Below are 112,658 nucleotides of genomic sequence, written 5' to 3'. Positions count from 1 at the left end.
TCGAGCTCGAAGATCCCTTCGAGAACCTCGGCGCACAGCTCGTCAAGAGCGTCGCCACCAAGACCAACGATGTTGCCGGCGACGGCACCACCACCGCGACCGTCCTGGCCCAGGCCATCGTCCGCGGCGGACTCAAGAACATCGCAGCGGGCGCGAACCCGATGGCGCTCGGCGTCGGCATCAACGCCGCAGCCGACAAGGTCGTCGAGGAACTGCTCGCCGCAGCCACCCCCGTCGAGGGCGAGAAGTCGATCGCTCAGGTCGCCACCGTCTCCTCGCGTGACGAAGAGATCGGCAAGCTCGTCGGCGAGGCACTCACCCGTGTCGGAACCGACGGCGTCGTGACGGTCGAGGAATCCTCCACCGTTGCAACCGAACTCGTTGTCACCGAAGGTGTTCAGTTCGACAAGGGCTACCTCTCGCCCTACTTCGTCACCGACATCGATGCGCAGAAGGCCATCTACGAAGACGCGCTGATCCTGCTCTTCCGCGAGAAGATCAGCTCACTTCCCGATTTCCTGCCGCTGCTCGAGAAGGTTGCCGAATCCGGCAAGCCGCTCTTGATCATCGCCGAGGACATCGAGGGTGAAGTTCTCTCCACCCTGGTGGTCAACTCCATCCGCAAGACCATCAAGGCCGTCGCCGTCAAGGCGCCGTTCTTCGGTGATCGTCGCAAGGCATTCCTCGACGACCTCGCAGTCGTCACGGCAGGCACCGTCATCAACACCGACGTCGGTCTCTCCCTCAAGGAAGCCGGCCTCGAATTGCTCGGTAGCGCTCGCCGCGTTGTCGTTACCAAGGACGAGACGGTCATCGTCGACGGTGCAGGTACCGCTGACGACATCGCGACCCGCGTTGCGCAGCTGCGTCGCGAGATCGAGAACACCGATTCGGATTGGGACCGCGAGAAGCTCGAAGAGCGTCTGGCGAAGCTGTCCGGCGGCGTGGCGGTCATCAAGGTCGGCGCAGCCACCGAAACCGATCTGAAGGAACGCAAGTTCCGCGTCGAGGATGCGGTCAACGCAGCGAAGGCAGCAGTTGCCGAGGGCATCGTCCCCGGTGGCGGATCGGCTCTCGTTCAGGCCGGTACGGCTCTGATCGGGAACCTCGGACTGTCGGGTGACGAGGCCACCGGCGTTGCCGTGGTCCGTGAGGCCCTCAACGCTCCGTTGTTCTGGATCTCCAGCAACGCAGGCATCGACGGTTCCGTCGTTGTCAGCAAGGTCGCCGAGATGACCAAGGGCGAAGGCTTCAATGCTGCCACCCTCACCTACGGCAACCTGCTTGCCGACGGCGTCGTCGACCCGGTCAAGGTCACTCGCTCGGCAGTGGTCAACGCCGCTTCCGTCGCGCGGATGATCCTCACGACCGAGAGCGCCGTCGTCGAGAAGCCGACCGAGGAAGTTGCCGACACCGGACACGGTCACAGCCACTAACTCGCTGCTCGTAGTTTCGACAAAGAAAAGATCCCCCACCGGAATCCGGTGGGGGATCTTTTTCGTCTGGCGATCAGATGAGCGGGATCGTTGCGAACGGCTCGCTGGTCGGCTGCTGCGATCCGCCGGGCGGTTCGACAGTGAACGCCAACTTCGTGTTCGGGCCGATGCCGTCGAGCACCACCTGGGTGGTGGGTTTGACGTCGCCCGGAGCCATCGTCCCCATCGGGATCATCGTGGTGCTGTCGGCATCGCCCGGCACCAGCCACATCTGGTACACGGTATCCGGACTCGGGGGAGTCACATCGTTCATCACGAGAACTGCCGCGTCTTCGGATGGGGAGAACAGCGTCGTGGCACTACCGCCGCCTGGGATCTCACGCGTGGTGGCATGAACGTCGGGTGCTGCCATGATCTCGGATGCGGCGTTCTGCGGCGGTGTGTTGTCGGACAGCGTGCGTCCGATTCCGATGCCGCCGACCAGGATTGCGACTGCGGCGGCCGCGGCAAGCGCCATGGTCCACGGGCGTCGACGGTTACGACGCTCGGCCAGCGAGATCGGGGCGTCGGCAGCAGCGGTCTGTTCCGAGATGGAGGCGAGGACGCTGCTGCGCAGTGACGGAGGGGGCTCGACGGCATCGACAACGGTCATCGCAGCCATGGTTTCGGCGGTGAGTCGGACCTGGGCGTCGAATTCGGCTCGGGTCGCGGAGTCCGAAGTGGCAAGTCGTCTGTCGACCTCACGGCGCTCGTCGAGGTCCAACGCATCGATCGCGTAGGCGTACGCGTAGTCGATCAGCTCTTCGTCCATCTCACATCACCCCCAAACATCCACGTAGGCGCAGTAGTCCGTCGCGAATTCGCGACTTGATCGTGGGAATCGCCACGCCGAGATCTTCGGCCACCTCGCGGTACGTTCGGCCGCCGTAGTAGGCGAGAGTCACCGATTGGCGCTGAGTGTCCGTCAGCGTTTCGAGACAGTCGGTGACAGCACGATGCTCGTCTCTTCGTGTCACTTCGTCGCTGACGACGTCGAACTCGGGAGTCGCATTCGTGGTGTCGTAGAGAGCCTGTCGATCCGAACTCGACTGTTCGGAGCGGACGCGGTCCACCGCGCGGCGGTGAGCGAGCGTCAGGAGCCAGGAGAGTGCGGACCCCTTGGCCGGATCGAAGCTGCCGGCCGATTTCCAGGCTTGGAGATAGACCTCTTGGACAGCTTCCTCGGAGAAGCCTGGATCACGGAGTACACGCAGAACCATGCCGTAGACGCGGGAGCTGGTTCGGTCGTAGAACTCGGCAAAGGCGCTCTGGTCGCCGCCGGCAACGTTCGCGAGGATCACTGCCAGCTCGCGTGATTCCGCGATTCGCGCGGTGCGGGCCGCAGAATTGTCCGTCGGGCATGCGTCGGCCGCCTCCGACGCATGGTCTGGCTCGCTCACGAAGAGTTGTCTCGCTTCATCGCGTACAACCGTAGCGTGCATGTCCGGTTCTTTTCTCTCGGCCCGCCGTTGGCCGCTGTGCGCCTTTATTAACCGCGGGGGGTTAACAAAGGCGCACAGCAGGTGGGGACTACTGCGGCATCAGCACCGAATCGATGAGGTAGACGGTGGCGTTTGCGGTCTTGACTCCACCGCAGACGACAGTTGCGTCGTTGACCTTGATGTTGTCACCGGATCCGGTGACGGTAACCGTTCCGCCCTCGGCGGTGGGGTGCGTTCCGTCGATCGCGTCAGGGGCGATCTGGCCGGGAACCACGTGGTAGGTGAGGATCTTGGTCAGCGTGGCGCTGTCCGTCTTGAGGCTGTCGATCGTGGCGGGGTCGATCTTGGCGAATGCCGAGTCGATCGGTGCGAAGACGGTGAACTCGCCACCGTTGAGAGTGTCGACCAGGTTGACGTCCGGGTTGAGCTGGCCGGAGACTGCCGCGGTCAAGGTGGTGAGCAACGGATTGTTGGATGCCGCTGTGGCAACCGGATCCTGGGCCATTCCGCTGACCGATCCGGCGCCGCTCGGCACTGCTGCTGCATAGTCGGCACAACCGGCACCGACCAGATCGGAAGCAGGCTCCGCCATCGCGCTGCTGGGAGACATGCTCGATCCCATGGCAGAAGACGTCATGGCGGCGCTGGACGTGTCGGTCGACGAATCGTTGTCGTCGGAGGAGCAACCGACGACGCCGAAGACGGCGAAAGAAGCTGCTGCGGTGACTGCCAGAACTCGAGTAGAGGTGTTCATGGGTCTGCCTTCCTGAAGGGATGTGCTGAGGTGCACTGTCAGAAGGCATTCGGAGTCGGTTGTCGACAGGATGGGTCGGTGTCGGAAATTCTTTTCACGAACTGGTGTGGGCATGCAAAAGCCCCCGAATACTCTCGGGGGCCTTGTGCTCTCGACCTGCGCGTATTAGGACGCTATGCGAGTGGTGCGACGGTGGCGCGCGTGTAGTTCACGTTCGGTTTCCGACATTCCTCCCCAGATGCCGTACGGCTCGGCGACGGTCAGCGCGTGGCTGCGGCACTGCATCAGTACCGGGCACTGACGGCACATTTCTTTCGCGCGGGTTTCGCGCTGGGCACGTGCTCTACCGCGTTCGCCATCGGGATGGAAGAACATCGAGGAGTCGACTCCGCGGCACAGACCGTGCATCTGCCAGTCCCAGATGTCTGCGTTGGGGCCTGGAAGGTGATTCGGTGCAGGCATGTTGACTCCTTACTGCAAGCTCGCGTTGATCAACGAGCGGACCAAGTTGCCCGGAGGTTATCCGGGCCTTCTGAATCGTTCACGCTTGCTAACCGTAAGGGTGCTGAGTAAATCGCGTCAATAGGCTCGTTCAGTGGCGATCGGCATATATCGAAATGCGAGAGTTAACGAAGTATATATTTACATTTCGGGTCCTCCGTGCGTTGTGCTGCGCCGATGTCGGAATCGGGTTGATCGAGGTGCCGAGCGAGAAACTTGGCTGCTCGAGATGCGAAACCCACAGATCAGGGATATGTTTGCTGCTGATCGCCTGGCGAAATCACTCCGTCGTTCAGCTCGGTTTGCGTCATTTGTCCGATATTGAGCGAACGAGGTTTCACTCCATTTCGGGACTTAGTGCCCCAGTTTCAACTAGGACATCTGTCCAATAAGTAATGCGCAGTTAACGTCACGGATATATGCCCGTTAAATATCATTACGAGTACATTTGGCAAATCTCAGTTGAATATCTGATTAACTCCGACAAACTTGCCTTTTCGCGTCTTGTGCGAATCACGGCATTGGTCGGGCGCTTGTCTGCAAGGGCTGCTGCAATGATCTACCTGTGTCGACACCTGCGCGCCCTGAAGCATCTGTACGATCCAGGACCCTCGAGTCCGCCGCATTCGGCGCGGATCCGGACCTCGACCGGCTCCCGGAGCCCGGCTCCACCCGGGATTGGTGGACAACGGCAGTGGTTCTCGGTGGTCAGGGGCACTACGCCAGAGCGCGGGCGGCCTTGGATGTCCTGGACCGGCGCACGTCGGGGTTCTCGACGCATTCGGATCGAGTCCTTTCCTCTCTGTCTGCCAGCACTAGAGCGTCGTTTCTTCGTCAAAGCGGACGCCATGCGCTCGCGGCCACGTGGGACGGGCGTGCATTGGCGATAGTCGACGGCCTGCCCGTCAACCCGAAGGCTGCCTGTGATGCGCTGACCGGTCTGGCCGCAGACGCCCTCGGCTGTGGCAGGCTCCCGCTCGGCTGGCGCCTGCTGGCGGAATGTCGGGCGCGTCTGGGTAACGAGGGCTGGCTGTGGCGGCAGGAAATTCGGATTGAATGGGTCTCGGCGGAACTGGCGCTGGCGGGAGGTGACTTCACGCGCGCCGGCAGACACGCAGAACGCGCCGTCGAATTGTCAGGGGAATCGGAGTCCGTCCGGCACCGCGTGAAGTCGGGTCTCTTGCGTAGCGCCGCCCTGACCGGAACAGACCCGAGCGCTGCCGTGGAGTCGGCAGTGGATGTGCTCGCACGGTGTCAGCAGTACGGCCTGCTGCCCCTGGCCTGGGCGTCGTCGATGTTGATCGAGGGTGTGAGCGGTGGGAGGACCTCACCGAGTGCCCGTGAGATCGGCGATCTGATCGCGATGCGAGGTGGATCACTCCTCCCTTTGTCGTAGCCGCTTCGCCGAAAGAGTCCGGAGAACATTCCAGACAGGGCTGATTCGATATCGCGACTGCTGGGCGGGCATGCGGAGACCAGCCGGTCCGGATGGTTACTCTTAGAGGGTTCCGCTGAGAGCGGGAGCACACCCGCTCGGGAGGTGCCACTGTAACGCCAGGATTTTCGCTGACGATGACAAATACGAGCGATGAGTTGGACACCGCGGTCGCCGCTGCTGCGCAGGGCGACCGTACAGCTCTAGCTTTGGTTCTGGAGAACATCCGACCGATGGTGGTGCGCTACTGCCGCGGTCGAGTGGGTGCGGCCGAGCGAGGACACCTGTCCGCTGACGACGTCGCACAGGAAGTGTGTCTGGCCGTGATGACCGCGCTGCCGCGTTATCAAGACCAGGGACGCCCGTTCATGGCCTTTGTGTACGGAATTGCGGCACACAAGGTTGCGGACGCACATCGAAGCTCCGCCCGTAACAAGTCGGAGCCCGTTTCCGAAGTACCGGATGTAATAGCACTGGATGATGGTCCCGAACAGCGAGCTCTCGATTCGGAATCCAGCAGACAGATGCACGAACTGCTCGGCACACTTCCGGAGAAGCATCGAGAAATCTTGATACTTCGCCTGGTGGTCGGGATGTCGGCCGAAGAAACGGCCGTCGCCGTCGGTAGTACCGCCGGAGCTGTACGAGTCGCTCAGCACAGGGCGATCGCGAAACTGAAAAAAGAAGTAACGAAAGCAGGTGAGAGCTTTGGCTAGAGACGAGGAGCGTGACGCTTCGAATCTCGGTGATCTCGCCGACGACGGTACGCCAGTGGATTTGGCTGCGGTTCGGCGTGACGATGCGCTGATCGAATCCATTTCGAGTGGTGGGCCGGTAGCAACCGATAGCACCGAACAGTACGAACTTGCGTTGATTCTCTCGCAATGGCGTGACGATGTCGTTGCGACTCCGATGCCCGAGGGTCCGTTGTTGGACGACGTCATCGCTGCGATCACAGCGACGCCGTCCGGCTTCTCCGATCGTCAGCGTTCACGTTCACGTTCCCGTTCCCGATTGCGAGTGGTCCGCCCGATCGCCGCCGCCGCAGCTGTGGCAGCAGTGGTCTTCGGTGGCGCCACGGCGATGGCGTACGACGCCCAGCCCGGCGATGCTCTTTGGGGCGTCAAGCAGGTCGTCTTCGCCGACGAGGCAAACTCGACGGTGGCGAAAATCGACACGACCTCCGAGCTGGAGAAGGCCGAGCGTCTGTTGGCTGCTGGGGACATTCCCGCGGCAAAGATGGTGTTGGACAACGCAGCTCACCGTGCCGATGCGGTCAAGGACTCGCAGGACAAGACGGATCTCGTCGAGCGCTGGGGCAAGTTGATGACGCAGGTCCAGGAGACCACGTCACCCGCCGTACCGCCGTTGACGACCGACCAGCAGTCCTCGATTGCCACCTCTCCCACGGCGATTCCGGGGATCTCAGTCAATCCGGCCAACCCTCAGCTGCCTGGCGGCGTGACCACGACGACAACGCCCAACCCTGGAATCATGCAGGCGCCTGGTCCAAGCGCGGCGTCGTCGACACCGTCATCGTCGCCCACGGCAACGACCACGACGACGACGACAACAACTACGACAACGACGTCACTGGCTCCGGCCTCGTCGCCGTCGGGTGATTCTTCTTCACCCCCGCCCTGATCGCATCGCTGCGATCCGAGTCATACGAAAGTGGCCGACAAGCAATTGCTTGTCGGCCACTTTCGTATGAACTTGGTGGGGTTTCGCTCAGCTGTCGAAACCGTCGCCGTGCATCGCCTCGTTCATCGACGCGTCGGCGTATCCGCGGCAGTAGTCCCACGTGACATATGCCTCAGGCATCGGGTCGTAGGCAGGCTCGTGGGGGCGGACGGTTCCGTCCACGAGGAGCTGCAGCAGGTTTGCACGCAGCATGTCCCAGTCGTGGTAGTGATCTTGTTGGCAGTCCTCGCAGCACACTACGAGACCGCGGATGCCGCGGTGAGCGAGGAGTGCCTCGTAAACGGCGAGGTCAGCGAGATCCTCCTCGACCGCTTGGCGTTCGTGGGGGTCGAGTGGTTGGCCCGGCTCGATGGCATCGAGAGCCGCGGAGGGGTCAGCTGGGTCGCCGGCGAAGGGATCTGGCGGCAGACCGGGGGGCAGTTGATCACGCACAGCACCACGGTACGCAGGTCAGGGGGGTCAGCGCCACTTGTTACGCGTACCCGCAGCGTGGGTGGGATGGTTCGGACCTTTGAGTGAGCCGATACCATGGTGTGCAACGCCGGGAAAAGGTGCCAGGAATATCTTTCTGTGCAGGTGCCTTCTATCCGATATCCAGCTTTCGTAATCCGTTTCGAGGCGGCTGCTACAGCGGTCGCCCTGGGCGAATCTAGGTCCATGGAGGGTCCTGACCGCATGAGTAGTTCTGCAGGACATGTACACACCGGAGGAGACGACCCCAACAAGGTCGCGATGCTGGGACTGACATACGACGACGTGCTGCTGTTGCCTGCCGCGTCGGACGTCATCCCGAGCCAGGTCGACACGTCCAGTCAACTGACTCGCGACATCCGTCTGCGGATCCCGTTGGTCAGTTCTGCGATGGACACAGTCACCGAGTCGCGCATGGCAATTGCGATGGCCCGCGCCGGCGGCATGGGTGTACTGCACCGCAACTCGTCGGTCGACGTCCAGGCAGGGCAGGTCGAGACCGTAAAGCGTTCCGAGGCCGGCATGGTGACCGATCCCGTCACGTGTAAGCCGACCGACACGATGGGTGAGGTCGACGCGAAGTGCGCTCGCTTCCGCATCTCGGGTCTGCCGGTCACCGACGACGCCGGCCAGTTGGTCGGCATCGTCACGAACCGTGACATGCGTTTCGAGGTCGACCAGAACCGCCCGGTCGTCGAGATCATGACGAAGATGCCGCTGATCACCGCTCAGGAAGGCGTCACCGCAGACGTAGCACTGGGCCTCCTCCGTCGGCACAAGATCGAGAAGCTGCCTATCGTCGACGGCAACGGCAAGCTCACCGGTCTGATCACGGTCAAGGACTTCGTCAAGACCGAACAGCATCCCGACGCCACCAAGGACCGCGACGGTCGGCTGCTCGTCGGCGCTGCAGTGGGTGCAGGCGACGACGCTTTCCAGCGTGCGATGGCGCTCACCGATGCCGGTGTGGACGTACTGGTGGTGGACAGTGCACACGGGCATTCGTCCAACGTTCTCGACATGATCGCCAAGCTGAAGCGTGAACTGGGCGAGCGGGTTCAGATCATCGGTGGCAACGTCGCCACGCGCGCGGGTGCCTTGGCTCTCGTCGAAGCCGGCGTCGACGCCGTCAAGGTCGGAGTCGGCCCTGGTTCCATCTGCACCACCCGCGTCATCGCCGGTGTCGGTGCCCCTCAGGTCACGGCCATCCTGGAAGCTGTTGCCGCGTGCAAGCCTCTCGGTGTGCCCGTCATCGCTGACGGTGGACTCCAGTTCTCCGGTGACATCGCGAAGGCTCTCGCCGCGGGTGCGTCGACGGCCATGCTGGGCTCGCTCCTGGCCGGTACCGCTGAATCGCCCGGAGAACTGATCCTGGTCGGCGGCAAGCAGTTCAAGAGCTACCGCGGCATGGGTTCGCTCGGCGCGATGCAGTCGCGTGGTGAGGCCAAGTCGTACTCCAAGGACCGGTACTTCCAGGACGACGTACTTTCCGAGGACAAGTTGGTTCCGGAAGGCATCGAAGGACGTGTTCCGTTCCGTGGCCCGCTCTCCCAGGTGACGCATCAGCTTACCGGTGGTCTGCGCGCTGCCATGGGTTACACGGGGTCGGCGACGATCGAGCACCTGCAGAACGCTCAGTTCGTCCAGATCACGGCGGCCGGTTTGAAGGAAAGCCATCCGCACGACATCACGATGACTGTCGAAGCACCCAACTACACCGCTCGTTAGCAACCAGTACACGAGAAAGGGGCGCGCGTGCGCGACCTCGTTGAGATCGGCATGGGTCGAACGGCCCGACGTACCTACGAGTTGGACGATGTGAACATCGTTCCCTCCCGGCGAACTCGTTCGTCGAAGGAGGTGTCGACTGCTTGGCAGCTCGACGCTTACAGGTTCGACATTCCAGTCCTCGCACATCCCACCGACGCGTTGGTCTCACCGACCTTCGCGATCGAGCTGGGAAAGCGCGGCGGCCTCGGTGTCATCAACGGTGAAGGCCTGTGGGGCCGTCACCCCGATGTCGAGGAGAAGCTCCGGCGTCTCGTCGAGATCGCCGAGAAGGACGGTGGGGTCGACGCGGCCATCCGTTATCTGCAGGAGTTGCACGCGGCACCGCTGCAGGCCGGTCTTCTGGCCGCCGCGGTCGCGCAGGTCCGTGATTCGGGGGTCACCACTGCCGTTCGCGTCAGCCCGCAGAATGCGCGCGCACTGACGCCTGAGCTGATCAAGGCCGGAATCGACCTGTTGGTCGTCCACGGCACGATCATCTCGGCCGAGCACGTCGTGCACACCGAGCAGGAACCGCTCAACCTCAAGACGTTCATCTCGGAACTCGACGTTCCGGTTGTCGCGGGTGGGGTCAGTGACCACCGCACCGCCCTGCACCTGATGCGTACCGGCGCTGCCGGCGTCATCGTCGGGTACGGCTCCACCGAGGGCGCAACCACCACCGGTGAGGTCTTGGGTATCGGTGTTCCGATGGCCACGGCAATTGCCGACGCCGCAGCAGCCAGGCGCGACTACCTCGACGAGACGGGTGGACGCTACGTCCACGTCATCGCCGACGGTGACATAGCAACCTCGGGCGATCTGGCGAAGGCCATCGCCTGCGGTGCGGACGCTGCAGTCCTGGGAACGCCGCTGGCCGTGTCGGCCGAGGCGCCCGGTGGCGGCTGGTACTGGCCGTCCGCTGCGGCTCATCCTTCGGTTCCTCGAGGAGCGCTTCTCCCGGTTTCCTACGGTGAGCGTCCGAGTCTCGACCAGGTTCTGAGCGGTCCGTCGGATGACCCGTACGGTTCGCTGAACTTCGTCGGCGGTCTTCGTCGGTCGATGGCCAAGGCCGGGTACTCCGACCTCAAGGAGTTCCAGAAGGTCGGGCTGACGGTCCGCGCGTAATTTGTACCTTTCTGTGGCCCTGGTTCCTCGTGAACCGGGGCCACAGTTCGTTGTGCAGGACTTTCGTCCGTTCCTGATACTTGCGGTTACGCTTATGAGACCCCTTGTGGTGGTAGTCACAAGGAATAGGTGCATACTGGCGGGTAACTACGGTTCACGGTGGAGGTGTCCTGATGGGCAAGCAACGGGCAACGGACTACGACGTACTGATCGTCGGATCCGGGTTCGGCGGAAGCGTGAGCGCGCTTCGTCTCGTGGAGAAGGGCTACAAGGTCGGCGTCATCGAAGCCGGCCGACGGTATGCCGACGAAGATTTCGCGAAGACCAGTTGGGATCTCAAGAAGTTCCTCTGGGCTCCGAAGCTGGGGTGCTTCGGCATTCAGCGCGTGCACCTGTTGCGCGACTGCCTCATTCTCGCGGGCGCAGGCGTCGGCGGCGGGTCGTTGAACTACGCCAACACGCTGTACCAGCCGCCGGAGCCGTTCTTCCAGGACAAGCAGTGGGCGCACATCACCGACTGGCGCAGCGAGCTCACGCCGTACTACGAGCAGGCTCAGAAGATGCTCGGCGTCGTCCAGAATCCGCACATGACGCCCGCCGACGAGATCATGAAGTCGGTCGCCGACGACATGGGCGTCGGAGACACGTTCATCCAGACGCCCGTCGGCGTCTACTTCGGTGAGCCGGGCAAGAAGGCGAAGGACCCGTACTTCGGCGGCGTCGGACCCGAGCGCACCGGTTGCATCGAGTGTGGCGAGTGCATGACGGGCTGCCGTCACGGAGCGAAGAACACTCTCCTCAAGAACTACCTCGGCCTTGCCGAGACCGCTGGGGCCGAGATCATTCCGATGACCACCGTGTCCGGACTTCGTGAGGCTCGCGACGGTTCGTGGGACGTGTTCACCGAGCGAACCGGTGCATTCGGACGCAAGAACCGCCGCACGTACACGGCTGCGAACGTCATTCTCGCGGCCGGAACGTGGGGCACTCAGCATCTGCTCTTCGACATGAAGGACACCGGAGCGCTGCCCAAGCTTTCCGACAAGCTCGGCGAGCTGACTCGAACGAACTCCGAATCCATTGTCGGCGCAGGCAAGTACAAGGTCGATCCCGCACTCGACCTGACCCGCGGAGTGGCGATCACGTCGTCGTTCCACCCGAGTAGTGACACCCACATCGAGCCGGTCCGCTACGGCAAGGGTTCCAACGCGATGGGACTCCTTCAGACCTTGATGACGGACGGCGGCGGCACGACACCGCGGTGGATCAAGTTCCTCGGTGTGGTCGCGAAGAACCCGTACCAGATGCTGCGCATGCTGACGGTCAAGGACTGGAGCGAGCGCACGATCATTGCCCTGGTCATGCAGAACCTCGACAACTCGATCACCACTTACACGAAGAAGGGCCTGTTCGGTCGACGCAAGGTCACCAGCAAGCAGGGCCACGGTCAGCCGAACCCGACGTGGATTCCGGAAGGCAACGAGGCGACGCGTCGAGTTGCCGCGAAGATCGACGGCGTCGCAGGCGGTACGTGGGGCGAGATCTTCAACGTTCCGCTGACGGCGCACTTCCTCGGCGGTTGCGCTATCGCGTCGGATTCCGAACACGGGGTCATCGATCCCTACCACCGCGTCTACGGTTACCCGACGCTCAGCGTCGTCGACGGCGCAGCGGTCTCGGCCAATCTCGGTGTGAATCCCTCGCTGACCATTGCCGCTCAGGCCGAGCGCTCGGCCTCGCTGTGGCCGAACAAGGGGGAGACGGACCTGCGTCCCGCCCAGGGCAGCGGTTACGAGCGTTTGGCTCCGATCGCACCCAAGTCGCCCGTGGTGCCGGCGTCGGCTCCGGCCGCGCTGGTTCTGCCGATCGTGAAGATCACCGGCGGCAAGACTGCTGCCGCTGTTCCGGCGGAGCCTGCAGCCGGATAAGATCGCCGCAAACGAAGACGGGGCGTGTCGTCGAAGATTCGACGACACGCCCCGTCTCTGTTTCAACGGTGTCAGCCTCCTAGTGACCCGAACAGGGTGCCGAGGTCGAGGCTGCCGGTCCCGCCTCCGGGTCCACCGTCCGTATCACCGGGGACGGTCAGGGTCTGCGGCGCAGAGGCGGAGGACGTGTAGCCCGAAGCGCCCACGAATTCGGCAGTGACACTGTAGGTCCCGGAGTTGTAGAACGTCGCCGGTACCGTCGCGACACCGTTGACCACGTCGACCGGTCCGCCGATGAGGGTGTCACCGACCTTGAACTGGACCTTGCCCGTGGCGCCGGCCGGATCGATCGTTGCCTTGAGCGTCACCGGGGTGTTCTTCTGGACGGTTCCGACGGCGTCGAGAACCGTAGTCGTCTCGACGTCAGCCGGAGCCGGTGTCGTGACGCTGACCGGGAATGCCGGGGCAGCAGACGGCGCGAATCCTGGTGAGCCGGTGAACTTCGCGACAACCTTGTGCGTTCCGGTCGAGGCGAAGGTGTACGGAGCGATAGCAACTCCGTCGGTTCCGACTGTGGCACTGACCGTTTCGGTGCCGTCGACGATGAAGTCGACGGTGCCGCCGGTACCCTGCGGATCGACCTTGGCGGTGAGGTTCACGTCCTGACCGACCTTCGCGGTCGATGGCGAAACCGTGGCAGTCGTGGTCACGGCGTCAGGCGGCGCGTCCGTCGTGACGGTCACGATCTTGGCCGACGCCGACGTCGACGCCAGGAATCCGGGTGCGCCGCTGTAGCTCGCGGTGATGGAGTGCGGCCCGTCCTCGGTGAAGGTCGGGGAGATACTGGCCGATCCGGCTGCTACCGACGCCGCGTCGCCGAGTGGGTTGTCGCCGTCGAAGAACTGGACGGTTCCGCCGGTTGCGCCGCCACTGATGTTGGCTGATAGCGTGACGGGCGTTCCGTTCTTGGCGTTGGCCGGTCCGACGACCGTGGTGGTGGTTGCCTTGTCCGCCTCGATGATTCGCGTGGTGGCGAGGGGTCCGGCGCCGCTGTTGAGGGGGCCGTTCTCGGCGTCACGCGGGGTGCACCGCGTGGGCGCCCAGGCGGTGATGACCAGGGTGGCCTTGGGGAGGAACGTGAGGAAGTTGCGATCGTTGTTCCAGGCTCCTGCGCTACCGCCGGTGCGTACCTTCATGGCTACCTCGCCCGAGTCGCCGGCCTTGAGAACTGCCTTGACCTGGGGGAGTTGGAACTGGGTGTAGCCGTCGGCATTGTTGGAGCCGTCGACGTTCTTGCCGGTCGCCTTGACGACGATTCCGCCCTCGGAGCTGGTGCTCGAACTCGGGCTGTTTCCGATGACCTGGTTGTTTCCGGAAAGGCGCAGAATCGTTCCGTTGGGATCGACGTTGCCGTTCTCGTTGACGCGCAGGATGTTCGGCGCGACACCGCTGAGCCCTGCCGAAGTTCCGGGAACGATGGTGGCTTCCACCAAGGTGGCATTCGCGGGAACGTCGACGTCGACCTTGATACGGGAGACGTTCTGGACGGTCGCCCCCGAAGCGGAGCCGGGGAAGGCGATGGGGCCCGGTTGGATGGTGACCTCGAAGGTTTCACCGGCACCGATGGATTCCGGTGCGTCGACGATGACCGAGCCGGACTGGGATTGCGTGGTCGGACCGGCGACTGCGGACGGGGTTGCCAGGCAACTCGTGCCGAAGGTTGTTGTCACGGGGGCCGCTGATGCGGGGATTCCCGCGAGGATGACGCCACTGGCGAGTGCCGTGGCGGCGATCGGCGCCGCGATGCGACGTCTGGAGTACACGAACATGGATTCTCCTGAGCTGGGTACGGGAGTGGTGTCCAAAGCTGATGTGGGGGATTAGCTTCCGAAGAGCGGGATGAGGCCGCTGAGCGAACCGGTGTCCACGCTTCCGGTGCCGCCGCCGTCGGTCGGTGCGGTGCCGACCTGCACGACCGTCGGGCCGGAGACGGAGTTCTTCCAACCGGCGCCGCCGACGAAGTTGGCAGTGAGGCCGAAGGTTCCCTCGTCGTCGAAGGTGTGCGTGAGCGTCGCGACGCCGTTGACCACGGCAACGGGTGCGCCGATGGGCGTCGTGCCGGACTTGAACTGGATCATTCCGTTTGCTGTTCCGGGTGCGACGGTGGCCTTGAGCTGCAATGCCTTTCCGACCTGAGCCGATCCGCTGACGGTCAGAGACGTCGTGGTGTCGGCGCGAGCGGGTTCGGGATCGGTCACGTTCACCGTGAACGACGTGGACGTGGAGCCGATGAATCCGGTTCCGCCGGAGAACTCTGCCGTCACGGCTGCAGCGCCCGCTGATGCGAAGGTGTGCGGGAGGATCGCGACGCCGTCGCCCGTGCCGACCGGTGCGGTACCGACCTCGGCGCCGTCGACCGTGAACGTCACGGTTCCGCTGCTCGGGATGGGGGAGACGGTGGCCGAGAGGTTGGTCGGTTCACCGACAACAGCGGTGAGTGGTTCGACAACTGTGGTCGTGGTTCCCCAGTCGGGATCGCTGACGTCGAGTTGGGTTGCGGCGGAGACGGAATCGCCGTAGCCGGCGTCGCCGGTGAACACTGCGGTGAAGCTGTGGGTGCCGGAAGCGTCGTAGCTGCGGGTCAGGGAAGCCGTTCCGTTGACCACAGCCACCGGTGCGCCGAGGTTGGTGTCGCCGTCCTTGAACTGCACTGTGCCCACGGCGTTTGCCGGTGTGACGACGGCGCTCACGGTGATGCTGTCGCCGACCAACGCGGCGTTCGGGGCCGAAATCGTAGTGGTGGTGTCCGCGGAGACGTCGACGGTCTGGACTCCGGAGGTCGAGCTGTGGAATCCCGAACCGGCGTTGTACGCGGCGGTGATGTCGTGGGCGCCGACGCTGTCGAAGGTGTGGGAGAGGGTGGCACTACCGCCCGAAACCGGGACCGGTGAGCCGATGTCGTTTCCGCCGTCCTTGAACTGGACGGTTCCGGTCGCGTTGGACGGCGCAACCGTTGCGGTCAGGTCGACCGGTGTGCCGACCTTCGCCGTTGCCGGTGCAACCAGTGTGGTTCCGGTGGCGACCGACGGGTCGACTACCTGGACGTTGACGTTGATCGGGTTGAGGCCCTGCTGTGTGCTGAAGGCGTTGACGTCGAAGAGCATGCCGCTGTCGTACGTCCCGAAGGCTGTTCCGACGGGGACCGTGTAGGTCGCCTCGAGCGTGACGGGTTGGTTCTTCTTGACGACGAATCCACCGACCAGGAAGGTGCAGCCGCTCGAGCACTTCGCGGAGACTCCGCCATCTGATTCGTTGCTGATCGTGGCCCGGTTGGTCACACCCAGGTAGGTGGCCTTGGCGCTGCCTGGAACGAGGACGAATCCTGCGGGCGGGATGTCACGGATTTTTGCGATCGACCGTTCGATGCCGCTTTCGTTGTGCTTGATCTCGGTCTTGTACGTGACGGTGTCGCCTGGGTGAACTGACGCGTTCCCGATGACACTCTTCGTGAAGATCAGGTTGTCGGTCGTGCCGGTGAAGCTGGTCGGTGGGGCTTCGTCAGCAGTGGCCGGCGTGCCGAGGACTAGAAGTCCGGCGGCAGCCGTCACAGCCGCGACAGGTATGGCGAGTCGTCGTATGAATCGACGCACAGGTCCTCCTCGAGGTGAGCGCCGTTCGGCGGCGCCGGCCGTTTGCGATCGTGATCCTGATCACTTGACGGGCGAGATTACCTTTACTGGACGTTTGGTTCAGGCGAATCGGTCAAACGTCCAGAAAATTCACCCTTCGTCCATTTCGGGCCCTGGCCTGCGATGATGCCGCTAATTTGATTGCCGAAGCTAAGGTGCGGGTGATTGGGGCGTCGTTGACCTGGACGGTGGTCTAGATCAGTGCGAGGTCGCTGCGCAGTTCTGAGGGTCGGCCTTTGTAGTGACGTACCTCGCGCTCGTTCGGCCGGGGAGCGGGCTGAGTCCATGCATGCGCAGAAGCGCTGGCTGCGGCGATTAGACTGCACCTGTGGCAGATATCGAGCAGCAGAGACCAGTTCTTGTCGTCGACTTCGGGGCGCAGTACGCGCAGTTGATCGCACGGCGAGTTCGCGAAGCCAAGGTCTACTCGGAGGTGATTCCGCACACCACGACCGTCGAGGAGATCGTGGCCAAGAACCCCTTGGCTGTTGTGCTCTCGGGTGGGCCCTCGAGTGTCTACGCAGACGGTGCTCCCAAGCTCGATCCCGCACTGTTCGATCACGACATTCCGGTTTTCGGAATCTGCTACGGATTCCAGGCAATGGCAGGTGCCCTTGGCGGCACCGTAGCCGAGACCGGTACCCGCGAATACGGCCGTACCGACATCGCGGTATCCGGCGGATTGCTCCACGACGGTCTTCCCGCGACGCAGCCGGTATGGATGAGCCACGGCGACGCCGTCACCGAAGCGCCTTCCGGCTTCGAGGTGACCGCGACCAGCGATGGCGCTCCCGTCGCAGCGTTCGAGGACCGCGCCCGCAAGCTCGCAGGCGTGCAGTACCACCCCGAGGTTCTGCATTCACCGCACGGTCAGCAGGTCCTGAGCCGCTTCCTGCACGAGATTGCCGGTATTCCGGCAGCGTGGACCGCGTCCAACATCGCCGATGCGCTGATCGAGCAGGTTCGCGAGCAGGTCGGAGACGGACACGCCATCTGCGGTCTGTCCGGTGGCGTCGACTCCGCCGTCGCTGCGGCTTTGGTCCAGCGCGCAATCGGCGACCGGTTGACATGCGTCTTCGTCGATCACGGTTTGATGCGAGCCGGTGAGCGCACGCAGGTCGAGCAGGACTTCGTCGCGGCAACCGGCGCTCGTCTGATCACCGTGGATGCTGCCGACACCTTCATCGGTGAGTTGGCCGGCGTCACCGATCCCGAGACCAAGCGCAAGATCATCGGCCGCGAGTTCATCCGCAGCTTCGAAGGCGCAGTAAGTGATGTTCTGGGCGAGAACGCATCTCACGGTGCGACCGTGGACTTCCTCGTCCAGGGCACTCTCTACCCGGACGTCGTGGAGTCCGGCGGCGGCACCGGAACCGCAAACATCAAGAGCCATCACAACGTCGGCGGACTTCCGGAAGACCTGCAGTTCAAGTTGGTCGAACCGCTGCGTCTGCTGTTCAAGGACGAGGTCCGTGCCGTCGGACGCGAACTCGGACTGCCGGAAGAGATCGTCGGACGCCAGCCGTTCCCCGGTCCCGGACTGGGTATCCGGATCATCGGTGAAGTCACCCGCGATCGCCTCGAGATCCTGCGTCAGGCAGATTCCATTGCGCGCGAAGAGCTTACGTCTGCAGGCTTGGACGGAACGATCTGGCAGTGCCCGGTGGTTCTTCTCGCCGACGTCCGAAGCGTAGGCGTGCAGGGAGACGGCCGTACGTACGGTCATCCGATCGTGCTGCGTCCGGTCTCCAGTGAAGACGCGATGACCGCGGACTGGACGCGTCTGCCGTACGAGACCCTCGAGCGCATCTCGACTCGAATCACCAACGAGGTTGCGGACGTGAACCGCGTAGTCCTCGACGTGACGAGCAAGCCGCCGGGAACTATCGAGTGGGAGTAAAAACAACTGTGCGCCTTTATTAACCCCCCGCGGTTAATAAAGGCGCACAGCAGTTTTACTTGCGGCTTCGTCGATTCGGCAGGATCACCAGCAGTAGTCCCGCCACGACGGCGGCACCGACGAACAGCCAACGGAATTGAATGTTCGCTGCCGGCGCCAGGGAGAACGGCCCGACCAGTGCCCACACACTGACCAACAGTGCGGCCAGTCCTGCGATCAGCAGAAGTGCCGAGGGGCGCTTGGATTCTCGGGTCTCGTCCTGGTCTGTCGTCTCGTCGTACTCGCTCATGATTGCGTCACCTTCAGACTGCCGAACGTGGCTTTGGCGTTGATGGTCAGTGTGGGCGAATCCGGTGTCGCCGCACGGCCCGGGTGTATTCCGCCGTCGAGGCAACCTGATCCGTCACCCATGACGACGGTGCAGCTGTTCTTGACGTTGACGGTTGGTGGCACGATGACGGTGAACTCACCGAACGACGCCGCGACGTCGATGGTCTTGTCCTCGGTGAACTTGACCCCGTTGAGGTCGAGAGTGAAGCTTCCGAAGGCTCCCGAGTACGACGGATCCAGCTCGGATGCTGTTACCGGAGTCCACCTTTGCTCGCCCGAGGCGTCGAACTCGATCGGGTAGACCAACGAGGCCAGCAGTACGAAACCTACGAGTGGTCCGGTGACGACCAACAGGCCGTATCCCTTTCGGAAGAAAGCCCCGAGAATCAGGCCCAGTGCGATGACAGCCAGTCCGACCGCACCGACTCGGCCGGGAGTGAACCAGTCGTTGCCGGTTGCCGCGCCCGCCGCCCCGGTGACGGCAGCGACGATGATCGCGAGTCCGAGCACTGTCAGCGTCCAACGCGAGCGACGCTTACGTGGTGGCAAAGGCAGCAGCGGCGTGGCCTTGACTGCCGGATCCGGAAGATCCCAGGCGAACGGTGCAACGCCGAGTGGATCCCAGGAGGGCGGTGTGATGGCGGCTTCGCCGATCACCTCGGTCGGATTGGTCGTGACCGAAGATCCCGGGTCCTTGGAGAGACTGATCGTCGGATGATCGGCTTGGAATTGCGGTGACTGCTGTGACTGCTCGGCCGGCCGTTCCTCGGGCACGTAGCTGTCGGGAAGTTTGGTGTACGGCGTGTACATGGGCGGCTGATTGGGTGCGAAGTATCCGGGAGTGAACGGCCCGGGCGTGAAACCCGTGCCTGGATACGCGGTACCCGCACCGACGTACGGTGACGTGCTCTGTGGCAGCGCAGGCGGGACCGGCGCTCGTTGGTAAAGCAGCCACAGGCCTCCGACCATCAGAATCAGCCCGATCAGACCGGAACCACCCAGGCCGACGCCGACGGGGCCGACAGTCGTAGCCGCGATGGCGAGAGCCACCAACAAGACGATGGTCTTGGTGCTGGAATCGGAGCTGTGTCCGCGGCCCATCAACGACTGCGCTGGGGACGATCCGTCACCGGCGCGGGCGAGCACCAACCAGCCGGCGAGGTAGAGAAGGATGCCTGAGCCGCCGAAAATGGTGGAGGCCACGAACGCCACGCGAACCAGAATGGGGTCGACGCCGTACCGGTATCCGATTCCGGCGCATACCCCGGCCACGTGACCTTGTGCCGGCAGACGCACGGGGCGGGTCCGCCACAGATCCTGGATCTGTTCTTGGAAAGTCGGATTGTTCATGAATCAATCCTGGCTTCCGAGGCGGCCTCCGCGCATCAGGGCCAACCCTGATCTTTCTGGTGATCGTGACCAGGGGCAGCGCCCTGATTCAGGGTTGGACCCTGATGTGTGTCTGCGTGGTTCGTGCCAGTATCGACTATGTGCAATATGTGTCAGATCCGCCGTTCGTGAGCGGACCCGCTCCCGGGTTTCCAGGAGGCCCGCCTGTCAACGGGGTACCGGCGCCCGCCGTACCCATGAAGAAGGGTGTGCCCATCCCGGGCGGCGTTCCGCTGCGAAAGTTGGAGCGGCGCTCCGGCGGCCGCATCGTCGCCGGTGTCGCTGGCGGTATCGCCGATCATCTCGGGATCGACGTCCTGAAAGTTCGAGTCGCCTTCGCGATTCTCGCGGCGATGGCCGGGTCCGGCATCGTGATTTACGGCGCCCTCTGGATCTTCACCTCAGCCGGCACGGACACCCAGAAGCCGTCCGCCGCCGAGCGGCAGCGGGCGTACGGATTGATCGCACTCGGTTTGGGCGGCGCTGCGGCGTTGTCGTGGTTGTTCAGTGGCACGGCGGGTTCGGTGCTCGCGCCGTTCTTCGTCGTAGCGATCGGTGCTGCCTTGGTGTGGCGCGAATTCGACTCCGACGGTCCGCGTACCGTCATCGGCTTGCCGCAGCGGCCAACCGTTCTCACGTGGGCGCGCGTGGTCGGGGGCGCCACGCTGATCGTCCTGGGTCTCGGCGTCGTCGTCCTGGCGCAGGTCGACCTCGAAGCATTGCGATCGTCCCTCTTGGCTGTGGTGGTCACGCTCATCGGTGTCGGATTGTTGACAGTGCCGTTGTGGCTGCGGATGTGGCGTGCTCTCGGCGCCGAGCGTGCGGCCCGAATTCGCAACGACGAGCGTGAAGAGATTGCGTCGCATCTGCACGACTCCGTGCTTCAGACTTTGGCGTTGATTCAGAAGCAGTCCGACAATCCGCAAGAAGTTGCGCGACTGGCCCGTGGTCAGGAACGCGAACTGCGCAAGTGGTTGTTCAGTGGCGGGGACATCGACCACACGAGTTTGACGGAAGGCCTGAAGATCATCGCCGGCGAAGTGGAAGACCAACACGGTGTCACGGTCCGCCCCGTCACGGTCGGCGACGTGCAACTCGAAGGCGAGGGCGTCGAGAACGGTCTGCCCAAGGAGGCGTTCACCGCGCTCCTCGGTGCGACGCGCGAAGCTCTCGTCAACTCCGCAAAGCACTCGGGGGAGAAGGAAATCAATCTGTTCGCCGAGGTCGAGGGCGACCAAGTCAGTGTGTTCGTGCGGGATCGCGGCGTCGGATTCGACGTCAATGCTGTGCCGGAGGATCGTCAGGGGTTGGCCAAGTCGATTCGTGGTCGCATCGAACGTCGAGGTGGCCGGGTGGTGGTTCGGTCCGACATCGGAAAGGGCACCGAGATCCGCGTGCACATGCCGCTCGGTGACTCTGCTCTAAAGTGGGACGAGACTGCTGACCGTGTCGACAACCCCGAGGAACAGCCCCAGTGACTTCGCTTGCGCCGCCCCCGTACCGCGTATTTCTTGTCGACGATCATGCAGTGTTCCGCTCCGGGGTGAGGGCGGAACTCTCGCGCGAAGCAGACATGGACGTCGTCGGTGAGGCCGGTGGCGTCGCGGAGGCAATCGCGGGTATCAACTCGACGAAGCCGCACGTCGTTCTACTCGATGTCCACATGCCCGACGGTGGTGGAGTGGCAGTTCTGCGGGGAATCGATTCCGGTCCGGTGTGCTTGGCGCTCAGCGTTTCCGACGCGGCCGAAGACGTGATCGCGGTGATCCGCGGTGGTGCGCGCGGGTACGTGACCAAGACGATCTCGGGATCCGAACTTGCCGAGGGCGTGCGACGCGTTGCCGGTGGTGACGCAGTGTTCGGGCCGCGCCTGGCAGGCTTCGTACTGGACTCCTTCACCGGGCGTTCCAATGCACCGGAGCCGCAACTCGATCCGGAACTCGACTCGCTGACTCCGCGAGAACTCGAGGTATTGCGCTTGCTGGCACGTGGGTACACCTACCGTGAAATCGCCGAGGACCTGGTGATTTCCGTGAAGACCGTCGAGACTCACGCGTCGAATGTCCTGCGAAAAACTCAGCAGTCCAATCGCAATGCGCTGACGCGTTGGGCACATCGCCGCCAGATCGACTGAATTTCCGCGCGCTCTTTCGCGATTGCGTGTGAAGGCGCACCATGGACCGATGACGGAACCACTGGCGCTCGCGTCGAGACGTGGGCGTTGGGTTGTCGCCGCTACCGTTCTCGGCTCGAGCATGGCTCTCCTCGACGGCACCGTCGTCAACATTGCTCTTCCGCATATCGGTGAAGAATTGGGTTCCGGTGTCGCGGGGCTGCAGTGGACTCTCAGCGGTTACACCTTGGCGTTGGCGTCACTGATCCTGCTCGGGGGAGCCCTCGGAGATCGTTGGGGTCGGCGACGGGTATTCGTGTGGGGGACGGTCTGGTTCGCGGTCGCGTCGTTGCTCTGCGGAATTGCACCTGACATCACGTTTCTGGTCATTGCACGGATCCTGCAGGGCGTGGGGGCGGCGCTGTTGACGCCTGGCAGCCTTGCCATCATCTCCGCGTCACTTCGTGAAGAGGACCGCGGCGCAGCCATCGGATTGTGGTCGGGTTTAGGTGGTGTTGCGGGCGCCATCGGACCGCTTTTCGGTGGTTGGCTGGTGGAAGTGGCGGGGTGGCGGTCGGTATTCCTCCTCAACATTCCGCTGGCGGTCGTCGTGGTGTGGGCAGCGGTGCGCCACGTGCCGGAGAGCCGGGATCCGAATCCACCCGAGCATCTGGATGTGGTCGGATCCGTCTGCGCAGTAGTCGGTCTCGGCGCGCTGACGTACGGGCTGATCGAGGTCAACCTGATAGTCGGTCTGATCGGAATGATCGCTCTGTGCCTGTTCGTCGTGGTGGAACGACGCTCACCGAGCGCCTTGGTGCCGCCGTCACTGTTCCGCTCGAGGATGTTCGTCGCAGCTAATTTGGTGACACTTGCGGTCTATGCGGCGCTTGGCGGTGTGTTCTTCCTGCTTGTGCTGCAACTGCAATTGGTTGCCGGGTACTCGCCGGTGGCAGCCGGTGTCGCGACCGTGCCGATCACCTTGGCGCTCTTGCTGTTGTCGTCGAGAGCGGGAAGTTACGCCCAGACCCACGGACCACGACTGCCGATGACGGTCGGACCGGCAGTTGCCGCGGTGGGGTTGGTGCTGATGACGCGTATCGGGCCGGACGCGTCGTACCTGACCGTCGTGTTGCCGGGAGTTCTGGTGTTCGGGCTGGGCCTTGCGGTGATGGTGGCGCCGTTGACTGCCGCGGTGCTCGGCTCGGTGCCGGTGGAGCAGTCGGGAATTGCGTCCGGTGTGAACAATGCCGTTGCCCGCACGAGCCAGCTTCTTGCGGTTGCGGCCTTGCCTGCGCTCGTGGGTATCGACGCCGAGAGTCTGGTCGATCCGACGAATTTCTCCGACGGATTCCGGTACGCGATGTACATCTGCGTGGCGCTGCTGTTGATCGGTGCGGTGATTGCCGCGACGCTGATCCGAACTCCGACTGTAGAGCCTGTTCAGGAAGCGGATTCGGTTGCCTGCAAGCCGCATTGTGATCTGACCGGACCTGCAGTGCAACCGAATCCGATGAGGGACTAGACGCTGATGTCGCGATCTCGGCTGGGCACCAAGGGGATTGCGGCGGCGGGAAACGCTGCGACTATCGCGAAGGCGAGCGGGTAGCCGACCGCGCCGATCAGCGCACCGACCACCGGGCCCACTGCTGACGCGGCGATGAACTGGCCGGTGTTCTGTGCGCCCAACGCTTTTCCTTGCCATTTCGGCCCGGCAGCTTCGGCGACGGATGTGAACGCCAACCCGTTGTCGGCGACGCTGACGGTAGTTGCCAACAGCAGGATCAATGCCGGAACGCTCCATGGCGCTGCGTCGGCTGCTGCCATTGCCAGCATGACCGCAGATGCAGAAACCGCTACCAACCGCAGCGGGCCAACTCTGCTTCCGGCGCGATCACTCCAGAATCCGACAACGATGCGTCCGAGCGCACCCACGAACTGGGAGACCCCGATCAGGAGACCAGCGGGCGCAGCGTCCCATCCTTGCTCGCTGATCAGCCAGACCAGACCGAATGTCGAGAGGGTGAACTGCGGAAACACCAGCAGTGCCGAGACGACGTGAATGCGCCAGAGGAACCAGTTCGAGCGATACGGGTTGACCGATTCGACCGGGATATCTGTGGGCCGCGCCGCCGGTCGCGGGGGATTGATCAATGCGACGGCGCAGATCAGGGCGAGAACGCCGTTGAGAGCTACCGACAATCCGACGGCCGAACCGATTCCGACGTTCGCAGCAAGAGTCGGGATAGTCAGCGACGCAATGGTCACGCCGAGGGGCTGTGACATCTGCCGGATTCCCATCGCGAGGCCGCGCCGGTCCTTGGGAAACCAGCCGACCACAACACGTCCACTGGCGGCGTTGGTGCTCGCCGCAGCCATACCGCCCAGCAGAAATGCGATCCCGAGGAGTGTGTAGTTGTCGGTGGTGGTCGCGGCCAGCGCGGCGATCGCCGTCAGGCCGAGCCCGATGGAGATGACCCATTTCTCGCCGAATCTGTCAGCCATCGCTCCCCACGCCACCAGCGTGAGAACCATACCGAAAGTGGGTGCAGCGGCCAGGGTTCCGGCCTGTGTCAACGAGAGACCGTGCTCGGAATGCAGTAGCGGGATCAGGAAGGCCGGGGTGCTGACGAAGACGGTGCCTGCTGCCTGGGCCGCGACGCCGATTCCGAGCATCGTCCATGCCTTCGGGGAGACGGCCGTCTTTTCCAACCGCGACGCCTGCGTCATGGTGCCCTCCGATTTCTGCGCTGTTCGACGGTGCCCAGGCTACGCGCGCAGTTTCACATGTTGAAACCACAATCCCACTATCTGGTCGGAGGTGGGCGGTGTTGGGTTGCGACATGCCCACCCCTTTTCGAGCGAACGGTACGACGATCGCCTTGGGTGCGCTGAAAGGTACGTTCGCTCGGGGAGGGGGGGTCAGCGATTGGGCAGGCGTACCGTGAAGACGGTGCGCCCGTCCACCTGGTCGACGCCGATGGTGCCGCCGTGCAAGTGCACGTTCTCGACGGCGAGCGAGAGTCCGAGTCCGCTGCCCTCGCTGCGCCCGCGCGCGGTGTCGACCTTGTAGAACCGCCGAAAGATCGCCTGCCGGTCTTCGGGTGAGATGCCGGGGCCGTGGTCGACGACGGTGATGACGGAGAAACCGGGTTCGACGCTCAACTCGACGCGAACCGGGGGCGCTCCGTGGCGCAATGCGTTACCGACGAGGTTGGCGACGACGATGTCGATTCGACGCGAATCCACTCTGGCACTGACATTTTCAAGTGCACTGAGTTCGACGGTTTCGATCCAGCCGCGGCTCTCGAGTGTGCGCTCGGTCAATTCGACGAGGTCGACGTCGTCGAGGACGAGGTGCGCTTGCTGAGAGTCGTGGCGAGACATTTCGATGAGGTCTTCGACAAGTCGAGTGAGCTTGCCGATCTCACTGCTCACGATGCGCGCGGCAGCGGCGGCGTCGGGCGGAAGATTGGGGATCTCTTCACGGAGAATTTCGCTGACCGGCACGAGTGCGGCCAGCGGCGTTCGAAGCTCGTGGGAGACGTCGGCGACAAACCTTCTCGACTGCTCTTCCGATTCTTCCAGGCCTCGGATGACCGCTTCGTTGCGAGCGACCATGTTGTTGAACGTTGTTGTGACCTGGGCGAGTTCGGCTACTCCGTCTTCGGGGAGCCGGACGCTCAGGTCGCCGTCGGCGGCACGGGCGGCGGCTTCGTCCAGGCGTTTGAGCGGACGAACAAGCGTCGACGCGATCCACAGCCCGAGCAGTCCGCTCACCAACACGCCGGCGGCGAGGGTGAGGCCGACAGCTCGAAGCAGGTCGTCGAACTTGTCCTGCACCCCTACCAGCGGCCGGATGGTAACGGCTTTGACCAGTGTCTCGTTGTCGTAGCCGTCGTCTGCGCTCATGTCCACGACATTGACCGACATTCCCAACATGATGCGCTGGGAGTCGAGTCTTTCGAAGCGGATCAGTTTGGGACTGTCCAAACCCTCTTCGAAGCTGGGTGGGATCGTTGCCGCATCCACAGTTCCTTGACGGATGACTTCGCCGTCGGCGATCAGAGTCATGTCGGACTGGAAGATCTGTTCGAGGTTGGCAGGTGTCAACTCGTCTATCGGCACTCCGTTGCTGTACTGCAGTTCGTCGCGAAATTGTGCCGTTGCGACGTCCTGAGCGTTGGAATAGATCCACGACCGCGCCATGAACGAGACGACGCCTGCGGTTGCTCCGGCGATGATCACGACGATTGCGATGAACACGAGCACGAGCCTGGTCCGCAGACCGTCGACCTGAAGCCAGTGCGGTCTCATCGAGCTGAGCTGGTGTTGAAGCGATACCCGAACCCGCGCACCGTTTCGATGACGGTCGGTGCGGCTGGGTCGTCCTCGATCTTTCCGCGCAGCCGCTGCACTGCTGCATCGACGATTCGTGAGTCGCCCAGGTATTCCTGGTCCCAGGCTGCGGACAACAACTGCCTGCGGCTGAGCACCTGTCCGGGATTCTCGGTCAGCGCCAGTATCAGTCGGAGTTCGGTCGGGGTCAGCGTCAGCAGCGTCCCGGCCTTGCGGACCTGCAATGACGACCGATCCAATTCCAGGTCGCCGAACGTCTCTGCACCCGGCGCCACATCTGGACGCGTCGTTGCGGGTGCCGAACGCCGGACGACGGCTTTGATCCGAGCGTCGAGAACACGCGGACTGGCCGGTTTGACGACGTAGTCGTCGGCACCGGCTTCCAGACCGGCAACGGTGTCGATGTCGTCGGATCGAGCGGTCAGAATGATGATCGGGATCGAACTTCGGGTGCGGATACGTCGGCAGATCTCGTAACCGTCGGCTCCCGGCAACCCGAGGTCGAGTAGGACGAGGTCGGTGGCCCCCAGGGCGTCGTCGAAATCGCCGTTACCGTCGGGGCGATGGCTGACGTTGTGCCCGAGTCGGTTCAGTCCCAACGTGATTGCCTCGGCCACGGCTGGATCGTCTTCTATGAAAAGAATGCTCACCATGAGCTCACCTTGGACTCGCCATGATCAGGGGCCTTCTGCGGTCGGAGGAATCTCGGTCAGCCAAGGGTACAGGGATCACACTCGCGAGAGTCGCTCGTTGCCTGAGTCTGCCAGTACCGCATGCCGGGCGACGCTGGTGTTCAACGGAAATGCCGACACAGCAAGGGTGTAGCAGCCGACGAGCAGTAGCGCACCGATCACGTCACTCGGACGGTGCCATTGCAGCACGACTACGGAGATCGCGGTTCCGATGGTGACCAACGCACCGTTGACCGCAACGACCGCCCGCCACTTCGAGGGTGTGACGATCACGATCGCGCAGACCAGAGCAGCGATGGCCGTCAAAGTGCCGCTGGGGAAGGAATTGTGCATCACCAGACCGTTCAGGTCCGGTCGATCCAGCGATTGCTTGAGAACCCAGGCCGTCGTGATGGGGCCGAGGGTCACGACGACGACGCGTAAAGCTAGCGCAATCGGGTTGTTGCGCAATGTGATCATGAGCGCCACGAGCACTCCTCCCACTATCAGTATCGGGGTGACGAGGCCGATGAATTCGGCGGAGAACACGCTGAGGCGTTCGGAGGTGGCCGCGCCCACCATGAGTTGTTGGTCGACGATCTGACCACCGGTAGTGTTGACCGCCAATTCGAATTCGACGACTCCGAGAATCAAGAGTGCTAGTGCGGCAATCAGTCTCGCTGGTTTGACTCGTGTCATGATCAGCCTTCCGCTCTTTCGTCCGAAGGGTTGCTCAGCTGGGGCGGGCATTCCCCGCCGGGAGTGGTTGCCAATTCGAAATGCCACATCTCGTTGGCATAGGTCTGGCAGAGGCCGTAATCGCTGCCGTGCTGTATGAGCCAGTCGTCGGCGTCTGTCGGTCCGATGTCGACGGCCTGTCCGCTGACATGCTTCGACAGACTCGGGGAGTGCACCCACTTGGACGCTTCGTCCACGCTGCCGTACTTGACGACGGCTTCGTCGAACAGTCGCTGTTGGTATGCCGCGGACCGCCAACCCGACGTGACGTGCATGTCCACTCCGGATGCCTGTGCGTCGGCCGCTGCCGACTGCAGCGCCGCGAGCAGTGCGGCATCGAGACGGGCCAGCGCGGGCACATGAGTGTCTTGCAAGCTGATGCCGTCCTCGATCTCGCCGCCTGAAGGTCCTGAATCAGGCTGAGTGGCAAGGTAGTTACCGCTCTTCGGCTGTGCTTCTTCTGTGTACGAGCACGCGCTGAGCGTGACCGCACCGAGCACGACTGCACCGAGGGCGACGAAGCGGATGATTCCGCAGTGGCTGGGCATATATCAGAGACTGCTCGGTCAGTGTCACCGGCAGATGGTCACCGTTCGTCGGCGGTGTCACGGTCTGCAACAGCTCTGTAACAGGACGGAACGGGGCTGGTGAGCGTGCGCTATGCGGGGCGCGGGATCGATGCGAAAGTCGAGAGTTCGAACCACGAAGGCAAGCTACGACGCAACGCTGTCGGCCCCGAAATGGTGACATCACCGGACCGTATGGCGTCCGACCAGGTCAGGTTACCGCGCCAGATCTCGGTCATCGGTCGCAAGCCCGCAGAGACTGACACTGCAACGTCGAAACCCGGATCGATATCGCACATGTCCACCTCACCGGAATTGATGACGAGCCACCAGTTCCGCGAATGTCCACGCACTCCGGAGAACGCGAAGTGCACCACGGTCTTGCCGTCGGGCACCACGGAATGATCCACCCGGCGATGCATGTCCCACAGCAGCAGTTTCGGATCCAGATCTTCGTCGCCCAGCTCGCCGATCCATCTGGTGCCCCAGATGCCGAGAGCTTCGACCACGGGACGCAGTTCACGGCCGGCGTCGGTCAGACGATAGCTGACGACGCAGTCGGTTTCTTCTCGCTCCACTATGCCGGCGACCGCGAGCTGGTGAAGCCGGGTCGAGAGCAGTGTCGGTGACATTCGCGGAAGCCCGCGGCGGAGATCGTTGAAATGCTCGCTTCCCATGATCAGTTCGCGGAGGAGAAGCAGTGTCCACCGCTCGTCGAGTAGCTCCATCGCCTTGGCGACGGGGCAGAACTGGTGGTACGAGGACCCCATCTCTCGATCGTAGGCCTCCGGGGTGCTCCGGTACAGATTTCGTACTGGAGAGGTGCGAACCGTCGTCGTAGCGTCGAAGTAACGGCATCAACTTTGTTGGTTCGGAGTACGAAAAATATTGAAGGAGAACGGTAATGAGTGGATCAACGGGAACGCTCGGGCTGGACCGGGAGCTGAAGGCGAAGCACCGGGCAATGTGGGGTCTCGGTAACTATCCGGCGGTAGCGGCGCAGGTCATCGCGGAACTCGGACCTGTATTGGTACGTGAATGCGGCGTGCAGAAAGGAGATCGGGTGCTCGACGTCGCGGCGGGGTCGGGCAATGCGGCGATCCCGGCGGCCGCGCTGGGTGCACAGGTGATCGCCACCGACCTGGCTCCCGAACTATTCGTGGCAGGAAAGGAGGCCGCGGCGCTCGCGGGTGTCGAACTCGATTGGCAGGAGGCCGATGCCGAGGCTCTTCCCTTCGGCGACAACGAGTTCGACGTGGTGCTCTCGTGCGTCGGCGTGATGTTTGCCCCGCACCATCAGCGTGCCGCGGACGAACTTCTGCGAGTATGCCGATCCGGCGGAAAGATCGGAGTGCTGAGTTGGACTCCGACGGGATTCATCGGCGAGATGTTCAAAACGATGAAGCCGTATGCGCCGCCGCCACCGCCCGGCACCCAACCGGCGCCGTTGTGGGGCGACGAGAACCATGTTCGTGATCTGCTCGGTGATGTCGACGCCAGGACAGACGTACTGCGTGTGGAGACATTCAGCGGACCGGAAGATTTCCGTGATTTCTTCAAGAAGAATTACGGGCCGACCATCGCGGTGTACCGGAACATCGGCGACGATCCTGACCGAGCGCAGGCACTGGACCGAGATCTGCTCGAGTTGGCGAAAAAGTACGGCACCGGAAGTGAGCCGTTCGTGATGGAGTGGGAGTACCTGCTTCTCACCGCGACACCCGATAAGGGCGGTGCGTGATGACGACAGTCGAGTTCGCGCCGCTGAAATCGGCGATCACAGGTTCTGTGTTCGGTCCCCGAGATCCGGAGTACGACGACGCCAGGTCGATCTGGAACGGGCAGATCGACCATCGGCCGGCGGTGATCGCCCGGTGCCGGTCGGCGTCGGATGTGTCTGTGGCACTTGCATTTGCCAGAGCCCATTCATTGGAGGTTTCGGTCAGAGGCGGCGGGCATTCCTACCGCGGCACATCGGTGTGCGAAGGCGGTGTGATGATCGATCTCAGCGCGATCAACGTAGTGACCGTCGCCCCGTCCGCGAAGCGAGCCAGGGTCGGCGGTGGTGCGACGATCGCCGACCTCGACGCCGCGACGCAGGAACACGGATTGGCAGTGACCGGTGGAGTGATCAGTGATACCGGCGTCGGTGGCCTGACGCTCGGTGGCGGCATGGGGTGGCTGACCCGCACGCTCGGCCTGGCGATCGACAATCTGGTGTCGGCGGAGGTGGTGCTCGCCGACGGTTCGATCGTGCGGGCCTCCGAGGACGATCACAGCGACTTGTTCTGGGCACTGCGCGGCGGCGGCGGAAACTTCGGAGTGGTCACCGAGTTCGAGTACCGTCTGAGCGAGATCGGTCCGGAAGTGCATCTGGGACTGTTCTTCTGGGGAATGGAGGACGGACCGGCAGCGCTTCGTCTGTGCCGCGAAGTGGTGCCTGCCCTGCCGAGAAATGCGGGAGCGATGGTTGCCGTCAGTTTGTCCGCGCCGCCGGCACCGTTTGTCCCGGATCAGTTTCACCTGCTACCCGGATACGCGTTGCTGGTAGCCGGTTTCGGATCGGAAGAGGAACACTCTAATGCGATTGCGCCGATCCGAGAGGGCGTGCCGACGCTGTTCGAGTTCGTCACCCCGCTCCCGTACACCGGTTTGCAATCGATGCTCGACGACTCGGAACCGTGGGGTGCGTACGCCTATGAGAAGGCTTTGGACCTGGTGGATTTCTCCGACGACGTGATCGATGTTCTGACCGAGCAAGCGGGCAAGAAATCGTCGCCGATGTCCTTCATGCCGGTCTTTCCGCTGCAGGGAGCTTTCACTTCCGTCGGCGAGGACGAGACTGCGTTCGGTGGTTCTCGCACACCACATTACGTGTGCAACATGACGGCTACGGCCACCGATGCCGGGACACTGGAATTGGATCGATCGTGGGTGCGTGAGACCTGGGAAGCCTTGCGTCCGTTCTCGTCCAATCAAGGCGGGTACGTCAACTTCATGACCGATGTCGACGAGGACCGAGTGCGAGCCTCCTACGGCGCGGCGAAGTATGCGCGATTGTCCGCAGTCAAGGCGAAGTACGACCCGGACAACGTGTTTCACCTCAACGCAAATATTCTGCCCGCGTAAGGCGTCCAAGTCAGAGTGCGAACACCAGTCAGACCGTGAATACCAGGATGACGACGATCAGCGCGGCCAAGATGATGACGGCAATCATGCCGGTCATGGCGAGGGGAGCCCAGGCCACTACCTTGTCACGGGTGCTGGCATCGGCGGGCCCGGTCGGTATTCGCGGCGGCCAGGAGAACATGTCCATCGGACTGGGAACGTTCCGTAGTGGCGTGTTCTGTTGCACTGCTGGAAGTCCGGTGATCGTGGATCCGGTCAAGCGATTGCGGCGGTGTGGGTCGGCAAGTTGTGTGGTCCGGTGAGCCCAGGCCGGTACGGCTCCCTCGGACGAGTAGACGGGAGCGTCGATCAGCTGCTCGATCGTGCCACCGCCCGTCGCGGCTGCAGCGAGAGCGTCGCGTGCCTGAGCCATTGTCGGCCGTCGGATGGGGTCCGGCTCGAGGAGTTGAAGGAGAACGTCGGTGAGCGGTCCGGACTTGGTGGGTCGGTAGATCTCGGCCTTGGCAACACGATGCAGTAGGGCGATGGCGTCCGAGTCGATACCGAAGGGCGGTTGACCCTCGATCACCGTGTAGAGCGTCGACCCGAGTGAGAAGACGTCACTGGCCTCGGTGGGGTCGTCGCCGCGGGCAACTTCGGGTGCGAAGTACGCGGGAGTGCCGGTGATGACTTCGTCCTGGGTGTCGGACACGTCGCTCTTTGCACGGGCGATGCCGAAGTCGCTGATCTTGACGGTGCCGAGGGACTTGCCTCGGTCTGCGATCAGGATGTTGCCGGGTTTGATGTCGCGGTGGACGATGCCTGCGGCGTGCGCTTCGGTGAGTGCCGCAGCGATCTGCGCGCCGATCTGCGCGACTTCGAGTGGTGGCAACGTGTCGGCCAGGTTCATGGCCTGGGCGAGGCTGCGAGCCGGGAAGTACTCCATGACCAACCAGGGTTCGCCGGACTCGATCGCGACGTCGTACATGGCGATGGAGTGGGGATGGGTGAGCTTTGCGGCGTTCCTGCCCTCGCGCAATGTGCGTTCGCGGACCTCTTCGGCCGTTTCGGTGTCGAGGCCTTCCGTACTTGTGACCTGTTTCACCGCGACGTCACGGCTGAGGAGGGTGTCGCGGGCCAGCCAGACGGCGCCCATCCCTCCGTCGCCAATCTTGGAGCGGAGTCGGTACCGCCCCGCCAGCAGGTATTCGGGCCCGATGCCCCTCCCTGTCTGCTCCTGAGCTGTCACATCTCAAGGTTAATGGATTGATGCCACTGTGACGCTCGAGGCTCCTGTGAACTGGGTTTTTGGCTCTGCTTGACGTGTCGGGGGTGACACGGTTTACTGAAAACAGTTCGAAAATATGTTCGAAATTGCTGTTCGTTGGATGCATGTCAAACCCGACTTCCCCGCGGTTTGCCGGCTGGTTATGGATTGCTACCAGCGAGTTTTTCCGGTGTTCCGGAGGATGGGGATGACCGAGGTGACCGAGTTGGTAGAGCTGTCGGCAGATGCGGCGGGGTTGTCCCGTCAGGATCGGCTGGCACAGCTCCGCCGACAGATCGCGTCCATTCCCTCTCGCGGCGATACGTCGTTCTCCGGACCGAGTGTTTCCGTGGCTGGTGTTTCCGGGACAAGTGCAGCAGCCTTCGAGAGTGTTGCCGACCGGGACATACCGGTCGTGGACCGCGCGCACAAGGCTGGTGTTCTCCCAGTGCCGGAAGGTATCGGGGCATTGCTACCGCAGGGCGGTTTGGTGCGCGGAACCGTGGTGTCCGTCGAGGGCGCTGCTTCCTTGCTTTTGGGATTGGTCGCGTCGGTGACGGCGTCCGGGGGGCATGTTGCAGTCATCGGGCAACCTCGACTGGGATTGCTGGCGGCGTACGAGATGGGTGCGCAACTGGAACGTCTGGCACTCATTCCGGCGCCTGGGCCGGATCCGGTCGAGATCGCCGCTGTGCTGCTCGACGGTATGGATCTGGTGATTCTGGGATTGGCGGGTGCGTCGGTATCCCCGTCGCGTGCGCGAGCGGTGGTGGCGCGCGCCCGGAGCAAGGGCTCGACTCTTGTTGTCACCGAAGGTCACTGGGACGGAGCCGAAGTTCGGTTGGACGCTCGGGTCCATGGTTACGGTGGGTTCGGTCAGGGCCGGGAGTTGGGGCGTGGTCGGCTCAGTTCCCTGAGCCTCGCGGTTCGTGCACGGGGGCGCTCGTTCCAGCCCCGGACCACGCGCCTGGACATCTGCAGTGCAGCCGGCCGGGTCGAGTGGGTGCCTTCCCAGCCGGTGGAGACTGTGTCGTCCCAGGTGATGACGGAGCAGGTGGTGTCACTGTGAGCAGAGTTCTGGCGTTGTGGTGCCCGGATTGGCCGGCGGTGGCAGCGGCAGCACTTGCCGATCTTCCGGCAACACATCCCGTCGCGGTCACCTCGGGTAATCGGGTGATCGCATGTTCGGCGACGGCCCGCGCGGAGGGAGTTCGCCGAGGCTTGCGTCGACGCGAGTCGCAGGCCCGCTGCCCGGAACTGTATGTGGCGACGGCAGATCCGGAACGCGACGCCAGATTGTTCGAGCCGGTCGCCGCGGCCATCGATGCGGTGGCACCGGGCGTCGAGGTACTCCGTCCGGGTTTGCTGGTGCTCAGTGCGCGAGGTGTCAGTCGGTACTTCGGTTCGGAGGAAGCCGCGGCGGAACGATTGGTGGATCAGGCATCTGCTGCGGGCGTCGAGAGTCAGGTGGGTGTGGCGGACCAGCTGTCCACGGCGGTCATTGCCGCGCGCCGGGCAGCGCTGGTGCCGCCGGGGGAGGGAGCACGGTTTCTGGCACCCCTACCCATGCCGGAGTTGGCGGCCGAGCCCAGCCTCTCTGCGCCGCATCGCGGAGAGTTGGTCGATCTGCTGCGCAGACTCGGGATCAGAACCATCGGTGCTTTCGCAGATCTACCGGCAGTGGACGTCGCTTCGCGTTTCGGTGCCGATGCGGTGCTCGCGCATCGTGCCGCGCGTGGTGAACCCGAGCGGCCACCGTCGGCGCGGATGCTTCCGCCGGACCTGGAAGTGGAGCAGCATTACGATCCGTCGATCGAGCGGGTAGATGCCGCAGCGTTTGCCGGGCGTGCCTTGGCAAGTCTGCTGCACGACAAGCTGTCCGCCGCCGCGGTCGCGTGTACGCGTCTGTCGATTTCGGCCAGCACGGGCAACGGTGAAAATCTTTCTCGGACTTGGCGTTGCGCCGAACCTCTGACGCCGGAGGGAACGGCCGATCGAGTGCGTTGGCAACTGGACGGCTGGCTCACCGGGCGCAGTGAGACTCGGCCGACTGCAGGCATAGCGGTGTTGCGTCTGGAACCGGTGGAGGTGGTCAGTGCCGGTGCCTTGCAGTTGGGGCTGTGGGGCGGTGTCGGCGACGAGGAGGAGCGGGCCAGGCGAGCATTGGTGCGCGTGCAAGGTCTTCTGGGCGGCGAATCGGTTCAGGTCGGTGTCCTGAGCGGTGGTCGAGGACCCTCGGAGCGAATTACCCTGTTGCCCTTGGGAGACGAGCGGGTAGCTGCCCATGATCCGACAGCCCCGTGGCCTGGTCGTCTGCCGCAGCCCTCTCCGGGGTCGATCTTCGTCGACAACCCCAAGGTATGGCTGGGGGATATGGCCGGCAATGCCGTGTACGTCACCGAGCGCGGAGTCTTCAGTTCGCAGCCGGGAAGGCTGAAGTGGGGGAGCAAGGAATGGGCAGTGCAGGGATGGGCCGGGCCATGGCCGGTAGACGAGCGATGGTGGGACGCTGCCTCGGCGCGCACGGCGGCGCGGGCTCAGGTTCTGCTGGAGGAATCGCGGGCGCTGCTGATGATCTGTGAAGGCGGTGGATGGTCGGTGGAGGGTGTGTACGAATGAGTTCACAGGTACAGCCAGCTGTACCGGACATGGTCGAGTCGGCTGTACGAACAGTAGGGGCGCTGGCGCCATCGTACTGACGCCGTCGGGCACCTAGCGTTGATGACATTCAAAAACTCACTGTTGCAATGATTCTCGTCGTTGCAACTCTTCGCGAGGAGTGTCATGAAAACGGCGGGCCGATCTGACGTTTCCGGAACCGATCGACTTCACTACCGGCCGACGGAGCTACGCGACGCACAACTTCTTGCGTACGACGAAGCCGGCGAAGGCCGAATCGTGGAGGTATTCGGGGACGTCGCCACAGCTGAGCACATCGTGATCTTCGTGCCAGGCAATGACAACGGCCTGGGAAACTACTTCGACGAGAACCGTCCGACAGGACCACGAGTGAGCGGATGGACACTGGGAAGGATGCTCCGAACGCTCGGGCCGAACGACCGCGTCGCGGTGATCGTGTGGGTCGGTTATCGGACGCCGTGGGGATTTCTCGAGTCGTTCTCGCGGACTCTTGCAGAGCGCGGTGCGATCGATCTGGCGCGGTTGACTCGTATCCTGCCGCGTTCGGCGCATGTCACGCTCGTCGGGCACAGCTACGGGGCGGTGGTGTGCGGACTCGCCCTCCCGTCGGCGCGCGCGGACGATTGTGTGGTGATCGGCAGCCCGGGAATGGGGACCAGTTCGCGTGAGGACCTGTGCTTTGGCGGAAATCTCTGGGCTGCTCTGGGGCCGTCGGACTGGATCCGGTACTTCCCGCGCGTGAAGATCGGTCGTCTCGGGCACGGCCCGTCTCCAGTCCGAGCGCAGCACGGAGCCATAGTTTTCGACACCGGCGCCATTCGAGGGCATTGCGGATACTTCGCCGATGCAAGCGAGTCGCTGCGCAACATCGCGAGGATCGGGTTGGCTCGCTACGACGAGGTCACGAGACCAGGGGAGTTGCCGCCTCAGCTGACCGCGTCAGCAATCCGCGAGGACAGGTCTATCCTGGGAACTCGTGAGTGTCGCTAACGTACGAAGTGCCGGCGGGGTCCAGATCAGCTACCGCGATTCCGGCTCGCATCCCAGTGTGGCAGATCTGCCTCCGGTAGTTCTCGTGCACGGCATGGGCGGCGACAGCGGTACCTGGGACAAGTTCGCGCGGACCTTGCGTTCGCGCAACCGACGAGTTGTCTCGGTCGATCTTCGCGGCCACGGCCGGAGCGCTCGGGCGTCGTCGTACCTGTTCGACGAGTTCGCGGACGACGTCATGGACGTGTGTGATCATCTCGAACTCGATCAGGTGGATCTGGTCGGCCATTCGCTCGGCGGGCACGCGGCGTCGTTGATCGCTCAGAAACGTCCCACCGTGGTGCGGAAGTTGGTCATCGAGGAAGCGCCGTTACCACTACGTGCGGGTGACCCGGAACAGGTGTTCGCGAGGAAATTGCCGAGTGTGCCAGAACTGTGGCACGCCACAACAAGTTTGGTGCGACATCCGCGAGCCGCGCTGACGTTCGATCGCTCGATGACGCGGTCCGCGCTCGAGCAGTTCCGCCGGCCGGATCCGCAGTGGTGGGATCGCTTGCCACTCATCGAGGCCGACATGTTGTTCCTGCGTGGAGGTCTGGGTGGGATGGTGGACCCCGTTCGCCTCGACGCTGTTGCAGCCACCGTCGCGCGCTGCGAATTGGTCTCCTTCCGCACCGGCCACAGTGTCCACCGCGACGGTCACCGCCAATTCGAATCCGTTGTGTTGCCGTTCATTTCCTGAAAGCGGAATATCAGATCAGTTCCGGGAAGAACCCATCCACAACGCGTGCGGCACCGAATGTACTTCCATGCACACCAACGGCAACGACTGGTCCGCACACGAATACGTCGACGCGGTAGCACGATCCGTTCACGGTGAGACAGTTCGATGGCCGCAGGGTCCGAGCACGGATGCGGTGATCGTTCTCCCCGTTCATGCCCGAAACCATCCGGGGAAGAACGCAGTTCTGCTCTGGAATCACGACTTCGGTTGGTCGTGGGGCGTCGAGGAGGCTGATGTGCGAAGAACGATTTCGATAGTCGACACTCTCGGCATCGGCCGGACACCGGATCCGCTGCGCTGTGCGGATCGGGTAATCGAGCTGATCAGTCAGGCGGTTTGCTCGAGCATGTGTAGCGAAGAGTGATTCGGTCAACTCTGGGGCGACAACGCCTCCGAGAGGACGACGCCCGTGAACCCAGAGAACGTTCCAGCCTCGCATTGTCATTCATTGCCACGCCGGACGTTCCTCGGTGGCGTCGGTGCTCTTGTCCTCGCCGGAGTGGCAGACGTCGCAACCGGCGCGGTGAGCGCGGCGCCGGCGCAAGCAGCGCCCGCCGATCGGTTTCCGCAGAAACCCAACATCGTTGTCATCATCACCGATCAGGAGCGCCGGCCGATGTACTGGCCGCAAGGCTGGGCTGATCAGAATCTGCCCAACCGCAAGAGGATTGCCGATCACGGGCTGACGTTCGACCAGGCGGTGTGCAATACCGCGATGTGCTCGCCGAGTCGCAGTACGTTCTTCACCGGCCTTTACCCCGCGCAGCACGGGGTCACGAGAACGCTCACCGAAGGCGGCACTGTTTCCCCCACCGAGCCACAGTTGCAGGTCTCCGAACAGAACATGGCAAAGCTGCTGGCGTCGGCCGGCTACAACGTCCAGTACCGGGGGAAATGGCATCTGAGCAAAGGCGTCGTCGGCGGTGATCCGACAAGCGAGGACGTGGCGGGATTCGGCTTCGAAGGGTGGATTCCGCCGGACGCGGGCCAGGACACCAATCCGGATCATTTCGGCGGCGGGTGCGCAGACCATGATCGCCGTGTTGCCGAGGAGGCAGTCGATTTTCTCTCCGGACCAGCAATCACGTCCGGACAGCCTTGGGCGCTGATCGTCTCGTTCGTGAACCCGCACGATGTCCTCGCGTACCCCCAGACGTGGAACGCGATGAACGGCACGTGCGACAACTACGGATCGGACGCACCAGGCGCCTTCGAGCAAGGAATCGACCTGCCGCCCACCTTCGACGAGATCCTGGCGCTCAATCACAAACCGACAGCACAGGTTCAGTCGGAATTGCTGCTTGCAGCCGGGCTCGGGCCGCTGCTCGGACCCGATCAGGCCCGCAACTACATCAACTTCTACGCCTACATGCACAAGGTTGTGGACGAACACATCGGCAGCGTGCTCGACGCGATCGAGGCCACTCCACAGATGCTCGACGACACGGTGATCGTTCGCATGTCCGACCACGGGGAGATGGGGATGAGCCACGGAGGTTTGCGGCAGAAGGTGTTCAACGCCTACGAGGAAACGCTGCGCGTTCCATTGGTCATCAGCAACCCCTTGCTGTTTCCCGAGCCCGTTCGCACCGACGCCCTGGCGTCGTTGATCGACGTGATGCCCACTCTCGCCACTCTCGCTCAAGCGCCCGCGCGTGAATCGTGGAACTTCTTGGGCACCGATCTGACACCGGTCGTCGTCGACGCTGCCGCTTATCCGCAAAGTCCCAGCGCGCAGGTTCAGGACACGATTCTGTTCACCTACGACGATCAGAACTGCGCAACGCCCGACGGTCAGAACATCGTCACGCAGCCTAATCACATCCGGTGCATACGTGAGAGTCGATGGAAGTACACGATGTACTTCGATCCCGCGGGAGTTGCTGCGCCGCAATACGAACTCTACGACTTACAAGCCGACCCCTTGGAACTGAACAATCTAGCCAATCCGCTCAATATCGGCTCGTATCGGCCAGATCTGGCGGCTCAGATGAACGCCAAGCTCTTCGCAGTGATGGAGACCAAGGGCGTTTCTCTGAAGGAATAGATCGAATTTCGCCAAAACTGATTCACGTTTCAGTTCTGCGGGCATGCTGGTGGGGCATCTGTCTTCGGTTCGGGAAGAAGGAATGTCATGACTGTCACCTCGCCGGGGCGAGAAGGTTTCAGTACTCTTCGGTCGGGAGGGTTGAACTGGGATTCGTTCCCACTCCGATTGTTCACCAAGGGAAATGCAAAATTCTGGAACCCAACCGACCTCGATTTTTCCCAGGACGCTCGTGACTGGCAGGAGCTGACCAGCGAGCAGCAGCGCAGCGCCACCTTCCTGTGCGCGCAGTTCATTGCCGGTGAAGAAGCCGTCACCGAAGACATTCAACCGTTCATGAAAGCGATGTCGACCGAGGGCAGGTTCGGCGACGAGATGTACTTGACGCAGTTCTGTTTCGAGGAAGCCAAGCACACCCAGGTATTTCGGCTGTGGATGGACGAAGTGGGATTGACCAGTGACCTGCATTCCTACGTCGCTGACAATCCGTACTACCGGCAACTGTTCTACGAGGAGTTGCCGTCGTCGCTACGCATTCTCGAGACGGATCCCAGCCCGGTCAACCAGGTGCGTGCCAGCGTCACGTACAACCACGTCATCGAGGGCAGTCTGGCGTTGACGGGCTACTACGCCTGGCAGAAAGTCTGTGCGACGCGCGGAATCCTGCCTGGCATGCAGCAATTGGTGCGGAAGATCGGTGACGACGAACGACGGCACATGGCTTGGGGGACGTTCACCTGCCGAAGGCACGTCGCCGCCGACGATCACAACTGGGACGTCGTCCAGCAGCGGATGGGTGAACTCATGCCCATGGCGCTCGGAATGATCAACTGGGTCAACGATCAATTCGAGGTGCAGCCGTTCGGTTTGGACAATCAGGAGTTCCTCGAGTATGCCGCAGACCGTGCGCAGCGCCGACTTTCGGCGATCGAGTCTGCGCGCGGGCGCGACGTCGCCGAGATCGACCTCGACTATTCGCCGGAAACTCTCGAGGAAAAGTTCGGGGCGGAAGATGCCGCTGCGATGAGTGAGGCGGCCGGCTGAAAGCGAATTCTATTGGGGCCAAGCCGAGTTCTGGATGACCTCGACAAAATCGATGTGCCGAAATCCAGGTACAAAATGTTCGAGCACGTCACCGTTGACCGTTCCGAACGTGCTCTCGGGGCGGTGCTTGAAACCGTCGGTGAAGGCCTTCAAGATCTGATTCTTGAAATCCGGACGGGGGTGGGCCGCGGTGACGGCGTCGATGTCGGCCCGGTCGAGTTCGCTGTATCCGATTCCGAGTACATCGGTCTCCACACCCGCTGTCACCAAGGCGATTTCGGGTTCCAATCGGGAGGGAACTTCGGGCGTCGTATGTAAAGCGATGCCTTCCCACACTGTGCGGATGTCGGCTTCGTCGACTCCGTAGCCGGTGAGGAATCGCCGTGCTTCGTCCGCGCTGTCCAATTCGAATCGTGCCGTACTGTCTCGGAACTTCTCGGTGAGCCCCAGATCGTGGAACATGGCGCCGACGTAGAGCAATTCGGGGTCGGCGTGCAGCCCCAAACGCGCGCCTTGCAGCGATCCGAAGAGGAAGACGCGTCGCGAGTGGTGAAACAGTAACTCGGACGCCGTATCTCGGACGAGTTCGGTGGCGTCGGCAGTCATCTTCGAATCGGGGATTTTCACACCGGCAATGATCGTGTTCATCGGTACCTGCTCTGCTCGTCGCTGCTGCGAATTTCTCGGTCTATCCCAGTGTCGGTCGAGCACGCACGCGGGCGCACCCTGATCTCGGCCATACTGTCCACAGATCAGGACGAAGGGGAGTGATCGTGACCGCAGTGCATCGAGTTGCCGTCCTGGTGTTCGACGGCGTCAAACTGCTCGACGTCGCAGGTCCGAGTGAGGTGTTCGCAGAAGCCAATCGCGGCGGAGCGAACTACGAGTTGGTGATCTGCTCGGTGGGTGGACACGATGTCGACTCGTCGACCGGCATGCGCATTCCGGTCGACTGCGACGTCGCAGATTCCGGTTCCTTCGACACGTTGCTTGTCATGGGTGGCGACGTGTTCCCGTCCACGCCGGTGAGCCCGGAACTACGCGAGGCAGCACGTGACCTGGCAGGGCGTTCGGGGCGGGTTGCCTCGATCTGTACCGGGACTTTCATCCTGGCGGCGAGTGGACTGCTCGACGGACGCCGCGCAACGACGCATTGGCAACACACGGCAACGCTGGCGCGCGCCTATCCGCAGATCACGGTAGTTCCCGACGCCATTTTCATCGAGGACGGCACGGTGTTCTCGTCTGCGGGTGTGACCGCCGGGATCGACCTCGCGCTCGCATTGCTCGAGCGAGATCATGGTGCAGAGATGGCCCGACGCGTCGCGCAGCTTCTGGTGGTATTCCTCCAGCGTCCAGGTGGGCAGTCACAGTTCTCGCCGTCGTTGAGCGGGCCGCGGCCCCGGGTGCCTGCGCTTCGCGCAGTAGTCGATGCGGTGGCGGCCGATCCGGCGGGGGAGTACTCGGTCGACGAACTGGCTGCCCTGGCGCATCTGAGCCCACGGCATTTGACGAGGCTCTTTCGCGAGGAACTCGGTACGACGCCGGCCAAATACGTCGAGTTGATCCGTTTCGATTCCGCGAAAGCACTCCTCGATGCCGGCCACTCGGTGACCGAAGCCGCGCAGTTGGCGGGATTCGGCAGTTCGGAATCCCTACGCCGAGCATTTTCGACGCATCTCGGAATCTCGCCGCAGGTGTACCGTCGTCGTTTTCAAGCTTTCGGCTGAGACTGACTTTCGTGCTTGCCTTGCGGCGGGCTCATGCCCTGCTTGTCGAGCCAGGCAAGGCTGTAATCCGCGATCTCACGCCAGCCGTGGTCGATGGTCAGAGAATGCCCCCGATCGCCGAAGACCTTGTATTCGTTGACCGTTGGAGCCTTGGCATACTTCTTGAACGAGCTGTCCGAACTGGCTTTCGGGACTGTGCGATCCTTGCCGCCGCCGATCATCAGAAGGGGTCCACGTTGCGCGTTGAAATCCACGGCAGCGGGGCTGTGAGGCGCGAAGTTGGCGAGTGCCGCCTCGAACAACGGCCGACCAGGGGCGGGAATCGCATACTGCTCGAACAAGGCGTCGGACTCGTCCTTGGACACGGCGCTGGCAAAGGACTTGTGAAACGACTCTCTGTTGTGTGAGTACGCCTTCCGGTAATTCCCGGGGTTGGACAGGACCGGGAAGACGCTGCCCAGTTGAACGAGGGGAAGTTTCAACACCCCTTTGGGCTGAGCCGGGTCGATGGCAATTGCCGCGGTCGCCAACTTCTGGCCCAGCAGTTTCTGCGCGATCAAACCTCCGAACGAATGCCCCACCACGATCGGTGGTTCGTCGAGATCGGCGATCACCTTGGCGTAGTGATCGGTCACGTCGTCGATGCCGTGTCCCGCGATGTCTTCCGGGTGTTCGCGCGTCTCACCCACCGTCGACGCGTCCCCTGGCCACCCCGGCGCCATCGTGGGGTACCCCTGCGCGTTGAAAACCTGTGCCCAGGAATCCCAGGTGGTCGGGTGCATCCAGAGTCCGTGGATGAACAGAACTGTCGGGTTGGACTTGGGCGACATGCGCGCTCCCCGCTATCGGACCGATGATCGATACGGGATGCCCGCTTTTTGCAACCTCATGCACATTTTCGGCGAGCTTTTCCGTCGGGCCGTTCCGTTCTGTTGTGCGAAGATGGCACGATCGTGGAATGGCACCAACTGGATCTGCAAAGGCGATGGCATTGTGGACCACCGCTTTTGTTGTCTCACAAGCGAATATTGCTCGCCTACTCGGGCCGGTGGCTCCCAAAGTATTGGAAGTGCAGACGGCGTTCTCCGCTCGCCGGTACGTCGAGATCTTGGACTCCATGGACGCGGCGGCCACGGCGCGATTTCGTAGTCACTACTACCCCGACTTCGTACATCCCGCGATCTACGCGATGGCTTTGCGGTCAGCAAGCAAGCGGCTCGGGGAGCGGGTTCCCCTTTCCTCCGCAACTCGGCGCGTCCTTGCCGTCGCACCGGTACTGTCGGCGGCCGGCGACTACGTCGAGAACGTGGCCGGACTGCATTTCCTCGATCATCGGGACATCGTCACCGACTCGAGGGTTCGCGCCGCCTCGACCGTCAGTATTGCCAAATGGCTGCTCGCACTCGGAACTCTCGGATATTTGTCGCAGGGTTTTGTCAGAGTATGGGTATCGAGAATGTGAGGAGCACTGATGGCAGTCGAACTCGATACCGAATACTTCGCTGACGGAGAAGAGTTCCGTCGATGGCTGTCCGAGAACCACGAGGTGGTCCCCGGCCTTTGGCTGAAAATGGCCAAGAAGACCTCGTCGCACAGCTCTATCGACTACGACCAAGCGTTGGACGTTGCCCTGTGCTTCGGCTGGATCGACAGCCTCGCACGGCGAATCGACGACGATTTCTTCGTACAGAAGTTTTCGCGACGCACCGCGCGGAGTCCGTGGTCCAAACGCAATGTCGAGATCGTCGCCCGCCTCGACGCCGCGGGACTTCTCGAGCCATCCGGCATCGCCGAGATCGAGAAGGCCAAGGCCGACGGTCGGTGGGATCGCGCATACGAGGGATCAGCCAAGGCCGAGGTCCCGAAAGACTTTCTCGATGCGCTTGCGGAAAACCCGAAGGCTCGCGAGTTCTACGCGACGCTCAATTCCACCAACCGATTCACCATCGCGTACCGACTGCAGGAGGCAAAGCGTCCGGAGACTCGAGCCAGGCGGATCGAGAAATTCGTCAACCAGCTTGCGGAGGGCAAGAAGTTCTACTGAGCTGCCGCGTCACTGAGCCACAGGCACTTGCGAATCGACACCCAGCGCGGCTGACACAATAGGGCTCGTGATCGAAGCCGAAACCTGTTCCGCGCTGTCTGCTGTCGACGAACCGCTGGCAGGCAGCGCTGCCGTCGTGCGGGGTTGGGTGTGTCTCGAATTCAACGCAGCCTGGGGTCGTGACGTGCTGGACGGAACGGCGTTGGGGGAGGAGCTCGCCGCCGAGCTGAGCCGACGAGCCGACGCTGCCGACGTACGAATCATGTTCGTTCGGCGACCCGGGCGCACCGACCCGATGACTGATGGACACACCGTCCTGCTTGCGCGCTCCGATCCGAGCGACTCATGGTGTGAAAGGTTGCACATCGATTCGCCGATGGACTTACTCGACGTCGATTTCTTCCTGTTGGATGGGCCGCCACCAGGATTGGGCGAGCAAGTGACCGAGCCAGTCGTATTGGTCTGCGCTCACGGCAAGCGCGACCAGTGCTGCGCTGTATTCGGCAGGCCGATTGCCGCAGCACTGACGTCGTCCTTCGGGCCTCAGGTGTGGGAGTGTTCGCATACCGGCGGGCACCGATTTGCGCCGTCGATGATCCTGCTGCCGAGCGGCAATACATACGGCCGTCTGTCCGCAAGTGAGAGTGTCACGGCCGTGGAGGTGGCTTCCCGGGATCAAGTCCATTTGCCAGGCCTGCGTGGACGGAGTTGCTGGTCTCCGGCGGGTCAGGCTTCGGAAATTGCAGTGCGACAACAAATCAGCTGTGGAATCGACGACTTGGCTGTCATCGAGCAGGCGAGTGACGGGACATGCGTCGTCGCACATGTGGACGGCCGGCGATGGGCCGTGGAGACTGCAGTCTCCGAACTCGCGCCGCGACCACCGAGTTGCGGCGCGGCGCCCAAGCCGGTCAGGCCGGTTGTCGTCACGTCGATTCGAGACCTGTGATTCCTCGACGGTTTTACGCGATCAGGCTCGATGAACTCGGTCGTGGTCAGTGCTATTGCAACAGGAGTGCAATGACTGCGGGCGGTAGTTGAGATATCGCCTGAGAAGATAGCTTTCTCGGGAGAACGTACCGTGAGGTACGTTCTGGGAATGGCACCGACGTGGGAACAGATCCGAGGCGCGAATTACGGCACGATGGGACGCACTGTGCGTGGCGTCGTTCACCGCCCCGACGGGTCGTGGCAGCTGGTGTTGCATGCTCCGGAGGCGGCGTGGCGCTACGAAAACGAGTCGGGCGAGCCGATCTTTCTGGAGAACGCGACGGACAGATGGTCTCGCGACGCGGACGATGCGATGGTCCACGCCGTCAAGTCTCCGAACACGATGTACTCGACCATCGGTATCGGTTCACCATCGCTGCTTCTCCGCGCTTATGACACGTTCCCTCCTGCATCAAGTCATATGTTCGACAACGAACGATTCGTCGACCCCAGTTCGCCCCGCGCAGCGATCGTTCGAGGCCGCGAGGGATGGGAGGTGACCGCTCTCGACCAGTACACCAACGAGACGGTTACTTATGTGTTCGATGCGGAACTCGGCGTCGCGTTGCGGTGGCAGCACGGCGACGAGTGGATGGAACTCGAAAACCCCGCACTGGATGAAGAATTCGATCCAGGATTGTTCCGATGGACGGGTCCCTCGCGTCCTGCGCAAGACGAGATCGCGAAGCATCAACGTGAGCATCAGGAACGGGAACGCGCTCTGGCCGAGATTCCTCAGGCAGTTCCGACATGGCTCCCGATGACGATAGTTGCCACGTCGCAGTCAGGTGATCCTCGCACCGGCGAACTGAGCCTGTCGATCCATGGACAGTCGCCCCAATTCACGTTGCGTCGTTGGGTGAGCGCGATCGGCGAGCCGGCTCTAGAGTGGCCGAACGATCTCACACCGCAGCGTTATCGATGCTCGCTCGGTGACTGGACGTACGAAATTCGTGGTTATCAGGACATCGACCCAACGGACTGCGCTCGCATCGTCCAGTCGATTGTGCCCGTCGACCCGCCCAGTCGGGAGGCAGCCCAGATCGCCGCCGAACTCGCGGTGGAGGAACTTGATCGCCGAGAAGCAGGGTTGCTCGAGGCTCTGGGAACCGGTCGAGTGCTTACCGATCACCTCGTCGACGAGTCTCTGTTGATCCGCACCGATTTCACCGACGATGGCGCTTGGCGTGAGATCGCCGTCGCTGCAATGGCTCCGGTATCGGAGGGCGACAGCGATCTGGAGTTTGCGGCGTATCTCACCTGCATCGACAATCGGGACTATGACGGACTGACTGTCGACGGCCTGCTCGGGCTGATCGGCGAGCCGCCGCCCTACTACGCGTTTCTAGTCGATGCCGAGACGGTGAGAACCCCTGAGCATCCCATCGTCGCTGTCTACACGGGCCCCGACGAACCGGATCGGCCACGGGGGAGGACATTTCGCGTCATTCCCGCGGAAATGTGGAGTGTGGAGAACAATCTGTCGATCGCGAACATGGACTTCGAGTCCTTCGCAGACAGTACTGATGACGATGGGGTCTTTCGCGGATTTCCCGAGCCTGCTCGCCCGGTTGAGGAAGTGACGACCCGTGAGATTGCACAGTGGATTGCCGACGATCTCGACACCGACGCCCTCAGAGATTTCTACGCTGAGATCGACGGGCGCAAGCATCCCTATCCGGTGTCACTGTTCGAAGTCGATCTGTCGGAGGCCCACGCCCAGGCCCGCGACATCGACTACGGAGCCGACGTAGATCTTGTCGGATACGAGGCATTTCTGGAAGCGACAGCACGTGGCGGTCCAGCACTGCTTGGAAATGTAGCCGCCCACCTCGCGCAGTGGACGTTCGTGATCGACCACGAGTCGTATCGGCCGATTGCGGCGCACCGCGTCGGATTCAGCACCTACACCCCACCCGACTCCGAAACCGGAGTGCCGCAACCTATGCGCCTAGAGGTGCCGTTCGTGTGCACCGAACCGGTGTCGCTGTCGTCGTTGACGGACAGGGACGACCTGGTGGACCGCGAGGCGGTGAAGCGAGCTGTACTGGCTGAGGCCGCACGCCTGCACGGCGACGCCCAGATCACCGGCGGCGAACCCGTACTCGCGCGGATTCCACGACTCGCAGGATTTAACATTGGCTGCCCGGTGCAGGTCGACGGTCAACACGTTTTCTACATAGCCATCGTGACCGACGCCGCCGACGCATTTATCGTGCAGGAGGTACCGCCGGAGGGACTGAGAATTGTCGGTCCAGGGGAACTCTGAACAACGATGAGAAGTCAGCAAGTTCGGCGCATCCCCGGCTATGGACACCGCGACCGTTTCGTTTCTCGAGTTCGGCATCCGAAACGAAATCTCGTGGCTTGAAACAGGTTGGGGAAGGGAGTCCACTCGACAGCGGATGGCGGCGGTTGATTTGGTGACCGACGCAGCGGCGGCGTGCGCCGACTCGACCGCCGCCGTTACGAAGTAGCATCGCTGCTATGACTGTCGATTTGGTTGCGCCTGACGAGGCCTTGTGGGTGTCCTGGTTGGAGTCGCGTGACGAGTGGGGCGGACCGCAGGCGGATCAGCCCGGTTCGGCCTTGGGAGTTGCGCAACGTCTGGATCTCGACCTTGCATCCCGCGATGGGTTCGGGCACTGGGTGCAGGAGTTGTTGGCGCAGCCTGAGGCGTTGCCGGGGCCCGACATTGTCCCGGCAACCAACTGGTGGATCGTTCGAGAGGGCAGGTATCTCGGTGCTATCCAGTTGCGACACAGCTTGAATGAGTTCTTGGCTGATCTTGGTGGTCATATCGGCTACGGGATCCGGCCGTCGGAACGCCGGAAAGGGATAGCGTCGACTGCTCTGCGGGAGGTGCTCACGTACGCCGGCGACCCGGTAGGGCTCAGTCGCGTCCTGATTACCTGCGACGAAACGAACGAGGGTTCGCGCAAAGCAATCGAACGGTGCGGTGGTCTACTCGACAGCGTGCGCCCAGCTGATCAGTCGTCGCGCAACCTCGGCCATACGGGGGATACGCTTCGCTACTGGGCGGCCACGGGCCAGTCAAGAGTCAGTTGACCCCTTTTTGACCGTCAACGGGAAGTCACGGTCGCAGGGAAGGCAACACGGGCCGCGATACTCTCGCTGAGGTCGTGGATTTCTGCGGCGAGGACGTCTCGGCCCTTCGTGTCCGACTCGTGAACGAAGGTTGTCGATCCCAGTGTGGCACCGCAATATTCGATGATGCCGCGCTCGATCTGTGTCCGGAAGGCCTCGTACACGCCGTGTCGGTCGAAACTCTCAGCGTCGTCACCTGCGACCGGAATCAGGTGGACGGCGAGTCGGTCCAGTTTCTTCACGAATTCGCTTCCCGGGGTGTATTCGTACGCCCATCCGCTGACGAAGACTCGATCGATCCAACCTTTGAGTAGTGCGGGCATCGACCACCAGTACATCGGAAACACGAGAATCAGATCGTCTGCACGATCGATTCGGTCCTGCTCGGCTACAACATCGGCCGGGGGAGACCCGTTGCCGCGGAACAGGTTCACATCGGCTTCGGAGAATCGGGGATCGAAATTCTCGGCATGTAGGTCCGCGAAGTCGACGTCGCCGCCCAGGTCGCGGATCGCGTCGGCGGTAGAACGGGCGACATGCTGGGTAAGTGACTGTGGATCGGAGTGGGAGACTACGACGAGTGTGGTCATGAGCGTTCCTTCGGTAGATGGTGCGCTTATGTACTAAGAGTAGGTTACTATTGGTATATAGCGCAAGGAGGTGTCCGATGGCACGTACGAGACTGTCGCGAGCCGGCAGGTACGAACAGCTCGTCGAGGTGTCGTGGGCATTGGTGCGAGAGGAGGGCGCAGACGCGCTCACCCTTGGCAGGTTGGCTGAACGTGCCGGCGTTGCAAAGCCCGTTGTCTACAGCCATTTCGCCTCCCGCGCCGCGTTGTTGGCAGCCCTGTTCAAGGAATTCGACGATCGTCAGACGGTGATGCTCGAGGAGTATCTCGATGCCGCGGATGAGTCTTTGAGCGGACGCGCGAATGCCATCGCCGACTCCTACGTCGGATGTTCGCTGGCCCAGGGGCGTGAGCTGACGGGTGTGCTTGCAGCGCTGGAGGGTTCGCCCGAGCTGGAGCGGGTCAAGCGTGAATCCGAACACGCGTATTCCGAACGATGTCGAGAGGTGCTGGCTCCCTTTGGTGTGGGCGGCGGATTTGCGCAACCTTCGATGACTGCAATATTCGGCGCTGCAGAGGCACTCTCGCATGCGGCTGTAGCGGGAGCGCTCTCGCCCGACGATGCTCGAAGCGAACTTGCCGCACTGATAGTCGCGGTGGTCGGCCGGGCCTGAGGTCACCGGCTATTGCGGGCGGTCGTGATCGGGCCGTCCAGGTTAGTCATAGACTGACGTGCCCGTCCAGTTCGACGCGCTCACGCATGGATTCGGATATCGCTGTCAGAGTTCTGACGAACGCGTCGATGGCGGGAGCAAGTGGAGGTTTCCCGTAGGTCGCGACAGAGATAGTGCGCCGCTCGCCGGGAATGCGGTGTGCGCGGATATCCGGATTCTGATGTGCCTGGAGAGCGAGGGCCGGAAGGGTGCTGACCCCGCTTCCGGAGGCGACCAGCGCTTGGACGGCGACGTAGTCGTCGGTCTCGAACTCGATCCGCGGAATGAACCCAGCACGATTGCAAGCGGTGAGGAGGTGGGCGCGGCAACTCGGGCAGCCGGCGATCCAGGTCTCACTGGAGTAGCCACTGAGCTCGCGGGCGGCATCTGGATCCCGCGCGGAGGTGATCAGGTACAACGGATCTTCCAGCAAAGCCGTCTGCGCGACATGCTTGAGCCCGACTTCAGGGGTGTCCTCGTGCGCGAAGACAACAGCTACGTCCACATCGTTGTTACGAAGCAGTGCAAGTGCTTTGGGTGGTTCTGCATCCACGAGGCTGATGGACACATCGGGGTACTGGGACGTGAACGCTGCCATTGCCTGCGGAATCAAACTCGCCAGGGCTGACGGGAATGCGGCCAGTCGTACCCGCCCGGCCCTCAGTCCTGCGTAGGTTTCGACTTCCGCTACTGCTGCATCGACGTGGCCGAGGATCTCGGTGGCTCGCCGAACCAGTACCGCACCGGCATCCGTCAGACGTAGCCCACGACCGGCTCGCTGGAACAGTGGAACCCCGACTTCCGATTCGAGTTGTCGAAGGTGGTGGCTGATGGAGGGCTGTGCGTAACCGAGAGAATCGGCGGCGGCTGTCACCGATCCTTCCTGTGCAACAGCGACCAAGACCCTCAGCCGAATTTGATCGAGCATGCCGAAATCATAGAAGATTTCGATGCTTTTGACGAAAACACGTATTGGACCTATGAATCAGTGTTTGGCAGGGTGATCCACATGGCACAGGCACCGGATCTTGCGGCAACAACCGAGCTACAACCACCCACATGGGCAGACATCGAGCGTGCCAGTCAGGTCGTCCGTCGGCATCTACCGGTCACGCCCCTGATATCGCACCCGACCTTGAATGCGGGCTCGTGCAGCCAATTGTTCGTCAAACACGAGAACGTGCACCCCACGGGTGCGTTCAAGGTTCGCGGCGGACTGAATCTGGTGGCAGGACTGGATGAGGCGACGCGGGCGCGGGGGATTGTCGGCTACTCGACCGGAAACCACGCTCAATCCTTGGCGTATGCAGCAGCGGGTGCGGGCGTGCGATGTGTGATCGTCATGCCGGTTGGGGCGAATCCAGTCAAGGCTCACGCTGTCCGCATGCTCGGAGCCGAACTCGTCGAGCACGGTGTGAATTTCGACGAGGCACGTGCTCACGCCGAGTTCATCAGCGAATGTGACGGCCTGCGTCTCGTCAGCGCCGCCAATGAGCCGGCCATCCTTGCCGGTGTCGCTACTGCTTACGTCGAACTCGTCGAACAACAACCCGATCTGGACGCGGTGGTAGTCCCAGTCGGTGGCGGCAGCGGCGCCGCGGCGGCGTGTCTCGTCGCCAGTACGCTCGCACCGCACCTAGAGGTGTTCGCAGTGCAGTCGGGGGCCGCGCGAGCCGCACATGACTCATGGAGTTCCGGCACGTGCGTCGAGCGCCCGAACACCACCCGTGTCGAGGGGCTTGCGACCGGTGCCGGGTTCGCACTGACACAACGTGTTTTGCGTGAACGGCTCGGAGGCTTCCTGCTCGTCACTGACGACGACATCACCCTCGCGCAGCGGGCGTTGCTCTACGACGCTCACACTTTGAGTGAAGGCGCCGGTGCGGCCGCACTTGCTGCGGTCTATGCGCATCCGAACACCTTCGCTGGCAAGCGCGTTGCTGTTGTCTGCACGGGCGCCAATGCCTCCGAGAGCGAGATTCGCAGGGTCGTCGGCTAACCGATGGCATGATCGGAACCATGTGTCAGTTTGGTAGGGCGGCACCAATTTTGCATCGAGTATGTGTGTCTGGAACAAGATTTCGCTTCCACGATTGAGCAGAGTGAGCAGGGTCGCATCTCGCGACAGCAAGGCCACCGTGGAGGAGACGTGATGCTGCCGACAATCGTCGTTCGGGACGGGACTGTGCTCGATGGTGGAGGGAGCCCGCCCAGGAAAGCGGATGTTGCGATCTCCGGTGACACGATCGTGGAAGTCGGAACGATCGGTGCTGTGCCGGGGGCGATCGACATCGATGCTCGCGGTTGTATGGTGGCTCCCGGTTTTGTGAATGTGCTCAGCCATAGTTACCTCACGCTGCAGCAAGACCCACGAGGATTGTCGGACTTGTATCAGGGGGTCACAACCCAGGTCTTCGGTGAAGGCGTGTCTCTCGGACCGGTCACGGGTTCGATGACTCCGACGATGCTCGGCTTGGGTGCGATTCCACCTGGGGTGCAATCACATTGGCCCAGGTTGCACGATTTTCTCGAATCATTGGAGACGAACGGCGTCGGTTTCAACGTGGCGAGCTTCGTCGGCGCAGCGAATCTGCGCATGGTGGTTGCGGGTGTGGACAATCGTCTGTTGAGTGAACAAGAGCTGGCCGAAGCGTGTGCCCTGCTCGACGACGAGCTTGAAAATGGAGCTCTCGGAGTGGGTTCGGCTCTGATCTATCCACCCGGAAGCTATGCCGATACCGGCGAGTTGCGAGCATTTTCGCAGGTGCTCGCCAGACACGATGCCGTCCATATCTGCCATCTCCGAAGCGAAGGGCAGAGGTTTCTCGAAAGCATCGAGGAACTGATCGATATCGCTCGAACGACAGGAGCGCGCGGGGAGATCTACCACCTCAAGGTTGCTGGTAAGTCGCACTGGCACAAAATGTCAGAGGCTCTGCGATTGGTTGAGTCGGCTCGCGAGGACGGCGTGCGAATCACCGCGGACGTATATCCGTACGAGGTGGGGAACACGTTGCTCAGTGCCGCGTTGCCACCGGAGTTTCGGTGTCGTGACACCACGGCCGGGCGCACGCACCTGAACTCAACCGGTGTCCGAGACCAGATCCGCGAGAGGATCCATCGTGAGGACGAGGACTGGGAGAATCTCTACGCTGCGTCCGGAGGTGCCGATGGGGTGACGATCCTGTCCGAGGTACCGGCACTCGGGATCCGAGCGGGGGAAGCTCTGGGATCTATTGCTCGGAGGATGGGGCATCACGACCCGGTGGACACCATACTGGCTGTTCTCGACGCTCTCCCCACAGCCGAAGCTGCCTATTTCATTGCGTCGGAGGACAACACGCGAATTGCCTTCGAGCGTCCCTGGGTTTCGGTTGGTTCCGATGCCGATGCTCAAAGCACGGAGACCCTTTTCGCGGGGCAACCCGTCCACCCCCGTTCATTCGGAACTTTCGCCCGTATTCTGAGCCGCTACACCCGCGGCATTGGTGGGCAATCAGTCGAGGAATGCGTTCGCCGAATGACCAGCCTTCCTGCTGAAAACTTCGGTTTGGCGAAGCGGGGCTACATTGCGCCAGGGGGATACGCCGATCTGGCGATCTTCGACCCCTCGCAGGTAGAGGATCTCGCGACATACGACAACCCAAGAGTGTATGCGACCGGAATGCGGCACGTTCTGGTCAATGGGCAACCGGCACTGTCGGACGGGGTGCCGACGGGGAAGCTTGCAGGACGCGCACTTCGGCGCTCGCGCAACGGGTTCGATGCAGTGAGGTGACGAGCTGGCACCGGGGTCAGGTCCGGATCGGCGAAGCGGCCACTGCTGGGAACGACCCTTCAGCGGCCACTTCGCCGGACCACGTGAGAGCCCTCAGAATTTCGCCGGGGTCTGTGGAACGATCATGGCCACCAATGCCGCCGCAGCCGTCGCACCGACCAGGACTCCGAACGCGGCCATGTACGAGAACTGGTCCACCATCCATCCCATCACGAGGGGGGTGATGAAACCGGCAAGCTGTCCACAACCGTTGATCAAACCCATTCCGGAACCGAGGAATTCGGCGGGCAATGCCCGCAACGGGAGGGCGAAGATCGACATCGAGCACAGTCCGCTGACGCCCATCGCGAGGGTTTGATAGAACGTGAACATCGCGACGGTATCGGTGGTAGTCATCAAGAACAGCAGAATGGCAGAGGCGGCCATGCACGGAACGAGCAGAATGCGCGCGCTGTCGTGGAAGTACTTGTCCACCAGACGTCCACCGACGACGATGGCCAATGCCGTGACGATGAACGGGATCGCCGCGAAGATTCCCGTATCGATCAGCGAGAGCCCCTTTTCGTTGAGGAGGTAGCTCGGCACCCAGGTCAACAGCCCATATCCGGCCATGTTGGCCAGGCAGAACAGAAGTGCGAACTTCCAGACCGAAACGGACTTGAATACCGCGGCGCGTGAGTGTTCACTGGCGAGCGGTTGCAGTGCGGCCTCCGGATCTTCCGTGATCTCTGTGTCCAACGGCGCCGGGAGCACCAACCAGACGACTGTGCCGATCACAGCGCCGACTATGGCCACCAGCCAAAATGCGTCCCGCCAACCGACGGCCATGAGAACTGGGGCGATGATCAATGGTGCGATGCCGGGGCCCAGGTTGTTTGCACCGATCATGAAGCCCATGGCCGTGGCGCGAGTTTTCGGACGGGTTCGCTCAGCCAGAGCTTTGAACGACGCTGCTGGGAAGAGACCCTGGCTGAGCCCGAACATCGCACGCATGACCATCAGCGAGACGAGTCCCCAGGCGAATCCTGTCAGTGCGGTGAACACCGACCACAGGATCAACGCAACGATCAACAGTGGCCGGGGTCCGAATCGGTCGGCCAGCATGCCGCCGGGGACCTGCCCGAGCATGTAAAAGATGGCGAAGATCGACACGACTCCGCCCAATTGCGTATTACTGAGGGAGAATTCGTCTCCGATCATCGGCAGTGCAAGCCCGATCATCACGCGATCTATCATGTCGATCATCCAGATCGTACTGAGCAGCCCAACAGTCATAGTCGTTGTTCGACGAATTGACTTGTTGTCCAATATGTTTTGTATCGACTTGCCGCCGCTATGCGAGGGTTCCTCAACTGTGGCGCGTTCCGACTTCATCATGCCTCCTGAATTGCGTTGTGCCGCATGGACTGATGAAGTGTGGCAGCGGACACGTTGGCCGCATTGGTCCGTTCGGCCAATAACCGACCGAATGTTTCGTCGGTCGGTACAGCGTTACTCGGTTGCGATTCAGGGTGACGCTGTCACCAGAGCTTTAACTGCACAAAGCTCTGTCCACGGTGTCTACGACGTGTTGCGTGGCGGACGCAGTCGAGGGAAGAGCCGTCACCGCAAGGTTTACGGCGCGCCCGTTGTCGGTGATGCCGCCGCGGGTCCCGTAACCGACTATGTCGCCGCCATGGCCCCAGTAGACCCCGCCGCACGAAAGAGTCCTGCTGGTGAGGCCGAGGCCGTACTCGAGTCCGGTGGGCCCGCCGACGTGGACGGTGGTACGCATCTGATCGAGTTCGGCTGCGGGGAGCAGTCGTCCGTCGAGTAGCGCGTGGAGGAACTGGTTGAGGTCCGAGGTGGTGGAGATCAATTGTCCTGCGGCCCATCCCCACGACGGGTCCATCTCTGTGACGTCACTCAGTGGGCTGTCTGGTGCGGTGCGGTGGTATCCCTTGGGATGGGGACCCCGGATGGTTATGTCGCCCGGGGATGGGAAGTAGGTGTCGCGCAGGCCGATCGGCGCGAAGATACGTCGATTCATCTCCTCGGCGAGGGGACGGCCGGTAACCTTCTGTACGAGTAGGCCGGCCAGAATGTAGTTGGTGTTGCTGTACCCCCAACTCGTTCCGGGCGGTGCGTCGGCGGGGTGTTGGAAGGCGATGTCGAGCAAATCGTGGGGGTCGGCGTAGCGGTATCTGATCTCTTCGTCATTGACGTGTATTCCGTACTCGGGGAGTCCGCTGGTGTGTTGGAGGAGTTGGCGGATGGTGATGTTGTGGCCGTCGATCCCTTCTCCGCGGACGAGTCCGGGTAGGTAGGTCTCGATGGGGGTGTCGAGTTCGATCTTTCCTTCGGCGACCAGTTGCAGGACCACTACTGCGGTGAAGGTTTTGGTGTTGCTGCCGATCCGTATCTGGCCGTTGTGCGGCACCTCTGATCCGGTGGTCAGGTCACCGACTCCTGCGGTGTAGTTGCGGGAGTTACCGTTTCGGTCTTGGACGCTTGCGAGGGCGGCGGGTAGTCCGTCCTCGCTCACCAGTGCGTCGAGTGAGCGTTGAACCGCGTCGGACTCGGTGGAGGAAGAACCGGAGGTATCGGGACTGAGGGCGGACGACGGCGAGCAGGACGCCAGCGTCATGGCACCGAGGGCCATCGCGGTAACGACCGAAAAGGTCCGGTGCTGTTTGCGGGCCTGCCGGCGATCTGAGGAAGGGAAGACCTTTCGAATATTGTTACGCATCAGTAGAACTCCTGAGGATTGGTAGGGGTCGGGACATCGTTCGATCGGGAAGAATTGTTGTTCGATGTTGCGCGCGAAGTCGTGCACGAACATGTTTCCTTCACTCCGCGCACATTGCTGCGTCGACAACTCGCTGTGCTGCTACGAAGGCGTCCTCGCTCATCGGGATGCGATTGAGGGTGAGAGTCACAGCGCGTCCTGTGGTATCGACTCCGCCCGAGGTGCCGAAGCCGGGAATTCCGCCGCCGTGACCCCAGATCTCCTTCCCGCAGGAGCTGTTCACGCGGACCAGCCCGAGTCCGTAGCTGTCCTGCGGGCTCCTGTCGAACGGCACGGTGTGTTTCATCTCGGCGAGCCTGTCATTCGAGACGAGATCGCCGCGTAGCAAAGCCGTGAAGAAAGTGTTGAGGTCGGCGCCGGTTGCGACCATCGCACCTGCGGTGTCGGCCCACGACACGTCGCCATCGGTGACATCGACCTGAATGCCGTCAATCGGGTGATAGCCCTGTGCATGAGAACCGCGGATCTGTGTCTCGCGGGAGGCGGGAAAATAGGTGTCCTTCAGTCCGAGCGGATCGATTATGCGGGTGGTGATCTCCTGCGCGGCAGGGCGTCCTGTGACCTTCTCGATGAGCACCCCGAGCAGAATGTAGTTCGTGTTCGAATAGACAGCCTTGTCTTTGGCGGCCGGGCCGGGCGGAAGGGACATCGCGATATCGACCAGTTCGGTGGGGGAGAAGTGCTCCGATGGTTGTGCGCTTGTCCCCACCAGCAGCTGGCCGGGCTTGATGTCTTCCGGCCGTGCTCCGCCGGCGGCGAGGTAGTCCGTCAGTCCACTGGTGTGCTGCAAGAGATCTCGAATGGTGACTCGGTTGCCGTCGTTCCCGTTGCCTACGACGGTTCCGGGCAGGTAGTGCTCGATGCTCATGTCGAGGTCGAGCAGTCCGTCGTCGACGAGTTGCATGACGACGGTCGCGACGAAGGCCTTTGTGTTGCTGCCGATTCGGACCCGCGCATCATCGGGGACAGGCTCGCCGGTGGCGGTGTTTCCCATTCCCGCACGAATGATGCGAGTGCCCCGCGACGGGTCGGAGATCACGAGTTGTGCGCCGGGGATCCCCTGCTCGATGACGCCGTCGAGCGCCTGTTGCACGGCAGCGTCGCTTTGCCGAGTGGAATCAGTGGAATCAGTGGCGTCACCACATCCGCTCACGCCCAATGTGAGGGCTGCAGCGGTGACTGCCGGAAGTACGGTGAGCAGGGGGCGACGTCGAAGGGTGGTCATTGGTTGTGGCCTCCTGTTGTCGGATCTCATGGTGAGTTCCATATGCAGAGAACAGTATTGACGTGCGTACGCCTCCTCCATGGTGCGAAGTGCAGTCTCTCGGTGGTGCGCGCCGGAGCGTACGGGGTGTAGCTGACTGCACCGCGGAGTCCCGCGTCTCGCAGCCGATACTGTCGGTTTGACGAGTTATTCAGGAGTAGGCGACTTTTGGCGATTGACAGGAGAGCCTCAGCGGCAAAGGGCGATATCCACCGCGTGTTCGAGTTTTCTCCGGGTGGCATCGTCGGCGACTTGCATGGTGACCGCGATGTTCGCTTCGCGTCCGTCGTCGGTAGCGCCCCCGCGTGTCTCGTATCCAGGGAAACTGCCGCCGTGGCTCCAGGACAGGCCGCCACACGGTAGCGGACGGCTGACCAATCCAAGTCCGTAGCGGGCCTCGGGTCCGAAGGTTTCCTCCGCGGGGACGGTAGTGCGCATCTGGTCGAGTTGGGCTGCGGGGAGCAGTCGTCCGTCGAGGAGTGCGTGGAGAAACTGGTTGAGGTCCGAGGTGGTGGAGATCAATTGCCCTGCTGCCCATCCCCACGAGGGGTCTATCTCTGTGATGTCGACGGGAGGCGCGTCCGATGACTCCCGGTAGTAGCCGCGGGGGTGGAGTTCCGAGATCTTCTCGTCGTACGGTTCAGGAAAGTATGTGTGCTGCAAGTCGATCGGCGCGAAGATTCGCCGGTTCATCTCCTCGGCGAGGGGTTTTTCGGTGATCTTCTGTACGAGTAGGCCGGCGAGGACGTAATTGGTGTTGCTGTACTTCCAACTCGTTCCGGGGGCGAAGTCGGCGGGATGTTCGAGCGCGATGTCGAGAAGTTCGCGTGGATCGTAGTATCGGACTTCGTCTTCCAGGTAGTTGCTGTAGTTGGAGAGTCCGCTGGTGTGTTGGAGGAGTTGGCGGATGGTGATGTTGTGGCCGTCGATCCCTTCTCCGCGGACGAGTCCGGGTAGGTAGGTCTCGATGGGGGTGTCGAGTTCGATCTTTCCTTCGGCGACCAGTTGCAGGACCACTACTGCGGTGAAGGTTTTGGTGTTGCTGCCGATCCGTATCTGGCCGTTGTGCGGCACCTCTGATCCGGTGGTCAGGTCACCGACACCTGCGGTGTAGTTGCGGGAGTTACCGTTTCGGTCTTGGACGCTTGCGAGGGCGGCGGGTAGTCCGTCCTCGCTCACCAGCGCGTCGAGGGAGCGTTGAACCGTATCGTGCCCCGCAGCGGCAGTATCGGCGGTCGACGAGCACGCACCGAGGGTGACCACGCTGAGAGTCATTGCGACGGAACAGAGGGCGCGGTGCCGTTTCCGGCCTTGTCTTCGGGGTGAGTTAGGTTGGCCCTGTCGACTGTGGCGACGCATCAGTAGAACTCCTTGGAGAGATTGATCGGTCTGGACACGATCGTGTCTGCTGGAGGATCGGTCGCGCATCGCTCCGACGCGGGAAAACCATCTCCCTCGATTGGGGGAGGCCATCGCCGAGCGGCCCAGTCATACTGGTCGAATCATGATCACAGGATTACGACCGCTGATGCGGGGCTCTACATACTCAGCTGTGCTTTTCGCCTTTTGTGGTGTGTTGGCGAGCCTGCCACTTCTGGTGGTTGCGATGTTGCCTGCTCTCGCCTGGCAATCCGCACCCGAGTTCGTCCGGGTGCTTTCGGTCCTGCTCGTATGGGTGACTCTGGTAGGAGCACTCGGCCTGGCGCATCCTGTGCGACGCGCGCTCATCGTGTCTGCCCGCCGACTTCTGCAGGTGTCGCTGCCGAGCCCAGCGCTCGGACACCGTACTCCCAACCTCTCGGACATTGATCGTTGGCGTGCCCCGCTCTGGATTGTCCTGCATGTCATGGTGGGCTGGATGGCGGCGCTCGCGACCATCGTCCTTTTCATCATGGGGATTTCGCTCCCGGGGAACTGGCTCGGCGGCACGGCGCGAATCAGTCTGTTCGATACGTCGGTTGACGTGACGGGTGGATGGACCTGGGTTGTGGCGGCCGGCTGCCTCCTGCTTGCGGCAGGAATTTGTGTCCTGGTGGCAACACTGCTGAGGTGGCTGGCGCCACGACTGTTGGGGCCGTCCACGGCCGAACGGCTCGCGCTGGCGGAAGAACGTGAACTGCAACTGGCCGAACGTAATCGGGTCGCTCACGAGTTGCACGACTCGATCGGGCACACGCTCACCGCCGCCACGATCCAGGCGGCGGTGGCGGGCGAGGTGCTTGCCTCCGATCCTGCCGCCGCGAGGGCCGCCATGCGTAGCATCGAGGAGTCGACACGGGCAGCGCTCGAGGACCTGGACTATGTACTGGGTGTACTTCGCGAGGAGAGGCCTGGGGCTGTACCTTCTCGGACGCTGTCGGACTTGCCCGCGTTAATTGATCGGTTGCGGCATGCGGGGGCGGTTGTGGAGGTGAACCTGTCGGGTGACCTTTCACAGATCCAGGGGACACTCTCGCGCGCGGCGTACCGGATCCTGCAAGAGGGGACGACCAATGCTCTGCGGCACGGGGACAGTGGGCCGATCGAAATCACGGTGGCAGTCGGCTCGGAGAGCGTCGAGCTCAGAGTGGTCAACAGCATCGGGGCAGTGACCGGGGGAAAGGAAGACGTAGTTCGAAGATCAGGGCGCGGCCTGGGCGGTCTGGCCGAGCGCGTGCGACTCTTGAACGGTGAGTTCAAGGCTGGACCGGACGGAGCCCAGGGCTGGCGATTGAGTGTTCAGTTGCCGGTACGGGTGGCACGATGACCGAAGCCAACTGGAGTGAGGACGCCTCCAACCCTGCAAGTATGCCAGTCACCCTGCTGATTGCGGATGACGACGACGTCACCCGCAGCGGCCTGCGTATGCTGCTCGCAGCTCAGCCCGGGATTGTGGTCGTCGGCGAGGCTTCCGACGGTATCGAAGCAGTGGAGCTTTCGCGGCAACTTCGTCCGGATGTGGTGCTGATGGACGTGCGGATGCCGCTGCGCAACGGTATAGAGGCAACCCGGCACCTCCAGGCCGAGTGCACCGAACCGCCGAAAGTCTTGGTAATCACCACTTTCGAGAACGATGGCTACGTCACGGCCGCACTCAGTGCGGGTGCGAGTGGCTTCGTGCTGAAGCGGCTCCCAGTCCCGCAGATCGCAGCGGCAGTACGTGTGGTGGCGGCGGGCGAAGTGATCCTGTTCCCTGCCGCGCTACGCCGGATGGTTACGCCCCGCCCGTTGGTTTCCGCCGAGGCGTTCCCGAATGCAGCGCTGACAGCAAAGGAGGAAGAGGTACTGCGGTTGATGGCCACCGGGCTGTCCAACTCGGATGTTGCTCAGGTTCTGGTGGTGAGCCTGGAGACGGTGAAGACGCACGTTGGAAATGTGCTGGCAAAGCTCGGTGCTCAGAATCGAACGCACGCTGTCGTCATCGCCTACGAGTCTGGTCTGGTGGTCCCGGGATCAGGCACCGATACGGAACGCTGTGCAACTGGCGGTTGATTGCTTTTGCCAGCGTGACCCCGGTGAGGATTCGCCGACTGAACCCAAGGCTCTCGAGTTGCACTAGGACTTGTGTTGACCCTTGGGGTGCAGGAGTTCTGAAATGCTTATATGCCCGGGCTTGGGTTCGTTTGGAAGGCTTACGGGCACAAGCCCCATGCTTTCCCGACGCTCGTTGACCGAAAAGACGTATTGGGCGAATTCGGGCTTGACGTGCACATCCGGGAACCGTGTGCGGAGGTCGCCAACAATCTGATAGCCCTCGTCGTACCAGTCGAAGACATTAATCCCTGGACGCCACCGCGGTCGCATCGCGAAGCCGTCGATCTCAGTCACAAAGAACTTTTGGAAGCGATCAGTCCACGCCAGTATCTTCTCTCCAAGTTCGTCGTCGATTCCCATTTGGCTCGGGAGAACAAAGGGTTGATCCGTCCGAATGATTACCAGTTCTCTCGAAGGCCACAGCGAACTGGGATGGCCATGGTCAGGATAGATTCTGATGACTAGCACTTCAGATCCCTTCCTCGTGCCGATCCGCTCCGGAGCGAAGTCACACCACCGATCACCAGTGCGTTCCGGGCACGAGTCGGGCAGCGCGTCGGCCGAGTTTGCGGATGCGCGAACGTGAATGATGCTGACGCGTCGGTGTTGCCGGAACGTCTGCCGGAGTTTCCTTGTCTACCTGACCCTTTGCCGCCGGAGAATCGGGGAAGGCCTGGTACATCTGGTTGAGGATCCGGTCCTTGGTGTGCGGTGCGAACAGGGTTCCCAGATCGCCCAAAGTTCCCAGTGGCACGTCGATGCGTTTGGGGCGGTCGATCAGCGCGCGGATCACCATTGCCGCAGCTTTTTCCGGGCTGGTGATCGGGCCGTTGTTGTATTCGCCGGTCGGAGCGATCATCGGTGTTTCGACCAGCGGCATGTGGATAGTCGTGAATGTGATTCCGTCTGCCAGGGTTTCGGAGGCGGCTACGTCCGAGAAACCGTCGAGGGCAGCTTTGCTCGCCACGTAGGCCGAGAATCGGGGCGTCGCCGCTTGAACTCCCGCGCTGCTGATGTTCACGATGTGGCCGAAGCGGCGAGAACGCATGGTCGGCAACAATGCCAGAACCAATCGCACAGCGCCGAAGTAATTCACGGCCATCGTTCGTTCGTAGTCGTGGAAACGATCTGTGGAGTGGTAGATACCGCGTCGGATTGATCGGCCGGCGTTGTTGACCAGCATGTCCACGTGATCATGTTCTGCCAGAATGCTTTTGATCGTGTGCTGGACCGATTCGTCGTCCGTGATGTCGCAGGGATAACCGAATGCCTTGCCCCCGGCTGATCGAATCTCCTGTACCGCGGCATCGAGTTCGTCGGTGCGGCGCGCGATCAGGAGAACGGTGGCGCCTTTCTGAGCGGCGGCAATGGCAGATGCCTTGCCGATTCCGGACGAGCCTCCGGTGATCAGAACTATCCGCCCGACGAGTGGTCCTTCGGGATGCGTGCGACGTGCGCGATTGGGATCGAGGTTTGCGCGCCAGTACTTCCACAACACAGTCGAGTACGACCCGAACTCGGGGACCGCCAGTCCCGATCCGGGTAGGGCGGCAACGGTTCTCGCGGAGGTGAATGTCGGCGCCATCGTCATGTTGTCGAGTAATGCTGCAGGCATGCCGATGCGATCGAGGAAGACCTTCCGTGCCGATTCTGCCGAATCCATCGGCAACGGCGATACGAAGGGTTTGGCGATCACGCCCGGCAGGCTGAGTGCGGGCCGCGGCGCTCCGGCGGCCTTGGCGAGTCCGGCATAGATTTCGCGTACCGGTTGAGGTTTCGGATTCACGAGATGGAATGCTTCGCCGTCATGGCCGGGTACATGCATCAATTCGACGAGGGCGGCGGCCACGTAATCGACGGGCACCACGTTGGTCGCGCCGAGGTTGGGGATCGGGACGGGGAGTGCTGCAGGTAGTTTCGCGAGTAGCGCCAGTCCTGGGAACAAGTAATACGGACCGTCGATCTTGTCCATCTCTCCGGTGACGGAGTTACCGACCACGGCAGAGGGTCGATAGACACGCCAGGTGAGGCCTTCTCGTTCCCGAACGATTTTCTCGGCCTCGAACTTGGTTCGGTGGTACGGCGTGGGAAAGCCTTGACCGCAATCGAAATCGGTTTCGCTGAAGGTTCCCGGGTAGTCGCCCGCAACTGCGACTGATGACACGTGATGAAGAGTGGCTCTCAGCTGTGCGGCAAGGTCGACCACGGAGCGTGTGCCCTCGACATTCGTCGAAGCCTGCTCGTCTCCGGCGGTGATGTCGTAGATCGCGCCGAGGTGAAGGACGTGGTCGGCAGGTGGGGGAGAATCGATGCCCAACCCAGGCTCCGTCAGATCTCCAATGAGCGGATGCACGCGATCGCCGCCGGGAATTGCCGACACCTGTTCTTCGAGTTTGGCGACAGAACCGGCTCTGACCAGCACATGGATCTGAGCAGTTTGATCACGCTCGAGCAGGAGTGGCAGTGCAGCTCGTCCGAGAAATCCGGTACCGCCAGTGACGATGTATGTGGCCATAGTCGGTAACTTACTCCAAAGTAAGATCAGCGGCTAGAGGGAAACGAACATCAATGCGTCATGACCCCGTCCTCGGCGTCGAAGTCGATGCCCGCGGAGATGATTCCGGAGAACAAGAACGCGACGGCAAGCGCAAGAGCGGGGATAGCAAGGATCCATTCGAAAATTGTCATGCTCCAAGTCTGACGAAATCAGCTTCGGAGAACATCGCCCTGTGGAGCGATTTAGACGATCGGGCAGTCATCCTCGAGGACGACTGCCCGATCAGGGAAATCCACTAGTGCGCGATCAGTGGCCCAAAATCAGTGGCCGATGCCGACCTTCGCATGAACCTTTTTCATCCACGCGGGAGCCCACCAGTTCGCTTCGCCCATCAACTTCACGAGCGAGGGCACGAGCAACATGCGGATAATGGTCGCGTCGACGATCAGTGCGACGATCATGCCGACGCCCAGGAACTTCATCACCGACAGCCCGGACATCGCGAAGGCCCCGGTCACCACGATCAGGAGTAAGGCGGCAGCCGTCACGATGCGGCCGGTGCGCTCGGTTCCGAACTTGACCGCTTCCTCTGTCGTCGCTCCCGCGTTCTTGGCCTCGACCATCCGGGACATCAGGAAAACCTCGTAGTCCGTGGACAATCCGAAGACCACCGCCAGGATGAGCACAACGAACGTCGCTTCCAGCGGAGTTTGACTGACCCCGAGGAGTTCGACGCCGTGTCCGTCCTGAAAGACGAAGGTCAGGACGCCGAAGGTGGTCGCGAGGCTCAGGGCTGCCATCAGCACCGCTTTGATGGGCAGGACCACCGACCCGAATGCAAGGAACAACAGGATCAGGGTGGATCCGACCATGATGAGGATCATCACCGGTAGCCAGTGCAGGACGGCGTTGTTGCCGTCGTCGACCATGGCTTGACCGCCGCCGACAAGCAGCACCGTTCCGTCCGGAGCGGAGATCTCTCGTAGATCCGTGACTGCGGCGCTCTGCGATTGGGGCGTGGATCCCTCGCTGTACAGCGCCTGAACCGCGATGAGTTGATTGGTGCTCGCAACCACGGTTGCCTGACCGATGCCCTCGACCTGACCGGCGGACTCGGCGATCGCTGCACCTTCGGCCGGGGTGAGAGTGTTCCCGTCCTCGGCCTGCAGGATCATCGTCGCGCCGTTTCCGGTCTGCGGGAAGTCGTTGACCAATGTATCCATCGCGACACGAGCGGGGTCGTTGTCCGGCAGGGCGGTGTACGAGAGCTCTCCCAGACGGGCGCCGAGCAGAGGCGAGGCCATCACGAGCAGCACGGCGACGATCGTCACCGAGACCGCCACCGGACGCTTCATCACCCACGTGACGACGCGGCCCCAGAATTTGCGCGAGCGTTCCTCGCCGCGTTGTGCCGCGTCCTTGCGCCACGTCAGGGCATTGATGCGGTGACCCAGAATGGCAAGCAGCGCAGGCACAGCAGTCAGCGACAGGACGGCCGCGCTCAGTACCGCAGCGATCGCGCCGAAGCCCAGAGATCGGATGACGGCCTGGGGGAAAACGAGCATGCCGCTGAACGCACAGATCAGCAGTAGACCCGAGAACATGACGGTGCGACCCGCCGTCAGAACTGTTCGCTGGGCAGCAGCTCCCGGATCCGAGCCTGAATTCAGTTCTTCACGGAACCGGCCGACCACGAAGAGTCCGTAGTCGATCGCCAGTCCCAACCCGAGAAGAGAAGCGACGTTGATCGAGAATGAGGACACATCGGTGATCAAGGTGAGGATCCGGAGAACCGCCAATGCGCTCAGGACGCTGAGTACGCCCACGAACACCGGAACCGCGGCAGCGACGACGCCGCCGAAGATGAAGACCAGCAGCACCAGAGTGATCGGAATGGCGATGGCCTCGGCAACAACCAGGTCTTTCTCGAGTTTGGTGTTGAATGCGACGCCGACGACGGTGTTGCCCGCGAATTGTGCCTCGGCGCCTTCGACTTCGAGCTTCGGCAAGAGATCGGCGAAAGTGGCCGGCGTGACTCCCGAGTCCGGTGCCAACGTGATCGCAACGGCGCCCATGGATCCGTCGTTCGAGAGCAGACTGGCCTTGGCCGCCGCGTCCGTTCCCCAATACGACTTCACCGACGCCGTCGGCACTTCCGTTTTGAACTGGTCGACCGCGGCCGTCACCGCCGGCCCGATGTCGTCCAGGGTCTTACCGTCGGTGGGTGAGTAGATCGCGATGATGTCCGGGGTCTGCGGTCCGAGATTGTCCTCGATGATGTCGGCGACCTTCGCGGAGTCGCTGCCCGGATCGATGAATCCGCCCTGGCTGAGCTTGCCGAACACTCCGAGTCCCCACACTCCACTGATGAGAACTATCAGAACCGCGAGGCTCAGTACCCACCATTTCCGGGCAACGACGGTTTGGGCCCAGCGTGTCATGTATCAACTCCGGTGTGTGGGGGCGTCTGGCCAGATCGACTGTAGTGGGCGTTTGGTCTTGAATCGGAAACGTCATGCATACTGCTCGAAGCACTTGCAAGCCACGCGTGTGGGGGAAGCCGGTCCGAATCCGGCGCTGACCCGCAACGGTAGGTCGATTCTCGGTAGTCACCGAGCGTCGGCAAGCCCGATTACCCACCGCGCGGTGTGCGACATCCATTCGTCGTGGTCTACGAAAAGGAAGTCCAGCAGGAGCTCTGGCCGAGGATCAGCGTGCGGGCGGAGTTGTCTGTCGGATTCTCATTCGTGGCTCAGAGCCCTTACGAGGTCCCCGTGTCACTTCAGTTCTCCCCGTCCCGTGCCGCCGCCGTTCTTGTTGCGGTCGCCTTGGTTTCGGCAGGTTGTTCCAAAGGCCAGGAATCAGAGTCAGCGTCTGCTGCGGAATCCTTCGCACAGCCGGTGTCCGTGACCAACTGCGATCGCGAGATGACGTTCGATTCGCCGCCGCAGCGCATCGTGTCCTTGAACGGACACGTCACCGAAGCCCTTATCGAGATCGGCGCGGGTGATCGGATTGTCGGTCGGGCGTACAGCGACAACCCACCAACTGCTGAGACGGCCGATCAATTCAACAGCATTCCCAGTCTCTCCGACACCTTCCCCAGCATGGAGCAAGTCCTCGACGTCGATCCCGACTTCGTGGTCGGAGGAATGACCAGTGCCTTCAACGAGAAGCAAGGGCGTTCACGAGACGCCTTCGGCGAGCGAGGAATCAACACCTTCCTCTTCTCCGAATACTGTGGCACCGGTTTCCCCGACATCGGATTGCTCGAGAACGACTACACACAACTCGGTCGACTCCTGGGCGTCGAAGATTCGGCCCGCGAGGTAGCCGAAGAGATCAGCAGTGGTCTCGATTCCGTCCGCGCATCGGTCGGGGACGCAGCGCCGGTGCCGACCTTCTTCTACGACAGCGGTGACCAGGTTCCGACGACAATCGGCGGAGTCGGCGTCGGTCAATTGGTCGCGGAATACTCCGGTGTCTCGAACATCTTCGCCGAAGGGACAAAGCCCTACATCGACGCATCGTGGGAAGCTGTTGCCGAGCGTGCACCCCAGGCGATCGTGGTCATCGACTACGGCGACAAGACAGCCGAGCAGAAGATCGACTTCCTCCGTGCCCAGCCGTTGATGGCGACCACCCCTGCTGTGCAGCAGAACCGGTTTGTCGTGGTCCCTCTCGCGGACCTGTTCGAGAGTTCGCGGTTGGTGCGTTCGGCACAGACCATCGCGACGGCCTTCCATCCGGGCGCTGACGCGGCGAAGTGACTCGCACGCGTTACGGGTACGGCGCCCTGCTCGTCGGCTTGGCGTGCGCCTTGGCGATCGTACTGGGGTTGGCCGTCTCCTTGGGATCGGTTCGCATTCCCGTCGGTGACGTGTGGGCGATAGTCGGAGCTCGTTTGGCGCCAGGGACTTTCGAGACATGGTGGACCGCGGCGCGGGAGTCGATCGTGATCGATTCTCGCTTACCGCGTGCCCTCACGGCTGCGGTGGTGGGTGCCTCCTTGGCGATGTCGGGTGCTGTTGCTCAGGTTGTCACACGGAATCCTCTTGCCGACCCGTATCTGCTCGGAGTTTCGTCGGGTGCGGGATTCATGGTGGTGCTCGTGTCGGTGCTGGGTTTCGGCGCCGGCCTCCTCGGGGTTTTCACGATTCCGGTCGCAGCATTCGTCGGGGCGATGATCCCGTTGTTTCTCGCACTGCTGATCGGCGGCCGGTATCCGCAGCCGACCGCGATTATTTTGGTGGGTGTCGCGCTCGCCCAGATATTCTCGGCGCTCATCACCTTTTGCATCCTGGTGTTGGCCGACGATCGGCACGTGGCGTCGGTGATGCACTGGCTCGCCGGCGGATTCGGAGATGCGCGATGGTCGACGCTGATCTTCCCGACAATCACACTGGTCGTCGTCGGCACAGCCCTTCTGTTCAGTTCGCGATGGATGGACGTGTTGCAGACCGGTGACGACGGGGCTGCTGCACTCGGTATGAACGTCCGACGGTTCCGTGTCTTGTCCTTGCTCGCGGTCTCCGTACTGGCGGGCGCAGCAGTCAGCGTTGCCGGTGGAATCGGTTTCATCGGTCTGCTGATCCCGCATCTGGCCGGCTTCATCGTCGGCACCAGAGCAATTCGACTGCTCCCTGCTGCAGCCCTGCTGGGCGCCGTCGCGATGGTTGCCGCGGATACCGCTGCGCGCTCGGTGGCGCAATCCACTGAAGTCCCGGTCGGGGTGATCACCGCCCTCGTCGGTGCGCCGATTTTCGTCTGGATGCTCTACCGGCAGTATCGGAGGCTCGAACAGTGACACAGGCCAGAACAGTGACACTCCCGAAAGACTCTGAAACTGCGCCCCTGCTCGAACTCGTCGAGACCCGGGCGCGGCTCGGAAATCGCGAAGTGTTGCGCGGCATCACTTTCGCAGTCAAGTCCGGTGAAATATTGGGCTTGGTCGGGCCGAACGGCAGTGGCAAGACGACGGCGCTGCGCTGCTGCTACAACGCTTTGACGCCGACTGGTGGCGCAGTTCTGATCGATCAGACCGACTCGACGACGCTCTCGCGCAAGGACATCGCCAAAACCATCTCGGCGAGCGTCCAGGAACCTACTGTCTCGGCGGGTCTTTCGGTTCGCGAATCGATCGCACTCGGACGAACTCCACACCGGAGCTGGTTGGACCGAAGCACGGAGCGGGATACCGCCATCGTGGACCGGTGCATCGAGCAGGTCGGTTTGGTCGAGCTTGCCGGACGAGACGTGTCGACCCTGTCGGGTGGTGAGCGGCAACGTGTCTCGATAGCTCGCGCGTTGGCTCAGGAGCCCAAGGTTCTGTTGTTGGACGAGCCGACCAATCATCTCGATCTTCGGCACCAGCTGATCGTGATGGAATTGCTGGCCGAGCTTGCTTCGGCGGGGCTCGCGGTTGTGGTCACGATGCACGATCTACGGTTGGCAGTCGAGTACTGCGACAACCTTGCTGTGCTCACCGATGGTGAACTCCGCGCGTGTGGGTCTACGGTCGAGGTGTTGGACGAGCCGTTGTTGGCCGAGGTTTTCGGTATCAGGGCGCGAGTCGAACGCGGAGTACGCCCGCGGATGGAGATATTGGGGCTGGCATGACGGAATCTATAGCCGGGGTCTACGCCCGTATGGCAGCAGCTGTGCCGTTCTTCGACGACCTGACCGCGTATCCGGAAACGGTACCCGCGGTGTTGATGACCGACCCCCAATGGTTGGCAGCTCGCGTCGCCGATACGGCCAAGCGATGGGGGAGCGCGGACAGTCGAGTCAACGGCACGTTGTGGTGGTACTCGGCCAGCTCAACGCTGGCAGGCATTCCGATCGGAACCGGAATGGTTACCGGGTTCGCGGCCGATCCGTCGCTGGATGGTGGACGGATCTTCCTGCGTGACAACGGCTATCTGGGTGGGTTTGCTGCCGGTTCGGTCATTCCGATCTCGCAGAGTGTGGCGGAGTTGGGTCGCGCGATTTTCGGCTCGCTCGGTCCCGTGATCGAGGTACTCGCCGACGTGTCCGGCGTTCGGCAGCAGGCGCTGTGGGCGATCGCGGCGGACTCCATCGCCAATCGCAGCCTTGACGCGGCCGGTAGGGCGCGGGAGCGTGGAAGTGCATTTGCTGCCGGCCTGATCGATGTTCTCCGCGGTGAGAACCCGGGCATTCCGGCCCCGCGTTTCGTTGATGTCGACCGCAGTGAAAGTGTTGTGCGCGTTTCCAATCCATTGGAGCCGGTGGCATTCGGGCGACGTAGATTCACGCAGCGGGCGTCGTGCTGCCTGATCTACGAGGTGCCCGGTGAAGGAAAGTGCACCAGTTGCCCGAAGCGCGCACCCGAAGATCGGGTGCGCGCCTTGGCAGCTCTGGTGTGACTGGACCCAGGAATTACCGGGTCGGGTGTTTCTCAGGTCAGTGCGCTGCGACCTTGGAACGGTCGAGCCCCAGCGCGTCGGTCATCGTGAAGAACAGATCGGTTTGGTCCGTGAGACCGCTGACGTTGGCCGCATGGGGGCCGAAAGCTGCCACGCGCAACTGAGTTCCGGTATGTCCTTCGGACTCGACGGCCGGATCTTCGGACGTTCCGTAGCTGATCGTCATCTCCGAGCCGTCCTTGGTGGTCAGCTTGCGGGTCAGGCCGGGGTAGACGATTTCCTGGGCGCGCTCGACCGGGATGTTCTGGTCCTTGGCGATGGTGGCGATGTCGTCGGCGCTGACATTGGTGACGATCTGACTGGTGTGAGCGTGGTCGGCTGTGACGATGACCAGGGTTTCTCCGTCGGTCTTCGCGAATTCGAGTGCCTTCTGCACAGCTTCGTCGAGGTCGACGGTTTCACCGATCTGACCGCATGCGTTGGCTGCGTGATCCTGCTTGTCGATCGAGGCGCCTTCGACCTGGAGGAAGAATCCGTTGTCGTTGACCTTCAGTAGGTCGATGGCCTTCTGAGTCATGTCCGCGAGCTTGGGTACGTCGGAGGTTCGCTTGGGGTTGTCGACGCAGGTTTCGGCGGGCTGCAGGTAACCGTCACGGGTGGCGACGGATCCTTCCCAGCGGACGGGCATGTTGCCCTCGGCGAACAGGCCGAGCACGGGCGCATCCTGATCGGCCTTGCCGACCTCGTTCATCTCGGCGGCGTTCTTCACCAGCTGGTAGCCGCGAGCCGCAGCCTGCTCGTTGAGTGTCTTGCCCTGCCAGTCACCGGCTTTCGCAGTCTCGGCGAAGGACTTGGCACCACCGGCGAAGGTGACGTCGGCGCGGGTGTCGAGGAGCTGTTCGCTGATCGATCCCTTGCCGCCGTTCTCGAGGGCGTTCTCCGGGCAGGACTTGGACGTCGTCTCCGGCCCGTAGCACTTGCGGCCACTGACGTGCGCGACCTGCACTGCGGGGGTGGCGTCCTGCACCTCGGCGGTGGAGACGTTGCCGGTGGCCTTGCCGTTCGCCTTGGCGATCTCGAGGACGGTCGACTGGGCCTGACCCTTGATGTCGACGGAAATCGCGCCGTTGTAGGTCTTGGTGCCGGTGGACCACGCCGATCCGCTGGCGGCGGAGTCGGTGACGTAGTCGGGCTTGCCGTCCTTGGTCAGTGCGTAGTGCGTGTACTGGCCGGTGATCGGCAGGGCGTCGAGACCGGGGAAGCTGCCGGCAGCACCCTCGGCGTAGTTGCGTGCGGCGGTGATCTCCGAGTCGCCCATGCCGTCGCCGATCAAGAGAATGACGTTCTTCGCGCCGGAAGCGTTGACGGCGTCGCGCACTGCGGCCGACTGATCACCGTCGATACGACGAGCACCACCGTTCGAGGACAGTTCGCCGGTCGCGGCTCGATCGACGGTCGTGCCGTTTGAGCCTGTTGCCTCGTCGGCACTGCTGCTGCAGCCTGCAGCGGCCAGAACGGCGACGGCGCCAGCGACGGCCGTCAACCTACGTGTGTTGCGCGAGAACGACATACGAGTAGTACTCCTGGAAACAGTGTGGATGGAGATGATGAACGCCGCTAATGATCTGGGTCCAAAGTGAACGGAGTGCAGACATGCGTACATCTGAATGTGACGAGACGGTGAGGGTTGGGATTCGCTCTGTTGACTGCGAGTGAGTGAGCTGTCAGACTGACTCTGCATCGAACATCAGTTCGATGCATGTGGTGCGTCTTCCCTTTCGGCATCCTCGAGCAGTCGGTCGTCCGTGACGGCCGGCTCGATCAGGTGCGAGGTCAGTGTGGGTTGGGGAAATGGGCCGCCGACGTGGTCCGAGATGGAACGGGTGCTTTCAGGGCGGCCCGGCCGCGTGGAACACGAGGATTTGTTCCCTGGCGATGGAAGCGACAGCCCCGCCTGGTCGCGAAAGCGCGGCGAGTACCACGCTGGCGAGCTCACCCGTGGTACCGGCGTGGTTCCTTACGCAGAGTTGCATGCTCACTCGGCCTTCAGTTTCCTCGACGGCGCATCGCCGCCGGAAGAGCTGGTCGAAGAAGCAGTGCGTCTCGGGCTCGAAGCTATCGCCGTCACCGATCACGACGGGTTCTACGGCGTGGTGAGGTTTGCGGAAGCCGCACGTGAATGGGGAATGCGCACCGTGTTCGGGGCCGAGTTGTCCCTGGATTCGGTACCCAGAACCGGGACGGCTGATCCCGGTGGAACCCACCTCCTGGTACTTGCCCGTGGGCAGGAAGGGTATCGCCGTCTCTCGCGGGAGATCGCCGCCGCGCATTTGGCCGGCGGTGAGAAGGGCAAACTGCAGTACAACTACGACGTGCTGACCGAAGCGGCCGGTGGGCACTGGCAGATCCTGACCGGGTGCCGCAAAGGTCATGTGCGGCAGGCCTTGACGTCGGGTGGTCGCAAAGCTGCGGCGGAGGCCTTGCATGATCTGGTCGAGCGTTTCGGGGCGGAACGAGTGTCGGTGGAGCTCACCCATCACGGGCTGGCGGAGGACGACGAGCGCAATGCAGTTCTGGCCGAACTGGCGAGAGAGCGTGGATTACGCACGGTGGCGACCACCGCCGCGCACTTCGCCGCTCCGCCGCGTCGACGCCTTGCCATGGCGATGGCAGCTGTGCGATCGCGTCAAAGTTTGGACGAGGCGGCCGGATGGCTGGCCCCTACCGGCGGAGCGCACCTGCGGTCCGGCGCGGAGATGGCGACACTGTTCTCGCTCTATCCCGAGGCCGTCAGTGGTGCCGCCGATCTGGGACGTGAGTGCGCTTTCGATCTCAAGCTCATCGCACCCAAATTGCCTCCGTTCGACGTTCCCGCCGGGCATACCGAGGCGTCGTGGTTACGTGAGCTCACCATGGTGGGAGCCATGGAACGCTACGGTCCACCGGAAAGTGCACCGAAGGCATACAAACAGCTCGAACACGAGCTTGCTATCATCGCGGGATTGAATTTTCCCGGATACTTCCTGGTGGTGCATGACATCGTCTCGTTCTGCAAGAACAACGACATCCTCTGTCAGGGAAGAGGTTCCGCCGCGAACTCGGCGGTGTGTTATGCGATCGGCATCACCAATGTCGATCCGGTTCGCAACAAATTGCTGTTCGAGAGGTTTCTTGCGCCCGAGCGTGACGGCCCGCCCGACATCGACGTGGACATCGAGTCCGACCGCCGGGAAGAGGCGATCCAGCACGTGTACGCGAAGTACGGGCGTACGTATGCCGCGCAGGTCGCCAATGTCATCACCTATCGAGGAAAATCGTCGGTGCGGGACATGGCTCGGGCACTTGGCTTTTCGCAGGGCCAGCAAGATGCGTGGAGTAAGCAGGTCGGCCGGTGGGGTGGTATCGACAAGAACGCGGATACCGATATTCCGCGTCCGGTACTCGAACTGGCGGCGCAGATTGAAGGCTATCCGCGGCACCTGGGCATCCACTCAGGCGGCATGGTCATCTGTGATCGTCCCATCGCCGACGTCTGCCCGGTGGAGTGGGCGCGGATGGCCAATCGCAGTGTCTTGCAATGGGACAAGGACGATTGTGCTGCCGCTGGGCTGGTCAAGTTCGATCTGCTCGGTCTCGGCATGCTCTCCGCTTTGCACTACATGATGGATCTGGTGGCCGAACACAAAGGCATCACAGTCGATCTGGCGCAACTCGATCTGTCGGAAACAGCGGTGTACGAGATGCTGCAGCGGGCAGATTCGGTGGGGGTATTCCAAGTGGAATCACGTGCGCAGATGGCGACACTGCCGCGTCTCAAGCCTCGAAACTTCTACGACCTGGTGGTCGAAGTCGCGCTCATCCGTCCGGGGCCGATTCAAGGCGGATCAGTGCATCCGTACATTCGTCGGCGCAACAAACTCGAACCTGTGTCCTACGAACATCCTTCGCTCGAGAAGGCACTCGAACGCACGCTGGGAGTTCCGCTGTTCCAAGAACAGTTGATGCAGATGGCCGTCGACGTTGCGGGTTTCACGCCGTCCGAGGCCGACCAATTGCGTCGGGCAATGGGATCGAAACGTTCGACCGAGAAAATGGAGCAACTGCGGGCGAGGCTGTACCAGGGCATGCGAGACCTACACGGTATCGGCGACGAGGTTGCCGACCGGATCTACGAAAAGCTGTATGCGTTTGCCAATTTCGGTTTCCCGGAAAGCCATTCACAAAGTTTTGCCGCGCTGGTCTTCTACTCCTCGTGGTTCAAACTCCATCACCCCGCTGCGTTCTGCGCTGGGCTTCTGCGCGCGCAGCCCATGGGTTTCTACTCACCGCAGTCCCTGGTTGCCGATGCGCGCCGGCACGGAGTGCAGGTACACGGTGCTGATATCAACGTCAGCCTCGCGCACGCCACTGTCGAAGCAGGTGGATTCGAGGTTCGGCTGGGATTAGGGGAAGTTCGCAACATCGGCGATGCACTGGCCGAGAAGATCGTCGAACAGCGCGACCTCGGTGGACCGTTCACGTCGTTTCTCGATCTGACTGGGCGGGTGGAACTGACTACCGCACAAGCTGAATCGCTGGCGACCGCCGGGGCGCTGGCCAGCTTCGGTATCTCGCGTAGAGAAGCGCTGTGGGCAGCGGGCGCTGCTGCGGGGGAGCGTCCCGACCGCTTGCCCGGTATCGGTGCATCGGTCACAGCTCCCACTCTACCCGGCATGAGCGACGTCGAATTGGCGGCAGCGGATGTCTGGGCGACAGGAGTATCTCCCGACACCTACCCGACACAGTTTCTCCGCCCGCAGCTCGACGCGCTCGGCGTGGTGCCGGCGTCGAGACTTCTCGACATCCCGGACGGTGACCGTGTGCTGGTGGGGGGAGCGGTCACGCACCGGCAGCGTCCGGCAACAGCTGCGGGCGTCACGTTCATCAACCTCGAGGACGAAACCGGCATGGTCAACGTCGTGTGTTCGGTGGGGTTGTGGGCAAAGTACCGAAAACTGGCAAATACGGCGCCGGCGTTGCTTATTCGAGGAAAGGTGCAAAATGCAGAAGGCGCTGTCACTGTCGTAGCAGACCGGATGCAGCTGATGGATCTCCGAGTCACGGCCAAATCGCGAGACTTTCGCTAATGCCAGATTCTGATCGGAGTTTGTGCCGAGGGGACAAATGTCGAGCGCAACTCTGACCTCCGAGCATATGGCGCGGGTCACATTTGCTCCCTAGGGTTGTCGCTTGAGCGCGATCGATTCACCACACGCAGCCACGGCCAGTTGCCTTGCAGGTGAATATCGTCGCCTTCCAAACACGCTGAACCCAAAGCACTTCGAATCGAACAGGAACTCCATGAGCACAGCGATCCTCGTCGCACACGTACACCCCGCCGATCCGTCTTCGGAGGAAGCATTCAACCGCTGGTACGACGACGTGCATATTCCGCAGGTCGTCGAACGAGTGCCCGGGGTTGTCTCCGCCTCCAGATTCTCTCTCGCGGATGTGCAGTTGCTGCCCGAGGAGGCCTTGCCCGCTCGCCGCTACCTGAGCATCTATCAGCTCGACACGGAAGATCTCGCGGGCACCGCCCAGGCATTGGGAAGTGCTTTGGGCGACGGAACTCTCGACATGTCCGAGGCCATCGCGACCGCCGGTGACACCGGACCCGAATTGCTCTTCTACGTCCCGACCGAGAACTGAAGGAAGCACCCGACATGTCAGATCTACTCGAGAACAAAGTTGCGATAGTCACCGGAGCAGGCGCAGGCATCGGTGCGGCCATTGCCCGGGCATTCGGGGCGGAGGGTGCACGCGTCGTAGTCTCCGACATCAACGGTGACGCAGCACAGACCGTGGCGGACTCGATCGAGGGCGCCATCGCGGTCACCACGGACGTCACCGACGAACAGCAGGTCAAAGATCTTGTCGCAAGAGCGGTCGAAGAGTTCGGCGGGCTGAACGTCGTAGTACCCAACGCCGGCATCGCCACCACAACTCCACTGATCGAAACCTCGTTCGAGGACTGGCGGAAAGTCATGTCCGTCAACCTAGACGGAGTGTTCTTGACCGTCCGCCATTCGCTACCCGCGCTCGTCGCGTCCGGTGGCGGTTCGATCGTGAACATTTCGTCGATCTCGTCGACAACCGGCTCGCCCTTGATCGGCAGCTACGCCGCCGCCAAGGCTGCGGTTCGCAATCTCACCGAAACCCTCTCGGCCGAACTTCGCTTCCATGGAATCCGCGCAAACGCGTTGCTGCCCGGATTCATCGATACCGACCTGGTCAAGAGTCACCAGCAAGACTTCGAGAACGCCCTCGGCCTCGAGTCCGGGGGATTCGACGACTTGATGGTCACCAAGCAGACGCGCTATGGGCGGACCGAGGAAGTGGCCGCCGCAGCAGTGTTCTTTGCGAGCGACCAATCGTCGTGGTGCAACGGCAGCAGTCTGGTTCTCGACGGAGGCTTTACCGCCTCTCTCCTCTGAGTTACTGGTGGGCATTCAGACCATCACCCATTCGGACGATTCTTAATGCTTCGAAGCCTCCATCTATCAGACTCTCCCAACCATGTTGGGCATTTGGGCCCAGTGACCGGGTACTAACTGCATCGTTCTAGACGTGAATCGCATGGTCATACCACCGCTATCTTTTGGCGGCTATCTGTCCGAGAATGGATCGTTTCCAGGGTGCGTAAAGACTCGGAGTTATTGCCAGCTCCTGACCGGATGAATCTCATTAGGTAGCGTGCGTGTGTGGCTCTGGAAGAGAAGTTTTGAAGGCGCAACGCCGCTCGGCGACCGCTACTGTGCTGGTCTTCGCTGTATTCGGCTTGATGTGTGGTCTCGTAGGTGCTGCCGTGTTGTGGTGGTACGTCTCCCAACCCTTCACGATCTACACAGCCAGCTACCAGCCGCACGATCTCCAATCGTTCCATATCGAGACGGTCTCGGTTAACCGATTCATAATTGGACTGATCATTGGCGGACCCCTGTTCGGGGCGGCCGTCGGGGCGCTCGTTTCCATGACAGGGTGGAATCTCGTACGGCGAGAACGCATGATCGGTACTGGCTAGATCCTGTTTGTCTGCTCGACTTGGTCAGGCGACCCAGTACCTGACTTGGTGTGTTTCTCAATCGATCGTTTCTCGGACACTGCCGGTGGCGGTTTCAAAGGCAACTGTATTTCCAGACGACCTCTTCGCTGGCCCTCGTTTCGACCTCGACGTCATCACCGAAGCCTTCCCAATCCTGTCTGCTAAGTGCACTAAAGCGACCGGCCTGGGATGTACTGAGACTATAAGTCCAGTTCAGGGCCGCAGCACGGTGTGGGACGTGCACGAGCGGTTAGCACCATCCCCTGACCTGGCGTCATCACGGGAGTGGAGCCTGTCATTGTGGTGGGCTCGACTGGCCCCTTCCATCCGCACCATCCTCCGCAGGACGCTACGACTTGGCTCTCGATTCGTCCGTCACTGAACTCAGCAGTGATGCATACCGCCCGAGCCGGGTGATCACATACAGGGCATCTACCGAAGTAGTTCAGGACATCACGCGACTCGGACGCCACAACCTTCACCTGCTTGACCATGCTCCAACCGTATCTTCCTGGAGCTTGCGCAGACGCAACCCGCTGATGGTGTGATCTGAGGCTTTTCGTAGCACCAGAGCGGCACGGGGCCTGGTGGACAAGATTTTTCGATCAGATTAGGTCGGTTGATCGAGTGCCGGATATCTATTGCCTACGGGTCGCATCCTCATCGGACAGCTGCGCGTAACGGTGGAAATGCGCGTTGGGTCCGCGAAGCCGGTGCCGCGCAACGCGAGGAAGCGCCGTACGAACCACGACTCAATGTCTTCTGTGCGTGCGTCGACGTAGATGTAAAAGTCCAACAGATCCGAGTCCATCAGCCGTGGCCCGGCTCTGTTGCGGCGATTCTGGCGTGCAGGTGCACGTCGTGCCATCCGTCTGCGTGCAGCATGTACCTCCGTAACGTGCCTTCCTGCAGGTTGTGAGCGCGGTGGGCGACTTCACAGGAGGCATGATTGTGTACCGAATGTGTCAACCACAACCGCTGAAAATTTGCGGTGCCGAAAGCCCACGCGCTCACTGTGTCGACCGCTTGGGCGGCAAGGCCTGAGCCCCACATTGCCGGCCGGAGCCAGTACGAGATCTGTGCGCTCGACGATGGTGAATGCACGGTTCGTAGTGAGACAGATCCGGCGACCTCACCTCGGTCGGTGGTGATGGCCCAGCCTGCATCGCTGTCGGCCGACCATTGTGCCCGCCATGATCGGATCCAACTTCGAGCTTCGCCGATGTCGTTCATAGCGCGCATGTTCCACCGCTGGATGTCGGGGTCGGAGTACGCATCGACCACAGAGCTCGCGTCGCTCTCGACCCACGGTCGCAGGAGAATCTTGGGATCCGACAGGACGGGTTGGTTGCGGCAGCTCAACATATGCGGCGAGGAATCGGGACCGACGAGAGCGGGCATGAATCGCATCCTTTCATGCCAGCGGCGCGTGGCGGTTCTCGTGTTGCGACAAAGTGTTGACACCGTTGATGCAGGTAAGAGTCATCATCGCTGAGTCGATCGACAGCGAAGAACGCGATTGCCGCTACGCAGAGTCTCCCGCGACGGAAACTGCAACACGCTCAGCCAGCTGAAGACATGACCGGACCCGGTGTCGTACCGGTGCATACTCCAGCGATGGATGTTGAATTCGACTTTTCCTGGTCGCAGTTCCTCTGGATGGTATTCATCTTCGTGGGTGTACCCACCATGATCGGTGTCGGCGTTATCTGGTCTGCCTTGCGGTCAGAGCAGGCCGGAATGCATCACACTCCGGGCAATGAGAGTTCGGCCGAGATACATACGGGCAGTGGCAGGTTGGGGCTGTGGGCAACCGGTTTGATCGCGTTTCCCCTGGCATTCCTGTCCTGTATGGGTTGGCTGAGCTGGTCTGCCGACGACAAAGGAGAGTTCCGCGGCCCCGGACTACCGGCACCGAACCAGTTCCCCACCTGGCAAGTGATCGCCTGTGGAGTAACGATGGTGATGGTGTGTCTTGCCGCGGCTCACCTGTCTCGCTGGGTGGTGGCGGGCGGGCTCGCCGCCACCGCGGGTACGGCGGCAGGATTCACAACCGCGTTCAGCGTGGACGCCAGCGCCGACGTCACAGGCCAGGCAGGAGTGGGCGTAGTGCTCGCGGAGATCGGGTGGGGTCTCGCTCTGGGCGTGCTGATGCTCGCTCGGGGTGCTTGGCTGACCCGCCGCCGCAGGCTGGCTGCACGTTCCCAGTCGTAGCGGTTCTCAATGCCAGGATGGTGCGCGGGTCTGCGAACTATTGAGCATTGATCCGGATCGCTTCGCGTACACAGCGTGGGTTCGTCGCAAACAAACCGATGAGCGCAAGGCCAACGAAGCCGTCGAAGCCGAGTACAAGCAGCAAGGGTTCTCCGTGGTCACCCAGGAAATGCTCGACAGACTCGAGAACTTCGCGCACCTTTCCGAACATCACCCGATCATCATTCGTGCGAGGATCCACACCATGACCAACCGCGCCGTGTACGTACTTCCGCCTGGAGGATTGAACAACCTCGAATCGAGGACGGTCGAGACCCCCGGGCCGGGTGTGGGTGAGGTGACGATCGCGATCCACGCGAATTCGCTCAATCACCATGACTACCTCGTAGCGACCGGCGAGATAACGACCGACGGTCCGCGGATCCTGTTGTCCGATGCTGCCGGGGAGGTCGTTGCCGTCGGAGACGGCGTAACGCAGTTCAGCGTCGGAGATCGCGTGATGAGCACTTACCTGCCGCATTGGCGGAGCGGCACACCGGATTTCGAGGGATTCGGAAATTCGCCCGGCGACGGTGTCGACGGGTTCGCCCGTGACACCGTCACCGTGCCGGTATCGGCCGTGACGGCGATGCCGCGAAACTACACCTACGAGGAAGCCGCCACCCTGCCTACCGCGGGATTGTCTGCGTGGCGTGCACTGTTCGCGGGCGTCCCGATCATCCCCGGATCGTCGGTGTTGATCCCTGGGACCAGCACGGTAGCGCTGTTTGCCGTCCAGCTGGCCAAAGCTGTTGGAGCTCAGGTGATCGCAACGTCGTCGGCCCCCGACAAGATGGCACGATTGGTCGAGCTCGGTGCCGATCACGTGGTCAACTACCGTGAGCGCCCGGACTGGGGAACGGAAGCGATGCGGCTCAGCGGCGGGATCGACCTCGTCCTCGACGTCGGCGGGCCGTCCACCCTCGGCCAATCTCTGGCGGCAGTCCGACCAGGCGGGCGGATCTGCGCGCTTGGCATCATGAACGGCCCCTCGTCGTCGATCGACCTGAGTTCGCTACTGACCAAACAGGTCACCATCGAAGGTGTCCTGGTGGGCAGTCGTGCCCACCAGGAGGAGATGGTCGCCGGGTTGGAGAGCCTCGCGCTTCGTCCCGTCATCGATTCTTCCTACAGCCTCGACCGCCTCGCTGACGCATTCGAGCAACAGAAATCAGGGCAGGCCTACGGCAAGATCGTCATCACAAACCCTTGACGGCTTGCCGGTCCCAGTGGGGATCGGTGAGAATTTCCGCCGAGTCGCCGACAAAGGCAGGTGCAGCAGTCTGGTCGCCGCTCAGGGTGAACCTCAGCCACGCGGTGAGGTAGCCACGAAATCCTTCACCGTCTGCGGCCCAATTGTGGCTGACTCCAAGCAGTCTGCCGCGGACCGCCGGCCCAGTGGTTTTGTCGAAGTACTCAGCTTGCGGATCGGCGGTGGAGACCGGATCGTCGGCGCCGGTCATGAAGAACGTCGGTCCGGTCAACTGGGCCACGTCGATCACGTCGACAGGTCGCGAGGCCCACCACGGGTCAGGCAAATCGAGTACCGCCGTGGCGGTGATCAGATTCTCGGACTGGGTTGCCGCGTTGATCGCGCCACCGGCGCCCTGGGAGTGTCCGACCGAGGCAATGTTGTCGGTGTCGATCCGCTGGTGAAAAATGCTCTCAGCGTTGGTGTTCTGATCGACGACGTACTGGGCAGCCCCCAAGATCTCCGTCCCGTCGCCGGTGATGCTGCTGTCGGCCACCACAACGACAAAACCCCAAGAAGCGAGATGCTGCAGGAGCGCTTCGTACTCCTCGTAGGTCGCATAGCTGCCGTTGCCGAAGGTGACGACGGGATGCCGTTCCTCGCCTGTGGCGATATCGGTGGGATAGAAGAGCTGATACCCCGTCACCGATTCCTCGGTGACCGCGTGGGAACCCGGATTCGCGAATATCTCACTGACCGACTGCTGTACAACGGCCTCGGTCGTGGACACGTCGGAAGTTGTCGGAACCCCCGCGGTGGCATGAGTGACGGCACCTGAGAGCGCCAGTACACACGATGCAGTCACGACGGCGATCGAGTATGTGGTTCGAGAAGGCATGGGCACAAGTATGTCTTGTACGGTCGCGAGTGGTCAGGCCGAGACGCATGTGGGCCGTTCTTCGCCGATTCGATCCCGGATGAGGAAGATTGCGATTACCCCGAAGACGACCAAGAACACCGTGAGTAGAGAGGTGACGGCGGCGGCGCCACTCACCTCCGTCGTCACCGAGGTGTCCAGCCCGCCGGTCGAGAGAATGGTGGTGGGGTCGGTGAGGCCGTGTAACACCATTGCGGCCCAGATCGTGCCCGTCACACGCATGGTCAGGTACATGCACATGCCGAATCCGAACGTGTAGACAACGGTGACAAGGACGGTCGACGGCTTCATCCCGGCGATCAGGTTGACCGTGTGCATGAGTGCAAACACCAGTGAAGACACGACGGCGACGAAGCGCTCGCGGTGGCCGGCGTCGCGCAGCATCTTCACTGCCAGACCGCGTGTGGCCAGTTCCTCCGTCAGTCCGACACACGCACCGAGTACCAGCAGGGCGATTATCTCGCCGGTGGTCCACGCGCTCCAGTCAGTTCCCGCGAGATGCGCAACAATGGCGGCGACCACGATAATCGGACCGATCCACATCCAACCCCGCCCACGAATGGGCTGTGGACCGAAGATATCGCGCAGCCAGCCGACCTTGGTCGCGAAAACCAGCAGGGCGATCCCGCCGATCGCGATGGGCAATGCGACGCCGAAGATGATGCTGGAGGCGCTCGCGACGACGTTGTCCGTGTCGATCTGGTCTGCAAAAACCCGAGAGGTAACCTGCCCGACAGCGAGATAGAAGGCCAGGTAGCCGACGATCAGCAGGAGTACTTTCCACACCGTGGGGCGACTCCAAAAACCGGACTTTTCGGGAACCGTATTGGTCATTGTCAGATCGTAAAGGGAGTCGCAGGAACGCGCGCGGGTACCGTCTATTCGGACAGCAGCGAACATGAAGGCAGGCACAGAAATAATGTTGGAAGTCGATTTGAATGCACTGGACACGGCTTTGGCAGCGGGTGAGCCGTTGATCGACGTCCGTGAGGCCGACGAGTTCGCTCAGGTTCGAGTTCCGGGTGCGACGCTCATTCCGCTCAGCGAATTCGTCGCTCGTGTAGGCGAGATTCCGGACGCCGAAACTGTTTACGTCATCTGCGCTGTCGGTGGCCGTAGCTTGCAAGCGGCAGAGTATTTGCAGGCTCGCGGCATCAATGCGGTTTCGGTGGCCGGTGGAACGATGGCGTGGTACCAGTCGGGGCGCCAGGTCGAGACCGGGGCCTAAGGCGTAACCGTTGGGGGCAGCTCCAGTTTTCCGGAGCTGCCCCACCAGGTCACTTCCGCCAGAACAAGTGGTGCGTCACGCCGCTCGGGCTCGGCACTGTTTCGAGGTTGAAGCGGTCTCGTAGCTCGTCGGGTGACTCCCACAGCCGTAGACCGGATCCGAATTCGACCGGGCAGACGACCACGTGCATGGCGTCGACAAGGTCGGCGTCGAGGAACTCGCGGATAGTGCTGACTCCGCCGCCGAGCCGAACGTCCTTGCCCTGCGCAGCCTCACGTGCCTGCTCGAGGGCCGTCGCGGGGTCGGCGTCGACGAAGTGGAATGTCGTGTCCGAGAGTGTGAACGAGGGCCGCACGTGGTGGGTCAAGACAAATACCGGGGTGTGGAACGGTGGCTCGTCGCCCCACCAGCCCTGCCACTCGAGATTCTCCCAAGGACCACGTTGAGGGCCGAACTTGTTGCGGCCCATGATTTCGGCACCGATGTTGTTGGAGAAGTCCCGGGTGAAATAGTCGTCTAGGCCTCGGCTGCCGCCGGGATCGGTGCGATTGGGCCAGCTGGCCGTAGCTCCCGCCCACGCAAACATTTCACCGTGGTCGAGGCCGAACGGGCTCTCGAAGCTTTGGTCCGGACCGCATGCTATTCCGTCTTTGGAAACGCCGAAATTCTGCACTCGCAATAACTGACTCACCGTGTACTCCCGCTCTCGACAATGGTCTACGTGAGTACAGACCGTACGGCGACCTGAAACTCATCGCTGCAAACTCGTCGATACAAATTCATGCTGCTGCGGGGAGAGCGCCACTGCGGATCGAGCGGACGGTCCGTACCGCGACGGTTGCCCAGATCGGGATGAGCACAGTCAACAGTGCAAGCGCGATACCCAGGATTGCTGTGGAACCAGTGGCGACTCCGAAGGCATTCGCGCCGACAGCACAGGCTCCGATGGGGAAGGTGAAGCTCCACCACCCGAGTGAGAAGTCCAAGCCGCGGCGCAGTGCGTGGACGGTGACGGTGGTGACCGTGACAAAGGCGATCACGCCGATGATTCCGACGACGGTTCCGTACGCGATTCCGAATTCGTGCAGGGCGTCGGCATGCTCGGTACTGAGTGCATGCCGTGATGCGGCGGCCAACAAGTTCGATGCAGCGATCGACTGTCCGATCACGCCCAACGGAATCCACAGTGAGGGAATGGCATTGAACGGGATCACGTCAACGCCGGCCGAGCGGTTGCGTGTGAACTGCCTGGCGACGGCTACCAGAATGCCGATGGCGGCGGTCAGTGCCAGAGCGAACAGGATGTAGCAGAAGACCAGTACCGCGATGCGCAATGCGCCTTCAGGCATGTGGGTGCTGACCGCTGCGCCGGTGGTGGCCGAGACCATCGGAGGTACGACGGGCATGAGCCAGAACGGCATAGCCGTTGCCATTCCCGCATCTCGAACCAGACGAATCATCATCACGACGTAGGTGATCAGGCCGAGTGCCGTGCCGATTGTCCACAGTGTCAGCGATACGGTGATCGCTACGTCGTGGCCGAGGAAGTCCGGGCCCGTGATGCCGGTTGCGGATCCCACGGTCAGAAGTGCCATTGCGACGGCGCCGTAGAAGGGGAACATCGCGGGGCTGTGCAGGTAGGCGAGGGCCTGACATCGATGTTGTGACCAATGGGTGGCGAATGCTCCGATCAGGGCGCACAGTACGAGAACCGCCAGCACCCAGAAGATCTCCGAGACCAGTTTCAAGCCCTCGATCTCCGGTTCGAGCGAAGCCGCGGCCACCGACACGATTCCCGTTCCCATCGCTGCCGCGAACCAGTTCGGGGTGATGTGGGCGAAGGTGGGACTCGTGGTGGTGGTCATGTATTTCACTGTCGTCTCATCCGGTTCGTACCGGTAGACCGGTTGTCCTTGAATGCCCACAAACTCGCCTTGTGGGTCTAATCTTGGGTTATGTCGTTGTCTCCTCGGGTGCCGGAACTCAGTGCCCTCGACGTCCTGCTTTCCGTGGGGCGTCTGGGCAGCATGGGTGCTGCCGGCCGGGAGCACGGGCTCAGTCAGCAGGCAGTCAGCGCCCGGGTGCGTTCGGTCGAGCGTCAGCTCGGAATCAAGGTCTTCGATCGCGCAGCGACGGGTGTACGGCCCACTGCCGAGGGCGGACTGATTCTCGAATGGGCCAGCCATATTTTGGTCAGTGCCGAGGAAATGGCGTCGGGAGTTGCCGCTCTTCGCGGTGAACGCGACGCAGCCGTCACGGTCGCGGCCAGCATGACCATTGCCGAGTATCTGGTCCCCGGGTGGACGGTTGCGATGCGCCACAAGTTCCCCAACGTCGTGGCGTCGGTGAGTCTGCACAATTCCTCGGACGTCTCCGCTCAAGTCCAGGCAGGCAAGGCTGATATCGGATTTGTCGAAGGGCCGGATGTGCCGTCGGCGCTTGCGTCGTGCGAGGTGGCGCGTGATCACCTCGTGGTGGTGGTTCCACCGGGGCATGACTGGGCGAACGGAGTGCCTGTTCCGGTCGCGGACCTCGCGCGCACACCGCTCATTCAGCGTGAGTCAGGGTCCGGTACACGTTTGACGCTCGAGAACGCTGTTCCCGATTGTGTGCCGCCGTTGCTCGAGCTCACCTCGTGCACCGCCGTCAAGGCGGCGGTGGTGGCAGGCAACGCCCCGGCCGTTCTGTCGTCGCTGGCTGTTGCCGCCGACCTGACGGACGGCCGACTGGTCGCGGTCAACGTCGATGGCTTGCGGATGCCGCGGCGACTGCAGGCCGTCTGGGATCCCGATCGCGGATTACGCGGTGCAGCAAGAGATTTCCTCGACATCGCGCTCGGTTCCAACACCGCTGTTCATTCGCGCTGACGGGTCCGGCGGTTAAGTGACGGTGTCGATCCCCGCGAGGATGAGGTTGATGCCTGCCAGAAACTGCTCGCGGTCGTCGTGATCGCGCAGTTGTGCAGTCACCTGATTGAGGAACGGGTACTTCGCAGAGTCGAGTTCTTCCCACCGCGTGGCGACGCCCGCGAGGAATGCGGACCGATCTGTCTCACGGGGGAGCAGACGGGCGCCCGCGGCGTACTGTCCGGCGAGACCGAGCACGTAGTTCAGGAGCGCGGACGCGCAGTCGAACTGTCCCGATTCGGGAACACCGAGCGCCTGGAGTTGCTCGCCGAGACTTTCGAAGATCTGCATCACCGCTGATTGCCACGGCTCACGTGAGAGTTGGGTGCCGACCCAGGGGTGGGCGTCGATCGCGTCGAACACGCCGAGGGTGATGATCCGGATCGCCTCACGCGGTGTTGCGCTCTCCGTTCCTTCGGTTGTCACGCGGGCGATGACGTCATCGGTCGCCGCCGCGAGCAGGTCGCTCTTGTTGGCAACGTGCCAGTAGATCGCCCCACTACCTGTTGCCAGGCGTGCGGAGAGAGCACGGAATGTCAGCGCGCCTTCACCCTCGGAATCGAGGATCTCGATCGCGGCCTCCACTATGCGCTCCTTCGAGAGCGCATCCGTGCGTCGTTCGGCCCGCTGATTTCTGGTCGCCATACGCACCATCTTGACATATCTGGAACGACGTTCCAAGATTGTTGTTGGAACGCCGTTCCAATTCATTGGAAGGAATCAACATGAACACGTCAATCTCGATCATCGGGGCAGGCCTCGGCGGCCTGACCCTCGCGCGCGTACTCCACGTCCACGGAATTCCCGCGAAAATTTACGAGGCGGAACCGTCGGCAGAGGCCCGTACGCAGGGCGGACAACTCGACATCCACGAACACAACGGCCAGGCAGCGCTCGAGGCGGCCGGCCTCACCGACGAATTTCGCGCGATCATCCACGAGGGCGGCGCCGCGTCGCGCGTACTCGATCAACACGCCGCCGTGCTCCTCGACGAACCCGACGACGGCACGGGAACACGTCCCGAAGTGCTCCGCGGAGACCTCCGTCGGATCCTGCTCGATTCCCTTCCCGACGGGACGATCGAATGGGGACGCAAGGTCGAAAGTGTGCGCTTGCTCGGCTCACCCGACACAGCCGACGGCCGCCACGAGTTGACCTTCGCCGACGGTTCGACAGTGACCACCGACCTCCTCGTCGGTGCAGACGGTGCCTGGTCGAAAATCCGGCCGCTGCTCTCCGATGCAAAGCCCGACTACGTCGGAACCACGTTCGTCGAGACCTACCTCTACGACGTCGACGAGAAGCACTCGGCTGCAGCCGCAGCGGTCGGTGACGGGGCGATGTACGCGCCCGCGCCCGGACAAGCGATCGCGGCGCATCGAGAGGCGGGGGACATCCTGCACACCTACGTTCAGTTGAACCGTTCGGCGGAATGGTTTGCCGGTATCGATTTCACCGACGCTCCCGCTGCGACAGCGCGGATCGCGGCCGAGTTCGACGGTTGGGCAACGGAACTCACGGCGCTCATCACAGACGGCGAAACCGCTCCGATTCCGCGGGCGATCTACGCCCTTCCCGACGCGCACCGGTGGCTTCGCGTGCGTGGGGTGACGCTCCTCGGTGATGCGGCCCACCTGATGGCTCCGTCCGGTGAGGGCGCGAACTTGGCCATGTTCGACGGAGCCGAACTGGGAAAGGCGATCGTTGCGCACCCCGACGACATCGAAGCGGCACTCGCCGAGTACGAAGAAGCGATGTTCGTGCGCAGTGCATCCGAGGCAGCGGACTCGCACGTGATCCTTGATCTCTGCCTCGGTGACCATGCACCGTACTCACTGGTCGACTTCTTCACCGGTGCTGCTTCCGTATCCGGATAATGGGCGAATGCCTGTCGATTCCTCTCCCGCGTCTGCCGCGATTGCACACGTGCACGACCTCTCGAAGGGCGGCCCGCTGGACCGAAATCACCGGGTGACGTTGCACTTTCATCCAGACCTCCCATTTGAAAGTGGCCTGACACTGGCCTCGATCGCACGTCAGGGCACCTACGTGACCCAGTTCGAGACTCGTACGAGCAACGGGGGACTGACGGCACACCACGGCGGCGACCGTTGGCGCTGGGAGAGTCGGATTTTCGGCCGAGCCTACGACGAGCGAGAGCCGTCGGAACGGCCGAAGTACGGATCATTGAACTTTTCCGCCGATCCGTACGGGGCATCTCCTCGGTTCGGCTCGTCCTACTTCCGGCTTGCCGAGCACACGCTCGACCGCACCACTTTCTGCTTCCCGGACAGCGTCTTCGAGCCCAGCCTCTTCGGAACGGCGGAAGCGATGAGCTTGGTCGACGCCGCAGGAGTCACCGAGTTCGCGGATCCGCTCGACCACTACATCGAGGCGCACGTTCACGGCGTCGTCGACATCGGAACGGACGTCGAGGCACTCGTTCTGGATCCGAGTTACCGGGGCACACAGGTCGAAGAGGTCGCCCACTCGCTCACGTGCCCGGTGTTGTGGCACGACGGTTACGCGGTCGACACCGACGAGGTCGCCGAACATCCCGACTATCGGGGAGCAACCATCGTCGACCTTGCCAGAGAGGTTGCGCTCGACGGTCGACTGACGCCTGCCATCCTGGGTCTCGCCCGGCGCGGCTCCTACGATCCGCAGGACGTCAAAAAGGTCTGGCACTACATCGCTCGATTCGGCGGCAGGGCGTAGAACTGGGCATTCGCGTCTCCCGCCCGTCAACGACTGCTGGTTCCGGGACCGCACATCAGTCCGAAGGCGGCGGTGAGGAAAGAGTGATTGATACGCAACATCGGGCATGAACTCCCGAAACAACTGCATCCGAAGATGGAAGTCGACCTTGATCCTCGGTCGAAGGGATGCATGAATCGATGGGCGCTCAACTCACTACCACCAGTGTCGACACCCTCTGCGCGTACTGCGGGGTGGGCTGTGGACTTGTCCTCGACATCATCACCGATCCCGAGACCGGGCGTCGGAAGGCGGCGAAGTCGTTCGGCTCGAAGACACATCCCACCAATTTCGGACGTTTGTGCACCAAGGGCACCACGACGGCGGACATGCTCGCCGGCCCGGGGCGCATGGAATCTGCGTATCGGCGTCCGCACCGAGGTGAGGCGATCGAAGCTGCGGACATGAGCGCAGTCATCACCGAAACTGCCCACCGCCTGCGGGCAATCATCGACGAGCACGGCCCCGACGCATTTGCGTTGTACGTGTCCGGGCAGATGTCTCTCGAGGCCCAGTACCTGTCGAACAAACTGGCCAAGGGCTTCATCGGCACCAATCAGATCGAATCGAATTCCCGACTGTGCATGGCCAGTGCCGGCACCGGATACAAGCAATCGCTCGGGGCCGACGGACCGCCCGGTTCCTATCAGGACTTCGAACATGCCGACGTGTTCTTCGTGACCGGGGCCAACATGGCGGACTGCCATCCGATCCTCTTCCTTCGAATGCAGGAGCGGGTCAAGGCGGGCGCGAAGTTGATCGTCGTGGATCCTCGACGCAGCGCCACCGCAGACAAGGCGAACTTGTTCCTGCAGATCGCCCCCGGCACCGATCTCGCACTACTCAATGGACTTCTCCACCTACTCGTCGTGAACGGGCACACCGATCCGGACTTCATCGCCGAATTCACCGAAGGCTGGGAGGTGATGCCCAGCTTCCTCGCGGAGTACACACCGGAGAAGGTCAGCGAGATCACCGGCATCCCCGAAGTCGACATTCGCGCCGCAGCGCAATGGATCGGTGAGGCCGACAACTGGATGAGCTGTTGGACAATGGGTCTGAACCAGAGCACCCACGGCACGTGGAACACCAACGCCATCTGCAACCTTCATCTGGCGACCGGCGCGATCTGCACGCCTGGCAGCGGCCCGTTCTCGTTGACCGGTCAGCCGAACGCCATGGGTGGGCGTGAAATGGGCTACATGGGGCCAGGTTTGCCAGGTCAGCGTGCCGTGATGGTCGACGCCGATCGCGACTTCGTCGAGGAGCGATGGGGGATCCCGCAGGGTTCGCTGCGCACCGAAACCGGCGGTGGGACCATCGACCTGTTCTCCCGAATGGCGGCGGGTGAAATCAAGGCGTGCTGGATCATCTGCACCAATCCTGTTGCGACGGTGGCCAACCGCAAGACCGTCATCGACGGATTGGAGAAGGCTGACCTCGTCATCACCCAGGATGCTTTCTTGGGCACCGAGACCAACGAATACGCCGACGTCCTGCTGCCGGCGTCATTGTGGACAGAGTCCGACGGAGTGATGATCAACTCCGAACGCAACCTGACGCTCTTCCAACAGGCACTGGATCCGGTCGGGCAGGCGCTGCCTGATTGGCAGATCATCGCCCGAATCGCTTGCGAGATGGGCTATGCGGATGCATTCACCTACACCAGCGCCGAAGAGGTGTTCGAGGAGATCAAGCAGTTCTGGAATCCGAAGACCGGCTACGACTTACGCGGCGTCACCTACGAGCGCCTCCGCAGATCGCCGATCCAGTGGCCATGCCCGCCCGAGAGTAATCAAGACCGTCATCCCATCCGATACCTCAATGACGGTGTCAGTCAGAGGCTTCTGGTCCGAGAGGACGGCAGCACTCCGCGTCTCGCGTTCCCCACCGCCACGGGCCGTGCGATGTTCTTCGCCCGGCCACACATGCTTCCCGCCGAAATGCCCGACGACGACTACCCGTTCCTGCTCAACACCGGTCGTCTTGCGCACCAATGGCACACCATGACCAAGACCGGCAAGGTGGCCAAGCTGAACAAACTCAACCCCGGGCCATTTGTCGAGATCCATCCCGACGACGCCACACGCCTCGGCGTCGTCGACAAGGACGCGATCGAGGTCGCCTCACGCCGTGGCCGCGCAGTGCTCCCGGCCGTGGTCACCGACCGAGTGCGTCCGGGAAACTGCTTCGCACCGTTTCACTGGAACGACGCCTTCGGCGAGTACCTCTCGATCAACGCCGTCACCAACGACGCCATTGACCCTGCCTCCCAGCAACCGGAGTTCAAAGCCTGTGCCGTCACTATGACGAAGGTCGCCGTGAACACGCCTGAAACGGAGCTCGCCGAATCGCCGCGGGTGGCTCCCGTGGCGGATGATCGGGCGTCGTCGCGAACAGATGTCCTCGCTGATGTCATCGGTCAAACAGGAACACCCGCAGTGGTATTCGATCCGCTACAGCAGAGCTATCTGGCAGGTCTTCTCGCTGCGTTGCGTGCGGATGCCGATCGCACTCCCGGGGTGCCGACCTTGCCTCCGGCTGCACCCTTCGATGCCGAAAAGAGGATGTGGGTAGACGGTGTTTTGGCCGGCCTGTACTCACGGACCTCGCTCCCTGGCACTGACGGGCCCGCGTTGTCATCAGGTACGGAGATCGCCTCCGAGCGGGCGCCGATCGTCGTGCTCTGGGCATCGCAGACCGGAAACGCGGAGGAGTTTGCCGCCGCCTGCGCTGCTCGTCTCAGCGAAGTCGGCTTACCCGTGGTGATGCACGCAATGGACGAGTTCCCGGCTGCCGACCTGCCGGCCACCCGAGAGGTCCTGCTGATCACCAGTACCTCCGGTGACGGCGAATCCCCGGACAACGGCAGCGGTTTCTGGGATGCCCTGGCTGCTGACACAGCGCCTCGGATGGGCGAAACACGGTATGCAGTCATCGCTTTCGGTGACTCGAACTACGACGACTTCTGTGGACACGGCCGAAAACTCGACGCTCGCCTTGCTGAACTGGGAGCCAGTCGTATCGTCGATCGCGCCGACTGCGAGCCCGATTTCGAAGACACTGCTACTGGATGGCTTGATGCGGTCACGGCCGAACTTCAGAGCACGGAGGCTGGCAAGTCGACCGACGTCGTCGTTGCAATGAAGAACTCCGGCACAACTGCTGTGGCCGCGCCGATTTCACCGGCGATGTCGGCGCCGCTGCAGTTCAACAAGAAGGCGCCACTGACCACCGCTTTGACGCGCAATGTCGTGCTCAACCGGCCAGGCTCTTCCAAAGACGTGCGGCAGTTGGGTTTTCACCTTCCGGACGACACGGTCAGTTACGAAGCCGGCGACGCTCTCGGAGTCTGGCCGCGAAACAGCTCCCCGTTTGTCGACGAGTGGCTCACCCTTACCGGCCTCGACGGTGAGGAGGCCGTCGATCTGGGGCAGTACGGCGCGATGACCTTGCGTACCGCGTTGACGGAACGTCTGGAGATCACGCGAATCTCGAGCGACATGATTCGGTTTGTGCATCAACGAACTCGCGATGCGGACCTGGCCGAGTTGATGAAGCCGGAGAACATCTCCACGCTCAAAGACTGGTCGTGGGGACGACAGTCTGTCGACGTCCTTGCGCAGTCGCCGGTTCGTGCTTCGACCGACGAATGGCTCTCGTTACTCAAACCGCTTCAGCCGCGGTTGTATTCGATTTCTTCCAGTCCGAAAGAGAACCCACGCGAAGTGCAGTTGACGGTGTCCGCCGTCCGGTACAACGTCGCAGGCGTCCCTCGCCGTGGAGTCTGCTCGACGTATCTCGCAGATCACGCTGACGGTGACGACATCGGAATTTACGTGCAGAAGTCGACTCACTTCCGGCCTCCGTCCGATCCCGAGACCCCGATGATCATGGTCGGTCCGGGGACCGGCATCGCGCCGTTCCGCGCTTTCCTGCACGAGCGGCGGGCGTTGGGGCACACGGGTCCGAACTGGCTGTTCTTCGGGGAACAACATGCGGCGACCGACTTCTACTACCGCGAAGAAATCGAAGAATTGCGGAGAGACGGCTTTCTCACCGAACTCGACCTCGCATTTTCCCGGGATCAAGCCGACAAGGTCTACGTGCAGGACCGGATGCGCGAACGGGGTGCGCTGCTGTGGGAGTGGCTGCAGAAGGGCGCACACTTCTACGTGTGCGGCGATGCCAACAGGATGGCCAAGGACGTCGACAACGCCCTCAACGGGGTGGTCGCTCAGCACGGAAAACTGGCCCCTCGTAGTGCCGAGGCGTATGTGAAGGCTCTTTCGGCGGAGAAGCGATACGTCCGAGACGTCTACTGACGTCGATCAGACGGCGCCCTTGAACCCGTGCTGACGCCAGGCCTCGTACGTCACCAGGGCAGCAGCGTTGGACAGGTTGAGGGACCGGCGTCCGGGAAGCATCGGGATACGCAGACGCTCGGTGATGTGTTCGTCCGCCAGCACTTCCTCGGACAATCCGGTGGGTTCGGGCCCGAACAGCAGGACATCCCCGGGTTGGTAGGCGATATCGGCATACGACGTGGTCGCGTGTGCGGTGAAGGCGAACACGCGAGCGGGGGTGACGGCTTCCCAGGCAGCGGCCAGGTTTTCGTGGACCGTGACAGTCGCCAGATCGTGGTAGTCCAAGCCTGCGCGCTTGAGTTTCGGCTCCGACAAGTCGAACCCGAGAGGGCCGACCAGGTGGAGTTCGCAACCGGTACCTGCGACCATGCGGATCGCGTTTCCGGTGTTGGGTGGGATGCGGGGCTCGTGGAACATCACTCGGAACACTCGAGGAACTGTACCGGGCGGCATCTCGGTGCCCGCGTTTGCGAGAAGAGCGGCCGAAAAGTGTGGGCGAATTGGTAACAAACCGGCCAGTCCGTGCGAACCTATTCCCGGCACTCTTCTCAGAACGGACTTTTCATGAACCCTCCCGCCGGTTGGAACCCCGACCCCTTCGACCCCACGATCGACCGTTACTGGGACGGTCAGCAGTGGACCGCACAGACACGGCCCAAGGGCGTCGAAGCACCTACTCAAGCATTCGGTACTCCGACGCAGGTTTTCGGTGCACCAGGATCGGCGGCGCCGGACGCAAACGCCGAAGAAGGAAGCAAGCGGCGGAAGTGGCCGTGGATCGCCGGCGCAGCAGTCGTGGGACTGGTGGCCATCGCTGCGGCGACGGGGGCGGGCAAGTCGGAGGAATCGACGACGCCTGCCGCGACCTCTTCGACGACAGCTGCAGCGACGACAACCAAGAGCACTGTCCCGTCGACGACAAAGACCACAACGTCGTCCGCCCCGCCGACCACGACTACAGCGACGACGCTGCCGACCACGACAACCACCGTGGCAATCGTGCCGCTGGTGCCGCAGGTCCCGGCGATCACGACAACGCCGTACGTTCCGCCTGCCCCGGCCTACACGCCCCCGAAGACAACAGAACCGGCGTACGTTCCACCGCCGGCCAAGGTGCCTGACGCGGGGGTGTCTTACGCCAACTGTGCAGCCGTGCGAGCGGCCGGTGCAGCGCCGATCTACCGAGGCGATCCGGGCTATTCGTCCAAGCTCGATCGCGACGGTGACGGCGTGGCCTGCGAGACCTAGGCGGTCGAGACGGTGTCGGTGCGGCGGGGCAGTATGGACGGCATGCTCCCCGAAGAATCCGACGACGTCGTCGGCGAAGACTATTCAGACGCGCGGCTGGCCGGGCAGAAGTGGCGTCAGCGCACTTTCACCAATTGCAATTTCCGAGACGCCGACCTCACCGGACTCACGACAGAGTCGGTGGTGTTCACGGATTGTGATTTCACCGGCACCGATCTGGGGGAGTCCGTACATACGGGAACGGCGTTCCGCTCCTGCAATTTTGCGCGGACCAGCCTGTGGCACAGCACGTTCCGGAACTGCAGTCTGCTCGGGTCGACGTTCGACGGTTGCCGCATCCGGCCGTTGACGCTCGACGAAGTCGACTTCTCGTTGACCTCACTCGGCGGAGCGGACCTGAGGAAGATCGACTTCACCTCATGCCGCTTCCGAGAAGCGAACCTGGTTCGGGCCGACATGCGGGGCGCGGTGCTGGCGTCCGCGGATCTGTCCGGTGCTCGCACGGGTGGACTCAAACTCGAAGGTGCAGACCTGCGCGGTGCGCGGATCGATCCGAGCCTGTGGACATCCGCATCCGTCGGAAACGCACAGATCGAGTTGATGCAGGCGGTGGCGTACGCGTCGGCGCACGGTCTTGTCGTCGACATGAAGTAGTGACGCCTAGCTCTGCAAGCGCTCCTCGAGGCGCACGGTCACCCGCTCGCCCGTGTCCTTGCCGATGGCTTTGCGCAGATCGGCTTTGACCGGCAGCTTGTGGTTGCCGTCTCCCAACGCCATGAACGAACTCTGGAACGGATGTCCGTCGATCGTCCCGCGCACCTTGACCAGGCCGCGGGTGCCGAAGAACTCGGCGGACTCCGGCCAGATCACATAAGTCCACCCGCCCTTGGCGTCGCTCTTCTGCAGGGTGGCCGTGAATTCCTTGTCCAGCAACATGATGTCGGTCCTTTCGAGCTCGTCCCAATCGATCAGCGGATGAATTCCCGAGCAAGGAGATCCATCAACAGTCCGTCCTTCCACACACCGTGGCGATCTCGCGAGTACTCGCGCATCACTCCGACGTCCTTGAATCCCACAGATCGGTAGCACGCGATGGCGACGGAGTTGTCGACCTCGGGGTCGATGACAAGACGGTGGAATGTGAGGTCGTCGATCAGATGGGCGCACAGCACCCGTATCGATTCGCGACCGAACCCTTGGCCGTGGAAGTCGGGATCGAGAAACAAGTCGAGCCCGGCGTGGCGGAAGTCGGGGTTGTCCTCAGCTTCGTACCACTGGATGAAGCCGATCAGTTGGTCGCCGTAGAGAATGCTGTAGCGGGTGGTGCCGGCCTCCGGTGCCGCAGGCCAGTCGTCGTCGGGATTTTGCCACCACTGCACGACGTCCGGGTGCAGGTGAATTGCCCGCAGACGGGCGTGATGATCGGGCACGAGCGGGGAGAGGACCACTCTCGGGCCGCGTAGTTCCGGAGCCGTTGTCACTCATCGACCCTAACCTGGAACAATGGTCGCCGTGACTGCAACGATCCTCGACGGCAAAGCTACCCGCGACGAAATCTTCGAAGACCTGAAGGTGCGGGTGAGCGCTCTGAAGGCAGAGGGCATCACGCCCGGCCTGGGCACCATCCTGGTAGGCGACGACCCCGGATCCGCTGCTTACGTGCGCGGCAAGCACAACGACTGCGCCAAGGTCGGTATCAATTCTTTGCGACGCGACCTGCCTGCCGACATCACGCAGGAGCAGCTCAACGCGACGATCGACGAGCTCAACGCCAATCCCGAGTGCACCGGCTACATCGTGCAGTTGCCCCTTCCCAAGCACCTCGACGAGAACGCGGCCCTCGAGCGCATCGACCCTGACAAGGATGCCGACGGCTTGCATCCGGTCAACCTCGGGCGACTGGTGTTGGGCAAGGAAGCGCCCCTTCCGTGCACCCCGCGTGGAATCCTGCATCTCCTGCGCCGTTACGAGGTGCCGATTGCCGGCGCACACGTGGTGGTCGTCGGACGCGGTGTCACGGTCGGTCGCCCGATCGGACTGTTGCTGACGCGTCGTAGCGAGAACGCCACGGTCACGCTCTGCCACACCGGTACCCGTGATCTCGCAGCCGAGGTTCGTCGCGCCGACATCATCGTCGCCGCCGCCGGCGTTCCCGGTCTCATCATCGCCGACATGGTCAAGCCCGGAGCAGCGGTCCTCGATGTCGGCGTCAGTCGCACCGACGACGGTCTGCGCGGCGACGTCGCAGTCGACGTCAACGAGGTTGCCGGGTTCGTCTCACCCAACCCCGGTGGTGTCGGGCCGCTGACCCGCGCGTTCCTGATCACCAACGTGGTCGAGCGCGCCGAGCGGGTTCTGGCCGGAGTCTGAGTCCGATGTCCTCACTGGTCGGCCTCGCGAAGAAGAATCTGCCCATGCTCGCGGTCCTTGCCGTGATCGCGGCAGCTGTTGTTCTCGTGTTGGCCGACCGGTGGCGCCGCGGCGCTCTCGTCTTCGGTGTTGCCGTCATCATCGGTGCTGCCGCGCGGTGGTTCGTTCCCGAGAATCGTGTGGGGTTGCTTGCCGTGCGTGGGAGGGTTTTCGACACTGCGGCGATGGGCGTCATGGGAGCGTTGATCGCGACGCTTGCCCTGACCATCGATCCGCTCGGTACCGACTGAGAAGGTCAGTCCCCGTAGAACGAGCGGATGTCGATGTCGCTCAAAGGGATCCACTCCGGTGACTGTGCGGATGCCGACTTCTTTCCGGCCTTGTCCGGTACGCTTCGCAGCGTAACTGCGAGGACCGGTTCCTCGTCGATTCGCCCGGCCAGGGCGTAGATCGCGGCGAGATGGTGAACGCACGGCGAGCGTCGACCTGAGCAGTCGCAGCTGGCAATGCACTCCGAAAGATCAACGGCTACTGCGATATTTCGAGACAGTAGTTCGGTGACGACGCTGTCCGGTAGTTCGCCGGTGGAGACGGATCTGTTGGCCTTTCCCGCCGAGCGGAGAAGGCTCTTCACTGCAGCGATTTCGGATTTGGTCCACAGCGGGACACCAATCGTCACCGACGAGGTTTTTGCTTTGGTGCTCACCTCGGCGACGACGGTCCCCGATGAGACCACGGTGAATTCCACCGACCCGTTGCGTGCGAGGGCACGAGCCGTCGGCAGGGACGGGTTCGGACCGGATGCCGCGGTCCGTTCCACCGTGCGCAGCCACGCCCGACCCCAAGCGGTGACACCGAATTCGTTGGCCATCAGATGATCACCGCGCCGTCGAGTTCGAGAAGTTCACGCAATTCGGTGTCGGGAAGATCCGCCAGGGCGGCCTCCACGTTGCCGGAAACAGCATCGGCTACAGCTCGTTTCGACTCGTGCATCGCTGCGATGTGATCCTCCACGGTTCCGCCCGTCACCAAGGTGTGGACGTTGACGGTGCGCTTCTGGCCGATGCGGTGTGCCCGGTCGGTTGCCTGATCTTCGACGGCTGGGTTCCACCACCGGTCGTAGTGCACGACGTGACTCGCGCGAGTGAGGTTGAGGCCGAAGCCGGCGGCGCGCAGGCTCAGAATCAGAACCGGCGGGGAATCCGCGTCGTTCTGAAACGCGTCGACCATCCCGTCTCGCTTGTCGGTGTTGAGGCCACCGTGAAGGAAAGGCACGGCACCGATTCCTAATTCGGATCCCAGGTGCCGGGAGAGCATCTCGCCCATCGTCCGGTACTGCGTGAATATCAGCGCGCGATCGCCGTCGTCGACGATCTCGGCGATCATTTCCGTTGCGCGGTCGAGCTTTCCGGATCTTCCGTCAAGGTCGTCCGTATCGCCGGTCACCTGTGCGGGGTGATTGCATACCTGTTTGAGGGTGGTCAGCAGCGCAAGGATGTTGCCGCGTCGGGCAATTCCCGTGCCCAATCCGGTGTCGAAAGCATCGGCAACTGCCGACCGATAGATCCGCGCCTGTTCCGATGTCAGAGTGCACGAGATGGTGGAGAACTGCTTGGGCGGAAGATCCTTGGCCACTGTGTCTTTGGTTCTGCGCAGAATGAAAGGATCGATGACCGCGGCAAGCCTGGTCGCCGCAGTGGCGGATCGACCGGATTCGATCGGGACGGCGAAGCGTTGACGAAAACGCGCGCGAGTTCCGAGGACTTCGGGATTGGCGACGCGAAAGAGTGACCACAATTCGTCGAGGCGGTTCTCCACCGGCGTGCCGGTCATCGCCACCTTGATGTCGGCCGACAACCGCATTGCCGCTTTCGCAGCGAGGGAAGACGGGTTCTTGATCTGCTGCGCCTCGTCGAAGATCACCGAACTCCAGTGGATCGGGGTCAATTGGGCCGTGTCGGAACGCAAGACGCTGTAGCTGGTCAGAACAGTGGTGCCGGCGGGGATACGAGTGGGAAGTGCGCGAGCAGTCCCGTGATGAACATGCAGTGGTAGATGCGGAGCGAATCGCTCGACCTCGCGGCGCCAGTTTCCGATCACCGAGGTGGGACACACAACCAGATGCGGACCGTCGTCGGCGCGGATCGCGATCATCGAAATCGCTTGCAGTGTCTTACCCAAACCCATCTCGTCGGCCAAGATCCCACCGCCCGAACCCGACAGCGCCGTCAGCCAGGCAACTCCCTGCATTTGATACGGGCGCAGAGTCGCCTGAATCTTTGCTCGGCGAAGGCTGTCCAGGGCTGTACTCGCATCCGTGAACAACCGCACCGTGGACCGGGCGCTTCGGATCTTCGTGTCGTCGCCGTCGATCGCCGCATGCGCCGCGGTCGGAATGTCATGCGCGCCGGTCTCGATGACGCGCTTCCATGCGAGCAACGACGGTCCGAGGTCGCCGCGACCTGCATCGAGGTTGTGGAAGGCGTCGATCGCGGCTGTGAGGTCGAGCAGTTGCGCTTCGACGTCGGTTGCTGTGATCGACTCGTCGACCGGGATCGCAAGCCTGCACACGCCCGGCGACCCGGTCGGCATCCCCAGTGCCGACAGTCGCGCTGCCGGGTCTGCGTCACCCCAGAACGCGAAGGACATGTGCTCGGGAATGTACGTAGCCTGCAGGCGCGTCGAGCATGGCTGATTCACGTTCGCCGATGCTAGCCGCGCCGGTTCACGTTCGCCAATGAAAATGTCGGGAAAACCCGCAGATCAGCTGTGGTTTTCCCGACATTGACGAATTCTGAAAATGTGGCTCTGTGCCGGATCAGCGAGCCGTGCGTGCGAACTCCATCGTTCGGCGAAGCAGTCCGGCGACGGCGTCCGCCTCCGTCAGGAAGCCGTCGTGGCCGTCCTTGGACTTGAGAATCTCGAGGCCGCTGCACGTGGAAATTCCGTCGGCGATCTCCTCCTGCAAACGGAGGGGATACAGCCGATCCGAATCCACGCCGCCCACGACGACCGGTGCCGTGATCGATGCCAACGCCGCTGCAACGCCGCCGCGTCCTCGGCCGATGTCGTGCCGGTTCATGGCTTCGGTCAGGAGGACGTACGTGCTCGGGTCGAAGCGGTCGACCAGCTTGTCCGCCTGGTGTTCCAGGTAACTCTGCACAGCGTATCGTCCACCGTTCCACGGGTTTTCGTCGTTCTGGGCGGAGTTCTCGAAGCGCGCATCCAGTTCGGACTCGGTGCGGTACGTCAGGTGCGCGATGCGGCGAGCGATGCCGAGTCCGGCGCGAGGTGCCCGGCCCGATCCGTGGTAGTCACCGCCTTGCCACTCGGGATCGGAGACGATGGCAGCGATCTGCGTCGTCTGGGTGCCGATCTGATCGGCGGTGGCCCGTGAACCGGTTGCGAGAACCAACGCGGAGCGAATGCTGTCCGGGTAGGTAACTGCCCATTCGAGGGTGCGCATGCCGCCCATGGATCCGCCGACCACAGAGGCCAATTGGTCGATCCCGAGGAGATCGACGAGCTTCTTCTCCGCCGCGATCTGATCCCGGATGGATATCTCCGGGAACCTGCTGCCCCACGGCTTGCCGTCGTCGGCCAGTGAACTGGGACCGGTCGTGCCGCGACAGCCACCGAGGACATTTGTTGCGATGACGCACCATTCGCCGGTGTCGATCGGTTCGCCGGGGCCGACCATACCGTTCCACCAGCCGGGGGAGGGCTGATTTGCGGAGATCGGACCGGTGACGTGTGAGTCTCCGGTCAGTGCGTGCTCGACGAGTACGACGTTGTCGCGGTTCGGGGACAGCTCACCCCACCGCTGAACGGCGAGCGAAACGGATGGGAGTACCGCGCCGCTTTCGAGTTCCAGGGCGCCGATGTCGACGAACCCCACCTGGCCGTCGGGCGGGGGCAGGAGGTCGATCCTGGGCTCCAATTCGTTCACGGTCACGAGTTTGCCACCGCAGCCAGGCCGACGGTGAGATCGGCGAGGATGTCGTCGATTCCTTCGATGCCGACCGCGAGGCGGACGAGCCCGGGCGTGACGCCCGAAGCGAGCTGCTCTTCGGGGGTGAGCTGCGAGTGCGTCGTCGACGCGGGGTGGATGACGAGTGAGCGAACGTCACCGATGTTGGCGACGTGGCTGTGCAGTGTCAGGGCGTTGACGAACTTCTTTCCCGCATCGATCCCGCCGGGCAGCTCGAAGGTGACGATGGCGCCGGTGCCCTTGGGCGTCAGCTTCTTTCCACGTTCGAACCACGGTGAGGAGGGGAGTCCCGCGTAGGAGACGGAGGCCACCTCGCCGTGGCCGTCGAGGAACTCGGCGACCTTCTGCGCATTGGATACGTGGCGCTCGATGCGCAGGCTCAAGGTCTCGATGCCCTGCGCGATGAGGAACGCGTTGAACGGTGCCACGGCGGAGCCGAGATCGCGCAGCAGTTGGACGCGCGCCTTGAGTGCAAACGCCGGCGCGCCGAGGTCCGCGAAGGTGACGCCGTGGTAGCTGGGATCCGGGGTGGTGAAGTTGGTGTGGCGACCCTGCGTCCAGTCGAAGGTGCCACCGTCGACGATGACGCCGGCGATCGCGGTGCCGTGTCCACCTAGGTATTTGGTGGCGGAGTGAACGACGATGTCGGCGCCGTGCTCGAGTGGGCGGAGCAGGTACGGCGTCGCCACGGTGTTGTCCACGATCAACGGAAGACCGTTCTCGTGGGCCAGCGACGAGATGCCAGGTAGATCGAGGATGTGGTTCTTGGGATTGGCGATCGTTTCGCCGTAGAACGCCTTCGTGTTCGGGCGAATGGCCTCGCGCCACTGGTCGATATCGTCGGGATCTTCGACGAACGTGACTTCGATGCCCAGCTTACGAAGTGTGTAATGCAGGAGGTTGTACGTGCCGCCGTACAGGTACGGGCTCGAGACGATGTGATCGCCGGCCTCGGCGATGTTGAGGATCGCGATGGTCTCGGCAGCCTGACCCGAGGACAGGAGGAGTGCGGCGACTCCGCCTTCCAGGGCGGCGATCCGCTGCTCGACGGCGTCCTGCGTCGGATTCATGATTCGCGTGTAGATGTTGCCCGGCTCGGCCAGGCCGAACAGTGCGGCAGCGTGATCGGTGCTGTCGAAGACGTAGCTGGTGGTCTGGTAGATCGGCAGAGCGCGCGCATTGGTGGCGGTGTCCGCTGTCTGCCCGGCGTGCACCTGCTTGGTCTCGAACGACCAGTTCGCGGTCGGATCCGAAGCTGCTGCGGCGTCGGCTGTGTTGTCGGTCATGATTTGTTCACTCCAGTGGTCTGACGGATAGATGTCGGACGGGGGCGAATGATCGCCGCCCCGTGCTGGGGTCTATCTACAAGTGCGACACATACTGAAATACCTCCGTGGGGCTCGGCCCGGTCTGGGGTCCGTCCCTGTCGGACCCGCGCTTGTCACCCGAATTGCGGTGGAACTGCGTGAGCAGATCCACGTCGGGAAACCTGGTCATCACCCGGGGCACCCCACCGCGGTTGGAGGGTTGCCGTCCAGCGAGCCGGGGCTTGACGCTGGCACTCATGACCAAGTCGGATTCTACCGGGAAGTGAGCGCAGTCCTGACATGGGGCGAAATGTGAGCCGCAACCGCACGCGAGGCAGAGCGACGCAGCCCACTAGCAGGCAAAAGTTACTCGCGAGTAGAGACCGATGGGTGGACCTGCCGGTTGCGGCCTCACGGGTTAGCAGTACGCTTGTCTTGTTTGGGACTCATCTCCCGAGATCAGTCCACACCGTCTAGGTTTGATAATCGAACCGTTCGCGGACCCACTCACAAAGTGTGACCGCAACCGTGTAACCAGGGAAACTTCCTAGGAGGACGCGAAGCACCCATGTCCAAAATCAAGGTTGAGGGCACCGTCGTCGAACTCGACGGCGATGAGATGACGCGCATTATCTGGCAGTTCATCAAAGACAAGTTGATCCATCCGTATCTCGATGTGAACCTCGAGTACTACGACCTCGGTATCGAGTACCGCGACGAGACCGACGACCAGGTCACCATCGACGCAGCGCACGCGATCCAGAAGCACGGCGTCGGCGTCAAATGCGCCACGATCACGCCGGACGAGGCACGTGTCGAGGAATTCGGTCTCAAGAAGATGTGGCGTTCCCCGAACGGAACGATCCGCAACATTCTCGGCGGCACGATCTTCCGCGCACCGATCATCATCTCCAACGTTCCGCGACTCGTTCCGGGCTGGACCAAGCCGATCATCATCGGCCGTCACGCATTCGGCGACCAGTACCGCGCCACAGACTTCAAGGTGCCCGGCCCCGGCAAGGTGATGATCACCTACACGCCCGAGGACGGCAGCGCACCGATCGAGCACGAACTGGTCAACTTCCCCGAGAATGGCGGCATCGTTCAGGGGCAGTACAACTTCAACGATTCCATCCGTGACTTCGCTCGCGCGTCGCTCACCTATGGTCTGCAGCAGAACTACCCGGTGTACCTGTCCACCAAGAACACCATTCTCAAGGCGTACGACGGTGCCTTCAAGGACATCTTCCAGCACATCTACGAGACCGAGTTCAAGGCTGAGTTCGATGCCGCAGGTCTGACCTACGAGCACCGCCTCATCGACGACATGGTCGCTTCCGCACTCAAGTGGGAGGGCGGCTACGTCTGGGCATGCAAGAACTACGACGGTGACGTCCAGTCCGACACCGTGGCCCAGGGCTTCGGCTCGCTCGGCCTCATGACGTCGGTTCTGCTGACACCGGACGGACGGACCTGTGAGGCAGAGGCTGCTCACGGCACCGTGACGCGTCACTACCGTCAGCACCAGCAGGGCAAGCCCACCTCGACCAACCCGATCGCGTCCATCTTCGCGTGGACCCGCGGGCTCGAGCACCGTGGCAAGCTCGACAGCACTCCTGAGGTCATCGGCTTCGCGCAGGCGCTCGAAGACGTTGTCATCAAGACCGTCGAAAGCGGCCAGATGACCAAGGACCTCTCGATGCTGGTCGGCGGAGATCAGGGCTACCTGACCACCGAGGAGTTCCTCGGCGCACTCGACGTGAACCTGCAGAAGGCCATGGCCGCGAAGTAGATTCACCGCTTCACCTTTCGAATGGGACGTCCGGGAAACCGGGCGTCCCATTTGTGTTCGCGGTCTCACGTGAGTGAACTCACCCGCTCTCACTTGGAAGTTCAACCAGGTGTGAGATCACAATTGATCAGTGACTTCGTCTACCCTCTCCCGTTCTGACGCCTCGACACCCGGGGTTCGTTCCGCCAGAGGTCCGGCGATGCTCGCTCTCGCCCTCGGCGGTTTCGGTATCGGCACCACCGAGTTCGTCGCCATGGGACTGCTCCCGGAAATGGCATCCGGGCTCGGTGTCTCGGAACCCATCGCAGGCCACGTGATCTCCGCGTACGCGCTCGGGGTTGTCGTCGGCGCTCCGCTGATCGCTGCTCTCACCGCCCGGGTACCGCGCCGCACACTGTTGATCGCGCTCATGGTCGCCTTCACCGTCGGCAATGCCGCCTCGGTTTTCGCTCCCTCGTACACGACGCTGATGATGGCTCGCTTCGTCGCCGGATTGCCGCACGGCGCGTACTTCGGAGTCGCCGCGTTGGTCGCAGCTCACCTGGCCGAACCCGGAAAACGCGCCAAGGCCGTGGCGATGGTCATGATGGGTCTTTCCGTGGCCAACGTGATCGGGGTACCGGTCGCCGCCTGGATCGGTCAGGCACTCGGCTGGCGCAGCGCCTTCGCTTTGGTCGCCGTGATCGGGGTGGCAACCGTTGCTTCGCTCTTCGTCTGGATTCCGCGTTTGGACGGCATGCCGGTGACGAATCCGATCACCGAACTCGGAGCGCTGGGCCGCGTCCAGGTGTGGATGACGCTGATCGTGGGCATGGTCGGGTTCGGCGGCATGTTTGCCGTCTACACCTACATCAGTACGACGCTCACCGACGTGTCCGGGCTCGGCGCTTCGTTCATTCCCCTGGCACTCATGCTCTACGGACTGGGCATGGTGGCCGGCAACTTCGTCGGCGGATACCTCGCGGATCGTGCCCTGATGAAGGGCCTGTTCTTGTCGATGGGATCCCTCGTGGTGATCCTCGCGGTCTTCGTGATCGCTGTGCGCAATCCCTACACGGCACTGATCTTCATCTTCCTCATCGGTCTCGCGGGGTCCTCGATGGTTCCAGGTCTGCAGACACGGCTGATGGACGTCGCCGAGGACGCTCAGACCCTGGCTGCTTCCCTCAATCACGCCGCGCTGAACATCGCCAACGCCTTCGGAGCGTGGATCGGCGGCGTCGTGATCGCGGCCGGTTACGGGTACACGGCGCCCGCGGCAGTGGGGTCTTTGCTGGCGGTCGCGGGTCTTGCCGTGCTGGCGATTGCAGTGATTCTGCAGCGTAGGGCCGTACGCTGACCTGGGCGCCGATCCACGTCGGTGGAATCGGCTACGGTGCTTGCCGTGCCACAAACTGCTGACTCCCACATTCTTGCTCCCCACACCATCACGTCCGTGAACGTCAACGGCGTTCGAGCAGCGGCCCGCAAGGGCATGCTCGACTGGCTGGAGAAGACGTCGGCGGATTTCATCTGCCTTCAGGAAACGCGTGCGTCGGACGATCAGCTTCGTGAGACCCTCGAGCCAGCGCTCGGCAACGGATGGTTCCTGGTCTCGGCCGAGCCGTCCGCGAAGGGACGCAACGGAGTCGCGGTGCTCTCACGCACCGAACCCGACGCGGTGCGGATCGGTCACGGAGACGACGAATTTCTCGAAGCCGGTCGATACATCGAAGCCGACTTCGGGGATCTGACCGTCGCGAGCCTGTACCTGCCGTCCGGTGAGGCGCTCACACCGAAGCAGGAGGAGAAGGAACGGTTCCTGGCGTCCTTCGCAGTTCACCTCGCCTCCACCGCCGCAGCGGCCGAGTCGGCCGATCGCCACGTGGTGGTCAGCGGCGATTGGAACATCGCGCACACCGAACTCGACCTCAAGAACTGGAAGACCAACAAGAAGTCTTCGGGATTCCTCCCGGAGGAGCGCGCATGGATGGACCTTCTGTTCGCCGACGATTCCGCGTGGGTGGACGTCTTCCGCACCCTTCACCCTGGTGTCGATGGTCCTTATTCGTGGTGGTCGTACCGCGGCAAGGCATTCGACAACGACTCGGGGTGGCGTATCGATTACCAGGTTGCCACCCGCGGCTACGCCGAGCGGGCCAAGGTTGCCCTCGTGGAACGCGCTGAGTCCTACGACCTTCGTTGGTCGGATCACGCACCTGTCACCGTCTCGTACCGGTAGGAACGCGCATGCCTGAAGGTCTGAAGATGCCGAGCGCAAAAACCCGCAACGCCATCATCACCGTCGTCGTTGCCGTGGTGGCGCTTGTGCTGGCGGTGACGCTTTCTTCACGCGACTCCGACAGTTCGGCGTCGTCGGTCACCAAGTCCTCGAGCGTTCAGTCCTCGAGTGTTCAAGCCAAGCCTGGCGCCACCACCAAGGCTGCGCCGTCGAGTTCTGCGCCGTCGAGTTCCGCTGCCAAGTCAACGCAGCAGGCAAACAGCGATGCGCCGGCGCGAGTTCTCGCCACGCTCGTGGAGATCGACGCCGGGAGGTGGCCGGATTCCGCCAACGCGCCGGGAACCAAGGGCGGCATCACCTTCCGCAACAGCGAGGGGCGTCTGCCTGCTGTCGGGGCGGGTGGTGGACGTGTCGTCTATCAGGAATGGGACGTCAACGCGAAGAAGAACGGCCAAGGCCGCGACGCCGAGCGAATCGTCACCGGCAACGACGGTTCGGCCTGGTACACCCTCGATCACTACGACACGTTTGTGAGGATTCGCTGATGTCCGACTCGTCTACGGTCAGCGTGGCGCAGTGGCTGGATCCGTCTTCGGATGTCGCTTCGGTGGCGCTGCGCGGCGAGCAAGCGGTCGCGGATGATCTTGCGCGTGAACTCCGTGGCGAGAATTTTGTCGTTCGGGTGGTTCGTGGCGAGAACATGCGGACCACGTCGCAGGTCTTCGACGAGTTCGCGGCGGCCTTCCAGTTTCCGTCCCACTTCGGGCGAAACAAGGATGCTTTCGACGACGTCATGCGCGATCTCGACGACGTACTCGGATTGGGCGCCGGATATGTAGTTGTGATCCGAGGTGCGGGTTCTCTACTGTCCGAGCAACAGGATCAGTTGGAGTGGTTCCGCGAAACGATGGACTTCTACACCGAAGAATGGGAACCCGTCGTTTTTCGGACCGTCTACCAGTTCGGTGAAGACGACCTGAGCGCCCCCGGTGAAGACCTCGTCGAACTCGACTACCCGGGCACCACGCCACCGCACTGATTTCCACTCGTGAAAAGATCGGAACCATGTCGACCCCTGCAGAACAGAAGCCCACCGCAAAGCCTCGCGTGCTTTCCGGAATCCAGCCGACGTCGGATTCTTTCCACCTCGGCAACTACCTGGGTGCGCTGCAGCAGTGGGTTCCGTTGCAGGACGATTTCGACGCGTTCTACTTCATTCCGGATCTTCACGCCATCACGGTGACGCAGGACCCGAAGGAACTGCGTCGTCGCACCAAGGTTGCGGTGGCTCAACTTCTGGCGCTGGGTATCGATCCCGATCGGGCGACGCTGTTCGTGCAGAGTCAGGTTCCCGAGCACGCGCAGTTGGCGTGGGTCCTGAATTGCATCACCGGTTTCGGTGAAGCCAGCCGTATGACGCAGTTCAAGGACAAGTCCGCCAAGCAAGGCAGCGACAACGCCAGTGTCGGTTTGTTCACGTATCCGGTTCTGATGGCCGCGGACATCCTCCTGTACCGCCCGCAGCGAGTCCCGGTGGGTGAGGATCAGCGCCAGCACCTCGAACTCGCGCGCGATCTGGCCGGCCGGTTCAACACCCGCTACGGCAAGGCGTTCGTCGTTCCCGAGCCGCAGATCATCAAGGGCACGGCAAAGATCTACGACCTGCAGGATCCGACCGCGAAGATGAGCAAGTCCGCTGCCAGTGCGGCCGGGCTGATCAATCTGCTCGACGATCCGAAGGTGTCGGCGAAGAAGATCAAGTCGGCCGTCACCGACAACGAGCGCGAGATTCGCTTCGACCCCCAGGCCAAGCCCGGTGTCAGCAACCTGCTCACCATTCAGTCGGCTCTCTCCGGAATACCGATCGAGACTCTGGTGGCCGGTTACGAAGGCAAAGGGTATGGCGACCTCAAAACCGATACCGCTGATGTCCTGACCGAGTTCGTCACCCCGCTCAAAGCGAAGGTGGACGGTTACCTCGCAGACGAGGCGGAGCTGGATCGCATCATCGCGGCCGGAGCGCACCGCGCCCGCGAAGTGTCTTCACGCACTCTCGCCGCTGTCTATGACAAGGTCGGATTCCTGGCACCGAAGGGCTGACCGACGCGAATTCGGACTCACGACGCCTGACCGAACATGAGGGGGACGGCAATGGCTGACACGGACGACGACGCACCCAGCTTTCTGGAGAAGCAACGGGCAGCGCGACCCTGGCTCGATCATCTGGTTCGCGCCGCTGGACGGTTCCAAGAGCAAAAGGGCGACTACTATGCTGCGGGAATCACGTACTTCAGCGTTCTGGCACTGATTCCGATCATGATGGTCGCGTTTGCAGTGGCTGGTTTCGTATTGGCCGGGCATCCCGAGTACCTGGAGTCGATTCAGGAGCAGATCACCAAGAGCATTCCTGGCAGCTTGGGTGACACCATCAACACGCTGATCGATTCGGCTATCGATTCGCGCGCCAGCGTCGGAATCTTCGGTCTCCTGGGTGCCGCGTACGCGGGTCTGGGTTGGATGGCAAACGTTCGCGACGCGCTGACGGCCATGTGGGAGAGCAAGCGCGAGCCGAAGGGTTTCGTGCGTACCAAACTCGGTGACGCAGGGGCCCTCATCGGTCTCGCCCTCGCCATGGTCGTCTCGCTCGGAATGTCGGCGCTGAGTAGCGGGCCGGTAGCCACTCAGATCGTGAAGTGGCTCAACCTCGAAAACATCACCGGTGTCGGTGTGGGGCTCAGAGTCGTTTCACTGTTGCTGTCCCTCCTGGCGACGTGGGCCGTCTTCCTATGGGTGATCGCCCGGCTACCGCGCGAGCCTGTCACGCTGCGCAGCGCCGCGCAGGCGGCGCTCATCGCCGCGGTTGTGTTCGAGATCTTCAAGCAGGTGGGTGCGATCTACCTCGCTGCCGTCACCGGTGGCCCCGCGGGTGTGGCATTCGGCCCGATCATCGGTTTGCTCGTGTTCGTGTTCACGGCGTCGAGGATGCTGCTTTTCTGCACGGCGTGGGCGGCGACGACAAAGGAAAGTATGGCTTTGGCCTTCGTTCCTCCGCCCGATCCCGCAGTGATCTCGCCGCGCGTGGTTGTCAGCGATGGTGCCTCACCGTCGCGTGCCGTTGCATTGATCGCCACGGGAGCGGTTGCCGGCCTGGGTCTTTCGGGCTTCCTGCGTCGTCGGCCGCGCTAGCGCCGTCGACGGTTGAGGGCGACTGCTCCCGCCACCAACGCGATCACCACCACGCCACCGACCGCGCCGATGAGGATGCGGTCAGTGGTGTCCGATTCGCTGTCGGTGGCGGTGGGCGCTGCCGAGATCGAGCCAGGTGCAGCGGCAGACGGTGTGCGGGTGACGTCGGGCGTGGCGTCGTCGGTCGAACGGTCCGTCAACGAGCCGACGGTTGTGCTCGCTGGGAGTGCATATCCGTAGTCGAGTAGACGGGCAGCTTGCTCCCACGGACGGATCGGCTTGGCTTCGCCGCCCATCAATGTCACCAGTAGTTTCCGGCCGTTACGTTCCGCGGCACCCACGTACGTGTGGCGTGCGTCGTCGGTGAAGCCGGTCTTGCCGCCCAATGCACCGTCGTAGTTGTAGAGCAACTGATTGTCGTTCGCGAGAGTGAATCCGGGCCGGTCCTGATCATCGGGAATTGTCGGGTCCTTGGGGAAGCCGGGGAACTCGACGGTCTCGGTATGGATCAGACCGGCGAATGTCGGATTCTGCAGTGCGGTATGGAATATCACGGCCAGGTCGTACGGTGAGCTGCTCATCCCCGGGCCGTCGAGTCCGGACGGAGTTGCCGTGCGAGTATCGAGGGCGCCGAGGTCGGCGGCGAGGGCATTCATCTTCGACACGGCTGCAGCATCACCGCCGAGTTGACGGGCAAGAGCATGCGCTGCATCGTTCCCCGACGCCATGACCAGACCTTGCATCAGCTGTCGGTTGGTGTACTTACCGCCCTTGCCGATGCCGACGGCACTACCTTCAGCGTCCGCGTCCTCGGCCGTTGCAGTGATTTCGGTGTCGAGATCGAGTTCGTCGAGAGCGACGAGAGCCAACAGCATCTTGATGGTGCTGGCCGGTCGGTAGCGACCGTGCGGGTCTTTGGCGGCGAGGACCTCGCCGGTGTCAGCATCCGCGAGTACCCATCCGGATGCCGCGATGTCGGCCGGGAGCGGGGCAGCGCCGTCTGGGAGCACAACACCACACTCGCCGAGCTTGTCTCCACCGACGGGGCTTTCCGGAATCGGGACAGCAGTCGGGACCGTGGATCCGGGCGCGGGAGCTTCGGAGAGATCGATCGCCGGTGCCGGGCTACTCGTGAAGGGGCAGCTGTCGGTGTTGGGTGTGGTGAACGGCGCCTCGGTGGTGGTCGGCGGCGGCGGGGCCGGTTGGGCGCCGGCGATTCCCGAGCTACCCACGACACCGGTAAACGCAATGCTCCCTGAGAGCACTGTTCCGGCTACTGCCACTGCACACTTTCGACGCCACATCATCGATATACGAGGGTATGCGAACCAGAGTGAACGTCCGAATCGCCACGCAAGCGCGGGGACCGAAAACAGACGATTCGGTTTGTACACATAGTGGACGAATGAACTTCGCAGGTACGCGTGGACGCCGGACGCTCGCGGCAATGACACTCGTTGGAGCATTGACCGCTGTCGTCGGATGTTCCGGCGATTCGGAACCGTCGGCCGAGAGTCAAATCTCTGCCGTCGTCGGTCAGAGTTTCGAATTCATGGCCGAAAGGGACTGGGAGGCAGTGGACAGCACTCAATGCAGTTCGATGCGCAGCGAGAGTCCGCGAGTCGAAGAGTCGCCGTTCGACGACGCACTTGCCAGTCTCAGACTGGACGGTGTTGAGAACATCGTGGTGAACGGGGATTCGGCGACGGCCAACACTCGTCATTACAGCACCGAGGATCCGTCTGCGATGATGCGCGAGGACATCACATTGATCAAGGAGAACGGCGCCTGGGTTGTGTGCTGACGTCTTCGGATGCTGACGTTGCCGATTGCCGTCGATGAGTACCCCGACCACGCAGAGTCTGTAACAGTGGGGTAGTCGACTACTCGAATGGCGCACACGCACTGACGACAGGGGATCGGTATGGGCAAGATCGTGGTGACAGAATTCGTGTCTTTGGACATGGTGATGGAAGCGCCCGGTGGTGAACCGGGTTATGCGCACACTGGATGGGTCTTTCCTTACCAGGAGGGCGATCAGATGAAGTTCAAACTCGACGAAACCCTCGCCGCGGACGTGCTTCTACTCGGTCGGCGGACCTACGAGAGCTTCGCCGGTGCCTGGCCTGAGCGCGAAGACGACCAGGGCTTTGCGGACAAGATGAACGAGATGCCCAAGTACGTCGTCACGAGTTCGACCGAACCGCTCGAATGGAACAACTCGACGGCGCTCGACGGTCCCATCGAGGAATCCGTTCCGAAGCTGAAGGAGCAGATCGACGGCGAAATCCTGGTCGCGGGAAGCCGGACGCTCGTCCACGCGTTGTTGCTGGCCGGTCTGGTCGACGAGCTGCGACTGATGGTCTTCCCGGTCATTCTCGGGTCCGGCGGGAGAGTGTTCCCCGAATCGGCCGACAAGATCGACCTCGAGTTGAAGGACGATCGTCGGTACGAATCCGGAGTTCAGGTACTGACGTACCACCCTACGGTCGCGTAGACCTCTCGAAAACATCTGTGGCCGAGCCTCTTCGAGAGTCTCGGCCACAGATGTCTTGCCGGCTAACTGTTCTCGGGGAAGCCGAGGTTGATACCGCCGTGGCTGGGGTCGAGCCAGCGACTGGTGACGGCTTTACCCCGCGTGAAGAAATGAACACCTTCGGTCCCGTGGGCGTGGGTGTCGCCGAAGAGGCTGTTCTTCCAGCCGCCGAAGCTGTAGTAGGCCATGGGAACCGGGATGGGGACGTTGATGCCGATCATGCCGACCTCCACCTCGTTCTGGAAGCGTCGGGCAGCGCCGCCGTCGTTGGTGAAGATGGCGGTGCCGTTTCCGTACGGATTGTTGTTGATCAGTTCGAGGGCTTGGTCGTAGGTGTCGACACGCACGACGGACAGGACAGGTCCGAAGATTTCGTCCGTGTAGATCGACATGTCGGTGGTGACGTGGTCGATGAGGGTGGGCCCGAGCCAGAAGCCGTCAGCTCCACCATCGGCCTGAACTGTGCGTCCGTCGACCACGATGGTGGCGCCGTCCTTCTCACCTGCATCGACGTAGGAGGCGACCTTGTCGCGGTGCGCCTTGGTGACAAGCGGACCCATGTCGGAGTTCTTGGTGCCGTCGCCGGTGACGAGGGGAGTGGTGCGTTCGACGATCTTGGCCACGAGTTCATCTGCAATGTCGCCGACCGCTACGAGGGCGGAGATTGCCATGCAGCGTTCGCCGGCGGAACCGAATCCCGCGTTGACCATTGCGTCGGCGGCGAGGTCGAGGTCTGCATCCGGTAGAACGATCGCGTGATTCTTGGCGCCACCGAGTGCTTGCACGCGTTTGCCGTTGGCGGTGCCGGTGGCATAGACGTACTGGGCGATAGGGGTGGAACCGACAAACGAAATCGCCTTGACTGCTTTGTTTTCCAGGAGTTCGTCCACGGCGAGTTTGTCACCTTGGAGGACGTTGAAGACGCCGGGAGGCAGACCGGCTTCGGCCCAGAGTTCGGCGAGCCAGATAGCGGCGGTGGGGTCCTTCTCCGAGGGCTTGAGAATCACGGTGTTCCCGGCGGCGATGGCGACCGGGAAGAACCACATGGGGACCATCGCGGGAAAGTTGAAGGGGGAGATGATGCCGACGGGGCCGAGGGGTTGGCGGATGGAGTAGACGTCGACCTTGGTCGAGGCGTTCTCGGTGTACCCGCCCTTGAGGAGATGCGGTATTCCGCAAGCGAATTCGACCACTTCTTGCCCGCGGCTGATTTCGCCGAGGGCGTCGGAGAGAACCTTGCCGTGCTCGGCTGTGATGATCTCGGCGAGTTCACCTTTGCGAGCATTGAGGAGTTCGCGGAAGCTGAACAGTACCTGTGTGCGCCGGGCCAATGAGGTGTCACGCCAGGCGGGGAAGGCTGCGGCAGCCGCGTCGATGACGGTGCGGGCGTCCTCGAGGTTCGCCAGGGCCAGTCGGCCGGTGATCTGTCCGGTGGCGGGGTTGGTGACGGGGGCGGTGTCCTCGGACGTTCCGGCGAACGGCTTGCCGTCCAACCAGTGCGCGATGACACGAGTATCAGTGCTGGTCATGGTATTTCCTAGTGGTCTGGTGACTCAGGAGTTCGGGGAGGTGTACTTGGCGACGTAGTCGTTCATCGTCTCGCGCTGGTATCGGGAGACCTCGTGCGCGTTTTCGTTCTCGGCGAAGACGCTCGACACCATCACGG

103 protein-coding genes, 1 pseudogene and 2 riboswitches (2 of these 106 only partly in view) are annotated in these 112,658 nt (G+C 62.5%); of the genes and pseudogenes, 58 read left to right on the top strand and 46 right to left on the bottom strand.

Going from position 1 to position 112,658, the window contains the following annotated elements; translation table 11 throughout:
- Positions 1-1,436, top strand: partial view of a chaperonin GroEL gene (gene groL, locus ACFWEM_RS14520; protein WP_378534421.1) — the 3' portion only. 175 nt of this gene lie to the left of the window's left edge; 1,436 of the gene's 1,611 nt are visible here — the last part of the coding sequence; its start codon lies beyond the left edge, outside the window; the stop codon is at positions 1,434-1,436.
- Between the two features lie 73 nt (positions 1,437-1,509).
- Here groL and ACFWEM_RS14515 read toward each other — a convergent pair whose 3' ends face one another.
- The 4 genes from ACFWEM_RS14515 to ACFWEM_RS14500 all read right to left on the bottom strand — a co-directional run bounded on the left by ACFWEM_RS14515 (position 1,510) and on the right by ACFWEM_RS14500 (position 4,133).
- Complete coding sequence (locus ACFWEM_RS14515; protein WP_378534419.1) at positions 1,510-2,247, bottom strand: anti-sigma factor domain-containing protein; 738 nt, start codon at positions 2,245-2,247, stop codon at positions 1,510-1,512.
- Between the two features lies 1 nt (position 2,248).
- Positions 2,249-2,917, bottom strand: a complete 669-nt coding sequence (locus ACFWEM_RS14510) for a sigma-70 family RNA polymerase sigma factor (protein WP_378534417.1) — start codon at positions 2,915-2,917, stop codon at positions 2,249-2,251.
- A gap of 88 nt (positions 2,918-3,005) precedes the next feature.
- Entirely contained in the window at positions 3,006-3,671 is a 666-nt protein-coding gene (locus ACFWEM_RS14505; RefSeq protein ID WP_007728616.1) for a fasciclin domain-containing protein, read from the bottom strand.
- Positions 3,672-3,836: 165 nt separating this feature from the next.
- Entirely contained in the window at positions 3,837-4,133 is a 297-nt protein-coding gene (locus tag ACFWEM_RS14500) for a WhiB family transcriptional regulator (RefSeq protein WP_003940939.1), read from the bottom strand.
- Positions 4,134-4,737: 604 nt separating this feature from the next.
- Between ACFWEM_RS14500 and ACFWEM_RS14495 the strand changes: the two genes are divergently transcribed.
- The 3 genes from ACFWEM_RS14495 (at position 4,738) to ACFWEM_RS14485 (ending at position 7,251) form a co-directional block, all read left to right on the top strand.
- Entirely contained in the window at positions 4,738-5,568 is an 831-nt protein-coding gene (locus ACFWEM_RS14495; RefSeq protein ID WP_378534415.1) for a hypothetical protein, read from the top strand.
- Positions 5,569-5,744: 176 nt separating this feature from the next.
- Complete coding sequence (locus tag ACFWEM_RS14490) at positions 5,745-6,323, top strand: sigma-70 family RNA polymerase sigma factor (protein WP_003940953.1); 579 nt, start codon at positions 5,745-5,747, stop codon at positions 6,321-6,323.
- Positions 6,307-7,251 carry an anti-sigma-D factor RsdA gene (locus ACFWEM_RS14485; protein WP_378534413.1) on the top strand — a complete coding sequence of 315 codons (945 nt, stop codon included), beginning with the start codon at positions 6,307-6,309 and terminating at the stop codon, positions 7,249-7,251. The genes ACFWEM_RS14490 and ACFWEM_RS14485 overlap by 17 nt, the downstream gene beginning before the upstream one ends.
- Positions 7,252-7,338: 87 nt before the next feature.
- On the opposite strand, the gene ACFWEM_RS14480 is transcribed toward ACFWEM_RS14485, so the two are convergent.
- Positions 7,339-7,743, bottom strand: coding sequence for a DUF5319 domain-containing protein (locus ACFWEM_RS14480; protein ID WP_003940777.1), 405 nt, complete (start codon positions 7,741-7,743; stop codon positions 7,339-7,341).
- Positions 7,744-7,986: 243 nt separating this feature from the next.
- On the opposite strand from ACFWEM_RS14480, the gene guaB reads away from it, so the two are divergent.
- The 3 genes from guaB (at position 7,987) to ACFWEM_RS14465 (ending at position 12,605) form a co-directional block, all read left to right on the top strand.
- On the top strand, positions 7,987-9,510 hold the full coding sequence (gene guaB / locus ACFWEM_RS14475) for an IMP dehydrogenase (protein ID WP_283303226.1): 1,524 nt from the start codon (positions 7,987-7,989) through the stop codon (positions 9,508-9,510).
- Between the two features lie 27 nt (positions 9,511-9,537).
- The gene (locus tag ACFWEM_RS14470; RefSeq protein WP_003940976.1) at positions 9,538-10,677 is read left to right on the top strand and encodes a GuaB3 family IMP dehydrogenase-related protein; all 1,140 of its coding nucleotides are present in this window, start codon (positions 9,538-9,540) and stop codon (positions 10,675-10,677) included.
- 173 nt (positions 10,678-10,850) lie between these two features.
- On the top strand, positions 10,851-12,605 hold the full coding sequence (locus ACFWEM_RS14465) for a GMC oxidoreductase (protein ID WP_378534410.1): 1,755 nt from the start codon (positions 10,851-10,853) through the stop codon (positions 12,603-12,605).
- Between the two features lie 71 nt (positions 12,606-12,676).
- Here the strand turns inward: ACFWEM_RS14465 and ACFWEM_RS14460 are convergent, their stop codons facing one another.
- Positions 12,677-14,434, bottom strand: coding sequence for an Ig-like domain-containing protein (locus ACFWEM_RS14460; RefSeq protein ID WP_378534408.1), 1,758 nt, complete (start codon positions 14,432-14,434; stop codon positions 12,677-12,679).
- Between the two features lie 51 nt (positions 14,435-14,485).
- Positions 14,486-16,255: an Ig-like domain-containing protein gene (locus ACFWEM_RS14455; protein WP_378534405.1), complete on the bottom strand. Its 1,770-nt coding sequence runs from the start codon at positions 16,253-16,255 to the stop codon at positions 14,486-14,488.
- A 367-nt stretch (positions 16,256-16,622) separates the two neighbouring features.
- Here ACFWEM_RS14455 and guaA point away from each other — a divergent pair, with 367 nt between their 5' ends.
- Positions 16,623-18,194 carry a glutamine-hydrolyzing GMP synthase gene (guaA, locus tag ACFWEM_RS14450; RefSeq protein ID WP_020969072.1) on the top strand — a complete coding sequence of 524 codons (1,572 nt, stop codon included), beginning with the start codon at positions 16,623-16,625 and terminating at the stop codon, positions 18,192-18,194.
- A gap of 55 nt (positions 18,195-18,249) precedes the next feature.
- On the opposite strand, the gene ACFWEM_RS14445 is transcribed toward guaA, so the two are convergent.
- Positions 18,250-18,483, bottom strand: a complete 234-nt coding sequence (locus tag ACFWEM_RS14445) for a hypothetical protein (RefSeq protein ID WP_378534403.1) — start codon at positions 18,481-18,483, stop codon at positions 18,250-18,252.
- Positions 18,480-19,874: a PspC domain-containing protein gene (locus ACFWEM_RS14440; protein WP_378534401.1), complete on the bottom strand. Its 1,395-nt coding sequence runs from the start codon at positions 19,872-19,874 to the stop codon at positions 18,480-18,482. Before ACFWEM_RS14440 ends, ACFWEM_RS14445 begins: the two co-directional genes overlap by 4 nt.
- Before the next feature lie 236 nt (positions 19,875-20,110).
- On the opposite strand from ACFWEM_RS14440, the gene ACFWEM_RS14435 reads away from it, so the two are divergent.
- Genes ACFWEM_RS14435 through ACFWEM_RS14425 form a run of 3 tightly spaced genes read left to right on the top strand, consistent with a single transcriptional unit; the run spans position 20,111 to position 23,551 of the window.
- Positions 20,111-21,391, top strand: a complete 1,281-nt coding sequence (locus ACFWEM_RS14435; protein WP_378534594.1) for a PspC domain-containing protein — start codon at positions 20,111-20,113, stop codon at positions 21,389-21,391.
- Positions 21,388-22,047, top strand: coding sequence for a response regulator transcription factor (locus ACFWEM_RS14430; protein WP_003940972.1), 660 nt, complete (start codon positions 21,388-21,390; stop codon positions 22,045-22,047). The genes ACFWEM_RS14435 and ACFWEM_RS14430 overlap by 4 nt, the downstream gene beginning before the upstream one ends.
- 49 nt (positions 22,048-22,096) lie before the next feature.
- Complete coding sequence (locus ACFWEM_RS14425; RefSeq protein ID WP_378534399.1) at positions 22,097-23,551, top strand: MFS transporter; 1,455 nt, start codon at positions 22,097-22,099, stop codon at positions 23,549-23,551.
- Here ACFWEM_RS14425 and ACFWEM_RS14420 read toward each other — a convergent pair.
- The 6 genes from ACFWEM_RS14420 to ACFWEM_RS14395 form a co-directional block, all read right to left on the bottom strand.
- Positions 23,548-24,756: an MFS transporter gene (locus tag ACFWEM_RS14420; RefSeq protein WP_378534397.1), complete on the bottom strand. Its 1,209-nt coding sequence runs from the start codon at positions 24,754-24,756 to the stop codon at positions 23,548-23,550. The two genes, ACFWEM_RS14425 and ACFWEM_RS14420, sit on opposite strands and share 4 nt — an antisense overlap.
- A 192-nt stretch (positions 24,757-24,948) precedes the next feature.
- Positions 24,949-26,343, bottom strand: coding sequence for a sensor histidine kinase (locus ACFWEM_RS14415; protein ID WP_378534395.1), 1,395 nt, complete (start codon positions 26,341-26,343; stop codon positions 24,949-24,951).
- A complete protein-coding gene (locus ACFWEM_RS14410; protein ID WP_378534393.1) occupies positions 26,340-27,038 on the bottom strand; it encodes a response regulator transcription factor in 699 nt (232 codons plus the stop codon). The genes ACFWEM_RS14415 and ACFWEM_RS14410 overlap by 4 nt, the downstream gene beginning before the upstream one ends.
- A 75-nt stretch (positions 27,039-27,113) precedes the next feature.
- Positions 27,114-27,755: a phosphatase PAP2 family protein gene (locus tag ACFWEM_RS14405; protein WP_378534390.1), complete on the bottom strand. Its 642-nt coding sequence runs from the start codon at positions 27,753-27,755 to the stop codon at positions 27,114-27,116.
- Positions 27,756-27,757: 2 nt separating this feature from the next.
- Positions 27,758-28,342 carry a M15 family metallopeptidase gene (locus ACFWEM_RS14400; RefSeq protein WP_378534388.1) on the bottom strand — a complete coding sequence of 195 codons (585 nt, stop codon included), beginning with the start codon at positions 28,340-28,342 and terminating at the stop codon, positions 27,758-27,760.
- Positions 28,343-28,452: 110 nt separating this feature from the next.
- Positions 28,453-29,130 (bottom strand): helix-turn-helix domain-containing protein, encoded by a 678-nt coding sequence (locus tag ACFWEM_RS14395; RefSeq protein ID WP_283303251.1) that lies wholly within the window; start codon positions 29,128-29,130, stop codon positions 28,453-28,455.
- A 134-nt stretch (positions 29,131-29,264) separates the two neighbouring features.
- Here ACFWEM_RS14395 and ACFWEM_RS14390 point away from each other — a divergent pair, with 134 nt between their 5' ends.
- Both ACFWEM_RS14390 and ACFWEM_RS14385 read left to right on the top strand, forming a co-directional pair.
- Positions 29,265-30,101: a class I SAM-dependent methyltransferase gene (locus ACFWEM_RS14390; protein ID WP_378534386.1), complete on the top strand. Its 837-nt coding sequence runs from the start codon at positions 29,265-29,267 to the stop codon at positions 30,099-30,101.
- Positions 30,101-31,489, top strand: coding sequence for an FAD-binding oxidoreductase (locus ACFWEM_RS14385; RefSeq protein ID WP_378534384.1), 1,389 nt, complete (start codon positions 30,101-30,103; stop codon positions 31,487-31,489). Before ACFWEM_RS14390 ends, ACFWEM_RS14385 begins: the two co-directional genes overlap by 1 nt.
- 28 nt (positions 31,490-31,517) lie before the next feature.
- Here ACFWEM_RS14385 and ACFWEM_RS14380 read toward each other — a convergent pair whose 3' ends face one another.
- Positions 31,518-32,717: a serine/threonine-protein kinase gene (locus ACFWEM_RS14380; protein WP_378534382.1), complete on the bottom strand. Its 1,200-nt coding sequence runs from the start codon at positions 32,715-32,717 to the stop codon at positions 31,518-31,520.
- Positions 32,718-32,943: 226 nt separating this feature from the next.
- Here ACFWEM_RS14380 and ACFWEM_RS14375 point away from each other — a divergent pair, with 226 nt between their 5' ends.
- The 7 genes from ACFWEM_RS14375 (at position 32,944) to ACFWEM_RS14345 (ending at position 40,240) form a co-directional block, all read left to right on the top strand.
- On the top strand, positions 32,944-33,804 hold the full coding sequence (locus ACFWEM_RS14375) for a hypothetical protein (RefSeq protein ID WP_378534380.1): 861 nt from the start codon (positions 32,944-32,946) through the stop codon (positions 33,802-33,804).
- On the top strand, positions 33,801-35,354 hold the full coding sequence (locus ACFWEM_RS14370) for a DNA polymerase Y family protein (protein WP_378534378.1): 1,554 nt from the start codon (positions 33,801-33,803) through the stop codon (positions 35,352-35,354). Before ACFWEM_RS14375 ends, ACFWEM_RS14370 begins: the two co-directional genes overlap by 4 nt.
- Positions 35,355-35,519: 165 nt before the next feature.
- The gene (locus ACFWEM_RS14365) at positions 35,520-36,365 is read left to right on the top strand and encodes an alpha/beta hydrolase (RefSeq protein ID WP_378534376.1); all 846 of its coding nucleotides are present in this window, start codon (positions 35,520-35,522) and stop codon (positions 36,363-36,365) included.
- The gene (locus ACFWEM_RS14360) at positions 36,352-37,107 is read left to right on the top strand and encodes an alpha/beta fold hydrolase (protein WP_378447771.1); all 756 of its coding nucleotides are present in this window, start codon (positions 36,352-36,354) and stop codon (positions 37,105-37,107) included. The genes ACFWEM_RS14365 and ACFWEM_RS14360 overlap by 14 nt, the downstream gene beginning before the upstream one ends.
- A gap of 67 nt (positions 37,108-37,174) precedes the next feature.
- Positions 37,175-37,513: a DUF6292 family protein gene (locus ACFWEM_RS14355; RefSeq protein WP_064443375.1), complete on the top strand. Its 339-nt coding sequence runs from the start codon at positions 37,175-37,177 to the stop codon at positions 37,511-37,513.
- A gap of 45 nt (positions 37,514-37,558) precedes the next feature.
- Positions 37,559-39,196, top strand: a complete 1,638-nt coding sequence (locus tag ACFWEM_RS14350) for a sulfatase-like hydrolase/transferase (protein ID WP_378534373.1) — start codon at positions 37,559-37,561, stop codon at positions 39,194-39,196.
- An 87-nt stretch (positions 39,197-39,283) separates the two neighbouring features.
- Entirely contained in the window at positions 39,284-40,240 is a 957-nt protein-coding gene (locus ACFWEM_RS14345) for a R2-like ligand-binding oxidase (protein WP_317556439.1), read from the top strand.
- A gap of 9 nt (positions 40,241-40,249) precedes the next feature.
- Here ACFWEM_RS14345 and ACFWEM_RS14340 read toward each other — a convergent pair whose 3' ends face one another.
- The gene (locus ACFWEM_RS14340; RefSeq protein WP_378534371.1) at positions 40,250-40,888 is read right to left on the bottom strand and encodes an HD domain-containing protein; all 639 of its coding nucleotides are present in this window, start codon (positions 40,886-40,888) and stop codon (positions 40,250-40,252) included.
- Between the two features lie 125 nt (positions 40,889-41,013).
- Here ACFWEM_RS14340 and ACFWEM_RS14335 point away from each other — a divergent pair, with 125 nt between their 5' ends.
- Positions 41,014-41,970, top strand: a complete 957-nt coding sequence (locus ACFWEM_RS14335; protein WP_378534369.1) for a GlxA family transcriptional regulator — start codon at positions 41,014-41,016, stop codon at positions 41,968-41,970.
- Here ACFWEM_RS14335 and ACFWEM_RS14330 read toward each other — a convergent pair.
- On the bottom strand, positions 41,955-42,800 hold the full coding sequence (locus tag ACFWEM_RS14330; RefSeq protein ID WP_378534367.1) for an alpha/beta hydrolase: 846 nt from the start codon (positions 42,798-42,800) through the stop codon (positions 41,955-41,957). The genes ACFWEM_RS14335 and ACFWEM_RS14330 overlap by 16 nt on opposite strands.
- Before the next feature lie 128 nt (positions 42,801-42,928).
- On the opposite strand from ACFWEM_RS14330, the gene ACFWEM_RS14325 reads away from it, so the two are divergent.
- The 5 genes from ACFWEM_RS14325 to ACFWEM_RS14305 all read left to right on the top strand — a co-directional run bounded on the left by ACFWEM_RS14325 (position 42,929) and on the right by ACFWEM_RS14305 (position 48,073).
- On the top strand, positions 42,929-43,432 hold the full coding sequence (locus ACFWEM_RS14325) for a hypothetical protein (protein WP_378534365.1): 504 nt from the start codon (positions 42,929-42,931) through the stop codon (positions 43,430-43,432).
- Between the two features lie 9 nt (positions 43,433-43,441).
- Positions 43,442-44,014 carry a YdeI family protein gene (locus tag ACFWEM_RS14320; protein WP_378447765.1) on the top strand — a complete coding sequence of 191 codons (573 nt, stop codon included), beginning with the start codon at positions 43,442-43,444 and terminating at the stop codon, positions 44,012-44,014.
- Positions 44,015-44,072: 58 nt separating this feature from the next.
- Positions 44,073-44,963: a sucrase ferredoxin gene (locus tag ACFWEM_RS14315; RefSeq protein WP_378534592.1), complete on the top strand. Its 891-nt coding sequence runs from the start codon at positions 44,073-44,075 to the stop codon at positions 44,961-44,963.
- A 132-nt stretch (positions 44,964-45,095) separates the two neighbouring features.
- Positions 45,096-47,273 (top strand): DUF6924 domain-containing protein, encoded by a 2,178-nt coding sequence (locus ACFWEM_RS14310; RefSeq protein WP_378534363.1) that lies wholly within the window; start codon positions 45,096-45,098, stop codon positions 47,271-47,273.
- A gap of 218 nt (positions 47,274-47,491) precedes the next feature.
- Positions 47,492-48,073, top strand: coding sequence for a GNAT family N-acetyltransferase (locus tag ACFWEM_RS14305; protein ID WP_378534361.1), 582 nt, complete (start codon positions 47,492-47,494; stop codon positions 48,071-48,073).
- Positions 48,074-48,087: 14 nt separating this feature from the next.
- Here the strand turns inward: ACFWEM_RS14305 and ACFWEM_RS14300 are convergent, their stop codons facing one another.
- A complete protein-coding gene (locus ACFWEM_RS14300) occupies positions 48,088-48,702 on the bottom strand; it encodes an NAD(P)H-dependent oxidoreductase (RefSeq protein WP_378534359.1) in 615 nt (204 codons plus the stop codon).
- Positions 48,703-48,779: 77 nt separating this feature from the next.
- Between ACFWEM_RS14300 and ACFWEM_RS14295 the strand changes: the two genes are divergently transcribed.
- Positions 48,780-49,355, top strand: a complete 576-nt coding sequence (locus tag ACFWEM_RS14295; RefSeq protein ID WP_378534356.1) for a TetR/AcrR family transcriptional regulator — start codon at positions 48,780-48,782, stop codon at positions 49,353-49,355.
- 46 nt (positions 49,356-49,401) lie between these two features.
- On the opposite strand, the gene ACFWEM_RS14290 is transcribed toward ACFWEM_RS14295, so the two are convergent.
- Positions 49,402-50,322 carry a LysR family transcriptional regulator gene (locus tag ACFWEM_RS14290; protein ID WP_378534354.1) on the bottom strand — a complete coding sequence of 307 codons (921 nt, stop codon included), beginning with the start codon at positions 50,320-50,322 and terminating at the stop codon, positions 49,402-49,404.
- Between the two features lie 81 nt (positions 50,323-50,403).
- On the opposite strand from ACFWEM_RS14290, the gene ACFWEM_RS14285 reads away from it, so the two are divergent.
- Together ACFWEM_RS14285 and ACFWEM_RS14280 are read left to right on the top strand one after the other, a co-directional pair.
- On the top strand, positions 50,404-51,393 hold the full coding sequence (locus tag ACFWEM_RS14285; RefSeq protein WP_378534352.1) for a threonine/serine dehydratase: 990 nt from the start codon (positions 50,404-50,406) through the stop codon (positions 51,391-51,393).
- A gap of 153 nt (positions 51,394-51,546) precedes the next feature.
- Positions 51,547-53,172: an amidohydrolase family protein gene (locus tag ACFWEM_RS14280; RefSeq protein ID WP_378534590.1), complete on the top strand. Its 1,626-nt coding sequence runs from the start codon at positions 51,547-51,549 to the stop codon at positions 53,170-53,172.
- Positions 53,173-53,265: 93 nt separating this feature from the next.
- On the opposite strand, the gene ACFWEM_RS14275 is transcribed toward ACFWEM_RS14280, so the two are convergent.
- The 4 genes from ACFWEM_RS14275 to ACFWEM_RS14260 form a co-directional block, all read right to left on the bottom strand.
- Entirely contained in the window at positions 53,266-54,417 is a 1,152-nt protein-coding gene (locus ACFWEM_RS14275; protein ID WP_378534350.1) for an MFS transporter, read from the bottom strand.
- A 286-nt stretch (positions 54,418-54,703) separates the two neighbouring features.
- The gene (locus ACFWEM_RS14270) at positions 54,704-55,900 is read right to left on the bottom strand and encodes a serine hydrolase domain-containing protein (protein ID WP_378534348.1); all 1,197 of its coding nucleotides are present in this window, start codon (positions 55,898-55,900) and stop codon (positions 54,704-54,706) included.
- A gap of 100 nt (positions 55,901-56,000) precedes the next feature.
- Positions 56,001-57,185 carry a serine hydrolase domain-containing protein gene (locus ACFWEM_RS14265; protein WP_378534346.1) on the bottom strand — a complete coding sequence of 395 codons (1,185 nt, stop codon included), beginning with the start codon at positions 57,183-57,185 and terminating at the stop codon, positions 56,001-56,003.
- 228 nt (positions 57,186-57,413) lie between these two features.
- On the bottom strand, positions 57,414-58,499 hold the full coding sequence (locus tag ACFWEM_RS14260) for a serine hydrolase domain-containing protein (RefSeq protein WP_378534344.1): 1,086 nt from the start codon (positions 58,497-58,499) through the stop codon (positions 57,414-57,416).
- 277 nt (positions 58,500-58,776) lie between these two features.
- On the opposite strand from ACFWEM_RS14260, the gene ACFWEM_RS14255 reads away from it, so the two are divergent.
- Both ACFWEM_RS14255 and ACFWEM_RS14250 read left to right on the top strand, forming a co-directional pair.
- A complete protein-coding gene (locus tag ACFWEM_RS14255; protein ID WP_378534342.1) occupies positions 58,777-59,970 on the top strand; it encodes a sensor histidine kinase in 1,194 nt (397 codons plus the stop codon).
- On the top strand, positions 59,967-60,695 hold the full coding sequence (locus ACFWEM_RS14250) for a response regulator (RefSeq protein ID WP_378534340.1): 729 nt from the start codon (positions 59,967-59,969) through the stop codon (positions 60,693-60,695). Before ACFWEM_RS14255 ends, ACFWEM_RS14250 begins: the two co-directional genes overlap by 4 nt.
- A gap of 63 nt (positions 60,696-60,758) precedes the next feature.
- Here ACFWEM_RS14250 and ACFWEM_RS14245 read toward each other — a convergent pair whose 3' ends face one another.
- The 4 genes from ACFWEM_RS14245 to ACFWEM_RS14230 all read right to left on the bottom strand — a co-directional run bounded on the left by ACFWEM_RS14245 (position 60,759) and on the right by ACFWEM_RS14230 (position 65,675).
- Positions 60,759-61,097, bottom strand: coding sequence for a hypothetical protein (locus tag ACFWEM_RS14245; protein WP_378534338.1), 339 nt, complete (start codon positions 61,095-61,097; stop codon positions 60,759-60,761).
- 160 nt (positions 61,098-61,257) lie between these two features.
- Positions 61,258-63,252: an SDR family oxidoreductase gene (locus tag ACFWEM_RS14240; protein ID WP_378534336.1), complete on the bottom strand. Its 1,995-nt coding sequence runs from the start codon at positions 63,250-63,252 to the stop codon at positions 61,258-61,260.
- A gap of 50 nt (positions 63,253-63,302) precedes the next feature.
- The gene (locus ACFWEM_RS14235) at positions 63,303-63,425 is read right to left on the bottom strand and encodes a hypothetical protein (RefSeq protein WP_003940840.1); all 123 of its coding nucleotides are present in this window, start codon (positions 63,423-63,425) and stop codon (positions 63,303-63,305) included.
- A gap of 129 nt (positions 63,426-63,554) precedes the next feature.
- Positions 63,555-65,675, bottom strand: coding sequence for an MMPL family transporter (locus tag ACFWEM_RS14230; RefSeq protein ID WP_378534334.1), 2,121 nt, complete (start codon positions 65,673-65,675; stop codon positions 63,555-63,557).
- Positions 65,676-65,746: 71 nt separating this feature from the next.
- Positions 65,747-65,893, top strand: a riboswitch (cobalamin riboswitch).
- Positions 65,894-66,008: 115 nt separating this feature from the next.
- Here ACFWEM_RS14230 and ACFWEM_RS14225 point away from each other — a divergent pair.
- From ACFWEM_RS14225 to ACFWEM_RS14210, 4 genes are read left to right on the top strand one after another with little or no spacing between them, the layout of a single operon-like run.
- A complete protein-coding gene (locus tag ACFWEM_RS14225) occupies positions 66,009-67,004 on the top strand; it encodes an ABC transporter substrate-binding protein (protein WP_378534588.1) in 996 nt (331 codons plus the stop codon).
- Positions 67,001-68,041: a FecCD family ABC transporter permease gene (locus ACFWEM_RS14220; protein WP_378534331.1), complete on the top strand. Its 1,041-nt coding sequence runs from the start codon at positions 67,001-67,003 to the stop codon at positions 68,039-68,041. The genes ACFWEM_RS14225 and ACFWEM_RS14220 overlap by 4 nt, the downstream gene beginning before the upstream one ends.
- Complete coding sequence (locus ACFWEM_RS14215) at positions 68,038-68,853, top strand: ABC transporter ATP-binding protein (protein WP_378534329.1); 816 nt, start codon at positions 68,038-68,040, stop codon at positions 68,851-68,853. Before ACFWEM_RS14220 ends, ACFWEM_RS14215 begins: the two co-directional genes overlap by 4 nt.
- Complete coding sequence (locus ACFWEM_RS14210; protein WP_378534327.1) at positions 68,850-69,620, top strand: (2Fe-2S)-binding protein; 771 nt, start codon at positions 68,850-68,852, stop codon at positions 69,618-69,620. The genes ACFWEM_RS14215 and ACFWEM_RS14210 overlap by 4 nt, the downstream gene beginning before the upstream one ends.
- 37 nt (positions 69,621-69,657) lie before the next feature.
- Here the strand turns inward: ACFWEM_RS14210 and phoA are convergent, their stop codons facing one another.
- Positions 69,658-71,190, bottom strand: coding sequence for an alkaline phosphatase (gene phoA / locus ACFWEM_RS14205; protein ID WP_378534325.1), 1,533 nt, complete (start codon positions 71,188-71,190; stop codon positions 69,658-69,660).
- A 268-nt stretch (positions 71,191-71,458) separates the two neighbouring features.
- On the opposite strand from phoA, the gene ACFWEM_RS14200 reads away from it, so the two are divergent.
- The 3 genes from ACFWEM_RS14200 to ACFWEM_RS14190 all read left to right on the top strand — a co-directional run bounded on the left by ACFWEM_RS14200 (position 71,459) and on the right by ACFWEM_RS14190 (position 76,093).
- The gene (locus ACFWEM_RS14200) at positions 71,459-74,746 is read left to right on the top strand and encodes an error-prone DNA polymerase (RefSeq protein ID WP_378534323.1); all 3,288 of its coding nucleotides are present in this window, start codon (positions 71,459-71,461) and stop codon (positions 74,744-74,746) included.
- A gap of 214 nt (positions 74,747-74,960) precedes the next feature.
- Positions 74,961-75,308: a hypothetical protein gene (locus ACFWEM_RS14195; protein WP_378534321.1), complete on the top strand. Its 348-nt coding sequence runs from the start codon at positions 74,961-74,963 to the stop codon at positions 75,306-75,308.
- A 14-nt stretch (positions 75,309-75,322) separates the two neighbouring features.
- Positions 75,323-76,093: an SDR family oxidoreductase gene (locus tag ACFWEM_RS14190; RefSeq protein ID WP_378447743.1), complete on the top strand. Its 771-nt coding sequence runs from the start codon at positions 75,323-75,325 to the stop codon at positions 76,091-76,093.
- A gap of 1,086 nt (positions 76,094-77,179) precedes the next feature.
- Here the strand turns inward: ACFWEM_RS14190 and ACFWEM_RS14185 are convergent.
- Together ACFWEM_RS14185 and ACFWEM_RS14180 are read right to left on the bottom strand one after the other, a co-directional pair.
- Positions 77,180-77,530: pseudogene (locus ACFWEM_RS14185) on the bottom strand (type I pantothenate kinase); the annotation flags it as partial.
- Positions 77,512-78,066, bottom strand: coding sequence for a GNAT family N-acetyltransferase (locus ACFWEM_RS14180; RefSeq protein ID WP_378534585.1), 555 nt, complete (start codon positions 78,064-78,066; stop codon positions 77,512-77,514). The gene ACFWEM_RS14180 and the pseudogene ACFWEM_RS14185, both read right to left, overlap by 19 nt.
- Before the next feature lie 252 nt (positions 78,067-78,318).
- On the opposite strand from ACFWEM_RS14180, the gene ACFWEM_RS14175 reads away from it, so the two are divergent.
- The gene (locus ACFWEM_RS14175; RefSeq protein WP_378534319.1) at positions 78,319-78,915 is read left to right on the top strand and encodes a hypothetical protein; all 597 of its coding nucleotides are present in this window, start codon (positions 78,319-78,321) and stop codon (positions 78,913-78,915) included.
- A 40-nt stretch (positions 78,916-78,955) separates the two neighbouring features.
- Positions 78,956-80,167, top strand: coding sequence for an NAD(P)-dependent alcohol dehydrogenase (locus tag ACFWEM_RS14170; protein ID WP_378534317.1), 1,212 nt, complete (start codon positions 78,956-78,958; stop codon positions 80,165-80,167).
- On the opposite strand, the gene ACFWEM_RS14165 is transcribed toward ACFWEM_RS14170, so the two are convergent.
- Both ACFWEM_RS14165 and ACFWEM_RS14160 read right to left on the bottom strand, forming a co-directional pair.
- Entirely contained in the window at positions 80,154-81,044 is an 891-nt protein-coding gene (locus ACFWEM_RS14165; RefSeq protein ID WP_378534315.1) for an alpha/beta hydrolase, read from the bottom strand. The two genes, ACFWEM_RS14170 and ACFWEM_RS14165, sit on opposite strands and share 14 nt — an antisense overlap.
- 33 nt (positions 81,045-81,077) lie before the next feature.
- Positions 81,078-81,917: a CPBP family intramembrane glutamic endopeptidase gene (locus ACFWEM_RS14160; protein WP_378534313.1), complete on the bottom strand. Its 840-nt coding sequence runs from the start codon at positions 81,915-81,917 to the stop codon at positions 81,078-81,080.
- A gap of 85 nt (positions 81,918-82,002) precedes the next feature.
- On the opposite strand from ACFWEM_RS14160, the gene ACFWEM_RS14155 reads away from it, so the two are divergent.
- The gene (locus ACFWEM_RS14155; RefSeq protein WP_230813203.1) at positions 82,003-82,311 is read left to right on the top strand and encodes a rhodanese-like domain-containing protein; all 309 of its coding nucleotides are present in this window, start codon (positions 82,003-82,005) and stop codon (positions 82,309-82,311) included.
- A gap of 49 nt (positions 82,312-82,360) precedes the next feature.
- Here the strand turns inward: ACFWEM_RS14155 and ACFWEM_RS14150 are convergent, their stop codons facing one another.
- Both ACFWEM_RS14150 and ACFWEM_RS14145 read right to left on the bottom strand, forming a co-directional pair.
- Entirely contained in the window at positions 82,361-83,002 is a 642-nt protein-coding gene (locus tag ACFWEM_RS14150; RefSeq protein WP_378534311.1) for a dihydrofolate reductase family protein, read from the bottom strand.
- A gap of 88 nt (positions 83,003-83,090) precedes the next feature.
- Complete coding sequence (locus tag ACFWEM_RS14145) at positions 83,091-84,176, bottom strand: TDT family transporter (RefSeq protein ID WP_378534309.1); 1,086 nt, start codon at positions 84,174-84,176, stop codon at positions 83,091-83,093.
- Positions 84,177-84,266: 90 nt separating this feature from the next.
- Here ACFWEM_RS14145 and ACFWEM_RS14140 point away from each other — a divergent pair, with 90 nt between their 5' ends.
- Positions 84,267-85,178, top strand: coding sequence for a LysR family transcriptional regulator (locus ACFWEM_RS14140; RefSeq protein ID WP_283303336.1), 912 nt, complete (start codon positions 84,267-84,269; stop codon positions 85,176-85,178).
- Between the two features lie 12 nt (positions 85,179-85,190).
- Here the strand turns inward: ACFWEM_RS14140 and ACFWEM_RS14135 are convergent, their stop codons facing one another.
- A complete protein-coding gene (locus ACFWEM_RS14135; RefSeq protein ID WP_378534307.1) occupies positions 85,191-85,871 on the bottom strand; it encodes a TetR/AcrR family transcriptional regulator in 681 nt (226 codons plus the stop codon).
- A gap of 71 nt (positions 85,872-85,942) precedes the next feature.
- On the opposite strand from ACFWEM_RS14135, the gene ACFWEM_RS14130 reads away from it, so the two are divergent.
- From ACFWEM_RS14130 to ACFWEM_RS14120, 3 genes are all read left to right on the top strand, one after another.
- Positions 85,943-87,094, top strand: a complete 1,152-nt coding sequence (locus tag ACFWEM_RS14130; protein WP_378534305.1) for an FAD-dependent oxidoreductase — start codon at positions 85,943-85,945, stop codon at positions 87,092-87,094.
- 7 nt (positions 87,095-87,101) lie between these two features.
- A complete protein-coding gene (locus ACFWEM_RS14125) occupies positions 87,102-87,935 on the top strand; it encodes a DUF3626 domain-containing protein (RefSeq protein WP_378534303.1) in 834 nt (277 codons plus the stop codon).
- Between the two features lie 179 nt (positions 87,936-88,114).
- Positions 88,115-92,299, top strand: coding sequence for a molybdopterin-dependent oxidoreductase (locus tag ACFWEM_RS14120; RefSeq protein ID WP_378534583.1), 4,185 nt, complete (start codon positions 88,115-88,117; stop codon positions 92,297-92,299).
- Positions 92,300-92,305: 6 nt separating this feature from the next.
- Here the strand turns inward: ACFWEM_RS14120 and ACFWEM_RS14115 are convergent, their stop codons facing one another.
- Positions 92,306-92,770: a tRNA (cytidine(34)-2'-O)-methyltransferase gene (locus ACFWEM_RS14115; RefSeq protein ID WP_019747649.1), complete on the bottom strand. Its 465-nt coding sequence runs from the start codon at positions 92,768-92,770 to the stop codon at positions 92,306-92,308.
- A gap of 135 nt (positions 92,771-92,905) precedes the next feature.
- Here ACFWEM_RS14115 and ACFWEM_RS14110 point away from each other — a divergent pair, with 135 nt between their 5' ends.
- Together ACFWEM_RS14110 and ACFWEM_RS14105 are read left to right on the top strand one after the other, a co-directional pair.
- The gene (locus ACFWEM_RS14110; RefSeq protein ID WP_378534301.1) at positions 92,906-93,589 is read left to right on the top strand and encodes an excalibur calcium-binding domain-containing protein; all 684 of its coding nucleotides are present in this window, start codon (positions 92,906-92,908) and stop codon (positions 93,587-93,589) included.
- Positions 93,590-93,622: 33 nt separating this feature from the next.
- Positions 93,623-94,243 (top strand): pentapeptide repeat-containing protein, encoded by a 621-nt coding sequence (locus ACFWEM_RS14105; RefSeq protein ID WP_003940770.1) that lies wholly within the window; start codon positions 93,623-93,625, stop codon positions 94,241-94,243.
- A 6-nt stretch (positions 94,244-94,249) separates the two neighbouring features.
- Here the strand turns inward: ACFWEM_RS14105 and ACFWEM_RS14100 are convergent, their stop codons facing one another.
- A complete protein-coding gene (locus ACFWEM_RS14100; RefSeq protein WP_347872009.1) occupies positions 94,250-94,525 on the bottom strand; it encodes a DUF1905 domain-containing protein in 276 nt (91 codons plus the stop codon).
- 32 nt (positions 94,526-94,557) lie between these two features.
- Entirely contained in the window at positions 94,558-95,070 is a 513-nt protein-coding gene (locus ACFWEM_RS14095) for a GNAT family N-acetyltransferase (RefSeq protein WP_378534298.1), read from the bottom strand.
- 31 nt (positions 95,071-95,101) lie between these two features.
- On the opposite strand from ACFWEM_RS14095, the gene ACFWEM_RS14090 reads away from it, so the two are divergent.
- Together ACFWEM_RS14090 and ACFWEM_RS14085 are read left to right on the top strand one after the other, a co-directional pair.
- Complete coding sequence (locus ACFWEM_RS14090; protein ID WP_378534296.1) at positions 95,102-95,959, top strand: bifunctional methylenetetrahydrofolate dehydrogenase/methenyltetrahydrofolate cyclohydrolase; 858 nt, start codon at positions 95,102-95,104, stop codon at positions 95,957-95,959.
- A 5-nt stretch (positions 95,960-95,964) separates the two neighbouring features.
- Complete coding sequence (locus ACFWEM_RS14085) at positions 95,965-96,249, top strand: DUF3017 domain-containing protein (RefSeq protein ID WP_230812347.1); 285 nt, start codon at positions 95,965-95,967, stop codon at positions 96,247-96,249.
- Between the two features lie 5 nt (positions 96,250-96,254).
- On the opposite strand, the gene ACFWEM_RS14080 is transcribed toward ACFWEM_RS14085, so the two are convergent.
- From ACFWEM_RS14080 to ACFWEM_RS14065, 4 genes are all read right to left on the bottom strand, one after another.
- A complete protein-coding gene (locus ACFWEM_RS14080; protein ID WP_378534294.1) occupies positions 96,255-96,830 on the bottom strand; it encodes a hypothetical protein in 576 nt (191 codons plus the stop codon).
- Positions 96,830-98,659 (bottom strand): DEAD/DEAH box helicase, encoded by a 1,830-nt coding sequence (locus ACFWEM_RS14075; protein WP_378534292.1) that lies wholly within the window; start codon positions 98,657-98,659, stop codon positions 96,830-96,832. Before ACFWEM_RS14075 ends, ACFWEM_RS14080 begins: the two co-directional genes overlap by 1 nt.
- A 118-nt stretch (positions 98,660-98,777) precedes the next feature.
- Positions 98,778-99,914, bottom strand: coding sequence for a homoserine O-acetyltransferase (locus ACFWEM_RS14070; RefSeq protein ID WP_378534290.1), 1,137 nt, complete (start codon positions 99,912-99,914; stop codon positions 98,778-98,780).
- On the bottom strand, positions 99,911-101,236 hold the full coding sequence (locus ACFWEM_RS14065; protein WP_378534288.1) for a bifunctional o-acetylhomoserine/o-acetylserine sulfhydrylase: 1,326 nt from the start codon (positions 101,234-101,236) through the stop codon (positions 99,911-99,913). Before ACFWEM_RS14065 ends, ACFWEM_RS14070 begins: the two co-directional genes overlap by 4 nt.
- A 143-nt stretch (positions 101,237-101,379) precedes the next feature.
- A riboswitch (SAM riboswitch) is annotated at positions 101,380-101,520 on the bottom strand.
- A gap of 305 nt (positions 101,521-101,825) precedes the next feature.
- Here ACFWEM_RS14065 and ACFWEM_RS14060 point away from each other — a divergent pair.
- The 7 genes from ACFWEM_RS14060 (at position 101,826) to yhjD (ending at position 108,456) form a co-directional block, all read left to right on the top strand.
- The gene (locus ACFWEM_RS14060) at positions 101,826-103,049 is read left to right on the top strand and encodes an NADP-dependent isocitrate dehydrogenase (RefSeq protein ID WP_378447725.1); all 1,224 of its coding nucleotides are present in this window, start codon (positions 101,826-101,828) and stop codon (positions 103,047-103,049) included.
- Positions 103,050-103,248: 199 nt separating this feature from the next.
- Positions 103,249-104,388: an MFS transporter gene (locus ACFWEM_RS14055; RefSeq protein ID WP_378534581.1), complete on the top strand. Its 1,140-nt coding sequence runs from the start codon at positions 103,249-103,251 to the stop codon at positions 104,386-104,388.
- Between the two features lie 36 nt (positions 104,389-104,424).
- A complete protein-coding gene (locus ACFWEM_RS14050; RefSeq protein ID WP_378534284.1) occupies positions 104,425-105,270 on the top strand; it encodes an exodeoxyribonuclease III in 846 nt (281 codons plus the stop codon).
- Between the two features lie 8 nt (positions 105,271-105,278).
- Positions 105,279-105,815: a ribonuclease domain-containing protein gene (locus ACFWEM_RS14045; protein WP_378534282.1), complete on the top strand. Its 537-nt coding sequence runs from the start codon at positions 105,279-105,281 to the stop codon at positions 105,813-105,815.
- A complete protein-coding gene (locus tag ACFWEM_RS14040) occupies positions 105,815-106,309 on the top strand; it encodes a barstar family protein (protein ID WP_378534280.1) in 495 nt (164 codons plus the stop codon). The genes ACFWEM_RS14045 and ACFWEM_RS14040 overlap by 1 nt, the downstream gene beginning before the upstream one ends.
- Before the next feature lie 26 nt (positions 106,310-106,335).
- Entirely contained in the window at positions 106,336-107,370 is a 1,035-nt protein-coding gene (trpS, locus tag ACFWEM_RS14035) for a tryptophan--tRNA ligase (RefSeq protein WP_378534278.1), read from the top strand.
- A 51-nt stretch (positions 107,371-107,421) separates the two neighbouring features.
- The gene (yhjD, locus tag ACFWEM_RS14030; RefSeq protein WP_378447719.1) at positions 107,422-108,456 is read left to right on the top strand and encodes an inner membrane protein YhjD; all 1,035 of its coding nucleotides are present in this window, start codon (positions 107,422-107,424) and stop codon (positions 108,454-108,456) included.
- Here the strand turns inward: yhjD and ACFWEM_RS14025 are convergent.
- Positions 108,453-109,763: a D-alanyl-D-alanine carboxypeptidase family protein gene (locus ACFWEM_RS14025; protein WP_378534276.1), complete on the bottom strand. Its 1,311-nt coding sequence runs from the start codon at positions 109,761-109,763 to the stop codon at positions 108,453-108,455. The genes yhjD and ACFWEM_RS14025 overlap by 4 nt on opposite strands.
- Before the next feature lie 98 nt (positions 109,764-109,861).
- On the opposite strand from ACFWEM_RS14025, the gene ACFWEM_RS14020 reads away from it, so the two are divergent.
- Positions 109,862-110,260 carry a hypothetical protein gene (locus ACFWEM_RS14020; RefSeq protein ID WP_378534274.1) on the top strand — a complete coding sequence of 133 codons (399 nt, stop codon included), beginning with the start codon at positions 109,862-109,864 and terminating at the stop codon, positions 110,258-110,260.
- A 120-nt stretch (positions 110,261-110,380) separates the two neighbouring features.
- Positions 110,381-110,953: a dihydrofolate reductase family protein gene (locus ACFWEM_RS14015; protein ID WP_019747666.1), complete on the top strand. Its 573-nt coding sequence runs from the start codon at positions 110,381-110,383 to the stop codon at positions 110,951-110,953.
- Between the two features lie 62 nt (positions 110,954-111,015).
- Here the strand turns inward: ACFWEM_RS14015 and ACFWEM_RS14010 are convergent, their stop codons facing one another.
- Positions 111,016-112,521: a CoA-acylating methylmalonate-semialdehyde dehydrogenase gene (locus tag ACFWEM_RS14010; protein ID WP_378534272.1), complete on the bottom strand. Its 1,506-nt coding sequence runs from the start codon at positions 112,519-112,521 to the stop codon at positions 111,016-111,018.
- A gap of 24 nt (positions 112,522-112,545) precedes the next feature.
- Positions 112,546-112,658: the 3' portion of a sugar phosphate isomerase/epimerase family protein gene (locus ACFWEM_RS14005; RefSeq protein ID WP_378534269.1), read on the bottom strand. It continues 772 nt past the right edge of the window; only the last 113 of its 885 coding nucleotides appear in the window; its start codon lies beyond the right edge, outside the window; it ends in the stop codon at positions 112,546-112,548.

Source organism: Rhodococcus sp. NPDC060176 (genome assembly GCF_042728675.1).
Taxonomy (GTDB): Bacteria; Actinomycetota; Actinomycetes; order Mycobacteriales; family Mycobacteriaceae; genus Rhodococcus_F.
Note: the sequence above shows the minus strand (reverse complement) of the source record. Positions and strands in the feature narration are given on the sequence as shown.

What these genes read in the sequence shown, in the direction of transcription:
- ACFWEM_RS14515 (WP_378534419.1), bottom strand. Translation starts at nt 2,247, where the DNA reads ATGGACGAAGAGCTGATCGACTACGCGTACGCCTACGCGATCGATGCG.
- ACFWEM_RS14510 (WP_378534417.1), bottom strand. Translation starts at nt 2,917, where the DNA reads ATGCACGCTACGGTTGTACGCGATGAAGCGAGACAACTCTTCGTGAGC.
- ACFWEM_RS14505 (WP_007728616.1), bottom strand. Translation starts at nt 3,671, where the DNA reads ATGAACACCTCTACTCGAGTTCTGGCAGTCACCGCAGCAGCTTCTTTC.
- ACFWEM_RS14500 (WP_003940939.1), bottom strand. Translation starts at nt 4,133, where the DNA reads ATGCCTGCACCGAATCACCTTCCAGGCCCCAACGCAGACATCTGGGAC.
- ACFWEM_RS14490 (WP_003940953.1), top strand. Translation starts at nt 5,745, where the DNA reads ATGACAAATACGAGCGATGAGTTGGACACCGCGGTCGCCGCTGCTGCG.
- guaB (WP_283303226.1), top strand. Translation starts at nt 7,987, where the DNA reads ATGAGTAGTTCTGCAGGACATGTACACACCGGAGGAGACGACCCCAAC.
- ACFWEM_RS14465 (WP_378534410.1), top strand. Translation starts at nt 10,851, where the DNA reads ATGGGCAAGCAACGGGCAACGGACTACGACGTACTGATCGTCGGATCC.
- ACFWEM_RS14460 (WP_378534408.1), bottom strand. Translation starts at nt 14,434, where the DNA reads ATGTTCGTGTACTCCAGACGTCGCATCGCGGCGCCGATCGCCGCCACG.
- ACFWEM_RS14445 (WP_378534403.1), bottom strand. Translation starts at nt 18,483, where the DNA reads ATGAGCGAGTACGACGAGACGACAGACCAGGACGAGACCCGAGAATCC.
- ACFWEM_RS14440 (WP_378534401.1), bottom strand. Translation starts at nt 19,874, where the DNA reads ATGAACAATCCGACTTTCCAAGAACAGATCCAGGATCTGTGGCGGACC.
- ACFWEM_RS14435 (WP_378534594.1), top strand. Translation starts at nt 20,111, where the DNA reads ATGAAGAAGGGTGTGCCCATCCCGGGCGGCGTTCCGCTGCGAAAGTTG.
- ACFWEM_RS14425 (WP_378534399.1), top strand. Translation starts at nt 22,097, where the DNA reads ATGACGGAACCACTGGCGCTCGCGTCGAGACGTGGGCGTTGGGTTGTC.
- ACFWEM_RS14420 (WP_378534397.1), bottom strand. Translation starts at nt 24,756, where the DNA reads ATGACGCAGGCGTCGCGGTTGGAAAAGACGGCCGTCTCCCCGAAGGCA.
- ACFWEM_RS14415 (WP_378534395.1), bottom strand. Translation starts at nt 26,343, where the DNA reads ATGAGACCGCACTGGCTTCAGGTCGACGGTCTGCGGACCAGGCTCGTG.
- ACFWEM_RS14410 (WP_378534393.1), bottom strand. Translation starts at nt 27,038, where the DNA reads ATGGTGAGCATTCTTTTCATAGAAGACGATCCAGCCGTGGCCGAGGCA.
- ACFWEM_RS14405 (WP_378534390.1), bottom strand. Translation starts at nt 27,755, where the DNA reads ATGACACGAGTCAAACCAGCGAGACTGATTGCCGCACTAGCACTCTTG.
- ACFWEM_RS14400 (WP_378534388.1), bottom strand. Translation starts at nt 28,342, where the DNA reads ATGCCCAGCCACTGCGGAATCATCCGCTTCGTCGCCCTCGGTGCAGTC.
- ACFWEM_RS14395 (WP_283303251.1), bottom strand. Translation starts at nt 29,130, where the DNA reads ATGGGGTCCTCGTACCACCAGTTCTGCCCCGTCGCCAAGGCGATGGAG.
- ACFWEM_RS14390 (WP_378534386.1), top strand. Translation starts at nt 29,265, where the DNA reads ATGAGTGGATCAACGGGAACGCTCGGGCTGGACCGGGAGCTGAAGGCG.
- ACFWEM_RS14385 (WP_378534384.1), top strand. Translation starts at nt 30,101, where the DNA reads ATGACGACAGTCGAGTTCGCGCCGCTGAAATCGGCGATCACAGGTTCT.
- ACFWEM_RS14375 (WP_378534380.1), top strand. Translation starts at nt 32,944, where the DNA reads ATGACCGAGGTGACCGAGTTGGTAGAGCTGTCGGCAGATGCGGCGGGG.
- ACFWEM_RS14365 (WP_378534376.1), top strand. Translation starts at nt 35,520, where the DNA reads ATGAAAACGGCGGGCCGATCTGACGTTTCCGGAACCGATCGACTTCAC.
- ACFWEM_RS14355 (WP_064443375.1), top strand. Translation starts at nt 37,175, where the DNA reads ATGCACACCAACGGCAACGACTGGTCCGCACACGAATACGTCGACGCG.
- ACFWEM_RS14345 (WP_317556439.1), top strand. Translation starts at nt 39,284, where the DNA reads ATGACTGTCACCTCGCCGGGGCGAGAAGGTTTCAGTACTCTTCGGTCG.
- ACFWEM_RS14340 (WP_378534371.1), bottom strand. Translation starts at nt 40,888, where the DNA reads ATGAACACGATCATTGCCGGTGTGAAAATCCCCGATTCGAAGATGACT.
- ACFWEM_RS14330 (WP_378534367.1), bottom strand. Translation starts at nt 42,800, where the DNA reads ATGTCGCCCAAGTCCAACCCGACAGTTCTGTTCATCCACGGACTCTGG.
- ACFWEM_RS14325 (WP_378534365.1), top strand. Translation starts at nt 42,929, where the DNA reads ATGGCACCAACTGGATCTGCAAAGGCGATGGCATTGTGGACCACCGCT.
- ACFWEM_RS14320 (WP_378447765.1), top strand. Translation starts at nt 43,442, where the DNA reads ATGGCAGTCGAACTCGATACCGAATACTTCGCTGACGGAGAAGAGTTC.
- ACFWEM_RS14305 (WP_378534361.1), top strand. Translation starts at nt 47,492, where the DNA reads ATGACTGTCGATTTGGTTGCGCCTGACGAGGCCTTGTGGGTGTCCTGG.
- ACFWEM_RS14300 (WP_378534359.1), bottom strand. Translation starts at nt 48,702, where the DNA reads ATGACCACACTCGTCGTAGTCTCCCACTCCGATCCACAGTCACTTACC.
- ACFWEM_RS14295 (WP_378534356.1), top strand. Translation starts at nt 48,780, where the DNA reads ATGGCACGTACGAGACTGTCGCGAGCCGGCAGGTACGAACAGCTCGTC.
- ACFWEM_RS14290 (WP_378534354.1), bottom strand. Translation starts at nt 50,322, where the DNA reads ATGCTCGATCAAATTCGGCTGAGGGTCTTGGTCGCTGTTGCACAGGAA.
- ACFWEM_RS14285 (WP_378534352.1), top strand. Translation starts at nt 50,404, where the DNA reads ATGGCACAGGCACCGGATCTTGCGGCAACAACCGAGCTACAACCACCC.
- ACFWEM_RS14280 (WP_378534590.1), top strand. Translation starts at nt 51,547, where the DNA reads ATGCTGCCGACAATCGTCGTTCGGGACGGGACTGTGCTCGATGGTGGA.
- ACFWEM_RS14275 (WP_378534350.1), bottom strand. Translation starts at nt 54,417, where the DNA reads ATGATCGACATGATAGATCGCGTGATGATCGGGCTTGCACTGCCGATG.
- ACFWEM_RS14270 (WP_378534348.1), bottom strand. Translation starts at nt 55,900, where the DNA reads ATGCGTAACAATATTCGAAAGGTCTTCCCTTCCTCAGATCGCCGGCAG.
- ACFWEM_RS14265 (WP_378534346.1), bottom strand. Translation starts at nt 57,185, where the DNA reads ATGACCACCCTTCGACGTCGCCCCCTGCTCACCGTACTTCCGGCAGTC.
- ACFWEM_RS14260 (WP_378534344.1), bottom strand. Translation starts at nt 58,499, where the DNA reads ATGACTCTCAGCGTGGTCACCCTCGGTGCGTGCTCGTCGACCGCCGAT.
- ACFWEM_RS14250 (WP_378534340.1), top strand. Translation starts at nt 59,967, where the DNA reads ATGACCGAAGCCAACTGGAGTGAGGACGCCTCCAACCCTGCAAGTATG.
- ACFWEM_RS14245 (WP_378534338.1), bottom strand. Translation starts at nt 61,097, where the DNA reads ATGGGAATCGACGACGAACTTGGAGAGAAGATACTGGCGTGGACTGAT.
- ACFWEM_RS14240 (WP_378534336.1), bottom strand. Translation starts at nt 63,252, where the DNA reads ATGGCCACATACATCGTCACTGGCGGTACCGGATTTCTCGGACGAGCT.
- ACFWEM_RS14235 (WP_003940840.1), bottom strand. Translation starts at nt 63,425, where the DNA reads ATGACAATTTTCGAATGGATCCTTGCTATCCCCGCTCTTGCGCTTGCC.
- ACFWEM_RS14230 (WP_378534334.1), bottom strand. Translation starts at nt 65,675, where the DNA reads ATGACACGCTGGGCCCAAACCGTCGTTGCCCGGAAATGGTGGGTACTG.
- ACFWEM_RS14210 (WP_378534327.1), top strand. Translation starts at nt 68,850, where the DNA reads ATGACGGAATCTATAGCCGGGGTCTACGCCCGTATGGCAGCAGCTGTG.
- phoA (WP_378534325.1), bottom strand. Translation starts at nt 71,190, where the DNA reads ATGTCGTTCTCGCGCAACACACGTAGGTTGACGGCCGTCGCTGGCGCC.
- ACFWEM_RS14195 (WP_378534321.1), top strand. Translation starts at nt 74,961, where the DNA reads ATGAGCACAGCGATCCTCGTCGCACACGTACACCCCGCCGATCCGTCT.
- ACFWEM_RS14190 (WP_378447743.1), top strand. Translation starts at nt 75,323, where the DNA reads ATGTCAGATCTACTCGAGAACAAAGTTGCGATAGTCACCGGAGCAGGC.
- ACFWEM_RS14180 (WP_378534585.1), bottom strand. Translation starts at nt 78,066, where the DNA reads ATGTTGAGCTGCCGCAACCAACCCGTCCTGTCGGATCCCAAGATTCTC.
- ACFWEM_RS14175 (WP_378534319.1), top strand. Translation starts at nt 78,319, where the DNA reads ATGGATGTTGAATTCGACTTTTCCTGGTCGCAGTTCCTCTGGATGGTA.
- ACFWEM_RS14165 (WP_378534315.1), bottom strand. Translation starts at nt 81,044, where the DNA reads ATGCCTTCTCGAACCACATACTCGATCGCCGTCGTGACTGCATCGTGT.
- ACFWEM_RS14160 (WP_378534313.1), bottom strand. Translation starts at nt 81,917, where the DNA reads ATGACCAATACGGTTCCCGAAAAGTCCGGTTTTTGGAGTCGCCCCACG.
- ACFWEM_RS14155 (WP_230813203.1), top strand. Translation starts at nt 82,003, where the DNA reads ATGTTGGAAGTCGATTTGAATGCACTGGACACGGCTTTGGCAGCGGGT.
- ACFWEM_RS14145 (WP_378534309.1), bottom strand. Translation starts at nt 84,176, where the DNA reads ATGACCACCACCACGAGTCCCACCTTCGCCCACATCACCCCGAACTGG.
- ACFWEM_RS14140 (WP_283303336.1), top strand. Translation starts at nt 84,267, where the DNA reads ATGTCGTTGTCTCCTCGGGTGCCGGAACTCAGTGCCCTCGACGTCCTG.
- ACFWEM_RS14135 (WP_378534307.1), bottom strand. Translation starts at nt 85,871, where the DNA reads ATGGTGCGTATGGCGACCAGAAATCAGCGGGCCGAACGACGCACGGAT.
- ACFWEM_RS14130 (WP_378534305.1), top strand. Translation starts at nt 85,943, where the DNA reads ATGAACACGTCAATCTCGATCATCGGGGCAGGCCTCGGCGGCCTGACC.
- ACFWEM_RS14125 (WP_378534303.1), top strand. Translation starts at nt 87,102, where the DNA reads ATGCCTGTCGATTCCTCTCCCGCGTCTGCCGCGATTGCACACGTGCAC.
- ACFWEM_RS14120 (WP_378534583.1), top strand. Translation starts at nt 88,115, where the DNA reads ATGGGCGCTCAACTCACTACCACCAGTGTCGACACCCTCTGCGCGTAC.
- ACFWEM_RS14110 (WP_378534301.1), top strand. Translation starts at nt 92,906, where the DNA reads ATGAACCCTCCCGCCGGTTGGAACCCCGACCCCTTCGACCCCACGATC.
- ACFWEM_RS14105 (WP_003940770.1), top strand. Translation starts at nt 93,623, where the DNA reads ATGGACGGCATGCTCCCCGAAGAATCCGACGACGTCGTCGGCGAAGAC.
- ACFWEM_RS14100 (WP_347872009.1), bottom strand. Translation starts at nt 94,525, where the DNA reads ATGTTGCTGGACAAGGAATTCACGGCCACCCTGCAGAAGAGCGACGCC.
- ACFWEM_RS14085 (WP_230812347.1), top strand. Translation starts at nt 95,965, where the DNA reads ATGTCCTCACTGGTCGGCCTCGCGAAGAAGAATCTGCCCATGCTCGCG.
- ACFWEM_RS14080 (WP_378534294.1), bottom strand. Translation starts at nt 96,830, where the DNA reads ATGGCCAACGAATTCGGTGTCACCGCTTGGGGTCGGGCGTGGCTGCGC.
- ACFWEM_RS14065 (WP_378534288.1), bottom strand. Translation starts at nt 101,236, where the DNA reads ATGACCGACAACACAGCCGACGCCGCAGCAGCTTCGGATCCGACCGCG.
- ACFWEM_RS14060 (WP_378447725.1), top strand. Translation starts at nt 101,826, where the DNA reads ATGTCCAAAATCAAGGTTGAGGGCACCGTCGTCGAACTCGACGGCGAT.
- ACFWEM_RS14055 (WP_378534581.1), top strand. Translation starts at nt 103,249, where the DNA reads ATGCTCGCTCTCGCCCTCGGCGGTTTCGGTATCGGCACCACCGAGTTC.
- ACFWEM_RS14045 (WP_378534282.1), top strand. Translation starts at nt 105,279, where the DNA reads ATGCCTGAAGGTCTGAAGATGCCGAGCGCAAAAACCCGCAACGCCATC.
- ACFWEM_RS14040 (WP_378534280.1), top strand. Translation starts at nt 105,815, where the DNA reads ATGTCCGACTCGTCTACGGTCAGCGTGGCGCAGTGGCTGGATCCGTCT.
- trpS (WP_378534278.1), top strand. Translation starts at nt 106,336, where the DNA reads ATGTCGACCCCTGCAGAACAGAAGCCCACCGCAAAGCCTCGCGTGCTT.
- yhjD (WP_378447719.1), top strand. Translation starts at nt 107,422, where the DNA reads ATGGCTGACACGGACGACGACGCACCCAGCTTTCTGGAGAAGCAACGG.
- ACFWEM_RS14025 (WP_378534276.1), bottom strand. Translation starts at nt 109,763, where the DNA reads ATGATGTGGCGTCGAAAGTGTGCAGTGGCAGTAGCCGGAACAGTGCTC.
- ACFWEM_RS14020 (WP_378534274.1), top strand. Translation starts at nt 109,862, where the DNA reads ATGAACTTCGCAGGTACGCGTGGACGCCGGACGCTCGCGGCAATGACA.
- ACFWEM_RS14015 (WP_019747666.1), top strand. Translation starts at nt 110,381, where the DNA reads ATGGGCAAGATCGTGGTGACAGAATTCGTGTCTTTGGACATGGTGATG.
- ACFWEM_RS14010 (WP_378534272.1), bottom strand. Translation starts at nt 112,521, where the DNA reads ATGACCAGCACTGATACTCGTGTCATCGCGCACTGGTTGGACGGCAAG.